This is a genomic window from Paenibacillus sp. Root444D2 (assembly GCF_001426375.1).
Classification (GTDB): domain Bacteria; phylum Bacillota; class Bacilli; order Paenibacillales; family NBRC-103111; genus Paenibacillus_E.
This window is the reverse complement of record NZ_LMEO01000010.1, coordinates 1-107672: the sequence shown is the minus strand read 5'-3', so window position 1 is coordinate 107672 and position 107672 is coordinate 1. Positions and strand designations below refer to the sequence as shown.

Sequence of the window (107672 nt, the reverse complement as noted above, 5' to 3'; positions counted from 1 at the left end):
CCAAAGCCCATCCCGTGCAAAATGCCGCGGATTTTCGCTTCAATTTCATAGCCAGAAGCCTTTCGGAGTACGTTTCACAATGTAATTTATTTGAGAAGTTACTTCACCAATTTGAGTAGGTTCTTTTTTAAAAAACTAAGCTGAAAGTTGAGGGGTATTCATGGCTTGATTAATTCGATCAACTGAAAGTTTACAGGCTGTGTATAGTAAGCAGGCTAACTCCACATTTACCTTGGCTTTTCTACCTCCACGATGACGAACGTTATCAAGTTGGAACTGTCCTTTGAGATAGGCAAATACACGTTCAACAGCTGTTCGCTGATCATACAGTTTCTCATGTGCTTCACTACCCCGTGCTGGGAACGTGTATTTACGGCAATTGTCGGATACTTTAGTTTTTATAACCTTCTTACATGTGCCTTCGCTAAGTAGAGGACATGATTGACACTTTTCTTTAGGGCGAACGAATTTAAGTGCGTCATATCGTTTGTCTAAACTATCATAGCTGTAAGAATGGCCATGGGCACATAGTGGACGAAAATGGTCATCTTCCTGCTCATCTTTTTTTACGTAGCATGGATTATTGTCAATTAGTGCCCAGGTTTTCGCCTTTCTTGCTTCACTATAGATGGGTTCATAATCATAACCTGCATCAAGCAGTAGATGTTTCATAAGCAGGTTAGCATGCTGTTGGCGCAGAAGCCGAATCAGTGGTATTGCCATACGTGGATCACTCATATTACCAGCTGAAACAAGGAAACTGAGCATGTATTGGCTTTTGCAGTCAACGGCAGCATGCAGCTTATATCCATACCATTTGAAACTATTTCTGCCACTTGCTACTTCTTTTTTTCTACCCCAATTAGGCTCTGTAGGAATAGCGGCGAGCATTTCATCTAAGGTGTAATTGGTCATGACGTTCAATGGTTTTTCCATTAGAGGCAAGGCAGCTTCTTTTTCTGCTTTCTCTTTTAGCCACTTTTCTCGTTCAGCCTTGGACTTACGTCCTTTCTTGCGCGGCTCAAGAACTACTGGTGCTTCCGTGTTTACTTGTCGCGGATGCTGCTCCGTTTCCAATGTCATTTGTTGAGCAACTGCAGCCTTCTTTTTCTTCCGGCTTCTTCTGGGTTTGCCGGCTTGCTGCGGGTCGTAAAATTGATCTCTTGCATGAACGTGCGAAGAGTCGATAGCGATAACTTTACCATCAATAAAGCCTTCTTCCTTTGCTTGTTCTATGAGCTGATTGAAGCAAGGAGCTAAAGCATCTGCTTTGGCAAGTCGAGCGAACATCCTGGAATACGCAGTCTTATTCGGTAAGGGATTGGATCCCGTAAAACCGCAGTGCCATCTATATTCTTCGCTGGTTCGTACACGACGCAGGAGTGCTTCATACGTTGTAAATCCTTCCGTCATTCCAATAATGACGGAGCGGAAAATAGCCGGATAATTTTGCCGATCGGGTGCGCCTAACAAACTCTTTTTAGCTAGAGCTGAGTATATTTTGGGCATGTCGATCGTGTCAAAAATGGTGGAGTATTTCTGTTCAGGTTGTAAATTAAGTAAGTCTTGCAGGGAAAACAAGCTCTGCTGCCGAATCAAATACATTAGGAGAACTCCCTTCTCTTCTAGTGTTTGGTGGTACTTACACTTTCGATTAGATGGGGAGGTTCTCCTTTTTGCATGCTCCGGAAACCCTTATGCCATGCAGGTTTTGAATTGTGAAACGTACTCNTGGTGGTACTTACACTTTCGATTAGATGGGGAGGTTCTCCTTTTTGCATGCTCCGGAAACCCTTATGCCATGCAGGTTTTGAATTGTGAAACGTACTCGTAGAGACTCCTATTTTTCCATTTTCAGTAGATTTTAATAAAATAGAAGCCTCTAAAGACTGTTATCAATGCTAAAAAGAATACATTTCAAAAAAATCTTCCCAATAACAGCCTTTAAAGACTCTTACCCCTAAAATTTCGGCCTAATCTGAGGAAATAGAAGTCTCTAGAGACTCCTATCCACGATTGCTCTCTACAGAGGTTTCAAAGCCAACGTCACTTTCCCCTCAAGCCCCTCAACCATGTCATGCCAAGCCTTCGGCTTATTCGCCAAAACGGAATAATAGCGTTTCAAGAAATTCACAACGATCCCTGCGTCTAACTGTGCTTGATCTTCATCTGTCGGCAAGAAACAGAGGTCAAGTTCCTCAACCGCTTCTCCATTGTTTTCCCAAGAGGGATGAACGTATGGGAAGTCGATCCGCTTATAGCCCAGATGCGACAACACCTCGCGCCGCACATAAGGATCCATCGGCTTCACGCCGCCGAAAGCATGATCTTCGATCCGATAGGGATCATAAATTTCAGCGAACATCCCCAGCATCGGCTTGCCAGATTCGGCAGCCAATACTTCCAGATCGCTCCAGCGTTTCCGCGCCAGGAACCGACCGATACCAAGCCCAGCTTGACCAATAATGGTGAAGTCCGTCATCGCCACTTGGAAGTCATCATAGTAGCGGTACTCCGTTGTACCTACCACTTTACCTTCATGAACGGCTACGAATACCCGGATACCTGGGTCCTCGAGCGGTTCTTTCCACAATGCGTATTCGAGCACCTCTTCTGGCGGAAATACCTCTTTCATCAGATCATGCATGCTGCGAAACAAAGGATTGTCTATGCTTGTAATCCGTATAAACTCCATAATCAGAACTTCACTCCTTCGTCATATTCGAAATGGATTCCGCCACTCCATCAAAAGCGCATGGTTAAGCGACTCCTCATCCTGCAAATAATTTGGCACAACCTGCACTGGCGTCCGGCCGCAGCGCAGCAAAAAAGTAATAACAGGATCCTTCAGCGAGCCCGCCATGACAGCCCTAACGTAGTCATCTGCGCTCATTACGGCAGCATGCTTGTGATAACCTGGCATCCGCCCGCCTCCGAGCAGCCTTCTTAAACCAAGATGCACAATCACTTCGTACATAGACTGCATCATCAACTTGCCGAGACCAAATTTGCGATAAGCCGGCATAATACATATGTCCACAATGTAAAGGGTGTCGCCATCTGGACGATGCGTCCGGATGTACCCATTGTCCGTCAAAGCTGACCAACTATGATCAGCTGCATGTTGCTCCTCATATTCTACACGAAGCCCTGTTATGGACCCAACAACCTGACCAGCCACCTCTACACAAAGCGCCCCTTCCGGAAATCGAGTGATATGCTCCGTGAGCTGCTCCTCATTCCACCATAGCTCGGAGGGAAAAGGCGGAGGGAAGCTTTCCTGCTGAATAAGAATGAGTGCGTCAAAATCGGCTTTTCCATAATTGCGAATCACAGCCTCGATCGGTTGATCCCCGTCGAAGACGTATAATTTTTTAGCGTACAACTTCCCCGGCTCTATAACTTGCTTGGCAGCTTCTAAATCCATAGTGCACTGTAAGCCCCCTTGATCTCACTTCGTTAAGACCAATCTGTGTACAAATCTGTTCGGCGGTCACGCCACGTGGTGACGGAACCTTTTTCCCGAACGAGGTTCAGCAGCTCCAGATCCAAATCGGCCGTGACGACCATGTCACCGTTGATCTCGCCTTCTACCAAAATTCCCTTGGGCGGAAAAGGCACATCGTTTGGTGTTAACACCGCGGCCTGCCCGAAATTCCCCCTCATGAAATCAACCGTTGGCAGCGCCCCGACAGTCCCCGTCGTGACCACGTAGATTTGATTTTCAATCGTTCTAGCATGGCACGTATAACGTACCCGATGGAATCCGTGCCGGTCATCCGTACACGATGGGGCGAACAGCACATCCGCTCCGCGCGCTCTCGCCATCCGGACGATTTCCGGAAACTCCACATCATAACAGACCAGAATCGCAATGCGGCCTTTATCCGTGTCAAAAACCTGCAAGGAATCCCCAGCACCCATATTCCATTCCTTAACCTCAGTCGGGGTGATATGCAGCTTCTTCTGCTCCCCTATTCGCCCGTCCGGATAAAATAAATGAGCCGTGTTATAAAGCTTGCCCTCCTCCGAGGTAATATGTGTGCCGCCGATCAAATACATCCCCGTTTGCTTCGCCAACCCTTGAAAAAGCGTTCGATAAGCATCCGTATACGACGGCAATGCTTCAATGGGCAGCGCCTTACCGTTCTCATCACCTATAGACATTAACTGGGTCGTAAATAGTTCAGGAAATAGTACAAAATCTGCCTCAAACTCCTGAGCCACCTTCACATAATGCTCCACCTGCGCGGCGAACTCTTTGAAACTATGTATCGTGTGCAAATGATATTGCACCGCAGAAACGCGCATTTTCAACGTCAATCTCTCCTTACTTCGTTAAATGAAAGAAGTCCTGCCTCCCTTTTACAATCGGACAAGCACTCTTCCTCTGACCTTCCCTTCCAGAACCTGCTTAGCAGCCTCCGTAACTCCATCCAGCGTAACCTCTTGATAGACCGTCTGTTCCAGACCTTTCGGCTTCAGTTCCTTTGCAATACGCTCCCACAGGGGCTTTCTAACCTCCGCCCGGCAAGCAACCGAATCAATACCCAACACATTCACACCTCGTAGGATAAAAGGAAACACAGACGCTGCGAACTCACCGCCACCTGTCAAACCACTCAGGGCAACGGAACCGCCATACTTGATCTGGCTCAACACATGGGCAAGGGAGTCACCCCCAACGGGATCGACAGAGCCCGCCCAATATTCCTTATTCAGCGGCTTGCTAACAGAGGGAACAAGCTCCTCCCGTGTTAATACCCGCTTTGCCCCTAAATCCAGCAGATACTGATGATCCGCCGACTTCCCTGTGCTAGCTTCTACTTCATAACCAAGCGCTGCAAGCATGGACACGCTGCTGCTGCCCACTCCTCCGGTTGCACCGCGAACAAGCACGGGTCCCTGCTCTTTGCTTAGCCCATTCTCCTCCATGCGCTGTATGGAGAGCGCAGCGGTAAATCCCGCCGTACCCAGTATCATCGCCTCGCGATGGGTTAATCCCTGTGGAAGAGGCACAACCCAGTCAGCCGGAACACGCGCAAAGGCGCTAAATCCGCCGTAATGCCCTGTACCAAGCTCGTAGCTCGTCACCAATACCTCATCGCCTTCGCGAAACCGACGATCTGACGATGCTACGACAGTTCCGGCCAAATCAATTCCAGGTACCATCGGATAGGCGCGAACAACGCGCCCATTCGGGCTAAGAGCCAGAGCATCTTTATAATTAATTCCAGAATATAAAACACGGATCGTCACTTCACCTGGTGGTAAGTCCTCCAGCTGCAGATCTTTCACATTGGCGGTAAACTGCTCCTCTGATCGTTCCACTATCAAAGCCCCAAAGCTTTCCATCCTGTTTTTCTCCTCTCGATTTAAAACCAGCTTTACTTCATCAAATTACCAACTATTTAAGTTTACTACTATTAAGCTCTGGATTCAAAAGCTTGATACCGCTTATCCATCCCGCCTACACAAGGATAAACGACTCCGTCGTCCTTCTGGGACGAGCTCGTTTGTCAAGGTAGATGCGAAGCAAAAGTATAAAACTTATACTTTCTTATCTACTAAAAAAGCCGGCTTGCGCCGTCCTTGGTTGAGAGTGTTTATAAAGGTTGATGCTATGCAATCTACACCCAAGTGACGTAATACTGGAACTTTCGCATATTTATACATGTAAAGTTGTACTTTGTACAACTTTAGGCAAGCTTATCCACGTATTCCATTTCCATCCGAATGGTGCAAAAAATACAACACTTTTAGTCTAAAGTAGCTCTACTGTCTATAAAAGGGCTAACTTGTTGTATAGCATACAACATCCTGACCTTTTTAAGAAGAAATCAAGGAAATTGTTGTACACAGTACAACTTGCTTTTCTAATTCTCCAATTTTCAAAAACAAAAAACTCCCCAGTCTAATTGACCAGAGAGTTCCAAATTACAACTGCGCAAAGCCCGCAGCCGTCAAAAACCGTCCAAAAGCCGCTTGACCGGCTTCATTACGCTTGAACACGCCTGCGTCCAGCAGCACGTCCATGAACTTGCTGCCGACTTCGGCCTGCAGCACCGCATTGGCTGCGTCCTGCGGCAGCGCCGCGCCGTGCTTCGCGAGCAGCGCTTCGATCCATTCCGCATGCTTATGCAGCGGATGGCCGGCCTCTTCGCGGATCTCGCGGCCGAATACGGCTTCGCCGGTGAGGAGCTTGGCGATATCCGCCAGCTCTTCTTGCAGGCGGCCTGGCAGCACCGCCAGCCCCATAACCTCAATCAAGCCGATGTTCTCCTTCTTGATGTGGTGCAAGTGCTGGTGCGGATGGAAAATCCCATCCGGATGCTCTTCACTGGTGCGGTTGTTGCGCAGCACCAGGTCAAGCTCGTACTCGCCCCGTGCATTGTTGCGGGCGATCGGAGTGATCGTGTTATGCGGGACCCGCTGTCCGTCCTTCTCGCTGAAGGCGAGGACGTCTGCTTCCGCATCACTATAAGCGCGCCAGTCTTCGAGCAGCTTGCTCGCCAGCTTATAGAGCTGCTGCTTGTTGTGCCCGCTCAAGCGAAGTACTGACATCGGCCACTTGACGATGGCGGCCTTCACACCGGCAAACTCAGCATGTGAGTATGCTTTCTCACTTGGTGCTTTTTCCATCGGGAATTTATGGCGTCCGCCTTGGAAATGGTCGTGGTTCAGAATAGAACCACCTACGATCGGCAGATCCGCATTCGATCCGATGAAATAATGAGGGAACTGATCGATGAAGTCCAGCAAACGGTAGAACGTATGCGCCGTCGTTTTCATCGGAATGTGTTTCTCATGGAAGATGATGCTGTGCTCGTTGTAATACACATACGGCGAATATTGGAAGTACCACTTCTCGCCATCCAATTCCAGTGGAATAACACGCAGATTTTGTCTCGCCGGGTGATTCACACGACCTGCGTACCCTAAGTTATCTACGCACAGTAGACATAAGGGATAGCTGCTTTGCGGCAGTGTTTTGAGCAGGGCAATTTCCTTCGGATCTTTCTCCGGTTTGGAAAGGTTGATTGTAATTTCGAGATCGCCATACGTTGTTTCGGCCAACCAGTAGGCATTTTTCTGAATGCGATCCATCCGAATATAGTTGGAATCGATGGATTGCTTGTAGAAGTAATCCGTCGCCGCCTCAACGCTTGTTGTTTTGGCTGTATTCCAGAATTGATGCACGACCTCGGATGGACGAGGCATCAACAGCCCCATAATCCGTGCGTCCAACAAATCACGGTACGTTGTCGTATTCTCTTCCAAGAGGCCTGCCTCGAAAGCTGCATCGAGCAGTTCTTCTAGCAAGGCAACCGGACTGCTTAATTTCTCTATCGGCAATTCGCCTTGATAAGGTTCAGCAAGACCGAATAAATCAAGTAAAGCATTGCGAGAAGTATATACATCAAGTTGCTCAACCAGCCCATTTTGCATGGCGAACTGAAGGAGCCTTTCTATGTTCAACGCTGCATGCTGCGGCGCTTTAACTGTCCGTTCCATGTGCCACGTTCCTTTCTACAAAACAAGCCTTTTTTCAGCTCTGTTCTGCATTGTTCTGCATTGTTCTGCATTGTTCGGCACTTTTCTGCCTTACTCTACTCTTCGTATCCGTTCGGATGATTTTGGTGCCAGTTCCACGCGCTCTCGATAATGGATTCCAAGGAATCACGTGTTGGTTTCCAACCAAGCTCAGCTCTTGCTCGCTCAGAGGAGGCAATTAGCGTCGCTGGATCTCCGGCTCTACGCGGTTCGATGACAGCAGGAATAGCATGACCAGTTACTTTACGGGCGATTTCGATGACTTCTTTGACCGAGAACCCCATGCCATTTCCTAGGTTGTAAATATTGCTCTCTGCTCCGCCACGCAGCTTCTCAACCGCAAGAACATGGGCGCTAGCCAAATCGCTAACATGAATGTAGTCGCGTACACACGAGCCATCTTCTGTTGCATAGTCTTCTCCGAAGATGGAAATATGCGGTCTTTGACCTAGAGCCACTTGAAGAATGATAGGAATCAGATGCGTCTCTGGGCTATGATCCTCCCCGATTTCGCCACCGGCATGAGCGCCAGCCGCATTAAAATAGCGAAGCGATACATATTTGATACCATGCGCAATATCGAACCATTTCATCATTTTTTCCATAGCCAGCTTCGTCTCGCCATACGTATTTGTCGGCAAGGTGCGGTCGCTTTCTAGGATTGGAATATTTTCAGGCTCACCATACGTGGCAGCCGTAGAGGAGAAGACGATTTTCTTCACGCCGTATTGCGTCATTTTCTCAAGCAAGCATAGCGTTCCGTACACGTTATTGTGATAGTATTTCGCAGGATTGGTCATGCTTTCGCCAACTAACGAATTCGCTGCAAAATGGATGATAGCATCGATACTGTTCTCAGTGAAAACCGTATCCAGAAATTCGCCGTCGCGCAAATCCCCTACATACAGCTTGCCCCCAAGCACCGCGTTTCTGTGCCCTTGCTGCAAATTATCAACAATAACGACTTCTTCCCCTTTGGCAACCAGCTCTGCTACCGCATGAGATCCAATATAGCCAGCTCCGCCCGTTACTAGAATAGCCATTTTACAACGCCTCCCCGACTTGCTCGACACCATTGCCGATATTACAAACGTAGAAACTTGGTGTCAGGCCCGTTTTCTCCGTATATTCTTTGCCCACTTGATCGATAAATGTCTGTATACTGTCCTCGTGAACTAAAGAAACCGTGCATCCTCCGAAACCTGCGCCTGTCATACGTGACCCAAGCACACCTGAAACCTTCAGTGCAGCTTCTACCATCGTATCCAACTCTACCCCTGTTACTTCATACAGATCACGAAGCGACTCATGCGACCCGATCATCAGCTTACCGAAAGATTCAAGGTCGTTCGCTTCCAGCACCTCAATGGATTTCAGAACACGGTCAATTTCTTCAATAACATGCTGCGCTCGTCGGCGGATGGTTTCGTCTGGAATTAGATGTTTAAATTCGTTAAATTGCGCAAGGTTCAGTTGACCAAGCAAAGTGATCGAAGGAAACTGCTTTTGCAAATAGGTCACAGCCTGCTCACATTGGCTTCTTCTCTCATTGTAAGCGGAGTCTATCAGACCTCTGCGTTTGTTCGTATTCCCAATAACCAGCTTGTAGCTGCCGCTTTGAAAAGGCACATGGCGATACTCAAGCGTGTCGCACATGAGCAGAATGGCATGATCTTTTTTGCCATTGGCTACCGCGAATTGATCCATGATGCCACTGTTGACGCCAACGAATTGGTTCTCTGTTTTTTGAGCGAGCAATGCGATTTTCACGGTATCAATCGGATACTTTTCAAGTGTTAATAAGCCAAAAGCTGTAACGACTTCAATGGAAGCCGAGGACGAAAGTCCGGCACCATTCGGGATTTCACCGTGGAACAAAAGATCATAGCCCCGCGTAACAGGGAAACCTTCTTTCGCCAAGTGAACGAAGATCCCTTTCGGATAATTGATCCAGTCGTCCTCTTCTTGATAGGACAAGTCATCTATGGAAATTTGTTTACGAAGTGCCAGGTTTGTCGATGCAAATCCAATTACACGATCTTGTCTTGGACGAATGATCATAGTCGTTCCGAACGTTAATGCTGCAGGGAAAACATAACCGCCATTGTAATCCGTGTGCTCACCGATCAAATTGACCCGACCTGGAGCATGAAAAGCTGAAATTGCCGTTGTAGAATTCCCGTAAATTTCAATAAACGTGTTTTTTAGAGCTTGCAAATCTGCCATTGTGGCACCGCCTTTAGTGGATTTAGAAGAGATTTCGCTCGTCATCTGAGGATGATGGAGTCGTTTATGTTTGCTATCTTTGTAACTTCAGTATACGAGAAGAACGCGTGATTGGCTATGGAGGCATGTTATTTCCACATGGAGAAATGTGATCTCAAGCTCACTACTTTTTTATTAGATTTATGATAAAGTTAAGCTATATGAAGATGCGTAGATCGGAGATGAAGAGCAGGCATGCCAAGGTCGGAGAGCTATTACGTTGTATCGAATCCATTGCCTTCCCAGGAAAGTGAATTAACCGTGTTGTTTGCGGGTGAGAGTCAGACGAAGCCTGAGCATCGGTTAGGCCCAAAAGTATACGACTACTTTCTGATTCACTATGTGATATCGGGTAAAGGGGTATTCTCTTCGCAAGGTGAAGAGTACGAGCTTGGCGCCGGAGACAGCTTCGTCATCGAGCCTGAACAGCTCATTAGCTACGTCTCCGATGAGACTGATCCGTGGCATTATTGCTGGATTGCTTTTACAGGTACGCAGGCCGCGGCGTTGGTTGCTTCAACTGGATTGAATCCCTTGCAGCCCATTATCCATACGAAGCGCAACCGCCACATCCCTGTCCTTTTTCGCCATATTCAGCAAGCCTTAAGATCCAAAAAAGCGAACGCACAGCTGAAGTCCATCGGATACCTACATTTGTTACTCGGTGAATACTGTGAGACATTGTCTGCTTCCACACTAGCCGGCGTGGTCACGGAAGCAGAGAGCGACCGCATCGTGCAGCAAGCGATTCACTACCTGTCCACCCAATACGCAGAGCCTATCACCATTGAGCTGATGGCCGAGAGTTTGGGCTACAATCGCGCGTACTTATCGCGCATGTTCAAGCGCCATACCAAGGTAACACCTGTCACGTTTCTTCTCAAACTGCGTGTGGATAAAGCTCGCCTGCTGCTTCGAGAACGGCTGGAGCTCACCATCGAACAGATTGCATCATCCGTAGGTTTCTACGATCCGCTTTACTTCTCTAAGCAATTTCGACGCTGGTACGGCGTCTCACCAAGCGAGTATCGGAATCAAATCAAATCGCTTTGATTTGGTCCATGATTCGTTGGGAAAATCAGCCGCGAGCCCTCCTCAGTAATCGAGCACTCTTTTTTTCAAGCCAATATCAACTGAAGCGGAAATGACACATCACCATTGAGAAGGAGCTGTCCACAAAGTCATATTTGTAATATTTAGCTCCCACTTTCAGAATATTCAAAGCCTGAATGCTATTTCCATTGGATTATCTCCAATAAAAGCACGAATTCCGAGGCATGAGAGTGGTTTCCATTGGAAACTGTCCAACCTGCACTCGAGCCAATGATTCGCCACCCTCGCAAGCATCAGACAATACCTTTCATGCAGTTCCTGAAGCATGTTCACTAGGGGGTACTGATACTATCGGCCCCCCACTCCCAAACCTAAATCTTCCCACATTGATCGTAAAATTATACCTCCGAATGGCGTCTTTTGTTCGCATTTGCTAATGAGAAAGCAAGATATCGAAAGGGTGGTCGATTAACCTTTCACAAGGCAGGAATTTGGAATGAGAGAGCAACATTTCGAATGCCATCCTGTGATAAAACTAAACATGAAAACATTTAAGGAGATGAGGATATGAGCATGTTGAAAGGTAAAATAGCTTTAGTAACGGGTGCAAGTCGGGGTATTGGACGTGGGATTGCTTTGCGTCTAGCGCAGGATGGCGCCATTGTAGCCGTACATTATGGAAAGAATTACGATGCTGCAGAGGAAGTGGCTCGCGAGATTAAGCATAAAGGCGGCTCCGCCTTTACACTTGGTGCTGACTTGAATGCCGTAAACGGCGTTCGCGATTTATATGCGGGTTTGGACGAAGCCCTCGAGAAGCACACTAGCAGTAATCAGTTTGATATTCTTGTCAATAACGCTGGAATCGGGCAAAGTGGAACCATCGAGGAAACGACAGAACAATCTTTTGACGAAGTCATGAACCTTCATGTCAAAGCACCGCTATTTCTTATCCAGCAAGCATTGCCTCGTCTAAGAGACGAAGGGCGCATCATCAATATTTCTTCGGCTGTTACCCGTTTGGCTTTCCCTAATTTTCTGGGCTACAGCATCTCGAAAGGTGCGCTCAACACACTCACTTTCGTCTTAGCACAGCATCTTGGGAATCGCAGCATTACAGTGAACGCCATTTTGCCCGGTATCATCGATACCGATATGAATGCCGGAACATTGCAGGATTCGGGTGGGCAGCAGTTCGCAGCCGGTCTCTCCCCTTTTAACAGATGGGGGCAGCCTGAAGATGTGGCCGATATCGCCGCCTTTCTTGCCTCTTCAGACAGCCGCTGGATAACGGGGCAATTGATTGATGCAAGCGGCGGATCTCATATGTAAAACCCTCTGCTGTATTATGCTATGATAATTGCCGAGGGAACGCCGATTAGATATTTGACAAAAAATACCATAAATCATGAGGAAGAGGAACGTCGATGCGTTATTTCACGTTTTTTGCCTTCGAATCGTTCATATTGATCAAATAGTGACATCTACTTCCTCTAATCTGATTTCTAGCGCAGATTTCCCAAAATAACGAATCGACGTTCCGCTAACTAGTGGTCGGGTAACTCCCCCTTGCAATCGACAGCATTCTTCGCGTTCGAATCTTGTCATAACAAAGCACCTCACCGATTGTCGGGTGAGGTGCTTAGCCTTTAGACGTTTGAATTGTTATAGATAAGAGACCGTCGATTCATTCATCCAATCTAACTTTACATTGAGGTGTCTTACACCGGGATCTATCGTCAAATATGCCCAATTGAGGCTGCTGGTTGAATAAATATTCGCAGGTGAATAATGTTGTAGAAAGTGCAACAATTGCTGCCTAAATCTCGACTTTCTCCCGTTGTTGTTGCATCATGTACAACAATTTGGTCCTATATAGGCCATTTCGCAACATATGGACTCAAAATGTTGTACAAAGTGCAACTTCAAGTTGTGAAATAGCCTTTTGGCGCGCAAATTGTTGTATGAAATACAACATTGGTAACCACTAAAGCCAATTTACCCTCACGGAAGCTGGTTGACTCTAATAGCGATTTTTGAGTCATAATGAATCAATCGACAGTCTCCAACCATCCAAAATCGCAGAAATATAAACGAGGCCCCTACGATCAAATAAGTAGACAAAAAAAATGCACCGCCTCGGGAATACTCCCATAGCGGTGCATTTTTTGTTTTTATCGTTCACCTGGATCGTAAGGTTCACCAAGAGCTGATGGCGCTTTAGCCCGGCCTACTGCACCTGCCAGTACTAAAATGGTTAGCACATAAGGCAGCATGTAGAGGAATTCTTGCGGAATATTTTTCGAGAATTCGAACAAACGCATGAAGTTGTTGAGCGCCTGCGCCATTCCGAAGAAGACTGCTGCGCCCAGCGCGCCCACTGGATGCCATTTGCCGAAAATCATCGCAGCCATCGCAATAAACCCTTGACCTGAGATCGTGTTATGTGAAAAGGCACTTGTTGTCGTGAGCGTAATGGTCGCCCCGCCAAGTCCGCCTAACAGACCACTAATCAAAACGGCGATGTAGCGAATGCGCTTCACTTTAACCCCTACAGTATCCGCGGCACTCGGGTGCTCGCCAACTGAACGAAGACGCAAGCCGAATGGTGTCTTGAACAGCACATAGTAAGTAACCGCGACAAGAATCAATGCAATGTAAGTTGTCGGATAGGCATTGAAGAATGCATATCCGATATACGGTATTTTGGACAAAATCGGAATTTCCCATTTGGAAAACACATCATTGAGCGTTTCTGTTTGACCAGCACCATTGAACAGCACTTTAACCAAATACAACGTTACGCCTGCTGCCAAGAAGTTAATCACAACACCGCTGATGACTTGATTGGCTTTGAACGAAATCGTTGCTACGGCATGGATCAGCGCGAAAATGAGCGCAAATAACATGGCTGTCAGTAAACCGATCCACGGGGACCAGATACCCATATTCGCCTCTTCTGCATAATAAGCACCAACGGCCGAAGCGAATGCCCCGGAAACCATAAGGCCTTCGATTCCGATATTGACTACTCCCGAGCGCTCCGAATAAATCCCACCCAAGGCTCCAAAGATGAGCGCTGTCGAATAGACGAGCGTCGTGTTGATAAGTTCACTAAATTTAATGAAAAACGCGTTAAGCATGGTGAGCAGGTCCATGTTACGTAGCCCTCTCTTTCTTGCGTTTACTATAGAACGGGATAAGCACCCATTTAACGATACCTTGGGTTGCAACGAAGAAAATAACCGAGCCGATGACAATACGGATAATCTCCGGCGGCACATCAGCACCAAAGCTCATACCTGCTGAACCGTAAGACAATCCGCCGAACAGTGCGGCCCCCAGAACAATCCCTATTGGATTGTTAGCACCTAGCAGGGATACTGCAATCCCATCAAACCCGTAACCTGGGAAGCCTGCTGAAACAACTTGATAGTGGAAAACACCAAGAACTTCAAACACGCCCGCAAGCCCGGCAAAAACACCCGAGATAAACATTGCTTTAATAATGTTCTTCTTCACGTTCATACCGGCATATTTCGCAGCGTCGATGTTATGACCAACTGCACGCAGCTCGTAGCCCTGCTTCGTTTTCCATAAGATGATATAGAATACAATCGCTGCGAGTATCGCAATGAGTGTTCCCCAGTGCATTCTTGCATTCTCCAGCATAGTCGATAGCCATGTGATACTCAGAGATGCCGACTCTTGGATCATGTAGGAGCGCTGCTGCTTCGGCTCTAGAAGAAATTGATTAATGATATAATTCGACAGGAACAAAGCGATCCAGTTCAACATAATCGTTGTAATGACTTCATTAACTCCACGCTTTGCTTTCAAATAGCCCGCAATAGCTCCCCATAGTCCACCAATAAGCGCACCAACGATTACAGCTAATGGAGCATGAATAATCCATGGAAGACCTGTCAATTTGACACCGATAAATGTAGCCCCCGTCATACCCATGACGAATTGCCCTTCTGCACCGATATTAAACAAGCCTGTACGAAATGCGAATGCAACGGATAATCCCGTCAAAATAAGAGGGGTAATCGCACGAATAGATTCACCTATATCATACGAATTACCGAAAATACGAGAAAATAGCGCCCCATAGGCGGCAATCGGGTTATATCCGCCTGCCAGCATCACGAGTGCTCCGAATAACAGCCCAAGTATAATCGCCACGATCGGATTCACCGCTGATTCACTTGTAAAAATGCGAGCAACCTTATTCATGAGCAGCTCCTTTCTCTGTGCGCTTACTGCCAGCCATAAGCAAACCGATCTCTTGATCGTTCGTCTCCTGCGGCAGCACTTCTCCCACAATCTGTCCTTCATAGATAACGGCAATGCGATCCGACACATTCATAATTTCATCCAGTTCAAAAGAAATCAACAGAACTGCTTTGCCTTTGTTCCGCTGCTCGATCAATTGACGATGCACGAACTCGATTGCACCGACATCCAATCCCCGCGTCGGTTGCGCGGCAATAAGAAGATTGGGATTTTTGTATATTTCCCTGGCAATAATCGCCTTTTGTTGATTACCACCTGACAAGGAACGCGCTTTATTGTAGATACTTGGCGTTCTAACGTCGAACTGCTTAATCAACGCTTCCGCATGGCGATCGATAGCTTCATAATTCAAGAAACCAGCTTTGTTATACGCAGGATGAAAATACGTTTCAAGCACCATGTTCTCGCTCATAGTAAAATCGAGTACGAGTCCATGCTTGTGCCGGTCCTCAGGAATATGCGACAATCCAGCCTCGGAGATTTCTCTCGGTGTATAGTTTGTAATATCGCTTCCCATCAGCAGCACACGACCGCTATCAATAGAACGCAGCCCGGTTAACGCCTCTATTAATTCACTCTGTCCATTGCCATCAACACCGGCGATGCCCAGAATTTCTCCGGCTTTCACCTCAAAATTAAGCCCCTTCAAAGCAGGCAAACCCTGCTGGTTTCGCGCGACTAGTTCTTGAACCTGGAGAACGGGTTCTCCAAGCTTCACATCCTGCTTGTTCACTTTGAAGGAAACATCGCGACCGACCATCTTCTCCGCCAGAATTTGCGGATTGGTCTTCGCGATTTCTAAAGAATCAATGACCTTGCCCCGACGAATGATCGTCACGGTATCGGCAATCTCCATAATTTCTTTCAGCTTATGTGTAATGAGAATGATGGATTTGCCCTCTTTGACAAGATTGCGCATAATGACCATCAATTCACTAATCTCTTGCGGCGTTAGTACAGCTGTAGGTTCATCAAAAATAAGAATATCGGCGCCGCGATACAGCGTTTTCAATATTTCCACACGCTGCTGCATGCCGACGGAGATATCTTCTATTCTCGCTTTTGGATCCACTCGCAAACCATATTGTTCCGATAACTTACGTACTTTGTCTTGCGCTGTTTTGTAATCGATTTTCGACCCTTTTTTGGGCTCCATGCCCAAAATAATGTTTTCTGTCACGGTAAATGGCTGAACCAGCTTGAAATGCTGATGCACCATACCAATGCCAAGCTCGATAGCACGATTCGGGCTATCAATAAACACTTCCTTGCCTTGCACTTTAATGTTACCTTCATCCGGCTGATAAAGTCCGAACACAATGTTCATTAGTGTTGATTTACCCGCGCCATTTTCGCCAAGCAAGGCATGAATTTCACCCTTCATCAGCTTTAAACTAATGGCATCATTCGCCACTATTCCTGGAAACCGCTTCGTAATGTTGCTAAGCTCAACAACAGGGACTACTTCACTCATCAGATCACCCTAAGGATCAATTTTTTTAATTACCTCTAAAACTAAAGAACAAGGCTAGTTATTATAACTAGCCTTGTTTGAACAGAAGCAAACCTATCGTTCGTAACCGCAACGCCTTTTATACCTAAATTAAGGTTTTTCAGGAACTTTGATTTCGCCGCTAATAATTTTTGCTTTGAACTCATCCACTTTTTTCAAGATTTCCGCGGATACATTTTTCTTGGAAGTTTCAGGAAGGCCTACGCCATCGTCTTTCAGACCGAGTGTAACCACTTTACCACCTTGAAATTTGTTGTCGATGATGTCTTTGGAAACACGAATAACTGCTGTGTCAACACGTTTCAACATGGAAGTCAGTGTAACTTCATCGCCGAACTCAAGGGATTGGTCTTTATCTACGCCGATAACCCAAACCTTTTTACCGTTTTTCGCGCGGTCTTTCGCCTCGTTGAATACACCATTACCTGTGGAACCAGCTGCGTGGAAAATTACATCAGCGCCATCGTTGTAGATCGTTGCTGCTGCTGCTTTACCAAGGTCTGGCTTGTCAAAAGCGCCTGTATAGTTAATTTGAATTTTAGCATTTGGATTAACCGCTTTAACGCCAGCTACGAAACCAGCTTCAAAACGTTTGATAACCGGGATGTCGATACCGCCAACGAAGCCGATTTTGTTTGATTTTGTTGTTAGACCTGCAACTACCCCAACAAGGTAAGAACCTTCTTGCTCAGAGAATGTTACGGATTCTACGTTTGGAGCTTCAACGACATTATCAATGATCGCTAATTTAGCATTTGGGTTTTGAGTTGCTACTGTTTTTAGCGCATCGCCCATCAAGAAGCCGATACCCCAAGTTAGGTTGTAGCCGTCTTTAACGAATTGGTTTAAGTTAGGCGTGTAATCTGCATCGCCTTTACTTTCAAGGTTTTTCACTTTAACGCCTGTTTGTTTCTCAAGCGCCTTCAAGCCTTCCCATGCGCTTTGGTTAAAAGATTTATCATTGACGCCACCAATATCGGTAACCATTCCGATTTTGAAGTCTTTACCGCTGTTGTTGCTTGGTGCCGCAGAAGCTGTTGCAGCTGCAGAAGTAGCTGGAGTTGCTGAAGCCGCCGGTTTCGTTTCTTCTTTTTTGGCACAGCCGGAAAGAGCTAATGCAGAAACCGTTACAGCCATAAGAGCTGTTGAAAGCATTTTCTTCATGATTATTACCCCCATAGGATCAATTAATTTAAAACCACGAAATCTCACATTGTAGGTTGACCAAAATTAGTTAAATTATGTAAGACTGGCTATAAGCATGAGTGTATCATTTTGAAACCCAAGATAAAAGCGATACACCAGCAAATTAACATAATTCGTTATGTCATACAAGTTGACATGGTCTTTTTGTAAGCCCCTACAATATAGGTTCCAAGCCCCAATTATTTATTATACTACCACTGGTTAATAAAATCTAGATTACCCTTTGTTAATTTTATCGTTCATAAGTCTCATGAATTGTTCGGGTCCTAACGGGCTGCTGAACAGCATTCCTTGCACTTCCGTACACTGCAAAAGTCTCAAGTGCTCCAGTTGTTCTTCTGTTTCGACACCCTTTGCAATTAAATTTAAACCTAGACGGTGAGCCATGCGAATTATGGCAGCAGCCAGCAGCTGATTCTCATCGTCGTCTACCAAATCCCGAATCAATGTGCTATCTAATTTTACGCTATCGAGCGGCATACCTTCGAGCCCGCTTCGTGTAAAAAGACCTGTACACAGGTCATCCATCACGATACGCACTCCGAATTTCTTCAGGATAATCAATTTCTCGCTAGCCTCTTGTACATTGGAAGATGTGATACTTTCCGTAAGGTCCAGCTCCACCAACATGGGATTGATACCTGTTTCTTTCAAAACAACGGCAATTTCTTCAATAAAATGCTCATCTTTAAACTGTGAAGCCGTTACTGCTAAAGTCATTCTCAGCGGTGTGTAGCCCTCGTCCTGCCAGATTCTCATCTGTCTGCACGCCGTTCGTACAGCCCATTTTCCGATAGGTATCATGAAACCCATTTCCTCGGCCGCTTTCTTCCAATCCATACTAGTTGCGAGGAGGTTGTCTCCCCTGCTCCAATGAATGATCGCTTCCATTCCGATTAATTTTCGGTTTGTTATTTCATATTGAGGCTGATATAGGATTTCAAATTGATTGTTGTCTATGGCCAATCGGAGCTCTTTCTCCATGTGAGCTTTGCTCTTCACCATGGCATCGATGTCAGAGGCATAGAATTGGAACTGGTTATGCCCCCGATTCTTGGCCGCATACATCGCTTCATCTGCATACGCCATGAGCTGCTCAGGCAGCTTACCGTCTAACGGATACAACGCTATCCCTATACTAGCCGTTATGGTTACTGGCATTCCATCTAGGATAAAAGGCTCTTCCAGAGCCATTTGAATTCGGGAAGCTACAACTCTTGCATCTTCAGGCTTCGCAAAAGATTCTAGTAATATAGTAAACTCGTCGCCACCTTGGCGGTACACCGTATCCGATCCACGCAGGCAGCCCAGCAAACGTTCTGCTGCAAGGCGAATTAAACGATCACCGTAGGCATGACCTAATGAATCGTTGACATCCTTGAATCGGTCCATGTCCAAGAACATAACAGCCGCCAGTTGTTCATTACGCTGCGCATGCAGGAGCGCCCGCTCCAATCGGTCATTAAACAATCGGCGATTGGGTAATCCCGTTAATGTATCATGATAGGCCAGAAAGGCTAGTTGTTTACTCTTTTCTTCCTGCTCTCTACTAGTAAGAAGCAGTTGCCCTACACTCTTCGCAAAAAATAGACAGATTAGTGCTTGAACAAGCACACTAATGTAAACGTAAGGCGAAAAGGAGAAAGAAGAAGCAGCAAGTAGATTAATGGTCAACAAAAAGAAGCCCAGCACGCCCAAATAGACCAACGTTTGCGCTTTCATATGCTGTATCCACTTAGAAAGTATGCCTCTCATTCTTGAACCTCCTTATTTGATGAAAAAAAGGCTATTCCGAATCGGAATAGCCGTAGGTGTACCTGTCTAGGTAAACTGCAACCTGTCGGCAGCCCAGCCATCATTGTTGCGAGGGCAACCTTAGATCTGCAGCTTTGCGTCCTTACCTTTCGATAAGTTTGCCTTTTACGATATTAAGGGAATAAATGGGACTAATTAACTATATCATATTCATTCCACATTTGGCTATTTTTCCTCAAATAAGCAAGTTAAATAGCTTGGGGTCCTTATTTATTTCTATATAGCCATAATCCTTCTGAGATAGGCGCTCAATAAGACCTTCATAATCATCTTTATTTTTGAGCTCAATGCCGACCAGCGCTGGAGCGTCGTCCCTATTATTTTTTTTCGTATACTCAAATCTTGTAATATCGTCTGTGGGTCCTAAGACTTCTTCCAGAAATTCGCGCAAGGCCCCAGCACGCTGCGGGAAATTAAGGATAAAGTAGTGCTTCAAGCCTTCATACACGAGCGATCTTTCTTTAATCTGCTGCATACGGTCAATGTCATTGTTGCCGCCGCTGATGATACAAACCACATTCTTACCGCGAATCTGCTCCCGATAGGCATCGAGGGCTGAAACTGGGAGCGCGCCGGCCGGCTCAATGACAATCGCGTTATTGTTGTAAAGCTCCAGAATGGTTGTACATTCCTTGCCAGAAGGAACAATGACGATATCCTCAAGCTTTTCTTTACAAATGTCAAAAGTAAGCTCGCCCACTTGCTTCACGGCTGCTCCGTCTACGAACTTATCAATCGTGGGTAAGGTCACGACCTTCCCCTGCTTCAGCGCTTCCGTCATGCTTGCCGCGCCCTCCGGTTCAACACCGATGATACGTGTTCGTGGAGAAACACTATCCACATAGGTTGCAACTCCCGCTGCCAGGCCGCCTCCGCCAATCGTTGCGAAGATATAGTCAGGAGATTCGGGCATTTGATTCATAATCTCGAGACCAACTGTGCCTTGCCCAGCAATCGTGCGGACATCATCGAAAGGGTGTATGAACACTTTATTCTCTTGAGCACAGTAGGCTTTGGCATGGTTAGAGGAGTCATCGAATGAATCACCTGTGAGAATAACTTCAACAAAAGATCCGCCAAATAGCTTAACTTGGGAAATCTTTTGTCTCGGCGTTGTTGTCGGCATGAAGATTTTGCCTTCAATACCGAGTTGCTTACAGGAATAAGCCACTCCCTGCGCATGATTGCCAGCGCTCGCACACACGACACCTGCTTCGCGTTCCTCCGGTGTTAAGCTTTGAATCACATTATACGCTCCACGAATTTTGAAAGAACGGACAATTTGCATATCTTCACGTTTAAGATAAACGTTGCATTCATACAAGTTAGAGAGCAGCTCATTGCGTTGCAACGGCGAAGGTTCGATCACCCTGCTGAGCACATGATTGGCCCTAATAATATCTTCCAAACCTACTTTACTGGTAACAACCATTTTCTCTTACTTCCTTTCTCCGCATTGTGCTATTAAAGTTTTAAAGATTATTGTAGCACAACTCTGTCCGCCTGTACGAAAATAATATTGGCAGCGTTTTTTCCTGTGTTTCACTTCGTGCCCAGCAGGGTATTACATAGCAATACAACTTCAAAGGAGTGGTTCAAATGTCGACTCATCGCGATATCGATATCGAAGAACGCCATGTGGAGAAAAAATCGGATTCCAGTCTAGTTGCTTCTACTTTCATCAAATATGCCGCTTACGTCGTCATCATCTTCGGCGTCCTGTATTTCCTAGTTCGATATGTATTCCCAATGTTCTAGAGCTAGGACGCAATGTCCTTATCAGAGAAGGCAAGATAACATCTGTAGCCCGCTCAACCACAAGAAGCCTCAAACCCACTCATAAGTGGATTTAGAGGCTTCTTTTATTGGTTATGAGAGGAGTTAACTAACTCCCCTCAACAGCTTATTTAGTAATAGTAACGAGGCTGCTCCTGAAGCTCAGACCGTCTTTGCAAGAAGCGGTAAAAGGCGCTGGCCGCCTGTGCTTTCGTCACTTCTTGCTGAGGTACGAATTGTCCATCGTCTAGTGACATAATGTTCAGCCCCACTACAATAGCTGCATCCCCAACATGCTTAAGCTTAGCAGCATCTGTGAAATTGCCATTGAAGATACCGTCGAACTTCGTCAGGCTCTTGTAGCCAAGCGCCTTCACGATCAGCTGTGCCATTTCTTCACGATTCATAGCTGCTTCTGGATTAAATTCAGCACCTACATCTAGTAAACCGCGATCAACCGCATTTTCAACATAGGCAAAATAAGGAGAAGATTTGCTCACATCGGCAAATGATGCCTTCCGTTCTGCCCCGTAATAAATACCACCGTTACCGCCATTCATGGCAATAACGAGCATTTTGACTAACTCACCGCGTTGAATGGTTTGGTCTGGATTCACTTTGCCATCCTTCACGTCCAGCGCTTGATAATCAAGCATAAGCTGAAGCTCATTTTTAGCCCAGTGATTGTCAATGTCGCTTACTGTCACTTTGTCCAAGGACATTACATCACCTGTTTCACTATTCCGCCATTGACCGGTTTGCGCATCCAAAAGGAAAGGTTCACGGTTGAACTTAGGAACGAGTGAATAGACAAGCTTTGCATCTAATTTCCCGTCTGTCTTCAGATCCATGGATTGCGGGACATCCCCAGCTGCCACCATCACTCTGTATTTCTCCAGGGGAATTCCACCGATGAACCCGCTGCCTTCGGCCACATAATTTAACTTGATGTCAAACTGCGCGAGCCAAAGATCCTTGGCTTTATCAATGGCCAGCACCTGCGGCTTTTGCTGTGGATAAGGCAGATTGCTGATGGAGTAGTGATAACCAACAATTTGGCCGGTCACACGATCGATACTTACCGTTACTTCTTCATTCCCGGCATTTACACCATCGATCACGCGTTTAAAACTAATATCCCAATTGCGCATATGCTTCAGCTGATCTTCGGAATAATTTTTAGCCGATTGTACTTGAAGCGACAACTGATCGGTATAAGCAGGAAGCTGCTTTTTCACAAAATCAACACCGGTTGTTATCGCATCTTCCAAAGCAATTTTACCTTCTATCTCTTTATCGGCGTCAGGTCCGTAAGGGATGTAGCTGTTGAAATTTGTAATCTCTCCTGTCTTGCTGTTCACGCTAGCCCATGCGCCTTTACCGACGATTTTAACTTTGGAATCCTTCTCAGACGCCTCATTCCAACTTAAATTCCAATTTGAGATGGTTTCCCCTGTTTCAGGGTTGGTCGATTCATTATAGGATGCTTCTTGGATTTTGTAGTCGGAGGACAGGTTGAAAACCGTTGTCACCTTCTTAATCGCCTCTTCCTTAGTCAGGTCCAAGGTAGCAGGCGGCTTAGCAGCCAGTGGCTTGTCGGTTAAGGGCTTATTCCCCTCAGCATCTTCCATCCCTTTGACGGGGCTCCAGACCTCACCAGTTTCTGCATTCAAGGAAAAGCCGCCCAGCATGTAAGAAATAATCGGCAATTTCTTGCCTTTGGCACCGTATGGAATCTGGTAAAGCAAAGAAAGATTCGCCTTATCGCGGAACATTTGGGCAGCTTTCTCCTTAGAAATCGGCGTTACATTTTGCTGAAACGCGACATTGTCATCCCAGTTATAGTTATAATTCGTAACCTGTCCTTCCCCATTGACGACCACACTAATACCATTGGGAGCAAAGGGCACACCGCCAACAGATCGATCGAACCGAATATTGTACTGATAATTACCATTCAGCGGCGTTCGAAATGCATTTTCCTCTGAATCATTATAAACAAGCTCCTTCTGCTTCTCTGGGTTCACTTTGCCAATAAAGGCAGAAGCGGCGTCCTTGGCAGCTTTGAAATCCACCTTCGGCGGATAGCTTGGTTTGTGCTCAGGGTCATTGTCATTCATGGAAAAGGAGGTCAACGTTCCGTCCAATCCGTTAATCGATACGTTTAAGGAACCGTAATTCCGATCTTTCACCATTTTGGTGTAATTAATGTTCCACGTCGGGATATTCCGGCCATTCATGCTGTAATAAGCATTTAGACTAATAGATTGAAATGTATAGCCTTCCGGCACCGTTATGTAGGTCTTAGCTCGTTCAATGGCTTGTTCTTTGGTAATTTTGGCATCCAACTGCTTATCATCTTTTCCGGGAAATGCAGGTAGCGTGGGAGCTATGGACGTACTTCCTACAGCAGCTTCAGCCCAAACCCCAGGCGCAGCAGTGAGCAGCAGTGTCGATGCGAGTACCAATGTTCCTGCTTGTTTGATTAATTTCAAAGTCATCTTCCTCCTCAACTTTTTACGTTCCTCAAAACAGCTTTAATTCTTTAGAAGCATAGAGATTCCATAATAATCCTTGACGTATAAAACTGGAAAAAAGTTGCTTTAGGAAACTCGATTACTGCTATATATTTTTATTTACACGAAATGTCACTAGATCGAAACGATTTAAGGCTAAAAAACTAGGATTACTCAACAAAAAACACATATCTGAGCACCCTTTTATCGAATGCCAAACATGTGTAAAATTTCACTGCAATTATTACTACAACAGGTTATGGCTCATCTTGATTGGCTGTTCTCTTTGCTAAGTGTATGCATTAAATCCTGCATTTCACCTTGCGTCAAATTCCGCCATTTACCAACCTTCAAATTGCCCAGATGGATATGCATGATCCGAACCCTCTGCAGACGCACCACCCGATACCCGAACGCTTCGCACATCCGGCGAATTTGGCGGTTAAGCCCTTGTGTGAGAATGATTCGGAAAACGCGGTCACCAACTTGGTAAATCTCACAAGGCTTCGTCATCGTGCCCAGAATTCGGACCCCGCTAGCCATTCCTTGCAAAAACATCGGTGTAATCGGTCGATTGACCGTCACGATGTATTCTTTATCATGGTTGTTCTCCGCGCGCAGAATCTGGTTCACAATATCTCCGTTATTGGTCAGAAGGATAAGCCCTTCGGAATCTTTATCCAGTCTGCCGATCGGAAAAATGCGCTCTGAATGCCCGACGAAATCAACAATGTTGCCTCTGATATGCGCCTCTGTTGTACTTGTAATCCCCACAGGCTTATTAAGTGCAATATAAACATGCTCCTTCTTCTCGCCAATCGGTCGACCATCGACCCGAACTTCATCCCCAGGGCCAACGACACTCCCCAGTCCGGCAACCTCACCATTAATCGTAACGCGCTTCGCCTCTACCCACTTGTCCGCTTCCCGTCTGGAGCAAACACCGGTTTCGCTAATAAATTTATTAATTCTCATGCTTGGGAAATTCCCTTCTATGCCGTAATTAAGTACCTACTATTATGCTGGATTCGCTTACTCGGTTCAAGTAGCGTTCAAAGGGGTCGATGCAGGGAACATATTGTAATAGATTCCTACCCCATCTGAACAAAGGGATGGGGTATCTATCATGGAAGAGAATACGAGCACGAGCTCTTTTTGGTATGCGAGGAAATTTCCTCCCTCAGTGTGATAAGCGTATAATAATGATAACCATTAACGAAACAAGGGGGAACCACCGTGCATATTCTCATACTAGGATCCACAGGTAGAGTAGGAAGAAGAATTTTGGAAAAAGCACTAGCGGACGGACACGAAGTCACTGCACTCGTTCGAAGCCTAGAGAAGCTCAAAGGGATTCACTCCGAAGGCTTAACTATTCTTCAAGGGGACGCTCGTAACGGTGTAAATCTACTGGCTGCCCTCCGCGGGGCGGAGCTGGTCATAAGCTGCCTCGGCACCGATGGCGGCACGGTGCTGACCGAGTTTACGCCTCATCTCATTGAGGCTATGAAGACACACGGCGTAAGCCGAATAGTCACTGTCGGTACAGCCGGCATCCTGCAAAGCAGAGAGCATCCCGGCTTGCTGCGCTATGAGGCGCCGGACTCCCGGCGCTCATCAACGCGGGCGGCCGAAGAGCACCGCAGAGCGTGGGAGCAGCTCGCCGCCTCGGGATTAAGTTGGACAGTCGTCTGTCCAACTTATTTACCCGACGGCGAGCCACAGGGACAGTACCGCGCCGAGCGGGACTATTTGCCCGAAGGCGGGATGTCCATCTCCGTGGGCGACACCGCGGCTTTCACCTACCGAGTCGCTCTCGCGGGAGAGTATGTGGGGTGTCGTGTGGGGATTGCTTATTAGTGGAGCGGAGCAGGGCAGAACGGAGCAGAACAGAACAGAGCGGAAAAGAACAGAGCAACAGAGCAAACAAAATATAACACACGTTTTGCTGCGTCCTTGGTTGTGAGTGATTTATGGTTGGTGCAAAGCAATCTATGCCCAAGAGACGTAATGCTGAAACAATTACTTACCCATCCGTGTGATTGTTGTACTTCGTACAACTTTAGACAAGCTAATCCTCTGTTATCCGCACGATTGTTGCAAAAAATACAACAATTTTAGCCTAAAGTAGCTCTATAGCCTATAAACGGACTAAATTGTTGCAGCATTTACAACAATCTGAGCTTTCCAAGCAGAAATCAAGGAAATTGTTGTACGCAGTACAACTTGCCTTGCCTTATTAACTTCTTCACCACACCCCCTCAACCAAAAATTCTGTAAAAAAAGACGGATGGAAGCCAGTTAAATCAGCCTTCCATCCGTCTTTTTTTTGTACGAACAACTAGTACCCTCTGCTTCTCCCCTTCGCCAATGCCTGGATGTTGATCCATGAAACAACGATCCCAATCACACGGAAAAGGTACCCCGCTACAGGAATAAAACTCAAGAAAGCCATAGCAATATTGATGACCGTCTTTGTCGTGGTCCCATTGCTTGTAAGTATGGCAAAAACCAGGTTGACAAACACGAGCGGGATCACCCACGAGCACGACCACAAATATACAAACGGAATAAGACCAAGCAAGTATCCGACAGCAATAGCAATTTCGGACAGCAGCTGAAGCAAGTTTAATATTCGAATCGTTTCTGGACGCATGATGCTCCTCCATTTCAAATAGGGAAATATTTCTTATTGTAGCATAGCGCCGACAGATAGTCTTTAGTGCGGTTAAATAGCCTCGTCCGTAGTGGAGTTCATTCTAGTTCAGATGCTGCAACAGGCTGTTTCCCTTTTATATTGCGTGTCTAAAGCATACGTAGTATGATTATAATAACAAAGAGACGGTGCGGCCAACACCATCTCCTGCACAGACTTGGGTGTGAATACCCTCCGGGTAGTAACGCAGAGCAGTAACCCACTAGGCCTTCAACCTAAGAGTGGGTTACTTTCGTTTATCGATGTATGTCAATAGCGCCAGTATAAAGCTACCGAACGCAAGCATGATTACAATCGTTTGGAAAGTTTCCATGGCATCACCCTCCTTTCTGGAGGAGAATGCTCACCCAAGGTTGTCCTGTACTAACTTAATATATCATACAAAGTCTACCATTCGGTAGGCTTTTTCTTTACCTCAATTTCCTAAAGGGTAGTGAAACTATTGCTGATCAAATGCAAGAAATACGCAACCATGCTGTACGATCAATGATACGATGACAGCAACATTTCATTTACCGTTTCTCAGAAAAGCCAAAGCCAGCCTCCGGACAATAGGTCCGACGGCTGGCTCCCTGCCCTACAACATGCTGCGCACTTCACTTTCAGCGGCCGAGGCCGTTTCCGGATGTCCCTGCTGCAGCTGGTACATCTGATAGTACCGACCGAGGAGCCCCATCAGCTCCTCGTGATTGCCGCGCTCGACGATCTCGCCATGGTCGAGCACAAGAATCTGGTCGGCGCTTTTAATCGTCGACAGACGGTGGGCAATGATGAAGGTGGTCCGCCCCTTCGATAGCACTTCGAGCGCGGCCTGAATAATGGCCTCGGTCTCTGTGTCGATGGAAGCCGTCGCCTCATCGAGGATCAAAATCGCCGGGTCGAACGCCAGCGCCCGGGCAAAAGAAATCAGCTGCCGCTGTCCGGCAGACAGCGTGCTGCCCTTCTCAATCACGGGCTCATCGATGCCGTGCGGCAAGCTCTTGAACATCTCATCTGCGCCAACTTCGCGCAGAGCAGCCTCCACCCGTTCCCGGGTGATGGACGGATCGTCCAGGCTAACATTGGACGCGATCGTCCCTGTGAACAGGAACGGATCTTGCAGCACGATGCCCATATGCTGACGCAGCAGCTGTTTGGGCATCTCCCGCACATCGCGGCCGTCCACCGTGATCCGGCCTTCGTTCACATCGTAGAAGCGGAAGAGCAGGTTCAAGATCGAGCTTTTGCCCGATCCGGTATGTCCGACAAGCGCCACCGTCTGCCCTTGCTTGGCCTCGAAAGTGATGTCCTTGAGCACATCCTCCCCTTCTTTGTAGGCGAAGCGAACATGCTCGAACTTCACATTGCCTAGATAGCGAACCGATTTCTCCGCAGCCACGTCGATGCCCTGCTCATCAAGCAGCTCGAATACACGGTCAGCGGATACTAGCGCACGCTCCAAATTCGGCAATTGGTTGACAATCCCGACCATCGGATGAAACATCCGATTCAGATAATCGACGAAAGCGTACAGTACACCGACGGTAATCAACGTGTTGATTGAACTGCCCCCGACATACCAGATCAAACCGAAGAAGAACAAATTCCGGACCACATTCATCAGGTTATGAGAGGTCAGCGAGTTCAAGCTAAGCAATTTATTCTGATATTTTGTATATTCATCGTTTAATTGCTCAAATTCTTGGATCGTTTCCTTTTGCCGGCGAAAAGCTTGAATGATCGTCATGCCTTGAATTGCCTCATTGATCATCCCATTGATCGAGCCAATCCGTTCCCGAATTTCATGATTATAGAAGGAGGCATATTTACGGTAAACAAGGATCCATATATATAGCAGCGGAATAACCGGAAGTGTGAATAAAGCCAATCTGTAATCTAGAACGAATAAAGCCGCGATGATGCCCACGATATAGATCGTACCTGTAAAAAAGTTCGCAAGCACCTGTACATACAGATCCCTGACTGACTCCGTATCATTTGTAATCCTCGATACAATTTTACCCGCAGGCTGATTATCAAAATAGTTGATCGGCAGTCGCTGAATTTGTGCAAAAACATCACTTCTCATGCGTTGAATAATCCGATTCGCCGCCGATTGAAGTAAATATTTTTGTCCATAGGTAAAGCCTGCACCAATAATGATTAGCAGTAAATATAAGCCTGCAAGCTTCATTAGACTGTTAAATTCCGGTTTATAGAACGTGTAAAGCTCTTGAATACTCAGTTTCTTAACCGCATACTCCGCTTTTTCCGTCCCCTGTGTAATTGAAAGCTTACCATCTTCGGCTAGCTTGCGTACGCCATCAAAGGCGATCGGCTGATCCACCCATACGAACTGGCTGCCCACCTGCAAAATGCGAACTTCCTTCCCTTTCGGCTCGCCTTCTGCGAAGTTGTCGCTTCGTTTATATAAAATCCCATTCGCCGGGACTGCCTTGCCAGTCTGCGTCGCAGATGTTGTCTCGTACCACGGCTTCTCGATACCGAGAATGTGTGTATCAATCATCTGTCTCGCGATAAAAGGTCCTGCCAGCTCCGTAGCCACCGCGATCGATAAGAATAACAGTGCAATGAGCAGGGGCTTCTTGAATAACGCCGCGTATTGAAATAATCGCTTTCCTGTCTGTTTCAGGGTTCTCACCTTCTTTTCATCGGATATCTATTTACTAAACCTTCGTCTGCTCTTCTAACTGCTGACGGTCATACTGCTCTTTATACCAGCCGCCGAGTGCGACAAGCTGCTCATGCGTACCTTCTTCCACGATATACCCCTCATCCAGCACAAGAATCCAATCCGCGTGTTGAACAGCGGAGAGTCGGTGCGTTGTGATGAGTGTCGTTTTGCCAGCTCGTTCCGACCGGATGCCGCGAATGATTTCAGCCTCTGTTTTGGCGTCCACCGCAGATAGCGCGTCATCCAGCATGAGAATTTCGGGGTCTACATAAAGTGCCCGTGCGATCGAAACGCGCTGTTTCTGGCCGCCGGATAAGGCAACGCCTTTTTCACCTACCAACGTTTGAAGACCTTCCGGTAAGAACTCTACGTCCTTGCGGAAAGCGGCTAGCTCAAGTGCCTGCAATAGCTCTTCCTCGGTTCCTTGGCTGCGTCCAAACATAATGTTCTCTTTCACTGTTTTGGAGAAAAGAATCGGCTCTTGCGGCACGTAACCCATCCAGCCATGAAGAGTGTCAATGGTTAACTTCTCGATTGGCGTTTCCGATATAGCAATCGCACCTTGACCTAATGGATACTCTCTCAGCAGCTGTTTAAGCAGCGTTGTTTTGCCGCTTCCAGTACGTCCTACAATTCCGAGCGTCTGTCCACGCTGTAGATGAAAATTAATATTCACCAAGTTATCAATAGAAGAAGAAGGATAGCGGAAGGTTACTTCTTTAAAACTAATCGAATTCGGCAGCAGCAGTGTCGTCGCTTTTGGGTCTTCTTTTACATCCGGCTTGTAACCAAGTGTTTCATTAACCCGATCAAGGGAGGCATTCCCGCGCTGCATAATGTTCATCAACTCGCCAATTGCGAACATCGGCCAGATTAGCATCCCAAGGAATGTATTGAAGGACACGAGCTCTCCGAGAGTCAGTTCACTGTGAAACACTAAATATCCGCCGTAACATAATCCGATTAAGTAGGAAATGCCTACTAGGATTTTGACCGTTGGTTCAAAAAGGGCGTCGATCACCGCAACCGCAATATTTTTGCGATATACATCGTCTGTCATTGTTTTGAAGCTTTGTTCACTGGCTTTCTCTTGTACAAAAGCGCGAATAACGCGAACCCCGGCTATCGTCTCCAACACCCGATCATTCATTTCTCCAAAAGCATTCTGAGCGAGCAAGAATCTCTCGTGGATACGCCCCCCATAGATCGTAATCGCAACTGCCATAATCGGCAGCGGGAGAATCGAAGCGAGAGTCAGCTTCCAGCTAATAAAGAAGCCCATCATACTTAGGATGGTAAGCATAAATAACGTCGAGTCTACGAAGGTCAAAATCCCAAAGCCCGCTGTCGTCGACACCGCTTGCAGGTCATTCGTTGCTCTCGCCATCAGATCACCCGTGCGATTGCGCTCATAGAAGGTAGGCGTCATCCGCAGCAGCTGCCTCATCAACCGAGACCGAAGAATACGTTCCAGTACGAATGCTCCGCCAAATAGCTGATACAGCCAGACGTAGGATAACCCATACCCAGCTACAATTAACGCCCCCCAAAAAGCGAGCAATTGGATCAATTTACTGCCAGTCAAAGTTCCCATGTGTATACCATCAATCGCGTAGCCAATCAATTTCGGTGGAATTACATCAATGATTCCAACAATAATAAGCAGTCCAATAGCGATCGTATAACGAATCCAATTCATCCGGAAATACCAAGCTAACTTTTTTAATACCGTAAACATGTAATGATGTCACTCCTCTCAAATGGTGCTGTCCAAAATGACCTAAATCCACACAAAAAAGGCACACCGCACGCAGCGATATGCCTTCTATGAAACAGAAAAGCGCTCGTTACGAACTTCTTCGTAACCCGCGCTTTTAATTAGCGTATGTGAAGGGGCGGCAGCAGCCGAACAAGCACAAATCATGCGCTTCCGGCTAACAATCGGGTTACAAAATATGAAATTGTATGGTTTTTATTTGTAAATCTGCGATGGGCAATAGGATCCATAACCATATCAATCATTTTTGAAACCCTCCTTTAGTGTTGTTGTAAGTAGGCTTGCATTCGTAACTGTTTTCTTTTCCAAAAGTTGTATATTCGTGCTTACAGAGGTGATCTTAACATCCTTGACGAGTCTGTGTCAACCGGATAGAAAGACTATAAACGAACTATCTTACCTCGACATTTCGGATGCATTTACTCGCCTTTTAACCCCTTTGAATTGTCACACATGTTTCAAAATATGGCGGCATATCCATAGTATATAGGTTCATAGCGCATAGGGCCAACGCTTACCAAGGATAAACGACTCCGTCATCCTTCTGGGACGAGTGCGTTTGTCAAGACTGATGACGCGAAGTGTAATAAAACTTATACTTTCTTATCTACGAAGATAGCTATCCTACGGAAAGCTTTAAGGGGAGTGGATGTGCATGGTCGATCAAGTGTTTGCTCTGATGGGTTGGATTGTCGTTTTTGGAGTTATTATTGGTGGAGTCATCGCAGGCATCGCGCGCTTTGTCGAAAGGGATTCGATACAGTACGATATGATATTTTTGTGGGAACATCGTTATACACTGGAGGAGCTGGAGTTGGTTCGGGACAAGTAGCTCTGACTCTGACCATTCATAACAAAAAAAGGGCTATCCACAAGGCTGCAAGCCTCTGGTTAGCCCTTTTCATTATTTCGCTGGTGCTACTGTAGCCGCTGGTGCAGTGGATGCTCCTGGTGATGCAGCTGGAACAGCCGTCTTCGCCGGAACCGGTTTATGTACCATTTGTCCGCCAATGTGCCCTGTATAGCCAACAAGGATAACTGCCGCGAGTGAACCAACCAAGTAGATTGGGTTACGACCCAATTCTTTCTTTTTCCAGATCAGTAAGCCAACACGTACAATCGCCAACACGATTGACAAAAACATCGTTAATTTCGCATAAAACTCATGCGGAACCACTAGTGGATTACGCCATGGTGATGGACCTGTTAGGACACTTGCGATAGCCCCAAGCGCACCCACAACTAGGCAAAGCATGCCAGCGGAGTGCCATTCGCGTTTTTTCGCGATAAGTGCGATTAAGTCAAAAATAAAGCTAAAAACAAGAAGTGCGATGGGTACATGTGTTACGATGTAGTGTAAATTTTTCAAGATATAATCCATTAATCTCTCTCCCCCATATTAAAAGCTATGTACGATTTCACACTACAAAGTGTAGTTTTGGATATCCGAAAAGTCAAGACTTTTCTGCATTTTTTGTCGAAGCCCGTCAACTTATCTGACACGGCTCCGACTGCTACATGTAATCCATTAGTATCAAGGTATCCTATCTTAGATAAGTCCCACAAGTAAAATAATTGTTAAGAGCGAAATGAGCAGCCGAACGAAGGGCCATTTGAATGAGATTTTCATCTGTGGATCGAGAATATGCATGATGCGTACATTCATTGATGTTTCTGCGAATGAGGCGTGGGATAAGGATACATGCGGTGCTGGTGCTTGTTTGAGTAGTTTTAGGAGAGCACTGCCTAGATGTGCAGACTGGTTCATTTGTGTAATGGCATACTTGTCTGCCCGAAGTTCAATCATAATGGGGTATTTATCTGCCATCCAAGCGAATATCGGAATGTACCACATCGACTTGGATATCATCGTAAGCAGGAAGATCGCGAGTGGATCTCTGTGCCTCATATGGCACTTCTCATGCTCGATAACGGCGCGCAGCTCGTTAGGTTCCAGCATGTCCATAAGCCCGGAAGATAAAATCACCCGCGGCTTCCATAGTCCTATCGTCATCGCGATGGGAGCTTTGTATGAAATGATTTGGAATTGACCTTCGCCAAGCTGAAATTTATTGCGGTACTGCTCTGATAAATGAGCGTCTCGATACATCTCTACGAGCTTCATCGCTTTAATGGAGCCGAGGGCATGCCGGGCCGAGATCCAAAGGATTGCAATAAACGAGTAAAGGATAAGAGCGTTCACCATATTCCAAGCAATGGGTGCAGGGACATGAAGATCTTTGAATAAAATAACACACAAATCAAATATATTATATAACGATTTCCATTTAAAAATATGTTGAAGAGCAAAGAGTAACATCTGTCCTAAAATAGCCCCCGATAACGCAAGTGACGCCGCATATAACCATTTAAAACGTGTCTCCATCATTGTTATCGATCCTTTTTGATATCTTTAATTTTTTGTTCCAGCTTGTCAAGCAGATCGGGGTCTACTTTATCAAGCGCATCCACCATATGGGTGACTGCCAAAGAACCAAATTCTTCGATAAGGTCAAAAGTAAGCTCTTTGGATTGGGTTTCCATGAACTCATCTCTCGTAACGACGGGTTTATACTTAAACGATCTTACAACGGATTTCTTTTGCAGAATTCCTTTGTCTACCAAGCGATTCATAACGGTCATTACGGTATTAAAATTAATGATTTTAGCTTGATCCAACTTCTGTTGGACATCTTTAATCGTCATTTCAAGGGAGTTGGTCCAGAGAATTTCCATAATCTTTGCTTCTAAGGGGCCGAAAAAGCGGTTAAGTCCGCTTCCTTCATATTTAAAGTTTTGCATTTTCATTATAGTCACACTCCTTACATAAGAAATTGTAGATCGGGGTAGATGTGAAGTCAAGATCTACCCAAGTTTGGTAAGCGACAGGCTTTGACAGCTGGATAGAAAAGACGTATAATACTTACATATAGTAAGTAATTAAATATTTTATAGTAAAGGGGCTGCTACTATGAAAATCCAAGTATTTTCAGCTGAGCAACAGGGCGTTGGCGCTTTTGACGGAGGAAAGTTCCTGGAACAACGAGCTATCAGCTTTCCAGGAGAGAAAACGGCTGTTGACCGCGTCGGTTCCTTATTCTACTGGGCATGGGGCAAAGCTTCCGAAGTCTCGGAGATCGGTATGCATCCTCATAAAGCGTTCGAAATTGTCACCTATGTCATTGATGGTCTCGTAGAACACAAAGATTCCCTTGGTTCCTTGGAAACAGTGACAAACGGCGGTGCGCAAGTCATTCAAGCCGGTTCCGGCGTTTATCACGCGGAGGCGTTCCGCAAAGCAGGCAGCGAAGCGATGCAAATCTGGTTCGAGCCTCACCTTAGTGAGACCGTGAAAAAGCCAGCCACTTACCATCAATATGACCATGAGAAATTCTCAATTAGCCAAAATGGTGGAACAACGATGAAAACCGTAATAGGCGGAGATTCTCCAATTAAGCTCGATGCGGACGTTAATATGTACGATTGGACCCTTGAGCCTGGTTCCGAGTTCAGCTACACACTTACGCCAAGCCGCCCGCTAGCCTTCCTCGTTATTCAAGGGCAGGGTACAAGTGAAATCGCCGCGGAGAAGCTTCAAGCATGGTCCCACAAAGACTTCGCGATAGTCCAAGCTACTACTGAAGGTGAAGCTCTTCACCTGAGAGCTGATAGCAATCAAGGCCTGCGTATCATAGCTATTGAAGTGCCGGAAGATCCGGGCTATACGTTATATCATAAATAAGCAGCAGATAAGCAAGGAGATAAGTAGCAGAAACGCAACAGCCCCGTTCCTTTGTAGGAATCGGGGCTGTTTATATTATTGGTTACTCTGGAGCCTTGCCTTTTCATCGTTTAGTGATTGGACGGCTTGCTGCACGGCTGGTGAATCAGATTGATCCGTCGCCTGCTCTAGCGCTCTTTCCGCATGAGTGATTGAATTCTGGGCCTCTTCGGTCGTCTGCGACGTTGGATGAGACATCGCACGAGAAACGGCTGCGTGAACATTCTCCACCGAATTTTGCGCTGAGGATATCGGATTTTGTGATTGTAGACTTGAATCAGGCTGTGTCATGGTGATTAATTTCCTCCTCTGGGGTTAATTCGTTACACCCGCTATGTTGAGGCATTTACTCACATTTTATACCTTCTATTTGATTCTCTTCCCTCTAAGCCTCGTCTAAAAGCCGCGAAAAGAACAAAGGATATACTGGCGCCAAGCCCATTCAATATCACATCATCGACATCAAAGCTGCCTACCCGCAGCAGCATTTGCAACAATTCCAAGCCTACAAGAGGACATCCGAAGTACAGGAGGAATGTACCGTAACGTATTGCGGAGCGAAATAAATAAGGTAGTAAAAAACCATAAGGAAGGAAGACTCCAATATTGCCAAACAAATTGATGATCCAAGTCCGGTTAGAAAACGAATCAACATGCAGCACATACATACGGATTGTCCGAAAAGGGACAACATTGTAAGCAAGTAGACCTGTAGTGTGCATATGCCGCCCGAAGCCTTGAAACATCCAATATAGCAAAATGCTCGTGTAGCCTATGAAAAGCAGCCAGATGAGTATCCGAGCGAGCTTGATATTCATGTGTTAGTATCCCCTTTATGAATCCAGCTAAGGTTAGCAAAGAAACCTCCCTTCAGCCTGGACCGATGAGAGGTTTCTAGATTAGCGCAGCTCTATTTTTTCACACCATCTAAAAATTTGAGCGACTCAAAAGCCTTATTGAGCCGAGCCTGATTGGCTTCGGTGCGGACCGCATCATCCATCCGGAGAGTTGCCGTGTAAGAAATATTATTTTGATTGAAAATATAGATCGTTTCCTTGTAAGGAATCTTGGCGCTTGCATAGCTGATCTCATACTTTTTGACTTTCACATCACCGAAAAGCGAGATTTCCTCATCGGTAAACGTATAGTCATTATCGTTATCGTGACTTTTCTTCTGAGCGGCATCTTCCTCTTTAACCATCTCATCGTAAGTCGTTTTCGTTTCTGCACCTACGCTTAAGTACCCGCCTGTGAAGAGGAACGTCTTATTCACTTGATCTTTGTTATCGTACGAGTTGCTGCTGGTCCAGATCTCTGGAATTTGCAGCGCGTATTTAAATTTCTCATTTTTGTAAGTTACTGTACGATTGGGATCCATGAGTTCATCCAGATCTTGAATGAAGCCAAGCTCTTGATCCATGCTGTCTTTGTCCACTTTGATCGTATCCGTTAAGGTTTTCAAGAGATCCTCTAGAGAAGCCCCCTCTTCTTCTTGCGGATAATTCACATCCACCTCATATTTGTACTTATCCTTAATAAAAAGGAGGGAAAAGCCTGCGCTCCACTTACTCCCTAGCGTACTCGCATAGGTCACTTTCAGAGCAGGCACACCGGCAAGAGTTAGCTCCTTGGGTTCTTCCATACTGCGGTATTTCGGGGCATATGAAGCTTCAAACTGCTTACGCTGCCGATCCGCCCACGCTCCCAATGTATCACTGGATGAGGCTGAGGTTACGCCGACATGAAGTATTTGGGAATAGTCATCATTAAAGAAAGAGGAGCCGCCCGTATAACCGCCTTGCTGCCAATTGGAGGGCAGATCAAAGGATAAGCCATACTCATTCGTGTAGGATGTATTGCCGCCAGAGTAGACTGAAATGTCTTTAAGCGACTCATCTTTTTCATTAAAGGAAAGCTTAAAGCTATCCAGCAGATCGTTGTAGCTATTCTGCTTAAAATTGTTATTGTAATGCTCTTTCGATACAAATAATTGCACCGTATATAAGTTGCCTTGGTGAAGGTATCCACGGGTCTGGATATAGCCTTCATCCCCTGAACGACCGACAATTTTGGCATAGGGATTACCTTCACGCTTCACATACTGACGCTCCAAAATAGTTGAAGCCGCGCCGGAATAATCATCCTCATCATTACCGGCCAATCTGTTCAGAAGTGCCGAAGGTGACAGCTCGTCACTTTGATTGCTCTCCACTTTAATCGATAGGGAGAAATCCCCCTTGGCATCCACGAAACTGACGGAGTCGCCATCATCGGACTGATGACCTTTCACTAAGCCCGCCGGGTATTTCATGGACCAACCGTAGTGGCTATCGCCGATTTTCGTTTTGCCGCGGTCCGCATCCAAGTAAGAACCCTCAGCATCCTGCGAACTTTTCATTTCCTGTTGCTGAGCCTCTCCGAGTGTAACCGACTTCGATTTGGTAGCATTACCAGATTGAATGGTTATTTCGATCGTTTCACCCGGCAAATACTTCTTAATCGCCTCATTGTAATCCACCAGCGTCTTCACTTTACTTGCACCGATCGATACGAGTAGATCATCTTGCTGAATGCCAGCCCCTGCCGCTGGTGAATCGGGATCTACGTATGCAACTCTTAAGCCCGTAGAACTCGGTAAACCAACAACCGCTTCCCAGCTTTCTTCCAGCTCTAGACCGAGATAAGGGCGTTTTACCTTGCCGTAAAGCTGAAAATGCTTTAATACATATTTGACGGTATCCACTGGAATCGCGAACCCCAGATTTTCGACGCCGATATCCGCATATTTCATCGTATTAATACCAATGACTTCGCCGTTCATGTTGATCAAAGCGCCCCCGCTGTTACCAGGATTAATGGCCGCATCCGTCTGAATAAGCTGATATTGCGAGTTCACAGAGCGGTCAAGCCCGCTGACAATCCCAACAGTGACGGAGTTCCTAAGGGCAAAAGAAATCGGAGTCCCGATTGCCGCAACGGTTTCACCAACTTTAATATCAGAGGAAGAGGCGAATTTCGCAGGCGATAAGCCGCTTGCATCGATTTTGACCAAGGCTAAATCGCTCTCCTCGTCGATATTCGTTGCACGTCCGCTATAAGTTGTACCGTTCGACGTAACGACGACGATATTCTTCATATCCTTGACCACATGTGCATTCGTCACGATGACGCCATTCGATTCCACAATGACACCCGTGCCGTGTGCGAGATTAAAGCGGTTCTTGTCTAAGGATTTATCCGAATCAGATGAAGGCTTTCCGATAATGGCTACAACGGAAGGTGATGTCTTCTCAATGACCTTCGGAACCTCAGCATTCACTTCGGCTGCATAAGTTGGCGCAGGACCCTGAAGAGAAACAAGTAAGAAGGCTGCGAGCAGCACGGTGATCCCTTTTTTCGTAAAAGTATTCCAATTCCCCATTGTTGTGTTCCTCTCTTAACAAAAGATGGCAATAGCTAGAATCTAGCATAATTAAGATAGAGAAACAATACAAATATTTCCACAAAAAGAGGGCTTAATCGACATTCCGTTATGCGTTCGGGGTGTGTTTTCACCGATAATTGATCCTTGCGGATGAAGCCAACAACCGTAATCCCTAGATCCCAAGCCAAGCGAAGTGCCAGATCGGTCGGGGCAGATTTCGACAAAAGATTAGCTTCACTCCACTTCTGTCTCCAGCTCTTGGATCCGTTTCTCAACGTAGCGTGTATCCTTGTGAGCGTGGTAGGTTTCTTCCTTCTCTACAATGACTGCCGTGTTATACTCCGGGATGCCTGCATACTGCTCATACACGCCTTTGGGAATCAAGGAGTTGCCTTCAGGCCAATGCACCTCAATGTTGCCTGGTTTTACGTCGGCACGCTTAACTCTTCCGTGCATGCTGCCGTAGCTGTTGTAGATGACGATCGCCTCTCCTTCATTCAAAGAGAGAGCGCGAGCGTCGTCGTTATGAATAAGCACATCGTAGCGATCTGCTTCATTGAATGGATCGATGTCGCTGTAGATCATCGAATTGAACTGCTTGCCGCGGCGCGTCGTCACCGCGAAATGCCCTTCCGGCTTCCGCAGCTCCGGAAGTTCGATCGGCAGCAGCGCACCGCGGCCATCCGGCGTCGGACAGACGCCGTCCTCGCACAGCCACGCGCCGCCGTATTGAAACACATCACCGCGCTCACGCAGGTGTTGGATGCCATTGTAGCTCGGCGCGGCTAGAGCAATTTCCGCGCGGATGGCTTCTGCGCTGCCGCAGCCCAGCTGCTCGGCGGCATCCGGTTTCACGCGGCGGGCGAGATCGACGTAGATCGCCCATTCCGCGCGTGCTTCGCCGATGCGGGGGCCGGCGATCTCGGGCGAGAAGTACACCATCCGCTCCGTGGAGGTGGACGTGCCCCCTCCGGGCTGCTCGTAACGCGTCATCGCGGGCAGCACAACCACAGCCTCCCGCGCGTCAAGCAGCGTGGAGGTATTCAAGATGATGTCCTGGTGAACACGGACATCGATGCTTGTGAGAGCCTCGCGGACGAATGCCGGGTCCGGCATCGTCTCGAGGAAGTTGCCGCCGGATGTGTAGAACATCCGGAGCTTCCGCTCCTGCTCCTCAGGCAGGAGCGCGTTCTCTAGGGTGACACCGACGATGTCACCCTGCCATTTCGGCAGCTCGAACCCCCAGAGCTGCTCGATTCTTGCGCGGTCGGCGGCGTTGGCGATTTCGCCGCCCGGCAGGCTAAAGGGATCGGCCCCCATTTCGCCGGATCCCTGTACGCCGCTGTGGCCGCGGATGGGCATCAGCCCGCAATGCTCGCGGCCGAGGAAGCCTCGCAGGAGGGCGAGATTCGCCACCTGCGAGATGTTGTCCGTGCCGAAGCGGTGCTGTGTGAGCCCCATGCTCCACACGAAAACCGCGCTCTTGGCACGCGTCAGCAGCTCCGCGAACTCGCGCATGCGTTCGCGGGTGAGGCCGGACGACTGCTCCAGCGTCGTCCAGTCCTGCTGCGCCACGTGGGCGCGCAGCTGCTCTAGCCCGTTCGTGTGCGCCTGCACGAACGCAAGGTCAATCGCGGAGCCCGGCTCACGCTCCTCCATCTCGAACCATATCTTCATGACGCCGTTCATGAAGCCGATATCCCCGCCGATGTTCACTTGGTACACATCATCGGCCAGCTTCGTCCCGAATAACGCTGATTCGGGTATCGAAGGAATCCAGTACTGTTCCATGGACGGCTCGTAGTACGGGTTAATGACAATGATCTTCGTCCCTTTGCGCTTGGCCGCGTACATATACTTCGTCGAGACCGGCTGATTATTCGCGGCCACGCTGCCCCAGAACACAAGGACGTCCGTGCCGATCCAGTCCTTGTAATTGCACGTCGAAGCGCCCACGCCAACGGAGCGCTTAAGTGCCGTCTTCGACGGAGAGTGGCAAATACGCGAGGCGTTGTCGATGTTGTTCGTACCGAGCAACCTTGCCACCTTCGCTGCCACATAGTACGACTCGTTCGTAATCCCCCGAGCCGTCAAGTAAAAAGCCATCTGCTTCGGATCAATCGCACGCATCTTTTCTGCAATCGTGTCCAGCGCCTCATCCCATGTGGCTCGGCTAAATTTCCGCTCCCCATGGCGGCGGATGAGCGGATAAGGGATACGCCCGAGCTGTCTGAGCTCAGTGCTGCTCATGCGGCTCAGCTCGTCAATGTCTGCATGCAGCAGCTCCTCGCGAATCGCCGGCATCGTGTTCAAACGCAGCACATTCAGCCGCGTTGTACAGAGATGCGGCCCTGCCAGCGTTTGGTCGTAGAGGCCTGACACGCCTAGCGCGCAGCCATCGCACACGCCTTGCGTCAGAATGCGATACGCATAGGGCAGATTATCGCGATTCTGCCAGGCGATTTTTGCCGTTTCGCGAATATGCTGCGGCTTTATTTTCCCGAGGCCGAACGGCACCTTGCTGACCCACAGCTTCGGATCTGGTTTAGCGGGCAGCTTGATTGGCCCCGTATGCTTCGTTTTCCCCATATTAAGAACGCTCCTTAGTTCTATTTTTCAACTCTTCCACTCTTCCCCCTACTCCGTACACCCAATAGCTGCCCTATCGCACCCCAGCAAGCAAAAAACCACCGCAAAACACTCCCCAGACCTCCTCTCATTAGAGGAAGCCTCAAGTCATGTCTCACAGTGGTTAGTCTCCGGCAGGTTCGCTACCAAGTGCCAAGCACCTTAACCTATGTATATGCTGCTAATAGAGCTATTATTTAACCGAAAATAGAAGTACTTTTTACACCATATCTACTTACAAAACTTCTTTTCCAAATCCTGATCAAAAACGAACACCGACATCCCCTCATCCAGCTCAATATCGATATCGACGAACAGCTTAACGAACTTCGCGCCAAGCAGCTCCTCCATCTCGACAGGGGGGTGTTCTTTATAAATCTCTTTCACCATTTCCGTGCGAGCCGTGCGGAGCATTTGCCTGCCATCGCCGGTTTTCGCTATAAACTTTTCAACGGGAGAGAGGTTTCCTGCCATTTCGCATATTCCCCAGCACTTACAAAAGGTCGTCATCACGCGCTCTGGCCCCTTGCCCATATGCTTTTTGCGATAAGCTTTCACCAGGTTACTAAATTCGGCCTCCATTCGGTTCATCGGCCAGCCACCTTTATATTTACTGCTTCAATCATAGCAAGAAAGCGTATACCTGACAACTGAACCGCTAGACTCATTTAACAAGGATAAACGACTCCGTCGTCCTTCTGGGACGAGCGGTGTCAAGGTAGATGCGAAGCAAAAGTATAAAACTTATACTTTCTTATCTACTAAAAAAGAGCGGACAACTTTGTCCACTCTTTCACTTCCTACTATAAGCGAATCTGCTTTAAGCGAATTATTTTTTCGGAAAATATTTCTCCAGGTCATCCAGCAATAAATTAGCCGCTTTAATTCCGCCTGCTGTATTCCAAACCGCATCACTTACCTTGTGCACCTTACCTTGTTTCACGACATCGAGGTTTTTCCAAAGCGGATCATTCGTCCATTCTTGCTCAATTTTATTCGCTTCGCCCTTTTCGTTATCCCATGTGAAATAGAATAGAATGTCCCCATTCATATCCGGAATACGTTCTTTCGTCAGATCATCTGCGAATTTATCTTGATTCTGCGAAGCTGGCCGTTCAAAGCCCAGTTTATTGAGAATAACCCCTGAGAACGTATCCTTCATATAAATACGAACTTTACCCGGCATAAAACGAACAATCGATACCTTCGTCGTTAACTGATCGCCTGCTTTTGCTTTGAAATCTGTGATACGCTTCTCGAAATCTCCAATGATTTTATCGCCTTCAGCTTTTTTGTTCAAAGCTTCCGCATACAGCTTGAAGTTGATCTGCCAATCGCCTGAAAGTCTCTCCGAAAATACGGTGGGAGCAATAGCTGACAGCTGCTCGTACACTTTTTCCTGACGCACCTTATTTCCGATGATTAAATCAGGCTTTAAAGAAGCGATCATTTCTAGATTTGGTTGGTTTTCGTCCCCAACTATTTTCACGCCTTCCATATCCGCTTTGATATGATCATACCAATCCCCTAATGTAAAAGACTTCACCGCACCAACAGGCTTAATCCCCATCGAGAGAACGGCTTCCGTGCCTTCATTTGTTAACACGACAACCTTTTGGGGAGTGCCTTTTATCTTTGTTTCTCCCATGGCATGTTTAACGGTATATTCTTCCGACTGAGCGGGCTGACTTTCTTTCTTCGTATTCGTGGTAGCTGCAGCATCCGACATCGAATTGTCTGTTTGTTGTCCGCAACCAGCTAGGATCAGCATGATCATCGTAGCAAGAATAAGCAGCTTAACTCCATATGTACGATTTGCAGCAGAAAAATGGGTATGCATAAATAGTTATCTCTCCTTCAAATATTATGATAATGATTATCATTATCTATAACATCCTAATTCCTTTACTAGCAAATGCAATATCTCTACAGGCTAATGCCTCTTTTCATAAAAAAAAAGACCAACCTTCATTTGAAGGCTGGCGCTTTAACACTCCATTTTGTAAATCAGTGTCTCTATCTTCAATCGTTATCCTCTTCATCCCATTTACGGGAGTATGCTTTCTTCGTTACCCAGAATGTCGAACCTACTATGATCAAAAGGGCAATAATACCTAAGATGATGGCACCAACCATTGTCTAACTCTCCTCTTTTGCTTATACTCAGCCCCAATTACTTATAACCCTTACTATAGCCCGAAAATCTGTAAACACGCAAACAAACAAGCCTTTTTCACTTGCTAAAACAAATCCAACTGACGTGGTCCAAGCCCTTCATATTCTAAACCGAGCAGCCCCATCAATTCCTTGGCATTCCCTGCGGCATGTCCGCCTGAATTGTTATTGAAGATCACGCATACCTCCCGCGTATGCTCCTGAAGCGCTAGCAGCCACGTCTTCCACTCCAGCAGCTCTTGCTGATTGTAATGGTATAAGTACCGTACGTCACGCCAGTTCGCCTCGTTGTTTTGCACCCAACCGCCAATATTGCGGCCGTGGAATCGAACCATCGTCATCTCAGGGTGTGTAACCTCCAGCACGGTAGGCACCGAACCAATCCCGGCCTGCGGCTCATCACAGATGCTATGCATCCAACCCTCTCGCCGCATAAAGGTGAGCGTCTTTTCACGCATTTCCTCCGTAAACCAGCTCTGATGGCGGAATTCCAGCGCTACGGGTACATCGCCCATCTTCTCTTTAGCATCACGAAGCACCTCCACATTCGTCTTGTTGCAATCAAACCAAGGTGGGTACTGAAACAGAACAGCTTTAAGCTTCCCCGCTTCTTGAACAGGTCGAATCGATTGTAAGAAAGCCTCAAACATTTGCTCCATCCCGCCGGCAAAAGGATTCTCTCCCCGCAGATGGCCCGTCATTCCTTGGTATGCCTTAATAATGAATCCAAAGCGTTCTGGGGTCTCTTGGTTCCATTTTAAATAATTACGTTCCGGTTGGATAGCGTAAAAAGAAGTATCCACTTCCACAATCGGAAAGTGTGCGCCATACTCCCGCAGCTTCCCTTTGCTGCCGCCTAACTCATGGTCGCCCCATCCGGCTAGACCGATGTTGATCATGCCCTTCACCTCTCGGATAATCGTTAACTCCATTGTAGCGTTCTAATACCAACAGAAACAACTTATCTAGTCATAAACCAGGCATATCTCCCTGACATTACGTTGTCAGTAAGTTGTTATATAATGGAATTTATATAGCGAATGATCGTTCAAATCATAGGAGGCACATCCACATGTCGTTAATCAATTCTTCAGACGAGGGCTGCGCTAAAATGGACATTTCTAAACCCGCCATGACCGGCTTTGCCAACCATACCCTCAGTCAGCGTGCCTTAAACCGAGCACTACTAGCTCGGCAATTGCTCCTCGAGCGCTCGGACATGCCCGTCCTCCAGGCTGTCCGGCACCTCGTCGGCCTGCAGGCGCAAGCTCCTAACCCACCCTATGTGGCGTTGTGGACTAGACTGCAGAACTTTCGCCATGAGGAGCTGTCTCAGCACATCATGGATAGAAGCATTGTGCGCATCGCCCTCATGCGCTCGACAATCCATCTCGTCACGGCCGAAGACTGCCTGACGCTGCGCCCCGTCCTGCAGTCCGTGCAGGACCGCGCCTTAAAGGGCACGTTCGGCAAGAAGCTTGCCGAACTGGATCTAGACGCGCTCGCCGCCGCTGGGCGAGCGTTCCTCGAGGCGCAGCCGCTCACCTTCAGTGAGCTCGGCAAGCGCCTTCAAGCCAAGTGGCCGCAGCGCGATGCCACGGCTCTGGCTCAAGCGGTGCGCTGCAGCCTGCCGCTTGTTCAGGTGCCGCCCCGCGGCATCTGGGGCGCCAGCGGACAGGCCGCCCACACCACAGCGGACGCTTGGCTCGGCCGCCCGCTGGCACAAGGGCAAGACCCCGAAGCCATGCTGCTGCGCTACCTGGCGGCCTTCGGACCTGCATCCGTCAAGGATATGCAGGTCTGGTCCGGGCTTACTCGGCTGCGCGAGGTGATTGAGCGGCTTCGCCCAAGCCTGCTCTCCTTCAGCGACGAGCAAGGAAACGAGCTGTTCGACCTGCCGGACGCTCCTCGGCCGGACCCTGCAATCCCAGCACCGCCGCGTTTTCTATCGGAGTTCGACAACATGCTCCTGTCCTACGATGATCGCACCCGCATCATGCGCGATGAAGACAAGCATCAGGTGTTCACAGACAATGGCATCATCCGGGCCACGCTGATTGTCGATGGTTTTGTTCGCGGCATTTGGTCCATCACCCAGAAACGCAAATCGGCTATTTTGACCATCAACTTATTCGAGCCATTATCCCAAGTTGAACACATAGAAGTTGCTGCGGAAGCGACACGGTTGTTTGAGTTCATCGCTCCTAATGCCGATACACGAGATATTCTCTTTCAATGAGAAAACCTCTATCGAGGCCTTTCGAAGATGAGCGACCGCGTTTAACGAGGTGAGACTTTGGTCTACGACCAAAGATCCCTATAAGCGGAGAGACCGGAGAGACTTTGGTCTACGACCAAAGATCCCTATAAGCGGAGAGACTTTGGTCTACGACCAAAGATCCCTATATTAGGTTTTATCGCCAATAAGAAAACGGTTTTCGGGTAACGAAAAACTCTTATGTGGTCAAAAAAAATAAACCCCGACTGCCCTCGAGGTTTACTATTTTTATGGAGACTATGGTTTTATGGACTACTGATTTCCAATGTGCCTTTTATTTTACCCAGGTTAAGCCTAGGTTGGGTTCGTACAATTTATCACTAAATAGCTTAATCAAAGAGGGATTGTTGTATTTTATACAACAATAAGCAAGTTATTCCCCGTTATCCCGACGATTGTTGTAGAAAATACAACAATTTCTCTCAAAAGTAGCTCTATTTGATGAAATGAAGCTAAATTGTTGTACGAAATACAACAACTACTGCTTAGTTACAAAAAAACCACGAAATTGTTGTACATTGTACAACTTTAGCCCATTTTAGCCGGAAGAGACTGACACACTGAAAACAAAAATCACTCCCCGAGTGAGAATTCATTTATCCGTGAACTCAAAAAACAAACCCCGAGGCCGCCCTCGAGGTTTGTTCTTATCCCGTACTTCACCAGTACTTCACCAGTACTTATCCACCCTACTTCTGCGCCTGCTTCTCCCACTTCGCTTTCAGTGCACTTTCTATTTCAGCAAACACCTGCTCAGTAGTCTTACCTTCCGTGGAGATACCTAATTTAGCGGCTTTTTTATTCACTGCTTCTGCCTTTTTACCTTCTTTACTCGCCTTTAAAGCAGCACGTATTTCTTTGGCTGTCTTGCCTTCCGTTGCAACACCCGCTTTTGTTGCTTTTTCTTTCAGGCTCGTCAAAGCTGCCGCTTGTAGCTCTGTTCTAATCTCTTTATTTGTTTTTCCATCTGTGGTAACACCGAGCTTTGCCGCCTTTTCTTGCAATTTCGGTAAAACAGCTGCTTTGAGCGCTGCTCTCAGCTCTTTATTCGTTTTCCCATCCGCGCTAACACCGAGTTTCGCCGCTTTTTCTTGCAGCTTCACTTGAACAGCCGCTTGAATGTCAGCTTTCAGCTGTTCCGCTGTTTTACCGTCAGTGCTAATACCCAGCTTCGCTGCTGCTTTGTTCAATTGTTCCGTGTGTTTGGCAGAACTTAAAGCTTTTAGCTCCGCTTTGATCTGTTCACTCGTTTTACCATCTGTTGATATACCAAAAATTTGCGCTTTATCTTGAAGCAGCTGCTTAACTGGTTTAGTGGATTTGCTTGTTGTCGCTTGAGTATTAGCCTGTGCATTCGCAGCAAAAGCCGCAATCGGAACTGTTAATACAATTGCACCAACCAACGCAATGCCTGTTAATTTTTTCAACATAAGTATCGCTCCTCGATTCGTTTATGGTTATGTTTACCTTACGAACCCTATCTTACCGAATAGTTATGTCATAAGTTTGTCATGCGGCGAAGCATAGGCGACTGCAAAAATATTTTAAACACCGTCCCCATTTGAAGTTGAGATTCCACTCGAATCGTACCGCCATGAGCTTCTACGATGTGTTTGCTGATTGTTAAACCGAGACCTGCGCCGGAACGGTTGCGGCTTTCATCCGTTTTATAGAAACGATCGAATAGATGCGGCAATTTCTCTGGCGCGATACCTAGTCCGTTATCCCACACTTCTATCCAGCGTTCGTTCTTGACTACTTTTACTCGAATACCCGCCGAGGACCCCTCAGGAATATGGTTAATGGCATTGTCCAGCAAATTGATAAACACCTGCCTCAACCGGTCTGCGTCCGCATAAACCAAGTATGGCCCTTCTGCCTCAGAGCTCAGCTCGATCTGCTTTGCTTTAGCTTTCATCTTGAGTTGGGTAACCACCAGCCCTATTAAGTCAGGCACATCGACATCCTGGAGGTTTAATTTGACCTGCTTCTCCTCAAACGACGACAGTTCCATCAAATCATCAACCAAATGGCTCAGCCGAAGCGTCTCCTGAAGAGAAACTTGGATGAATTCCTTCGCGTCTTCAGGCTCAACAACGCCATCCGTTATCCCCTGCAAGGAGGCTCGAATTGTCGTCAACGGCGTCCGCAGCTCATGGGATATTTCAGATAGAAATCGCTTGCGTCCATCTTCTACTTTCTGCAGTTTGCCGGCCATTCGATTCAGAGATCCTGACAGCGAGGCGATTTCGTCCTTACCTCTAACCGGTACCCTTCCACTGAAATCCCCTAAGGCCAAAGCCTCTGCGGTTTTGCTCATGAGTTGAATCGGCTTCATAAAATGTCTGGAAACAAAGTACAGGACAGCAATCGCAAGCAATGCAACCGTTAAGGCAGATAGAAATATCGCTCGATTAATGCCATTGATAGTGCCTTGAATATTCACGATTGGAGTGTATAAGAAAATCCCGCCAATGACACGATTCTCCTGCATGACGGGTCGCCCGACAATGAGCATTTTCACCGAACTGTTTTGAGCAAAATTGCTTTGCACCGTCACTTGATTACCCGACAGCACTTTTTCCACCCATTCCTTACGTGCTGGGGCCTCGCCCACCGCCTGAATCTTATCCAGATTTGCTTTGGGATGCTTGATAACGGCAACATGAACGTTCGAAGTCTTCTCAATGGCGCTAATCTGCTTACGAAAATCCTTCAGCTGTGTCGAGTTATCGAACAGATCCTTGGCCAGCTCACCAACCTGCTCCACCTTCTCTAGCAGGAGCTTCTCGCTGCGTTCATAGGTTTTCTGTTTCATCGAATAGCCAATGGTTCCTGAAATGGCAAGAATGGACACAACGGTAATCGAAATATAAATAAATAATAACTTGCGGTAAAAGGAGTTCAGCATGCACCTGGGCCCTCAAACTTATATCCTACACCCCATACGGTACGGATGCTCCAGTCCTCTTTCCTGTCCGTCAAAGCAGAAAGCTTTTGTCTCAAACGTTTAATATATAAATCCACGACGCGGTCTTCACCCTCGAAATCCCAACCCCATATTTTGGCGATCAGGTCCTCCCGGGTAAATACTTGATTCGGGTTTCGCACGAAAAACAGCAGCAGTTCATACTCTTTCTTGGGTAAAGCAACGAACTGCCCTTCTACAGTCACGTCATGGGACAGGCTATCCACTCGCAAGCTGCCCACTTCATATAGATGAGCAGGCGCAGCAGCTTCTGTGCGGAGCAGCGTCCTGCGGAGTATCGTGGTCACACGAGCAACCAATTCATTCGGGTCGAAGGGCTTCACTAGATAGTCATCAGCGCCCATCTGCAAACCTTCAATTCGCTCATCCACGTGACCTCTAGCCGTCAGCATGAGAATAGGAACATCACTCTTCGCACGAATTTTCTGGCAGACCTCCCAGCCATCACGTTTAGGCATCATTATATCAAGTACAATGAAGTCTGGGTGCAGCTCATCAAACTGAGTTAGCGCCTGTTCACCATCATTTGCGGTTATTACTTTATATCCATTTTTCTCCAAATATAACTTCGTAATCCGGCAAATATTAAGATCATCATCTACCACCAATACGGTTGTCACGCGGCACGCTCCTTATGAAATAGGATTCATCATTTATATTACTGGATATTTGTGATCAAAAAATTTATTTTTTCAAAATCGTTTTTTACCCCGCTCGATTTCCAGCACAACAAAAAATCCTAGTTTTCACTAGGACTTCCTGTCTAATCCTCATATGAACTCATCCGAGCCCAATTTTACACTTCAAAAGAGCTTTTCAGCGAGACAATCAGGTTAAACACCAGTTTGTCGCTTGTTGTATGTTTCGGATCTACGTTGAAATAGCCGTGGCGGAAAAATTGGAACTTATCATGCGGCTTTGCTTGCTTCATATTGTCTTCCACGAAACCTTGCACAATTTGCAGTGAGTTTGGATTCAAATTCTCCAAGAACGAAGCATCCTCGTCCTCTTCGTTATCGAGAATCAGCGGCTCATACAGACGGAACTCCGCAGGTACAGCACTCTTCGCATCTACCCAGTGGATCGTTCCTTTGACTTTACGGCCCGTAAATCCGCTGCCGCTTTTCGTTTCCACGTCATACGTGCAGTGCAGCTCAACCACTTTGCCGTTCTCATCTTTGATGAAATCATTGCACTTGATGAAATAGGCGTTTTTCAACCGCACTTCGTTGCCGGGAAATAACCGGAAATATTTGTTCGGCGGATTTTCCATGAAATCGTCTTGCTCGATGTAGATCTCGCAGGAGAACGGAATTTGGCGATTGCCCATCTCCGGATTCTCTGCGTTATTCTCCATATCCAGCATTTCGACTTGATCCTCAGGGTAGTTCGTGATTACGACTTTGAGCGGATTCAGCACACCCATCGTACGCATCGCCTTTAACTTCAAATCCTCACGGATAAAATGATCCAGCATCTTCGCATCAACGACGCTGTAGCTGCGAGCTACACCGATTTCGCGAGCGAAATTGCGAATGGATTCAGCTGTAAAGCCTCTGCGGCGAAGACCAGAAATGGTTGGCATCCGCGGATCGTCCCAACCGTCAACGGCTTTCTCGTCGACAAGCTGTTTCAGCTTTCTTTTACTCATCACCGTGTTCGTTAGGTTAAGGCGTGCAAATTCATACTGTCTAGGCACATTCGGCATCTCGCACTCGCGAACAACCCAATCGTAGAACGGGCGTTGGTCTTCGAACTCGAGCGTACAGATGGAATGCGTAACACCTTCAATGGCATCTTCCAGTGGATGCGCGAAAGCATACATCGGGTAGATACACCAAGCATCTCCCGTATTATGGTGATGAGCATGTACGACACGGTAAATGATTGGATCGCGCAGGTTGATGTTCGGCGAAGACATATCGATCTTAGCACGAAGAACACGCTCGCCATCTTTGAATTCACCGGCACGCATACGCTCAAACAAGGCGAGATTCTCTTCGATACTGCGCTCGCGGTAAGGACTGTTCGTACCCGGCTGTGTAAGCGTCCCGCGGGTTTCGCGGATTTCATCCGCTGTTTGGTCATCCACAAAAGCTAAACCTTTGTTGATCAAAACCACCGCACGTTTGTACATTTCCTCGAAATAATCGGAAGCAAAAAACAAACCGTCCCATTGAAAACCGAGCCAAGCGACATCCGCTTTAATGGATTCCACATATTCTGTATCTTCCTTCACCGGATTCGTATCGTCAAAGCGAAGGTTCGTTAACCCCTTGAATTCATCCGCAAGCTCAAAATTAAGACAAATCGACTTCGCATGTCCTATATGAAGGTAACCGTTCGGCTCCGGGGGAAATCGGGTAACTACCTGACTGACTTTGCCTGATTTCAGATCTTCGTTTACAATGTTCTTAATGAAATTGGATGGCGTGCTTACTGCTGCGCTCTTCGTTTCCATATGTTCCCAGCCTTTCTCCCACGGGTTAAAGTTTTATTTTCTATCATACACTATATCTTACTCAAATATAAAGGAGCCAGCGAGATGGAGACATTCGAACATTACTTAGATAAATATGCAGAGCTTGCCATACGTGTCGGATTAAATGTACAAAAGGATCAGACTGTCGTCATCATGACGCCGATCGCCTGTGCTGACTTTGTGCGCAAGCTAACGAAAAAGGCTTACGACGCTGGCGCCAAAGATGTCGTCATCGATTGGGACGACGATGAAGTGAAGGCGCTGCGCCTCAAGCACGCCCCGGAATCCACGCTGCGCGAGTACCCCATGTGGCGAGCAAACGGCCTGGAAGAGATGGCAAAGGACGGTGCAGCCTTCCTCCAAATCTACGCGCCTAACTCCGATTTGCTCAAAGACGTAGACCCTGAACGGGTCGCCATCTCTAGCAAATCTACAGCCACTGCGCGCGAAGGGTTCCTGAAATATTTGCGCAGCAATCAGGTGAACTGGTTGATGGTCTCCTTCCCGACAGCGGAATGGTCGGCTAAGGTGTTCCCGGATTTGAGCGAAGCCGAGCGCATCAAGAAGCTGTGGGAGCAGATTTTCAAGCTGACTCGTGTGGATAAAGATGATCCGGTTGCAGCATGGAAACAGCATATCGAGACGCTGACAGATAAGCAGAATCTACTGAACAACAAAAAGTACAAGCAGCTGCATTTCAAAGCTCCTGGTACAGATTTATACATAGAGCTAGCCCCTAAGCATCAATGGGTTGCCGCAGGGAGCGAGTCGGAGCGAGGTATTTTCTTCGTGCCGAACATCCCAACGGAAGAAGTATTTACGATGCCTGCACGAAATGGCACGAACGGAACCGTTCGCAGCACTTTGCCGCTGAGCTATCAAGGCTCACTAATCAATGGATTCAGCTTGAAATTCGAAAATGGCCGAGTTGTCGAGGCGACCGCTGAGGTGGGTCAAGAAGTGCTGAATAAGATGCTGGACATGGATGAGGGCGCCCGTTATTTGGGTGAAGTGGCACTTGTTCCTTATGACTCCCCCATTTCACAGTCAGGACTCATTTACTACAACACCCTATTCGACGAAAATGCTTCCTGTCATGTCGCACTCGGTAATTCATATCCGTTCACGATTGAAGGTGGAACGACAATGAGCCCCGAGGAGTTAACCCAGAATGGCTACAATAAAAGCCTAATTCACGTTGACTTCATGATCGGCTCAGCTGACATGCAGATCGATGGCATTCTGGCAGATGGAAGCCGCGAAGCTTTGTTTCGCAAAGGAAACTGGGCATAAGACGGCAAGCATGACTTCATAGAAAGACCGCCACATCATGGAACAATTGCACTCCGTGAGATGGCGGTCTTTTTTTAACGTAACTTGCCAGGCAGCGTTTTGACAATGGAGGAGTCTTTCAGAATCCATTTCCCTTGTTTCCATTTCCAAACAGAGATGGCGTATCCAAGTGTATCTGCGTTCGCAATACCCGTGATTCGCTGAGCACCCTTCAGCTCACAGTACCCATCCCGATCAATATCTATCGGCTTCAGGGCGCCATAACCATGAACATCCACAATAATCGGCTTCACTACACTACCATTTTTGTATACACCGAATTTCTCGTAATCGTCCTTGCGGTCTTTGATATCGATTTTGAAAGACTTCCCTGTCTCTTCAATTTTCATCTTTACCACATAATTCTTCTTAAAAGTTGCCTTTACATGAAGTGGACTAGGCAGCGGGATAGCGGTCGGAACATTATTTTTCAGTGAGTAAATATAGTAGTTGGATAGCCCCCCGCTGCCCCCTGTTTCGGCGGATACATAGATTTGAGGCAGTTTGTCCTGAATAAAGTCACAAAAATCCATCTGCGGGTTATATCCACCCTCAAGCGGAATGACTACTTGGGTCTGGACTGGTCCTACGACGGTAATAAATAGCTTATCATAGTACGGACTACTACTATCCGACTTCATCCCTATCAGGGATACTGTATCCGGCTTGCCGTCACCAGTGACATCAATCTCACGTGTTTGTATAAGCTCGCCTTGCTGTGCAGTTTGTGGCGGTGGTGGCGGCATCTCTTCAGCGGACACGAATCCAACTCTCCATAAAGATGAGCTGCTCAAAAGTAAACTAATTACCGCTGTGCCTAGGGCGATTTTAAACCATTTTCTGAACATGTAATCCGACTCCTAATATAGGGATCTTTGAGCGTAGCTCAAAGTCTCTCCTCTTTGAGATTTGAATTCGGCTTATTATTTCTAAATTTTCCATCGGGTATGCGGAACTCCACAAAGGGAATTCTTTCTCTGAAATCGAATGTTAAAGTTAACATATATGAATCGATGAGGTGCTTTTCTTGAAAATTGATCGTCTGCTTGCCATTACCATGCTGCTTCTAAATCGAAGAAGAATTAGCGCTAAAGAACTTTCGGAGCGTTTTGAAGTGTCATTACGTACGGTTTACCGAGACGTTGAGGCCATTAACCAAGCTGGCGTTCCTGTAGTTTCTTATGCAGGGATGAGCGGTGGCTACGAAATTATGGACCAATATCGGTTGGATCGCCAATTTCTGTCCCTCGATGAGCTCCAATCTATTATTGTTGGCCTCAAAGGAATCCGCTCTACCGTCGGCGACCAAGAGATCAGCAACCTTCTTGATAAAGTCGGAGCTCTTGTGGCGAAATCGGAACAGAACACCGTCGCTAACCTAAACAATCAACTTATTATTGATATGAATCCTTGGCGTGGCAGCAATCAGGACAAAGAGAAGCTGAGCACCCTGCGCACATCAATTAAGGAATCTAAACTGATTTCCTTTCAATATATTACTTCCCAAAGTGAGCAGTCTGTGCGAACAGTAGAACCTATGGGCATTGTGGTCAAAGGCTTTGGCTGGTATTTGTACGGCTACTGCCTGCTTCGCCAAGATTTTCGCGTCTTCCGATTATCTCGGATGAAGGATATTGAAGTGCTTCAGAGAACCTTTGAACGTAAAGAAGGAGCCCTAGAACAGTTAGATCATAACTGGGGCAAAAGAGCCCCCTCCTCGCTCATCAAACTCGTGCTGCATGCGCAGCCGAATGTTCGAGCTCAAGTAGAGGATTATTTCCGTCCTGAGCAAATTACCGTTCAAGCTGATGGCACTTTGATGATTACCGCCACTCAACCGGATGAACCGTGGCTTCATGGCATGCTTCTTAGCTATGGCCCCAACCTGCGAATCATTGAACCGGCCCATATTGCAGCCATCATCAAAGATAAAGCTGAAAAAATCGTTCAACTATACGCAAATGAACACTGACAGGACGTTGTCAGTGGTGGTTGTCTATAATGAGATTATGAAGTAGGCGAGACAAATAAATTAATGCTTACGATGCCAGTATTTCTGGCGAAAAACTCAAGTTAATGCTTACGATGTCAGTTTTTCTGGCGAAAAACTCTAAGGAGGCTCACCCATGTTTAGAACAATCGAAGATTTTGTAAATGAATGGAACAATGAAGCAAAAGCTACCCAACGCGTGCTGGACACTTTGACAGATGCTTCACTTAAACAGCAAATCGCGCCCGACTTCCGCTCGCTAGGACAATTGGGTTGGCATATCGCGACTACCATTCATGAGATGACCTCACGCACTGGTCTTACGTTCAATGCTCCCGAAGGCGAAGAATACGCGCCAGCATCCGCCAAAACAATTGCCGACACCTACCGCACCTCCTCAGCCGGGCTAGCAGAAGCAATCCAGTCCCAGTGGACAGATGCTAAGCTCACTGAAAGCACTGATATGTATGGTGAGCAGTGGCTCAATGGTTTAACGCTGCGCATCCTCATTTCGCATGAAATTCACCATCGTGGTGAAATGATCGTCTTGATGCGTCAAGCCGGACTGCGAGTACCGGACATCTATGGTCCGACTCGCGAGGATTGGCTGGAGCGCGGCATGCAGCCGTTGGTGTGATTTAAAGTAGATATAGTAAGAAGTCGTTGAGAACTAGCTTGTCTTTGGATGAGTTTGAAAGAGAATGAAAGAGCTTGAAAGAGATTGAAAGAGATTGAAAGAGCTTCAAAGATCTTCAAAGAGCTTCAAAGAGATCGGAAGAGCTTGGAAGAGCTCAGGAAAGATGAAAGAGCACATCCTCCATGTGCTCTTTTTGGCTTTTTAGGGATTGTATATATTTTTGAAAGTCATTCGATAGAGTTGTCCCCAAAGACATATCTGGAACACTCAACTTCCACTCTGTGAATTCGAAGCCTGCATGCTACTTCCATTGGATTAATTCCAGTGGAAGTAGGGATTTGATAGCCTGGATGCCCATTCCATTGGAATAAATCCAATAAAATTGCGCTTTTCGAAGCATGAGAGTCGATTCCATTGCATTTTCTACAATGAAATTTCCTAAAACACCAATTTTACTCAATAAATCGTGAATTCCATTGTATACTTTACAACAGAAGCTCCTGCAGCTTCCTCACTCTCTCTCGGATACCACTGTTAAATCAAAATTTAATGATAACCCATCCAACAATACGAGGCATAAGCAATGAGCTATACCAAAAGAGGAGGCGAACCTATGCAAAATCAAACGGTCATCGTAACGGGCGCTAACTCAGGAATGGGCCTGGCCACTACTGTGGCGCTAGCCAGCCAAGGCGCCTACGTCATCATGCTGTGCCGCAGCCGCCAAAGAGGCGAGCAGGCACTGATCGAGGCGCGAAAGCAGAGCTGCTCGGAGCGCATCGAGCTTATGCTGTGCGACCTCGGCTCCCTTGCGAGCATCCGTTCTTTTGCCGCGGAGTTCCATGCCAAGCACAATGTGCTGGATGTGCTTGTGAACAACGCGGGGGTCGTCACCGTGAAGCGGCAGACTACAGCAGACGGCTTCGAGGCCATGATGGGTGTCAACCATCTCGGCCATTTCCTGCTGACCAACCTGCTGCTGGACGCCATCGTCCGCTCCCCGCAGGGGCGGATCGTGAACGTCTCCTCCGGCGCCCATAAGATCGGGCGCATCGATCTGACCAACCCTCACCTCACCCGAGGATATCGTGTCTGGAGCGGATACGCCCAGTCGAAGCTGGCGAATATCCTGTTTACCCGCGAGCTGGCGAAGCGGCTCGCCGGCACTTCCGCCACGGCCAACTCGCTGCACCCCGGGGCCGTGGTCACAAACCTCGGTGTCGATCGCGACACCGGATTCGGCAAGGCCGTGTATGCGATGCTGCGGCCGTTCTTCTTGACGCCGGCGCAAGGCGCGGAGACGGCGGTATATTTGGCCGCGAGCCCGGACGTGCGGACGGTCAGCGGCGAGTACTACTACAGGCGGAGGATCGCGCCTGTCTCCGCCAGAGCCCAAGACGAGGAGCTAGCTCGTCAGTTTTGGAATTGGAGCGAACAAGAAGTAGGATTAACACCAGCCAAAGAGTAGGCGCGGAAGGGAATCTTCAGGAACTCTTCGCCCCTTTCCCATGGATAAAAACTGGAAAATGAGGAAACATTATTCGAGCATTTACCCTCATTTTCGGAGTGTGACATGAATTGGACTTTTTTCATAGCCAAGAATCTCTAACCACGATCCAGTGGATTTTGCGCGCTGTTGCAGCCTATCTCTTCTTATTAATTGCGGCCAAAGCTTTGGGGCAACGCTCGATCTCCCAGCTGCGGTTTTTGGATTTCATTATTGCTCTCATTCTTGGAAATATTATTGCCCATCCGCTTTCGGATGAGCATTTAGGTTTAGTCGGCTCCATGATCACCACGATTGTAATCGTAGTCTTATATATGACAACCTCCTGGTTAAGTCTAAAATGGAAATTCCTTAAGCATTATTTAGACCCTCCACCGCTTAGGTTAATTAAAAATGGACAGATTCAAATGAAAAGTCTGCGCAAAGCTAAAATTTCTATAGATCACCTCTTCTCTGAGCTGCGTAAGCAGCAGATTGAAGATATAGCCAAAGTCGCACTTGCGCTGTGGGAGCCAGGGGGAATCATTTCCGTGTTCCTCGAGCCTCCGTATCATCCCCTCACCGCAAAAGATATGTACATACCAACGTCGTCGTTCTCCCTCGTGAAGCCGATTATTGTTGAAGGTTCCAGCGATGACAAAATGCTCGCTCAGTTAGGAAAAGACCACGCATGGCTGGATGCTCAGATTCACACTGCACATCTTGATATGAAGGATGTTGAACTAGCTACCATAGATGATCAAGATCAATTGCGTATATATACCGATTTAGACACCAATGAAAAAGACGAGCAAACGCTGATCTGATAGCGTCCGTTCGTCTTTCTGCTTTTAGATGAGAAAGCTTTGGATCTGTCGTTTAAGAAAGCGCTTTAATATATTTGGAATTACAGCTAAAATATAACTAATATCGTTTTGGAATTGTTTGGATCCATTCTTTTTATCGGGACAACGTTTGGGTAAAGTTTTGGACTCAAACAAGCAATTTGAGGAATGAGGTGACCTTATTGAAAATGCCGCATACTTGGTTTCAAATTGGCAGTCGCAAAAGTGCACTGACGACGATGATCGCCTCTAATTTATTCATCCTGTTGATTCCACTTGCAATGGGACTCTTTTTGTACGCCAAAGTGGAGCAGAGTCTGGAAACAAACGCCAACCGTTCCAATACGGCGATGCTAGAGCAACTAAAGCTGTCGCTGGACTATGAATTATCGGAAGTAGATAATTTAATGCGCCAGGTCGCGCTCGATCCGAAGTTGGATTATATGTTGAAAATTCCGAAAGATGCGGACAGCGCCGATAAATACCGTTTCGTGGAATTCATGCGCAACCAATTGAGCAGGTACCGCAGCATGGTTAGCAGTTTTATTTTTGACTATTACGTTTATTTTGACAGCAGCGATACCATCGTCAAAGCAGATTTATTGACCGATTCTCGTACGTTTTATTCCACCTACTATACTTTTAGGGACATGACGTATGAGCAGTGGCACAAGGAGATTTTGACAAGTACGCACAGCATGTCTTACTTGCCAGCCGCCTCCCTTGCTCGCGGGAATGAAATATCCACTAACACCGAATACGTTCCGAAGGAGGTCGTCGTCTATGAACAATCGCTTCCCCTTCGTTCGCAATCCGATGTCCTCGGTAATTTTATCGTTCTGATCGATGTCGACCAAATCAAACAAATGTTAAAGCAGTTGGAAACAGCTAGCGACAGTGCGATTTATATCATTGACCATACAGGAAAAACAATTATGAGCACGAGCGATATACCATTTTCGCCCGACCTTCTCAATCGCATTGAAACCAATAGCAGTCCATTCGATTACCGAATCGCTGGCGTCAATCAAATGGTATCGGTTACGTCCTCGCAAAAGGCGGGCTGGAAGTATGTGTCGGTAACGCCGAATGACGTATTTATGCAGCAGGTCAATCAAATTCAAACATGGTCCTTAGGACTTTTCATTATATGCTTGATCGCTGGGCTGCTAGCTGTCTACGCCGGGGTATACCGCAATTACAAGCCGCTTCAGAAAACGGTGAACGCGATTATGCGCGGGAAAGACATGATCGGGCGCCCTGCCTCCAACGAGTACGAGTTTATCCAACAGACGTTCGAAGGCTCGATTCACGAAGAAAAAAACTTGCGCAACATGCTAGCCCAGCAAATCCCGTTAATTCGAACCAACTATTTATCCCGCCTCATACGCGGTTATATGGACGTGGATGTTTCCTCAGAAAACGAAGAAACACTTCGGTTCATGGATCTATCGTTCGTAAGCGATCGTTTTGCCATACTCCTTGTCAAGATCGAAGACATAGATGATTTCAGCGAAGAACAATCCGAGCAAGGCTGGGCGCATGCAAGGTTTATCGTATCGAATATAGGTGTCGATCTTATTCAACTGCATCATACTGGGTATTCGGTTGAGCTCGATCGCGATCGTCTTGCTTTTCTCATCAACCTGGAGAATCGGCGAGGAGATCGCTCTGCTGTCGATATACGAGAATTTGCAGAATCGCTTAACAGCATGATTTCACAAAGATTCAAAATCAACATAACTGTAGCCGCAGGAGAGATCCATCAGGGGCCAAAGGCGATTCGCGACTCCTACCCAGAAGCGCTATCAGCACTTGAATATAGACTTATTAAAGGGAAAAACGCAGTCATCCACTTCCAAGATATCATAGATGCCACACAGCACTATTATTACCCGCTTGAAATCGAAATACAGCTTATCAATTTCGTTCGGAGCGGTGATTCGGATAATGTGGAAAAGCTGCTCTCTACGATCTATTCGATGAATTTCGATTCTAGCCACATCACGCCGGAACTTGGTAAGTGCTTGTTCTTCAATGTAATGAGCACATTTTTGAAAATTGTAAACGCCTCAAATACGAACCCGGAAGAAGTGCTTGGCGCGAATTTCGATCCGATCAAAGCGGTTTTCAGCTATCCGACGGTGGATGGCATGTACCAGAAAACGAAGGATTTGTACGCAACGCTCACCCGCTTGTTTATAGTCGAACGGTCCGACCACAGCACGCAATTACTGCAGGAGATCGTCCATTTTGTAGATCAAAATCTCGATGATCAGAACATGGGGCTGGCGCTTGTTGCCGACCGCCTCAAGATGACACCGCCATATATTTCCACCTTCTTCAAAAAACATCAAGGGCAAAATCTGTTAGATTACGTCACACGCAAACGGATTGAAAAAGCGAAATTGTTGATGGAGAACAAGGAGCTGACGAACGCACAAATTGCGCAAATGGTCGGTTATAATAACGACGTTGTGTTCATTCGCGCTTTCAAAAAGCAGGAAGGTATTCCGCCAGGAAAATACCGCGAAACGATGAGGCTGGGCAAAACCAGATCCGACGCATAAAGGGCAGCCTCTAGGGCTGTCCTTATTTTGATAAGTAAGCTGAATGTGGAATATAGACAGGATATCAGTGCTCCTTGAAGGAAGGAGAGCAACAAATTATACACTGACGTTTTTTAATATCTCACTGATTTGTTTTCTACTAACCCGCAATTCTTACGAAAATACAACGCAAATGAAAAGTAGAAAGTATCCTTTCTCGCAGGCAGAAGCTACACTCGGAACTAGAAGGCGGGACAATAACGATCCCGTTTCACAATTCACTCACTATGAAAAGGGAGGCGTTTTCATTGAAGAAAAAAATGAAACATGTAAGTTCCGTCATGCTGATTTCTTTACTCGCTGCTTCAGTTGCCGCATGCAGCAGTAATGGCGGAGACGAGAAGTCGTCGCCGCAGTCTGGCAAAGAAACACAGCCGCCGAAGTTGACCAATCTGACGTACTGGGTAACCAACCAGCCCTCAGCTGCTTCGCAGATGAAGACATACGCAGAAATGGAAATGTATAAGGAACTCGAAAAAATATCCGGTGTAAAGGTGGAATTCCAACATCCTCCGACCGATGCCCAACAGGCAAAAGAACAGTTCAACCTCATGCTCGCCTCCAACCAACTGCCGGACGTTATTGAAACGAGCTGGACGGGGTATCCAGGCGGACCGGAAAAAGCGATTCAAGATAGCAAAATTATTAAGCTGAATGATTTGGTCGATAAATACGCACCGAACCTAAAAAAACTGTTGACGGATCATCCGGACTGGAAAAAGCAAATCATGACGGACGATGGCAGTATCTACTCATTCCCGTTCCTGCGAGGTGGTGAGAAGGTCAGAGTGTTCTTCGGCCCAGGTGTACGTCAGGATTGGCTGGATAAACTGGGCTTGAAAATGCCAACAACGATCGACGAATGGTACAACGTGTTGAAAGCGTTTAAAGAGAAAGATCCGAACGGCAACGGCAAAGCGGACGAAATACCGATTTACCTCGATAAAGCATTATTCGCTACCGATGCTCCGTTCCTCGGCGCATGGGGCATCAATTACAGTTTCTACCAAGACAGCGGCAAAGTGAAGTACGGCCCAATCCAGCCGGAGTTCAAAGATTTCCTTGCAACGATGAACAAATGGTACAAGGAGGGCTTGCTTGACAAAGACTTCGCAGCACCGAACGATAAATTATACGACAATAAAATGACAACAAACCTGTTGGGAGCATCTGTGTTCTATAACGGCGGAGGCATCGGCAAATACGCCAACCTGATGAAGGACAAGGACCCGAATTTCAAGCTAGTCGCCGCTCCTTATCCGCTATTGAAAGCTGGGGATAAACCAATTTGGGGCCAGAAAGATTTTGTAACCAACGGTATTGGCGCTGCTATCACAACAAGCAACAAAAATCCCATTGAAACTGTCAAATGGCTTGATTATGCTTACGGCGAAAAAGGCGATCTGCTATTTAACTATGGCAAAGAAGGCGTCAGCTACAAAATGGAGAACGGCAAAGCCGTATTCCTTCCGGAAGTACTCAACCCGCCGAGCGGAGTCAGCCTTGCTCAATCATTTTCGAAGCATAACCGTTCGACGTGGAGCGCACCGTTCGTGCTTAGCGATAATTTCCAATTGCAATATCTCGCGCTCCCACAACAGAAAGATGCGCTTGAAATCTGGTCGAAACCAACGGCTGAACGCAAAATGCCGCTCGTGACACCGACCAAAGACGAAAGCAGCAAGTATGCTTCCGTCATGACGGATGTCGAGACTTATCGCGACGAAATGCTGCTTAAGTTCATTATGGGCGTGGAGCCGATCGAAAACTTCGACAAATATGTCAAGAAGATTCAAAGCATGGGCATCGAAGACGCCACCAAAATTCAGCAGGCTGCGCTCGAACGATTTAATAAACGCAGTTAAATCGAAAGCTTCGGACTGGGAGATGATCGGCTTCATCTCCCGCTTTCATATCGAAACCATGCAGAAAGGCAGGGAGAAACGATGGCGCAAAGCTCTGGAAACCTACAGGCAGGCACAGTAACCAAAATCTACCGCGAGCCTACATTACTTCAAGTTATTCGCTCGGATCTTAAGCGGCATTGGGCTATTTATGTGATGGCCCTTCCTGTTATCGCTTATTACCTCCTGTTTCATTACGGGCCGATGTACGGTTTACAAATCGCATTCAAAGACTTTTCAACCGTAAAAGGAATCTGGGGAAGTCCGTGGGTTGGTTTCAGGCATTTTGAAAGCTTTTTTAACGGTATTTATTTCTGGCGGTTAATTAAGAACACCATACTAATCAACGTATATGAACTAATATTTGGCTTTCCGGCGGCTATTGTATTAGCGTTGCTGCTCAATGAAATTCGTAACAGCATGTTCAAACGGGTTGTGCAGACAATCTCGTATTTACCTCACTTCATTTCAATCGTCGTCGTGGCTGGGATGATGGTCGACTTTTTAGGCCGTACGGGTCTCATCAACCAAATCATCGCCTCCTTCGGAATCGAACCGATCGACTTTTTGAAAGAAGCGAGCTGGTTCCGTTTCCTGTTTGTTTCATCTGGTATTTGGCAAGGAATCGGTTGGGGTTCCATTATCTATTTGGCGGCGATGGCCACCATCGACCCTACCCTGTATGAGGCTGCCCGGATGGATGGCGCGAACCGTTGGAAGCAGACGCTGCACATCACAATTCCCGGTATTATGCCCACGATCGTTATTTTGTTTATTTTGAATATGGGCAACATGCTCTCGGTTGGCAGTGAAAAAGTACTCCTTCTGTACAACCCGCTCACTTATGAGACAGGGGATGTCATTTCAACCTACGTCTATCGCAAAGGGGTTCTGGAGGCAAGTTACAGCTTTACGGCAGCGGTGGGGCTATTTAACTCCGTCGTAAGCTTCATTCTGATTGTGTCCGCCAACAGCATCAGCAAGCGGCTCACCGAGAATAAACTTTGGTAGTCAGAAGGGAGATTCGGCGATGAAACCAACAACAGGTGAACGATCATTTGGATATTTGAATGCACTCCTTATGATCGGCCTTTGCATAGTCACTTTGTACCCATTCTTATACGTTCTATTTGCTTCGTTTAGCAATGCAACGTCTTTCCTGCAGCATCGCGGACTGATGTTCAGCCCAGCCGGCTTCGATCTCGGCGCTTACAAAGCTGTGTTCAATAACCCAATGATTGTAAAAGGGTACCAGAATACGTTGCTCTATGTGGTGCTTGGTACCGCAATTAATCTCGTCATGACGGCGATCGGCGCCTACGTATTGTCCAGACCTCATTTATACTTCAAAAATATGATCATGTTTTTCATCGTCATAACGATGGTATTTCACGGCGGCTTGATTCCGACTTACCTGCTTGTGAACGACCTCGGGATGATGAACACGATGTGGGCGCTTCTCATTCCCGGTGCGATCAATACATTCAACATGATCATCATGCGGACCTCTTTTCAAGGCATCCCAGTTAGTTTGGAAGAATCCGCGCGAATGGACGGCGCTAGCGATTGGAAGATTTTATTTCTCATTATAATCCCGCTTTCGATGCCTGTTATTGCTGTCATGATTTTGTGGTACGCGGTAGGACATTGGAATTCCTACTTCAGTGCGCTAGTCTATCTGCGGAGCCGTGAAGACTACCCGCTACAGCTCGTACTCCGTGAAATTTTAATTGCCAACAATACGGATTCGATGATGACGGGTGCAGCCAACGATGATAAATACGCAATTGGGGAAACGATTAAATATGCGACGATTATCATCTCGACGTTACCCATTATTTGCCTATATCCGTTTCTGCAAAAGTATTTCGTCAAAGGGGTCATGATTGGGGCGATTAAGGAGTAACTCTGCTGCAAAGCATGTGTGGAGTGATCTTGCTTAAATAACCTCCACCCCGACACCCAGCTCTCGCCAACGATCAAAAAAGTCTGGGCATGTTTTCGAAACACAGCCTGGATCCGCAATCCTGACGCCATTCACCCTTGCGCCGATCAATGAAAGAGCCATCGCCATTCGATGGTCGTCGTGGGGGTCGAGCAGCGCGGGCTGCGGCTCCCCTGGGTACACCGTTAACCCATCCGCATGTTCTTCCACCTGAACGCCAAGCTTCCCAAGTTCCTCACACATCGCCGCAATGCGGTCGCACTCGTGATGCCTGATATGCGCAGCATCCGTCAATGTAATGGGACCATCTGCGAAGGGAGCCAATGCTGCTAGTGTAAGCGTCTGGTCAGACCAACGCTGCATACTCACCGTGAAGCCGCCTTTAAAACGGTTTGTACCCCGGACTTCAATGTAACGCTCACCATGCGTCACCGAACAGCCCATTTTCTCCAAAACAGACAGTAGCTCTATATCCGGTTGTCGTGTCTGCGAGGAAATTCCCTCAATACGTACACGTCCATTCGTCAGAGCAGCGAGTGCCCAGAAGTAACCGCAAGTTGATACATCGGGTTCCAGCATGAATGTACGAGCTTCATAAACGCTCGGCTGAATCGTAATCGTTTGCCCATCCTCATGAACCTCCGGCCTCACACCGAACGCCCACATCATATCTAATGTCATCTCGACGTAGTCCCGCTGCACAATTTGATCAGCGATCCGAATGGTAAGAGTGTCTTTCGCATAAGGAGCTGCGAGGAGCAATCCACTAATAAACTGACTGGAAACCGCTCCAGAAACCGTTACTTCTCCTCCGTTAAGACCATCCGCATGTAGCGTCAGCGGCACACATCCAAGATTGCCGTTATAACGGATATCCGCCCCCAAACTGGATAACGCGTCCAATAAAGGTGCAAGAGGCCTTTCAGCCATACGCTTACTGCCATCAACTTTCCATTCCCCATGTCCAACGGCAAGCGCCCCGGGTAAAAAGCGTGCGACCGTTCCAGCAGCCCCAACATACAAATCCGCTTTCGCGACAGACCAATGCCCTTCGTTCCCCTTGACCGTAAGCGAGTCCCCATCCATCTCGATTCCAACTCCCAGCTCTCCGAGCGCTTTCATACACCAATAGGAATCATCGCTTTGTAAAATACCCTGAAGTCGCGTGGTCCCCTTCGCCAGTGCAGCAATAAGGAGTGCGCGATTGGTGAAGCTTTTACTGCCCGGTATCGTAATAGTGGCATCTACCGCTCCGTGAAGCGGCGACAACCGTACCTCCTGTCCTTCCAGATGCTGCGACCACGGAGATCTAGCTCTCCGATCTGGCTCGTGCGTCTTTGAATCCTTCATCTCATCCACCCTCTCCAATTGTGCGTATCCTGTAAGCCAATTATAATAGGAGGTAAAGGCATAGATGAAATCACCAAATAAGCACCTTCCCATAAAGGAGCTCTATATCATGATCCATTTAGAATGGTACCGAATATTCCTTCACGCCGCCAAAGCGGGCAATTTAACCAAAGCAGCCGGGGAGCTTTACATTACCCAACCATCCGTCAGCTATGCAATTAAACAAATGGAACAGGCCCTATCCATAAAGCTTTTTCACCGGCAATCCAAGGGTGTGGAGCTAACAACTGAGGGGAAGCAATTACTGCTTTATGTGGAGCAATCTTTTGCACTTTTGGAGGCTGGGGAGAAAAAAATGTCCGCACTCAAGCACCTCACAGGAGGCGAACTTCGTGTCGGAGCGAGTGATTCGTTATTCAAGCACTTCTTATTCCCTTATTTGGATACCTTTCATAAACAATATCCCGATGTCCGCATCCGTCTTTCTCACGGCAAAACATCCGAGATTACAGCTCGAGTCAAAGAGGGCAGCATCGATTTCGGACTTATTCATTTGCCAACTGCCGATGATCCTCATCTCGATGTCCAAGCGATCATGACCCTCCAAGACTGCTTCGTGGGCGGTGAAGCTTACCGTGATCGAGATGACCACTCACTTTCCGCGCAGGATATCAGCCAATTCCCCTTACTGCTCCTGTCTCCTGGAAGCAGCACAAGGCGTTTCGTTGAGCAATGGTTCGCTGCCCAAGAAGTCACGATCGAGGCCGACATCGAGCTCGGCAGCATTGATCTGCTTATCGAATTTGCAAAACTCGGCTTCGGCGTTGCTTTCGTCCCTCGGTCTTACGTCGTCAAAGAATTGGCTGAAGGTGATCTGCATGAGCTAAAGCCTGCCAAAGCCATCCCTGCCCGCAGCATCGGAATCACCACCCGTCAAGATATGACGTCGTCTGTTGCGGCGGCTAAATTTCTTGAGATGCTTTCGTCTTAAAATTGCTTATACTGCCAATATATACTCTGAGAAGCAGATGTACGTACGCAGATATGTATACCGTACAAAGATACGTACACGTAAACGTTCACGCACACTTACTCTACATAAAACGCTTCTCGATTTTTTTGCTAATCATAAGTGAGAACGCAATAAATAAGGCCACGTAGATCAACTCATACGGATTCTCAATGAATCGCTTAGGATCGTGTCCGATGAAGCTAACCGACAGGACCATGACCGCTTTCCCCGCGGCAACCGCAACCAAAAAAGAACGAAACCTCATGCCGACTAGCCCGGCAGCCATATTAATCACAACGAAAGGTCCTATCGGAAAAAGACTGAGTATAAACACATAGTTGAAAGCCTGACGGCGCGCCCAAAGGAGACTTTTTTGGACCTTGGGCTTTTGTGCCCAGCGCTCTAGATAAGGATGGCCGGCTACTTTTTTGACGATCGCAAAAGTCACCAAGCACCCGCACACAATACCTATCCAAGAGTAAAGAAAACCGAGCCACAGCCCATATACAGCTGCATTTACACTAATAATGACAAGTGTAGGAAGCGGCGGAACGAATGATTTCAGGAAAGGTAGAAGAAGACCGGGCAAGGGGCCGAGTGATCGATACTTGTCCAGGATCATCGCCAAATTATCTTCCGTGAGGTAGGACAAGAGTTCTGTTATTCCCATATGTATGCACACCTACTCGCTTAACAGTTAGTTGGAGATTAGGATAACCTTTCAAATTAACGAAGGATAAAGGCTTACGCTGTCCAAAAGGACGTGCTCGCTTATCAAAGCTGGCTGAGAAAGCAAGTGAAGTTGCAAATTTATAAAATCGAGTCAACCGAAAAAAGAACCTCCATAGGCATAATAGCACATGAAGGTTCTGGTTGCTTATTTTTGAGCTAAAAACACTAAATTGACACATGATGGATCTCGCCTGTGGATGCTTATGCAAAAACTAATGTATGTCTGGTGACATTCGCTGGCTAACCATCGTACAAGTTGTATTCAGTATGACATTACATCTCGGCTGAACTACCTCAGGTTACAAAGTTGTATTCGTGCAGCAAATACCCTCTTCTTACCTACCTTAGCCCGCCAAGCGTCTTCCGTGCTACAAACGTCCTCGTCAGCTCTACCTTAGCCTCCAAAGTTGTATTTCGTACAACAATATTTCCTCTTCTCCCCTATGTTAGGCAAAAAAGTTGTATTTCGTACAACAGTTCCAGCTGAAAACACGCGTTTCCTCCGAGATGCGGCCAAATTGTTGTATTTTTTGCAATAATTTTCCTAATTCAGCCGGAATTGCTTCAAATTGTTGTACAAAGTGCAACACAACAATACCCGCTCATGACCAGAAGTGGGCATGGACCGACTCGTGAAGCTAACAATGAATTACTGGCGGAAAAGTAGCAGCGGGGCATGTAGTAGGAACAGCTAGAACAGCATATAGCAGGAACAGCCAGAACAGCATATAGCAGGAACAGCCAGAACAGCATATAGCAGGAACAGCTGTAACAGCCGGAGCCGCTGGAGCTTTACGCCTCTAGCGGGTTCACCGCTTCATGAAGCAGCTGCTCCAGCTCAGCGGTGTAGGCTGCGGTTTGCGCTTCGTCCCAGCCGAAGCGCTCAGCCATGAAGGCGATCGCAGGCGCCTTCCACTGCTTTGCCCACGAGATGTCGAAGAAGAGGGCGCCCGTGCGGCGGATGAAGAAATCCGCCGGCTTCACGACCATCTCGCACTCGATCGCGTACACGAGCGCAGCGAGCACAGCGGCGGGCATGCCCCGCTGCGCCGCCTCAGCCCGGTGCTGCTCCAGCAGCTCGAATACGGCGTCCACGTTGGAGCCGTACCTGCGCGCGAGCAGCGCAGCCTCTGCCTCGGTCAACCCCAGCCGCAGGCCTTGGCTGGCCTTGCCCCGCAAGAACGGCGCCAGCTTCGCGGAGCCGCCCACATCGCCGCCGGAGATCGGCAGCGTCCGGGTGCGGCTCGGCGGCAGCGCCGCCGAGACCTTGCCCTCCGCCAACAGCATGGCGGCGATCTTGTCCACGACCGACTCCGCCATTTTGCGGTAGCCGGTCAGCTTGCCCCCGGCCATCGAGATGAGGCCGGAGTCCGAGACGAAGATTTCGTCGCGGCGCGAAATCTCAGAAGGATCTTTGCCCTCTTGATGGATCAGAGGGCGCAGCCCGGTCCAGCTCGATTCGACGTCAGCCTCCGTCAACCCGAGGGACGGAAACATCTCGTTCGCGGCGCGCAGCACATAAGCGCGATCTGCTTCGGTAATACGGGGATTCGCGATATCCCCTTTGTAATTCGTGTCCGTCGTCCCGATGTAAGTTTTGCCGTCCCGCGGAATGGCAAACACCATCCGCCCGTCCGGCGTATCAAAATAAATCGCCTGCCGCAGCGGGAACTTGCTCTGATCGAACACCAGATGCACCCCTTTGGTCAGGTGCAGCGTCTTGCCATGCTTAGAGCGGTCCATCTCGCGCAGCGTATCGACCCAAGGCCCGGCCGCATTAACAATCTTACTCGCGTACAGCGAGTATGACTTCTTTTCAGACGCCTTTTCAGATGTCTCTCCAGACACCCCGCCGCCAATCTGATCCACCACACGCACACCAACCAACTTGCCATTCTCCACCAGCAGCTCTTCCACCTTAGCGTAATTCACCGCCAAAGCACCCAGCTCTACAGCCTTTTTCATAACCTCAATAGTTAAACGCGCATCATCTGTGCGGTATTCCACATAGTAACCGCCGCCTTTGAGATCCTTCTTCTTCAAAAGAGGCTCATGCGAGAGGGTTTCCTCTGGGCGGAACATTTTACGGCGCTCCGATCTTTTGACACCAGCCAAGAAATCATAAACCCGCAGACCCAGCGAGGTGGACAGCTTCCCGAACGTGCCCCCTTTATAGAAAGGCAGCAGCATCCACTCCGGCGTCGTCACATGCGGCCCATTTTCATATACAATCGCACGCTCTTTACCGACCTCAGCAACAACCTTCACATCCAGCTGTTTGAGATAGCGCAGCCCGCCATGAACCAGCTTGGTCGAACGGCTTGACGTCCCCGCAGCGAAGTCCTGCATATCAATCAACGCGGTGCGAAGCCCTCTGCTCTGTGCATCGAGCGCAATGCCAGCTCCCGTAATCCCGCCTCCAATTACGATCAGATCAAGCTTTTGCTTCGACATGGCTTGCAGCATTTCTGTTCTTTTCAGCGCATTAAACCCTTGTTGTTGCCCTATATTGGTTTGCTTAAGTTCCTTCGTCATCTCAATCTCTCCCTCGCGGATATAAAATAAAAAACCACAACATACCTAACACGTTTACACGTATAGGCCGCTGTGGCTTCTCCTAGTCTCCAACCGAATATTAACTTGTTATTAGTATATCATTGCTCACGCTTATTTAAAAGCCATTGCGGCATTTACTGCTTTTTTCCAACCGTTATACAAACTCTCTTGAAGTTCAGCTTCCATTTCCCGTTCAAAAGCCTTATCCACCTGCCACTGCTCCGCAATCTCCGCTTGATCCTTCCAAAAACCAACAGCCAGACCCGCTAGAAAAGCCGCGCCAAGCGCTGTCGTCTCACTAATCATCGGACGTTCTACCGTGACACCCAGCATGTCGCTTTGGAACTGCATAAGGAAGTCGTTCTTCACAGCACCACCATCCACTCGCAGCTTCGTGAGCTGAATGCCGGAATCGTCCTCCATCGCTTGCAGCACATCCTTGGTCTGATACGCGAGCGATTCGAGCGTTGCCCGAATGAAATGCTCCTTCGACGTCCCCCGAGTGAGCCCGAATACCGCGCCCCGAACGTCGCTGTCCCAATATGGCGTACCTAGTCCGACAAAAGCCGGTACCACATACACACCATCTGTTGATACAACACGCCTCGCGTACTCTTCACTATCCTTCGCCGATTTAATCATCCGCAGCCCGTCCCGCAGCCACTGAATCGCCGATCCTGCCACGAAAATACTGCCTTCCAGCGCGTACTCCACTTTCCCGTTCAATCCCCAAGCAATAGTGGTCAAAAGTCCGCTGCGCGATGGAATCGCGTGATTACCCGTGTTCATCAGCATAAAACATCCGGTGCCATACGTATTTTTGGCCATCCCTTTTTCAAAACAAGCTTGCCCGAACAGAGCCGCCTGCTGATCCCCTGCCGCACCCGCAATTGGAATCGCCGAACCGAAAAAGAAGCTTTCCTGCGTATAACCATACACCTCAGAAGAGGAGCGAACCTCCGGCAGCATGGAAGCTGGAATGTCCAAATGCCCCAGCAGCTCTTCATCCCACTTTAGCTCGTGAATGTTATAGATGAGCGTGCGCGAAGCGTTCGAATAGTCCGTCACATGCGCTTTCCCGCCTGTCAGCTTCCAGATCAGCCATGTATCCATCGTGCCAAAAAGCAAATCCCCGCGTTCCGCCTTCTCTCTGGCACCGTCAACATGATCGAGAATCCACTTGATTTTGGTCCCCGAAAAATAGGCATCAATCAGCAGCCCCGTACGCTGCCGAAACAGGTCGCTAAGCCCCTGCGCTTTCAGTGTTTCACAAATATCTGCCGTCTGTCTCGACTGCCAAACAATCGCATGATACACAGGCATCCCTGTGTGCCGATCCCAGACAACCGCAGTTTCCCGTTGGTTGGTGATGCCAATTCCCGCGATCTCCGCAGGCTGCACCCCAGACTCCGATAGAGCCGCCGCAATGACGCCCTGAATCGACAGCCAAATTTCGTTCGCATCATGCTCCACCCAACCCGGCTTCGGAAAATACTGCTTAAATTCCTTCTGGGCGACATGCACAATACTCCCTTTTTGATTAAATAAAATAGCTCTAGAACTTGTTGTCCCCTGATCAAGGGAAAGAATATAAGAAGGATTTGTCCCCGTCATTGCCATTGCCTTACCTCCACATGTTCAGGATCATTGATGATAATGCTGCCACAGCTCCGTATTCGACGTAGTAACTGCCGTTGCTCCAGCTCCTAACGCAAGCTCCACATCCTCCACCGTACGAATGAGTCCTCCTGCAAAAATAGGAATGCCCGAACGCTCCTTCACTTCCGTGATAATGTGCGGAATAATACCGGGAAGTACCTCAATGAAATCAGGTTTTGTCCTCTCCAAAAGCGTGTAGCTTTTATCCAAGGCACTGCTGTCTAGGAGAAAAAGCCGCTGAATGGCGATCAGGCCATTCTGTTTCGTCTTCATAATCACATTTCCCCGTGTCGAAATGATACCAGCAGGACGAATACTCTGACACAGAAATTCCGCCGCATAATCGTCGTTTTTGAGCCCTTCTATTAAGTCAGCGTGCAGCAGCAGCTTCTTTCCATTTTCTCTGCCCAGATCCACAATGCTTTTCAACTGCCCAATATGACAATCCAACAGAACTATATACGTATAATTAGATTTAAATAGCTTCTCTAGGTCTCTCATTTTGCGAATGGCCGGTAAAATACACTGCTCTTCCAAAGACATAACTTTCGCCCCCGTTTCTTTAAAAATGAACATCTGTCCCTATCCCAGAATGAGCGGAATGACAACAAAAAAACTCACCAAGTATTGCCAATGATATTCAATGGGCAATCCAAGTGAGTCTCCTGTCTCCGTCACATGTTATTAACTTACCTTCATTGTACTGAGGCAAGTACATCATGTCAATGACAATGATCATCCAGCTAATTTAGGTCGACAATGCCTTACGCACAGCTAAAATATACTTCGATTGATCCAGCGGATTGACTCCACGCCGCTTACGCTCCGCATGAACGTCCGGCGGACTTGGCTGATAGCCTGCGAATGAGGAAGTTATCACACCTCGTCCGCCTGACATTGCACTCAGCTTCACTGGATATTCCAGTGACGTAGCCACGGGCAGACGACCCTCGACTACGAATCTGCCTCCTGTCATTTGCGGCGGATCAAAAGCCGCTCTCATCTGCACAAGGTCGCTGAGCACCTTGCCCCCGAACTCCTCAGGCACGGTAATGCGAACCTGCAGCATCGGTTCGAGCAGTGTCGTGCCCGTCTGCGCAAGACCTTGCATGATGCCCATCGGCGTAGCGACAGCGAAGTCGAGCGGGTGAGTGTGCCATACATGATGCTCGCCTTCGACGAGAGTCACCTTGAGGTCGGTGACTTCCCAACCGAGCAGCCCTTGCTGGAGCGCCTCCGGTACACGGCGCTCCACCTCGTTCTGGTACTGCACGAGCAGATGCTCGCCGCGTACCAACGACTCATACACGAGCCCGCTGCCCGGCGCCCCAGGCTCGATACGAAAGCGTAAGATCGCCCAGCACGGCTTGGGCATCGTATAGGCAATGAAGCCTTCGCCCACTTTCGAAGGTGTTTCTTTATAGATCACGGAAGGTTGGTCGAACCTTACTCGGAGCCCAAAGCGCGAGCTCAAGAGACTCGTGAGAATCTCGAGCTGAATCGCGCCCATGACTTTCACATGCAGCTCGCGCTCCTCCTGCAGCCACTGCAGATCGAGCAGCGGATCCTCGTCCGTCAGCTCCTGCAGCGCTACGACAAGCGCCGGATACTGCGCCTCGCCCTCGGCGTGAACCTGCACAGTCAAGAGCGGAACCGCCATCTGCGGCGCAGGCGGCACGCTGTCTGCTCGGCCCAGCACATCGCCGATCCGCACCTGTGTCAGGCCGCAGACGGCTGCAATATCGCCGGCCATGACAAACCCGATATCTTCGGCTTTACGGCCGTCGATTTTGCGAATCTGGGTCACCTTCTCCTCCACGCCCTGCGTGACATTGACGACGGTGTCCCGGTTGCGTATCGTCCCCTCATAGAGGCGGACGTATGCCATTCTCCCCATGGTCTTGTCCCGCTCGACCCTGAACACCACGGCCGAAAGCGGCTGCTCCGCAGAGCCGCTCGGCCCAGGCAAATAATCAAGGATCGCTTCCATCAGCTCCTTGATACCAAGCCCTTTGCTGGAGGCTCCCACCAGCAAAGGAAAAGCCTCCCCCTGCCGCGCATATCGCTGCAGGGCTGCCTTCACCTCGCGTGCCTCGACCGGCGCGCCTTCGATGTAGCTCGTGAGCATGCGCTCGTCGAGCTCCGATAGCTTCTCCACCGCGGATGCCAAGTCGAATCCGCGCACCCCATCCGCGGCGACCGCATCCGCCGAGTCATCCGAGAGCACGTTCGCCGCACCGCGGAACGTGTCCTCTTGACCAAGCGGTGCATAGATCGGCACCGCCATCTCCGTGAGCTGCTTGTGAATATCGCGCAGCACGCGCTCGGGATCCGCGCCGACGCGGTCCATTTTATTCATATACAGCAAGGTTGGTATCTTGAGGGATTGCAGTGTGTGCCAGATCATTTCCGTCTGTGACTGCACCCCTTCCACCGCTGAAACAATAAGAATAGCCCCGTCCATTACCCGAAGTGAACGCTCCACTTCCGACAAGAAATCGACGTGACCTGGTGTATCCACAAGGTTAATCAACGTATCCTTCCATGAAAAAGAGGTCGTCGCGCTGCGAACCGATATCCCCCGCTCCCTTTCCACATCCATAGAATCCGTCTGCGCTGTCCCGTTATCTACACTACCCAACGAGCGAATTCGCCCGCTATGATAAAGAATATGCTCTGTCGTTGTCGTCTTACCCGCATCCACGTGCGCAAAAATGCCCACATTTCTTCTGGATATTGCTTGATTATCATCCCTCATCAGAGCCCGGATCCCCTTCTATTACTATCTTATCTTCATTATACTAAAAGTGCGTACAATTGGATAAGCTTGTCTATCAGTAATAAATTGTTTCACAAATTTTACTAGGCCTAATAGCCTGTTGACCATTATGATGGAAATACTAAACCTAGGAGGTTTTCACGTCATGGAAACTACGGAATTCGAGCAGTCAAGCCAGTCTATCCAACCTGAGGTATCTATCATACTATTGAATAAAATGCATCCTGCGATAACAGCCTTGTCCCAAGCAGACAGCAAACTAGCCAGTCTCATTGAACTGATCGGTGATCTTACACTCACGCCCAGCTACAAACCCTTTGAGTCGCTCGTCATGTCGATTATTTCCCAACAACTCTCTGCCAAAGCGGCTGCAACGATTAAAGCCAGAGTGCAGCTCGTTATACCGAACGTCACGCCTGAGCTTGTGCTCGCTGTGGAAGAGGAGGCCATCAGGCAATGCGGGGTCTCCTATCCCAAAATCCGTTACATCCGTGACCTCAGCACAAAGGTGATAACCGGCGAGGTGGCACTCGACAAGCTGCAGGATTTAGAAAACACAGAGCTGCTCAAACAGCTCACAAGTGTCAAAGGCATCGGCGCCTGGACAGCGGAAATGTTCCTCATTTTCACATTAGGCAGACCCGATGTCATGTCGATTGGCGATGCTGGCCTCCAGCGTGCGGCCAAATGGCTGCACACCCTTGCCGATCGCAAAGACGGTAACTATCTAGGCGAAGTTGCACCGAGCTGGGCGCCTTATCGCAGCTTTGCCTCGTTATATTTATGGCGTGCGATTGATATGGGGTTTGTGGATTCAGGCCTACAAGTGGAGGCTTGCACGAAACCCAACTTGGAGCAAGGATATTTGGCTTAAGCCGTTTCTTTTCGATGAATGAGTTTGTCAAAATAAGTTACGCCCCATACAAATAGTTTGATCAGCAAAATATATACTTTGCTCCCACTATTTTGTTGCACCAAATGCAATTGAACGTTGAACAGCTCATCACCCTTTAGTTGATTCAAGGAAATATGCGCTTTAAGATCAAATTGTTATACGAAATATACGAAATACAACAATGGCAGACTACTCTAACAAAAGGCAGTTCTATTGTTGCACAAATAACAACTTGGATTATCGTGTTGGTGGTGCGTGTACATCCTTTACCCACCGAATTATTGTATTTTGTGCAACAATTCGGTGGGTTCTTTGGACAAATTGGCTTTTTGTTGTACGGCGTACAATATTTTGGTGCGGATTGCTCAGAAATAATCGTTTTAAGAGCAAATTGTTGTACGAAATACAACAATGACAGGCTGCTCCCGCGTAAGGCAGGTGTATTGTTGTACAAAATACAACTTGAACTATCATGTTTCTCGGGGATTTCAATTACAACAACACAATAGCTAACCAAGCTAAATAGGACCTTAACCTTCGTTTATCCCCTATTCGAAAACATACAATCTAAAAAAGCGCAAAAGGCCAGCCAGCCCCTCGCGCTTATTCTCATTTTACCGCTATTCGCAATCCTCTTAAATACGTTTGAAGCAAGCGCCGCAGGCTTTCGTCTTTTTCCAGCTCCATTCGAAAACCGTTTCTATGCTCGAGTGAGGCAAAGCCATGCACCATGCTCCGAAATCCGCGTACCACATGCAGTGCATCTTCTTCACTGAGTCCATATGGCTCTAAAATGCGCAGCAAGAAAAGCACAACTTGGCTTCCTGCCTCTTTCAACTCAGGATCCTCGTAGTCAGGCAATGAGGAGATTGCCTCGTATAATCCCGGCTGTTTCCTAGCGAACATGACGTAAGCGAAGCCTGCTGCCAGCAGCGCGTCATCTTCGGCTTTGCCAATTACAGCCTCGACCATCGCTTCTTTAATCAGTACAAGGCCGCGACGGGAAAGCTGCTTTCTGAGATCAGGAAAGCCTTTAATATGATTGTATAGTGACGGTGTTTTCACGTTCAATTTAGCAGCTAATGCGGCTAGTGTCAGCTGCTCAACACCTTGTAAATCGGCCATTTCAATTGCTGCTTGAAGCACAGTCTCTGCGTCTAATCCCTGTCTGTATGCCACGGAAGTTCCTCTTCTCTGTCTCTAAATTGTTGCTGCATCTGTATGAAACTTTTTGGTTGCTTCTTCTATAATGCGATCCATGGTTGGAATCGGCTGCTCAATCATTCGTCCGTGTCCGACGGCCAAAAGGCTTGGCTCTAGCTGTCTCAGCTTGCGCGCGCTCGCAAGCGACACTTCTTTATTCCACGTCGCCATGGCTGGGAACGGAAACCAGAATTTCATAACACCAGAGACCGCTGCGCCGCCGCGAACTTGAAAAGCGTCCCCAGCAATCAATGCCCGAGTGCGCACATCTAGGAAAGCCATCATCCCTGGCGTATGCCCAGGAGCTGATACAGCTTGCAGCGATCCTACGCGGTCACCATCCTCTAGAAGTACATCCGGCTTCGTCTGTACAGACTTAGGAACATCTCCCTTAATCGGCGAATTCGGTTCGCCAGCTTCTAATTCTTTGCTGCCCGTCAGCAGCTTGGCATCTCTTCTTGAGATATAGACCTTAACATTCGGCAGCGCCTTTTTCAAACCGTCAAGTGCCCCAATATGGTCTCCATGTGCATGTGTAAGGACGATGCGAGTGAGCGGTTTTCCAATCTGTTCTGCTGCTTGAAGAATCCCTTTGACACTGAACGGCAGCGCCGCGTCAATTAGCGTTAATTCATTCTCTTCCTCCACTAAATAACAATTCACCGGAAAAAATCTTGGCATAAAAGCCAGTTGATACAAAGAACCGATACGTGTCATTTTCATAATAACGCCTCCCGTTTACTATTTATATTAGTATAATAACTAATGATATTAGTTTTGTAAAGAGGGGAATTGCCCTAAATCCATTTTTTTCTCCATTATGGTAAAATAGATCTCAGATTTGTACTAGAGCCTATTTCGATAAAGTGAGGAACCCCACATGAATACAGAAACGTTAGAGCTTTTTCGGACGCTGACTGAAATGCAAGCAGCACCCGGTTTTGAACGAGAAATCCGCAAGTTTGTTCGCGGTGAATTGGAGAAATATACAGACGAGTTCGTTCAGGACGGACTCGGCAGCTTGTTCGGTGTCCTGCGCGGCGATGAGACAGGTCCTAAGATCATGGTGGCCGGCCATTTCGACGAGGTCGGCTTCCTTGTGACCGGCATCACGGAGCATGGCACAATCAAATTCCAGCCGCTCGGCGGCTGGTTCAGTCAAGTACTGCCCGCGCAGCGCGTGCAGATTATGACAGATCAAGGGCCGATCATCGGCGTGATCGGCTCGGTGCCCGTGCACTTGCTGGACGAAGCGTCACGCAGCAAGCCCGCAGACATCAAGACGATGTATGTGGACATCGGCGCTGAAGATAAAGCCGATGCACAGCGCATCGGCATTCGTCTCGGGCAGCAGATTGTTCCCATCTGCCCGTTCACACCCCTGGCCAATCCGAAGCGGATTATGGCCAAGGCTTGGGACAATCGCTACGGCGTCGGCTTGGCGATTGAGCTCTTGAAGGAGCTTCACGGCGGGCCGAAGCTCCCGAATGTCCTGTACGCCGGTGCCACCGTACAGGAAGAAGTTGGCGTGCGCGGCGGACGCACGGCTGCGAATCTCATCCAGCCGGACTTGTTCTACGCGCTGGATGCCAGCGCCGCCGGGGATATGACCGGCGACCGCAATGCTTTTGGGCAGCTAGGGCGCGGTGCGCTGCTGCGTATCTTTGATCCCACGATGATCACCCACCGCGGGATGGTCGAGTTTATCCTCGATACGGCGGAGACGCACAAGATTCCGTATCAGTACTTCATCTCGGCGGGTGGGACAGACGCCGGACAGGTGCACGTGCAAGGCAGCGGCATTCCCTCTGCCGTCATCGGTGTTTGCGCGCGTTATATTCATACATCCGCGTCCATTCTTCACGTGGATGACTACGCCGCCGCGAAGGAACTGCTCATCAAGCTCGTACAGGCGAGTGACCGTACGACGCTGAACACGATCCATGCGCAAGCGTGATCGTTTCGTTTAGCTTATGTAATAATTAAAAAAGAAACTGCCCCGTCATTTTAGACATGGAGCAGTTTCTTTTTCTATTTCGCTTATTTCAATACATACGTCGACATACTTCCAGTTGCTGGCAACTGATTGCTTGTTGAATCACTCCAAAGGAACCCAAGACTAATCGTATTTCCAATGCTTATGCCCAATTCATTCAGAGGAATGGCAATCTCAATTACCGTATCGTTTACGGCATAATTCGTTTTGCTAACGAAGCTAGTAACTTTAGTCCATGACCAAGTTGAACCATTTCCACTATATCGATATAAACTTCCGTTTTCTACCATATAATCAGCTCCGCTTGAGCTCCAGTTTTTCGCAGAAAAGCCACTGGTTGCATTGTTGTCTGCATTTATATAAATTTGACTTTTACTTGTTAAGCTACTCCCCTGAACAAGCAGGTAAAAATTCGTCGAATTGTTTGAAGCCTTCAAAACTTTGACTTTTGAGCTTCCAGAGCTTAATACTTCTACATTGCTCCAATCACTGTCACTCCCATTAACAGTTATAACGGCTTGTGTTGGCACCGGTGTTGGCACTGGTGTTGGTACCGGTGTTGGCACTGGTGTTGGTACCGGTGTTGGCGCTGGTGTCGGTATCGGTGTTGGCGCTGGTGTCGGTATCGGTGTTGGCACTGGTGTTGGCACTGGCGTTGGTACTGGTGTTGGCACTGGTGTTGGTACCGGTGTCGGCACTGGTGTTGGTACTGGTGTTGGTACTGGTGTTGGTACCGGTGTTGGTACTGGTGTTGGTACCGGTGTTGGTACTGGTGTCGGTACTGGTGTTGGTACTGGTGTTGGTACTGGTGTTGGTACTGGTGTCGGTACTGGTGTTGGTACTGGTGTTGGTACTGGTGTCGATACTGGTATTTGTTCACTACTACTTATCGTGATAAGCGTTCCTGTCTGCGGGAGTTTATCCATCTTTGAATCGTTCAAGATGTATCCCACTTGAATAGCATTTCCATCTGCTACAGCTAAACTAACTAATGGAATCGAAACTTCAAGAACGCCATTTGTTGCAATGTAATTTTTCGTATCTTGAAAATTAGCTACCTTCGTCCACGACCAATTGGTTCCGCCTGTTCCGCTGTAACGATATAATGAACCATTTTCCAATAAGTAGTCGGCTCCGCTCGAGCTCCAATTGGAAGTAATAAATCCAGTAGTTGAATTCTTATCCGTGTTTAAATAGATTTGGTGTTTGGTAGCTGTGCCGCTCCATTGAGCGAGCAAGTTCAAGCTGGAGTTATCAATTTTTGCTTTTAGCACCATCGCGTTGGAAGTACCCTTGCTTAGAAGAGGCATCGCATCCCAATCTGTTGAATTCCCATCTATAACTAACGATGAGCTCGGTACCGGATTCGCAGGTATTAATCGTGCAGTAAACTCATGAGAACCAATGTCGATGGTAGCACCTTGTATTCTAGCTGATCCTGCGAAATCATCAGTTGCATTGGGGAAAGCTCCAGCAAATCCTTTATCAATAGCTGGAGAGCCCTCCTGCAAGTTAAAATTATTCGTAGCCTTGTCTACAAATTTAGGGTCATCAAATACGGAATTAGCATCATTACCTGTGGCAGTCTTATACGAATTCCACGTTGTATAGGTGATACCTTGCCATTTCCATACACCCTTATCCATTCCGCTAGTTGTATAGAATAAGTTATAATCCAGGACATTTGCTGAGCCGCTTGTGTTTGTCTTGCTTATCATGGTTTTTTGCGATTGGCTGTAAATGATATTGTTTTTTATACTGTTGTTTACCATATTCCATTGAAAACCTATATCTCCATACCCTTGTACGAGGGTATCGTTTTCTACAAAGGTATTATTTACTATGATATTATTACTTGCCCCGCCTCTACTAGAAGAAGAACCACCCATAATTAAACCTGCTCCATAATTATGGTGAATCAAGTTATTTTGCACTTTAATAGCGCTTGTCATCTTACCTGCATTCTCACTTGCAAGTTCGATCCCAAAATCATTGCCATACACATGATTCTTTTCTATTACGATATTCGTCGCACCGTCTGCATAAATGCCTCCAGCAGCGTGTACACCTCGGTACGCAGGGTTTATGGAAGAATCAATATGATAGACGGTATTTTCGGCAACTCTTCCATTGCGTGTTTGATCCACACACGAACTGGCACACGCCCCGTAAAATCCCGCTAACTCAATACCAATATTATTATTGTCATGAACTTTGTTGTGCGTAATTTCAAAACCATCAATATTTCCGCTTAACGTCAAGGATTCACTCCAACCCGTGACAAGATCATGTATATCATTACCGCTTATCGTAAGGCTAGTTATTGCCGTTGTAGTATTTCCCAGTACATGTATACCATGTGCATTACCGCTGCTGGCCGTATTCTTAATATCATGGATGTTATTATTTAGAATTTGAATGTTTGTACTTCCGTTTGTTACTCGAATTGCTGCCGGGTCTGAGGAACTACTGGAAGCGACTAGATTCGCTAGCTCGAAACCAACGATTTTGATATAACTCGATTTTGACAAATAAAACAACGACTGATTGGAGCTAGTTAGTGTTAAGCCTGTACCATCAATAATAGGAGTTTCCCCGGCGTAATTCAGAAATTGAATGTAGCCTCCGCTTGCGGAACCTGATACTTGAATCGTGACTAGCTCCCGATATGTGCCGCCTCTAACGTATACAGTATCTCCTGGAATAAGTACATTTGCTGCTTTCTGAATGGTTTTCCACGGAGCAGTTAATGTACCCGCATTACTGTCATTCCCTGAAGTGGATACATAATAAGTGTTTCCACCTGCAGCTTGAACTGGAGTAGCGGAAAAGCCAGTTGCAAACAGCACCCAGATCATCATACTTACCAGTATTATAGATACACTTGACGTTAGAAAACCAAATTTACTTCTTTTCATTACATCCATATCGTCAACACCTCATTCTTTATTATAAAAAGAAATAGGATACCGAAGTACGGTATCCGCAAGGTCCACGAATTCGTCAGCTTCGGCAACTGGCTGGCAACTCTTCATCGGAAGAGGAAGCCCCTATAGTTTTGCGCCCCTTGATTTCCCAAGGTATGCCTTTTCGGTTTTATAAATTCACATTAATCAAAAAAGGTCGACAATTCTATAGTTCTAAATGCCTATTATTAAAAAATTTGTAGTTTTTACTCCCAAATGATAGGCTTATTTAAATTAGATTAAAAATCACCAGTAAAATAAAGGAGTTTTTGCATTGAAAAGGAAGGTCGTTTTTTCATGTATACTTGTTCTTGCAATTGGGTTAGGAACTACAATTGGTGTTCATGCCGTCTCCGATATTCGTATTATTGTCGACGGGAAATCGGTAGATTCCAGCGTTGAACTTATAGATGATAGCAGCTATGTCCCTTTACGTTCTATAGCAGAAATGTTCGGCGCTAATGTCGAATGGGATAATAAAACACGTACAATTAATATCATTTCACATCGTCGTATGCTAACTGATGCTTCTACGGTATATAAAGAAAACGGTATTACCTTTTCCAATCTGTCCTTAGTAAATAAAGAATTTGGTTGGGAAATTACCACCGATGTTTGGAATGGGGAAGACGTTAATTACCGCGGTCTTCACTTTAAGGCTAGCTTTTTTGATCAAAAGGAACGATTGCTTGGTACCTCTGACGGCTACCTGTTCGACCTGAAGCAAGGCGAGACTAAGGTAGCTAACCTTGTCACAACTGACGATCTAAGCAATTATAAATATGTTCAATTTCAAATTGACCTCACCTATTAAGAGTGCTTATTGTACATTTACTATCCCCAAAGAATAACGTCCATCCTCCCGCTTCCCTTGAATCGCTAGCTCAATGCCGGGATTGCCGCTTTCAGGATCAATGATGCCAACGCATAATGTATATTTACCTATTGGTATCGTTGCAGGGATCTTTAAACTTAAAGTGGACTTTTGTATGCCAGGCAACCATCTGCGAATATCAACTTGGACGCTTTCGCGGTGAACTATCTTTCCTTCTGCATCTGCCAGTGATAGTTCGAGTGGCCAATTGAAATAGAAGGGTGCAACTCCTTTATTCTCCATAACCATATTCACAACAAGCTTCTCGTTTGGCTTTACCTTTGTTTGATGCGTCTCTGTCTTGAGAACATATCGATACCCCATTGTATTCAAAAGGCGTTCTACATTCCCTTGATACTTACCCTTATATGATTTAAATGATGGTAAATTGGGACCTAGCCATGTGGTATGGCTCTCCCTTGCCTGTGCAATGGTTTCATCGATTGCATTGTTGGCTATATATTTATTCTCGTCTTCGGAGTATGCAAACTCTCCGCCGCTCGGTGCATATATCCAATGTTCCGGCATAGCTGGCATTTTCTCTTCCGTTAGCCACGATGTATACCCGTTATGAATCCAATTGATAAAACCACTCATGGTCTCCTGTTTATCTCCAAACACATCATTAAATAGACCCAAATGATTCGATTTTGCTATTTCATGCGGCCTTCTCATCAGCAGAGGTTTGTCCGGAAACTCCCCTAGATATGCCTCTACGTACTGATCGGTAACAGCTGCTTTAGGAAATGGTTCTGAAACTCCACCTTGTCCACTTTTTGTGTGCCACTCTCCCCAATGTCCTACACTGCCTACCTCAACGAAAGCAATTCGAGCATCATGGTTGTATCTCTCACCCAATTTTTGGATCAGCTTCCGATGTTCCTCTATTAGCTTTTTGTTCTCATAATTAGGACTAAAACCCTTTCCATAACTTGTGTTATACCAGGAGCCTTCTTCCCCAATTTCCTCGTACAACCAATCTGGAATATCCATATGACTAGTATCCGAAGTATCATCCAAAATTAGGCGGAAGATAATCTTTACATTCTCACTCTTCCAACGCTTAAATTGATTCTTTTCCTCTAGCTTGTCGAATGCATATATTCCTTTTGCAGCCTCTAATTCCCTCCAAGTAAAGTCAAAGAAAACAAGGCGATGAGGCTCTTGATAAGGACCCCAGCGTGCATCAGGAGCAAATCCCATGTAGGGATTGTTTAAAACACTGCCTATCTCTGTAGGCGAAAACTTAATTGTCTCTCTCTTTTTAACTTCTGCACTCACAAGGGTGATTGATACTGTCATCAAGGATAGGGCTGTCAAAATTCCTATAACTTTATATTTGCGCTTCATTAATATCGCCTTTCAACCAGTTATTTGGACAGTATTCTACTCTAAAATCAACCAATTAGCGAGATATATCACGCTAGTTCGCAAAATATTAACTATTTGTAAAAATCAATCTAAAGATTCAACAAAGTTTGTATATTTATGTTGTTTTTCGTCGTAAAACAGCATAGAATAGTCTTTTAGAACTACTTTTATGGGTCTAAATATTAAAAATGGAAATTATGGGGTGTTTACAAATGCGAGTATTAATTACAGGCGGTCTAGGTTTTATTGGATCCCATGTCGCCGAGCGCTTCTACAAAGAAGGGCATCAAATTTTCATCATAGATAATCTATCCTCAGGAAATCCTGAGAACTTGAGTACACCTTATAAATTATATTCATTAAATGTTGAGAGTTCAAAATGTGTAGAGGTTTTTAATAGTCATAAGTTTGATGTTGTTGTTCATCTAGCTGCACAAATCAACGTTGCTACATCTTTAGAGAATCCCTTTCTGGATGCCAAATCAAATATTCTTGGCTTAAACAATATGTTGAACCTTTCAGCTAAATATGGCGTGAAAAAGTTTATATTTGCCTCATCTGCTGCTGTTTATGGCATGAATGAACATACGCCAATTAATGAAGAAGCGGATTGCAATCCACTTTCTCCTTATGGGATGAACAAATGGCTTGGTGAGTATTATTGTAAGAAGTTCACAGAGTTATATGGCTTGGATACCCTCTGTTTCCGGTTTTCTAATGTATATGGTCCTAGGCAAGGTACCATCGGAGAAGGTGGCGTCGTTTCTATTTATCTAGAACGTATGTTTAAAGATCAAGAGCTTACCGTCTTTGGCGATGGTAATCAGACCCGTGATTTCATTTATGTAGAAGATGTCGCTGACGCTATCTATCGAGGAGTAGATGCGGAATATAAAGAAGTTCTTAACCTATCTACAAATACGGAGAAAAGTGTGAACGAACTGCTTGGCATTTTTAAAGAACTTCACCCAATTAAAGGTGTTGTTTACCGCGAAGCACGTAAAGGGGATATCTATCGCTCGAGCTTAGATAATACGAAGGTCAAACGTCAACTCGATTGGGTGCCAATGTATAGTCTCAAAGAGGGATTGACCAAAACTTATGAATGGTTTGCTACTCAGCAACAAAAACCCCCACGAGAGAAGAAGGAAAAATCGTCCAGACGATTATTTTCCTTCCTTAAACCAGCTCTCCCCTACATCGAGAATTTTGTCGCCTTCGGTATCGTAACTGCTTTAACAATAGGAACACAATCCGATATTCAAAGTTATCAATTGGATTACAAGCTGATTTACATTCTCGTCATCAGTATGCTCTATGGCACTAGACAGTCTATTCTTTCCTTTGCCTTGTCTTCTCTTCTTTTCCTTGGGATGAGTCTCTATAATGGACGGGACTTAATTTCCTTTATTTACGATTCCCAAAGTATGGTAACTCTAGCTGCTTACCTCTTCATTGGTATCGTTGTCGGGTATACCGTGGATCGTAAAAATAGTGAGATTAAAACAGCTAAAATCGAAGCAGTTGCAAGTGAAGAAAGAAATGAGTTTCTAAGTGAAATTTATAATGACACTCGACTTGTTAAAGAAGAATTACAAAGTCAAATTATGAATACGGAAGATAGCTTCGGCAAAATTTATAATATTACAAAAGAGCTAGATAGCTTAGAGCCGGAATTAATTTTCAACGCGGCTATTAGTGTCCTAGAACAAATTATGAGATCTAAATCGATCTCCATCTACTCCATTAACAAATATGGTAATTTCCTGCGTTTAACTGCCAAATCGAAAGTTACTGAGATGCAATTGCCTAAATCTTTGAAAGTGTCAGATTTTCCACATCTACAACAGTTAATTGACAGCCAGAGTTTATATATTAATAAAGCGTTAGATCAAGCAATCCCTGTTCTTTCAGCCCCAATTATGTATAACAATCGAATCATCGCTGTCGTCAGCTTACATCATCTGCCGTTTGAGAATTTCACGCTATACTATCAAAATCTATTTAAAGTTGCTGTAGAACTGATCTCTTCTTCGTTATTCAAAGCTCATCGTTATCTGGAAGCAACACAAAGCGAGCGCTACATCGAGGGAACGGATGTATTGAACGAAGAGTCCTTCTTAACCGTTCTAGATAGCAAAAAACAAACAAAAATTAAGTTGAATATTGAATTTACACTGCTTGTCATTTCCAATTCAGACATTCAAATCGAGGAATTATCCAATAAAGTAAGCTCATTCTTGCGTGAAACGGATGTTATAGGAAAAGGTCCAGACGGCAGATACTACATCATTCTTTCGAACTCAGAGAAACAAGATGCTGCCATTGTTACTGAGCGAATAACGAAATCAGGCATTATTCCTATCATCGTGAAAGAGGAGTTACTTTATGCTTGAACTCATCATTTTGTGCATTTATTTACTCATCGTCGTGACTTACATCATTAAATATATTAAAAACTATACTAGAGAGCGGGCAATAACACATCTTGCTATCATTATCTTGCTACCCTTTGCAGGAGCTCTAATGCTTGCCTTTTCTTCATGGACATTACAAAGAAAATCACAAGATTCGTTTAGCTCTTACTCGGACGAGGATATCTCTGCTCAAACCTCAACTCTCGGTATTTATAACCGCATTGACATAAAAAAAGAGATTAATATCGTTCCTATTGAAGAAGCCTTGTTACTCAATGATACAACTACAAAGCGTCGTATGCTGATCGACGCTTTAAAGAATGACTCGATTGAATATATCGGCATTCTCCAAAAAGCATTAGAAAACGAAGATACAGAAACCTCACATTACGCGGCTACAGCCGTATTGGAAATTAAGCGCAAGCTTATGCTTACTAAACAGAAATTCTCAGTCAAATACGAAGAAAACAAATTTGACTTAGAAACATTAATTCCTTATGTAAACGTACTTAAGAACTATCTTACAAGTGGCTTTTTGGATGAACGGACAGTCATAAAGACTAAGCACACTTATTCTCAAGTGTTAGAAAGTCTGCTTTCTATTTATACAGAAGAGGAAGCCTATTTTGTCGATAAGATTGAATGTGACCTAGAAATAGGTAATGTTGACAAAGCAAGGAGTATGTGTGAGAGCTTTCATCAAGCACACCCTAACAGTGAAACACCGTACTTAATTTCAATGAAAACACATTATACATTGAGAAATAATGAACGGTTCCAAGACAGCTTAAACGGCTTAAAAAATTCACCCATTCGCTTGTCGAACCAAGCTTTGAATATTGTCCGATTCTGGTCAGGAGTATAAAGAATGAAAACCTTTGATTATTTTAAAAGAACGACTATTATTGTAGTACTCGTCATAGTCGTTCTAGGGATCTCACTTGAAACCGTACGCTCCGATTTTCTATTCAAGTTAACTAAAAACAATAACATCACTTCCACTGCGGATACTTCCTCATACAATGCATTGGACCCAAAAGAATTCAACGCAATAAATACCGAGAATTTCCTCATTCTTTACGACCAAGAAGAAATAGTTAGCCCGAGATTGGCGAAAAATGTAGAGAATACTATTAATTATATGAAAAAAAAGCCTCAAAGCATGGAGATCGGCGCGTTTGATGGCACGACTAAAGGCTTTGAAACCATCATTATTGCCCTGCAGGATCTAACAAAAATTAAAAATTTAGATGCTCTTATTACATACGTCGACAACGGAGGGCGTGTCTTATTCGCCGAAAGTCCTTTGGTTAGCGACAGCTTGTATACGATTTATCGTAAACTTGGAATCAATTCAATAGGCCCCTATGTGAACGAAAAAGGAATTAAGCTAACATCTAATATTTTAATACAAGGCAAAGGAATGGAATTCAAAGGAGACTTCATCGAGAATGCAATGATCTTCTTTGAGCTCAACAATAACAGCACGATCTATGCTGTAACTGATAAAAATAACCCCTTAATGTGGGGTTATACCTATGGAAAAGGAAAGTTTTTAGTTTTCAACGGTTCTACACTTCAAGAAAAAACTAGCCGTGGACTCATAGCCGGGGCGCTAAGTCTTATCAATGATAATTTTATCTACCCCATTATTAATACCAAGGTTGCTTACATTGATGATTTTCCTGCTCCCTTTGGAAACGGGAAGGAAAACACAATATACAAAGAGTATGGTCGAGATAATCAACGGTTTTATCGTGACATTTGGTGGCCTGATATGATCAAAATAGCCAAAAATAGAGGGGTTATTTACACAGGAGTTCTTATCGAAAATTATAATAATTCAATTAAACCACCTTTCAACACTGCACAAGGTCAAGAAAAAGAAAATTTAATTATATATGGCAGGGAAGTCCTGAAGCTAGGCGGTGAATTAGGTCTCCATGGATATAACCATCAATCTTTGGTTACCGATTATTCCAAATCTACCGCAACCTCTCTTTCCCTTGGGTACAAGCTTTGGCAATCACAAGAAGACATGGAATTATCCATTTCTGAAGCACGTAAATACTTTGCAGACATCTATCCCAAATACAAATTGCGTACGTACGTGCCACCCTCCAATGTTTTGAGTGATGAAGGTAGAGAGGCACTTAAGAATTCGCTCCCTGATCTTAAAATTATAGCCTCCATCTATAGCGAAGACCCCTACGATAAATCTTATGTTCAGGAGTATAGTAGAAGCGCAGATGGCATTCTTGAACTTCCACGTGTTTCCTCCGGATATCATTTTGACCAGGTAACGAATTGGGATATTTTCAATGCAATTACATCTATTGGTGTCTTCTCGCACTTTATTCATCCTGACGATGTATTGGATCCTGCACGAACTAAAAATAAATCATGGGATCAGTTGTTCAAAGAATTCGATCAAATAATGGAAATTATTTACGATAAATATAAATGGTTACGTCCCATGACGGCCTCAGATGCTGGAACTGCATTCGAGGATTACTTAGATAGCCAAGTCGTTTTCAAGAAAGATAAGAACAAGATCGATGGATACGTGAATAACTTTCATGGTGAGCTCAATTATATCTTACGTACGACAAGTAAGATCGGTAGATTGGATCATTGCTCCATTACCTTAATTGATAATAACACTTATATAGTGCAGGCCAAGGCAGCACATTTTACCATAGAATTGGGAGATCAATCATGAGAATCTGTATCCTTGCTGAGGGGTCTTACCCCTATATTACTGGTGGTGTCTCAAGTTGGATTCATAGTTTAATCACGAATATGCCTGAGCATGAATTTATACTTTATGTCATCGGTGCTGAAGAGAAATCACGCGGGAAATTTAAGTATGCTTTGCCTCACAATGTCATCGAGATAAGAGAAACTTTCCTAGATACTTTTCTTAATGAGGAAGAAATATGGGGGAAACGCTATAAGATTTCCAAAAGTGAACGCGAGACACTTTACTCGTTTCTAGCTGGCGAGAAAATTGATTGGGGAAACCTATTCAACTTTTTGCTTAGTGATCGGATTAATTCTGTTTCTGAATTCTTGACCAGTAAAGATTTCTTCGACATCATGTACGAAGTATGTAATCTTCGTTACTCACAGACGCCGTTTACCGAAATGTATTGGACTATGCGTTCCATGGTTCTTCCTTTGTTTTTAACAATACGTAATCCTATGCCTGAAGCTGATCTGTACCATAGTGTCGCAACAGGTTATGCCGGTGTTCTTGGCTCGCTTGGCAAGCACCTTTATAACAAGCCTTTCTTGCTTACCGAGCATGGTATTTACACCCGAGAGCGGGAAGAGGAAATTATTAAAGCTGACTGGGTAAAAGGGTATTTCAAGGATGTTTGGATTGAGTATTTCTATAATTTATCTAACTGTGCTTATTCGTACACTGACAAAGTAATTTCCTTGTTCAACCGTAACAAAGAAATTCAAGAAGAGCTTGGATGCGACGGCAATAAAATAACAATAATCCCCAATGGTGTTCAGTCTAGTGATTATGACTCTCTCCAGCAGAAAGAGAATGACACAGAGATCTCCATCGGTGCTGTCGTACGAATAGTTCCTATTAAAGATATTAAAACTATGATTCAAAGCTTTGCCTTGGTCAAACATACTATTTCAAATGCGAAATTCTATATCTTTGGACCAATCGATGAGGATGAGGAGTACTATGAAGAGTGCCAGCAGCTAGTACAAGAACTTGGTACAGAAGATATTATTTTTACCGGTAGTATTAATGTTCGTGAGTATATCGGAAAGATGGATATCCTTGTTCTTACAAGTATTAGCGAGGGACAACCTCTTGCCGTGCTTGAAGGTCTAGCAGCAAGTAAGCCATTTGTTACGACAGATGTAGGAAGTTGTCGTGAGTTACTCTACGGTAATCAGGATGACTTCGGTCCTGCTGGCATCGTTGAGCCTGTTATGCACTACGAGAAACTTGGTTTGGCAATCATCTCCTTATGTCAGAATAAGCAACTTCGTGAGCAAATGGGTCTCAACGGCAAACGAAGAGTTTCAGCAATCTATTCAAGGGATCGTTTCATCGAAGGTTATAGAAATATTTATAACGATTACGAGAGGAGTCTATATGGCAGGGATCGGGTTTGAACTAAGAAAACTCTTTCGGAAAAAAAGCTTATTCACTAATATCCGGGCTTACGCCTATTCCTCATTAGTTACCATTGGCCCAATGCTGCTTTGCATGGTCATGGTAGCTGTCATGCAAAAATTGCAGAGCTATGTAAATATGCCCTTTGCACAGAAAGAATTATTTTTAGCTGGCTCACAGTACGCTTTTATATTCTCTCTGCTTCTTACTAGCGGATTTGTCATGTTGCTTTCTCGCTATGTTGCTGATCGTTTATATGAGAAAAAATATGAAGATCTGCTTCCTTCTTTGTACGGCGTTATGTCCATTTGTCTATTAATTGGGGGAGTTGTTGGAATTGCATTCTTGCTTCGCTCTCCTCTTTCACTCACCTTTAAAATTGCGGAATATCTGCTCTTTATGGAACTAATTATTATTTGGCTATTAACGGTTTATGTTTCCGCCCTGAAAGATTATATACGAATTGTCAAAAGTTTTTTCTATGGAGCCATTGTAACCATCTTAAGTGGAGTTCTTTTGCTCAAAGTGTTAAGTATTCAAGAGGCCTATGCCACAATCGCTGCCATGGATATTGGATTCCTTACTACATTAATTCTACTGATGACACATATTGAAGGGTATTTCCTTCAAGGTGGCACAAGATACTTTCACTTTTTAAGGTATATTACTAAATTACCTGCCGTTTTTGCAATTGGTTTCATCTCTACACTCGGCATTTATGTGCATAACTTTATCTACTGGGGAAGCAAAATGAGCATTACCGTCGGTGATACTTTTCGATTCTCCCCCTCCTATGACGTTCCTGTTTTTTTTGCTTTCTTATCCGTCATACCGACAATGGTTATTTTTGTTGTCTCTGTAGAAACGTCATTCTATGAGAAATTCAGAAGCTACTATTCGGTTATTTTGGGCTCCGGAACGATTCAAGATATCGCACGTGCCAAGAAAGAAATGAACGATGTGCTCCTACAGGAGCTAAGTTTCATCATGCAAATCCAACTCTTCTTCTCTCTTTTCGCTATGGCGATTGGCATCAAGTTTTTACCGAATTTAGGGCAAACTGCCGAACAAATCGACTCTTTTAACATTCTGGTACTAGGTGATTGTTTATACATTCTTATGTATATTATTGTTCTGTTGTTGCTTTATTTCGATGACCGCAAAGGCGCGCTTCTCACGTCATCGCTCTTTTTGATAGCTAACTTGATTGCGACGCCTATCATTATTACAACAGGTCATCATGGCTTAGGACTTCTTATTTCTGCTGCAGTTGCAGTAGGTATGGCAATAATGAGGCTCCTTTATATACTAAAAAATATTGATTATTATACTTTCTGTGCTCAACCCTTAGTTGTAAAAGAGAATAAAACGATTTTAAAAAAATTAATGAACCGTTTTCGTTTCAATAACTGATAGGAGATTGTCATGCGATATACATGGAGTAAGCTATCGATAACCTTAATCCTTATTACCCTGTTGGTTTCAGGCTGTTTGGGAAGCAAGTCAGCAAGTGAAGAGAAAAGCACAACAGGCTTATCTGTAAGTCAAGATTCTCCACTTAGTTCTTCCAAAACAGTAGATTTGAAAGAAAGCCGTGCCATCTACGAATTAGATAAGTCAGATGGTCTTCATATTATGTACGTAACCATCATGAAGAGTGGCTCTTCCAAAAATAAACCCGTATTTTCTTTTACGGAAATTAATAACACAAGCGGTCGATTGCCCGATGGAGAAGCCGATCCACAAGTAGAAGTAATCATTCAAGAAGGTGATGAGGTAGGACCGATTAAGGGAGGTCTTGGTTATAGTGAAAAAACGGCCAATGCAACTCTTGAAATTCGAGGTAATTCTACCCGTGCCGCTAACCAAAAGTCTTATAAAATTAAATTAAACAATAAAGCTGGGCTATGGCAAGAACATAAAATCTTAAATCTCAATAAACATGCTTTTGAATTGTCCCGGGTACGTAATAAACTAAGTTTTGATTATTTAAAACTTATTCCTAACATGTCAAGTCTTCGCACCCATTTTGTCCAATTGAAAATTAAAGATTTGACAACAAAGGTTCCGGACAAAGAATTCGTTGATTACGGATTATATACAGATATTGAGCAGCCAGATAAGACATTTCTCAAATATCATGGACTAGACCCAAACGGAAACTTATATAAAGCGAATAACTTTCTTTTTCAAAGATATCCTGATGTTCTAGTAGAAACTAATGACCCTAAGTACAATAAGTCAGAATTCGAAAAAATATTGAAAATCAACGGCAGTGAAAACCATACCAAATTATTGCATATGCTTGATGAAGTCAACGATACTTCAAAAAATATTAATGATACTGTGAATAAATATTTCAACCGAGATAATTTCTTAACATGGATGGCTACTAACATTTTATTCGATAACACAGATACAATTAATCAGAATTTTATGTTGTATAGTCCATCAAATTCAGAAACCTGGTATTTCTTACCTTGGGATTATGATGGCGGGTGGGATTGGTACGGCCAAGGTCCAAAAGAAGCTAGATTACGCGCTAGTTGGTCAATTGGTATCGCCAATTATTGGGATTCCTTATTACAGAGAAGATTCTTCAAAGATCCTGCTAACGTCAAACAACTCAATGATAAAATTGAGGAATTATCGAAAATTATTACGAAAGAGCAAACCCAATCTTTCCTTAATTCTTATCACCCCATCGTTTCCAAGTTTGTAAATAATCAGCCTGATATTAATACCTTACCAGCAGGTGGTTTCAAATTCTTTGAAAGTGAATATAACCGACTTACTAATCTACCTGATTTGAAAAAAAACAATTACTATAAAACACTAGAAAACCCAATGCCCATCTTCCTCGGAAACCCCGAGGTCAAAGACAATACAACGACATTCTACTGGGATCAATCTTTTGATTTACAAAGTGATGAATTAACGTATGATTTTCAAATAAGCAAGGATCCCCAATTTACCAAACTAGTTGCAGATCAACCAGGGCTAAAGGGTTCACACTATGATGTCAATGGGTTGACAAAAGGTACTTATTTTTGGCGAGTCATTGTCAAGGACAGCAAAGGAAACAAACAAATTCCATTCGATGATTACACGGATGTATCTGATAACATCTATCATGGTATGCGGGTGTACAATGTCGAATAACCAATTTTCTAACTAGACTTGCTCACCGAGGAAGGCTTTTATGACCAAGTTAACTATGAAATGGTTCATTCTCTTAATCAGTTTAGTCGTAGGCGGGATTCTCGTTTACTTGTGGTTATTCCCTGCTAATGACGAAAAAGGACCACCGAATGCCGTGCAAAACATCCCATCAACTTTGTCGGAGCGTGTATCCGCACCGCGACTCTCAATACCTGGTGGATTTTATGCAGAAGGTATCTTATTGGCTCTAGATGCTTCAGAGAAGCAAGGAGTTATTCGGTATACACTAGATGGTTCTGAGCCTACTAAAGCTTCTCCAGTATACAAAGAATCTATAACAATTAAAGAAACAACGGTCGTAAAGGCTCGAACTTATTTATCCGATAAGTTATCAAGCACTGTCGTTACCGCAACTTATTTCATTGGACAATCACAATCTTTAGCTGTCTTTTCACTCTCTACCGATCCCGACAACCTTTGGTCGAACCAAAAGGGGATTTACGTGAAAGGCCCAAAAGCCTCATCGAAATCACCTTACCAAGGCGCTAACTTCTGGGAGGACTGGAAGATTCCTATTCATCTTGAGTTTCTCGAAACAAATGGTGAACTTCGGTTAGAAAGTGACCTCACTGCTGAGATATTCGGAGGCAATACACGGGCACTTCCACAAAAAGCTTTAGCTTTATCTTCGGGCAAAAAAAACGGTCAAAAAATAGACGCATCACTATTTCACGGGCAGAATATTCCGCCCATGCATGCTATTATATTAAGAAACTCAGGTCAAGATTTTAACCGTACACACTTCCTTGACGGATTAGTAGCTACGTTACTGAAAGACTCCGGATTGGATGTCCAAGCCTATCGCCCTGTCGTGGTTTATCTGAACGCTCAATATTGGGGAATACATGATCTTCGCGAAAAAATAGACGAGTCTTTTCTTGCCTCCCACCATCAAGTCGATGAAAAAGATATTAATCTTCTGGAATCAGATGCAATCGTCAAGCATGGAAGTAATACCAGTTATTTGTCGTTAATCAATTACATTCAAAACCACGATCTCAAACTAGCGGAGTCCTACGATTATGTTGCTAGCCAAATCGATGTCACCAATTTTATCGATTATCATATCTCAGAAACCTTCATCGCCAACGTAGATTGGCCTGATCATAACATTCGATACTGGAGAACATCCGAAGACGGAAGCAAGTGGAAATGGATTGTCTATGACACCGATCAGAGCTTCGGTGATCCTGCGACTCCTTCTCTTCATCGCATTTTGAATAGTAAGAAAAAAATTAAGGAGAAGGATCTTCTGCTTTCTCCCGCAATACTTCAACAGCTTTTAAAGAATGAAAAATTTCGTGATCTGTTTTTAACGCGTTTTTCCTTCCATTTACAGAACACATTTCAACCAAATCGGGTACTCTCAGTCATTGATCAGATTTACAATCAAATGAAACCAGAGATGGGCCGACACTTGGAAAAATGGGGTGGCAGCATAACAGAATGGGAAGATAATGTGGAAAGCCTGCGACAGTTTGCAAAAGAACGTCCTTCTTATATGCGTACTGAGCTTCAAGAAGAATTTAATTTAACAAAAGTTCAGATCGAAAAGTACGGTTTGAATTAAGGCATATAACGGTTACTGGAGGTGCAATCATCCAAAGAGGAAATATGAAGTTAAGGCATGAGTTGAAATATTATATTCATTATCATGAATACGTCGCTTTACGCCATAGAATCTCTTCAGTCCTAGAGAAAGATCCTCATTCAATTGACGATGAGGGCTACGAAATTCGAAGTCTATATTTCGATGATATTTACGACTCGGCACTCATTCACAAGAATAGCGGTGTTTTATTGAGAAACAAATATCGAATTAGAATCTATAACAAAAGTGATGCAGTTATCCATTTGGAACGGAAACGAAAATTCGGGGATTTAATTAACAAAGAGTCCGCGGCTTTAACAAGAGAACAAACCGATCGATTACTTGTCGGTGATAATGATTTTCTAGAGAAGCTGGAGCACCCCCTGCTTAAGGATTTTCATCAGCAAATTAAACTGCATCGGCTTGTTCCAAAGTCCATTGTTGATTACAAACGAGAAGCTTATAAACTAGATCTAAGTGAAGTTCGCGTAACGTTTGATAAAGATCTAAGAGGAAATGTAAGCTCTCTTGATTTATTCGACCCCGAGTTGGTTACTATGGATGCATTTCAGCAGCCTATTCTTGTGATGGAAGTGAAGTACAATGAATTTTTGCCTGAATTCGTTCGACGCGCTCTGCAAATCACATCGCATCAACGAACAGCTATTTCTAAATACGTAATTTGCCGTGAAATTGCAAAGCTCTACTATAGCCATTAGCGCGTAAAGAAGGGAAGATTTATATTATGAACGATTTAGAAGAAACATTTGGAGCACGAGATTTAATAAAAAAGAGTATGCTCAAGCTAGATTCTTTCACAGCCATTTCTTATGTTGATTTATTCTGGACTCTTCTTATTTCACTTTTTATTGGTTTGTTTATTTACTATATTTATAAAAAGTCATTTCGCGGTGTTGTATACAGCCATAGCTATAACATTACATTTGTGATCATGACCATGATTACATCACTTATCATAATCACAATCAGTACGAATATCGTCCTATCCCTAGGTATGGTAGGCGCACTCAGTATTGTGCGTTTTCGTACAGCAGTGAAAGATCCTGTTGATATCATGTTTATGTATTGGTCTATTTTCGCTGGTATTGCTGCCGGAGCTGGTATGTTACCAGTTGCCATTCTAGGATCGATTATTGTAGGGATTACAATCCTGTTATTATCTCGCAAGAAAATCAAAAATGCTACCTATCTGCTTGTAATTCACTTTACTGACGAAGCCTATGATGCAGTCAAAGTACAAGTCACCAAGCTTAAAGGTGTGCTTCGTTCAAAGACCGTACGCAAAGGAATCACAGAAATGACAGTAGAGATCAAGTTGAAAACCGACAATACTTTTTTTGTAAACGAACTTTCGGAATTACCAGGCATACATGATGTATCCCTTGTCAATTATAACGGTGACTACGCACCTTAATAAGGCTAGAACGCCCCGTTTGCATCCACGCAGACGGTTTTTTTATTAATAATGATTGGCTGATTTACATGGTTATCATACAAACATAGAACTTATGTTCCAATATATGGTATAATTAGAAGGATCATTGGATTATAGAAAGAAGGACGACTATGACATATACCATTCGTGAGGCTACATCCCAAGATACCAAACAAATAAGCAGCTTTGTTTCAGAGCGTACCGGCAAGGCTATTTCACCTTTGCACATTGAAAATAGGCTGCATTTTATGCGTGAGAACCCGGATGAATCCCTCTATGTGTATGAGGAGAGGAACCAAATTCTTGGTACATTAGGCTTTCGTATTCGACATGGTGCCGATATGATTTTGAAATTCAGTGAAATCTCCGTCATTTCTGTTGATGAAACGAAGAGCCGCCAAGCAGCCGCAGATAAATTAAAAAGCTATGCCGAGCAGTTAACGAGCAAGCATGCCTGCTCCGGTATGTGGTGGATTACAGGATCAGAGAAGAATGACGCAACACGGGCTGCCAATGAGCCATTAGGCTTTCATGAAACAGGTTACCGATTCGTTAAACGATTTCTCTAGAAAATCGGGAATATGTTTACACTAAGGAGTGAAAGACATGTCATCTGGATTTAACATGGGGCCTTTTTCTGGGGGAAGCGGCGGAAATCTTTTTCTAATTATCTTTACGAGTGTATTCGTTCTCATTATTGGCACTTTGATCATTTTGATTATCAAATCACTTATGACATGGTCATCCAATAATGCCGCCCCCATCCAAAGCCGGAACTGTAAGGTCGTAGCCAAAAGAATGCATGTCAGCGGTGGTTCTGGAGATTCAAGTACAAGTACGAGTTATTATGCTACCTTTGAATTCGAAGACCGAAGCAGGCTTGAGTTAGGGGTGGGACGGGAGCAGTTTGGTTATATCGTAGAGGGTGACCAGGGAACACTAACGTATCAAGGCACAAGGTTCAAGGAATTCTTTCGACCTCTATCATAAGATTCATAAGGAGTGCTTCATATGACACATCAGTTAACAAGCGTAAAGGGCTTAGAATTGGTCGTCAAAGTTAGAGCTTTCTGCATGGAACTGCCGAAGGTTGAAGAAAAAGTGGATGGCTTCGGTCACATCACCTTCCGTGTGAAAGATAAACCCTTCGTGATGATGGGCGAGACGGATGGTCAACCATCTACAGCTATCAAAACAAACCTAACAACACAAGAGTTCCTCCTTCAGCAAGAGGATACACCCTATCACAAAACAGCCTACATTGGACAGCATGGCTGGGTATCGATTCTAGATACAGATAAGGTACCTTGGAGTGAAATCGAAGACCTGATGATGGAAGGCTATGCCCGAACGGCTCCGAAAAAGCTTCTCAGCCAGCTGCAAGCAACTCGGAAATAACTGCATGTTTTGACGGTTGTTTTCCATTAAACCGGTTTTCGGCGTCCAGTTTGCAAAGTGCCTCCCCAAGTGTCTATTATCTAAGCCTCAGTCGATCATTCGATAAATGTCATCATTAAAGTGATGATATTGAGCGGTCCCCCATACCCCGACTTTAACGATGAAAAACACCCTTACGAGCTAGAGAACTCTCACACAACCGTTGCAGATAGAAGTATAACGATGTTTTTCATCGTTATAGTGATGATTTTGAGCAGCTTCCCGACTTTAACGATGAAAAACATGCTTACGAGCTAGAGAATTTTCACACAACCGTTGCAGATAGAAGTATAACGATGTTTTTCATCGTTATATTAATGATTTTGAGCAGCTTCCCGACTTTAACGATGAAAAACATGCTTACGAGCTAGATAACTCTCATACAACCGTTGCAGTTTGAAGTATAACGATGTTTTTCATCGTTATAGTGATGATTTTGAGCAGCATCCCGACTTTAACGATGAAAAACACCCTTACGAGCTAGATAACTCTCATACAACCGTTGCAGATAGAAGTATAACGATGTTTTTCATCGTTATATTAATGATTTTGAGCAGTACCCCAACTTTAACGATGAAAAACATGCTTATGAGCAGGAGAGTTCACATTAGAGAGCAGAGTAGATAGAATGCTGTCAGTTGGATCGTGCTGCAATTGTAAGAAAAGGTTACGGAGTCAGTGTTGTAGAGCGCGAAAACCACATTACATGCATTTTGTGCATCTAGTTTACGTTATACATCAAATGGCGTTCGAGCAGTCCAAAGAGTGTCACATGCTAAAGGAGTCTAGTTGACACCTCACACTCAAGAGGAATTGTGTTGAACACTTCCCGCTAGTAATGGAAATCGGCATCAAGCCCGCATAGCCTCACTCTCCCCAGGAGCAGTTCACTCGCGACAAACACGCTCACAAAGCGAGTTCCACCTCGAGATTGCAAGTTGACTTAGCAGTCGCAAACGAAATTTCAGGATTTCGCCTAAAAACAAAGTATACCGAAGCAATTCAACGAATAACCTAAATTTGTCGGCAAAAATTGGATTTTATCGAATAATCTGAATATTTACAATATTTTAATAATGGGCTATTATAAGAGCAGGCCCACTTGAAGGACAAGCCGCACAGACGGTACGGCACCCTGATAGGAGCCAGGATATTCTCAACTTAGGAAGGGGATAGTCCAATGGACCACGTTAGCGAAACATGCCCACTTTTACTTCAAACGACGGAAGAAAAGGTGCGGGAACGGTTTTTCGTTCATCGGGCATGTGGGAATCCAACACGGTAAATGTGAATAGCGTTTATTCGAGGAAAGGATCCGTTCGTAAGAAAAGTCGTAATTTGCAACGTTAGTTGATTGATTGGAGTTGTGTAGGTACAATTGAATACCATTATTGATCCTTAGGGACCTCCGGTTATCATAGATAAGCGGGGGTCTCTATTTGCGTTCACTCCTTACTTAGCAGCGGGAGTTGAACTGTAAATGTGGTCTTCTCTTCCGGCACACTGACTACGGAAATAGTTCCCTGATGCATTTCGGTAATTTTCTTCACGATAGATAGGCCAAGTCCATTACCGCCAGACGTTCGATTTCTGGATTTATCTGCTTTATAAAAGCGTTCAAATATATGCGCTCGATCCTCCTCCGTAATACCTGCCCCATTATTCGAAATTCGGATAATCGCTTCGTCCCTACTGCCTGTGAGATGAACGCCGATGGTTCCTCCAATAGGCGTGAATTTGATTGCGTTATGAATCAGATTGGTCCATACCTGGCCCAGCAGGTCTTCGTCAGCAATTAGTGTAATCTCCTCTAGTTCAACATCCATCTCTATATCTTTATCCACCCACTGCGGTTCGCAGGCCAGTATATGATTGCGTATTTGCTTATCCAGCCGGTAACTTTTCGGCTCAAATGGGTGATGCTGCGATTCTAACGATGAGAGTTTCAGCAAGTTATCGCTAAGCTTGGATAGCCGTGTACTCTCAGCTTCAATGATTTCTAGATAATGTTTACGTTCCGCAGGTGTAATCTGTTCATTCTGTAGAGCGCGGGAGAAGCCGCTAATCGAGGTCAGAGGCGACTGTATTTCGTGGGATACGTTGGAGATGAATTCCTGCCTCATTTTCTCTAACTGCCCTAATTCAACGGCCATATTGTTGATCGAATCCACCAGCTCCACGAAAGGACCACCATGTGGATTATTATCGACGGACACGTTGAAATCCCCTCTGGACATACTTTGAATCGCCTGAACCATCGTTTTAAAGAAGAGCATCTGCTTACTGCGAAAAAACCTGCCTAGGAAGGCCATGGTTATTCCCCAAAGAAACATGCCGCCGAGCGAGTTGATCAATTGGACAACGACCGCTGAAGGGCGCTTGTTGATAGACGCAAATAGCCATTCTGTCCCGTAAAAGGCTGCCAACCAATAAAGAATAATAAGCAAAAATATGCTTACAGTAGTCAAAAAGCCACGTATCCGCTGAGCTTTTGTCATTTTACTCTTCACTACGCTCTTTCGCTTCTTCATTCTCATGTTCGCAGCACCTCCATCCGATAACCTAACCCGCGAATGGTTGCGATCCGAAAAGCGTGCCGCTCCTCGGGAAACCGCTCTCGGAGCCGATTAATGTGCACATCTACGGTACGTTCGTTACCTTCGTAATCGAAGCCCCAAATCTGCTCGATCAGCTGGTCACGCGAGAAGGTTTTGCCTGGGTAGCTCGCCAGCTTGTAGAGCAGCTCGAATTCTTTGAGCGGTAGGGTGACGCTCTCGGAGCCCACGGCTACTTCGTAGGTTTTGCGGTTCATGCTCAGGTCTCCGACCTGAACCGTTTGGGAAGAAGCGATTTTGTAACGCTTCAGCAGCGCCTTCACTCGCATCGCGAGCTCCACAGGCTCGAATGGCTTGACGAGGTAATCGTCGGTGCCCAGCTCGAAGCCTTTGACCTTCTGCGAGGTTTCGCCTTTGGCAGTGAGCATGAGCAGAGGGATATCGTAATGCTCCCTCAGCTCTTTGCACAGCTCCCACCCGTCCATATTCGGCATCATGATATCCATGATCACCATGTCGACTTGGACGGTTTCGAGCTGTTTGAGCGCATTAGCGCCGTCAGAGGCTTCGATGACATCGAAGCCTTCTTTCAGCATGAAGACGCGGACCAGTTCGCGTATATAAGGATCATCATCTACGATCATAATAGGTGCCATTTGCATCTAGCCTCGCTTTTGTGAAATCTTCTTCTTTATCTTTCTAGCATACAACAGGAAACGGGTTTAGACGAATTCAGATTGCTGCAGCACCGAGTCTTTATTCGGTCGTACATCGTTGTCAATGGGATTTGTCACTTGCGGCAGCATCCTTGACTTACCCAAGAAGAGAGTAATGATAACTCCGGCAAAAACAATGAGACTCCCCGCCAAGAATATGCCGCTCAAGCCATGAACAAACACATGCTGCAGCTCTGTCAATATCTCAGCAGGCAGCTTCGCTCGCGCATTCGCATCCAGCAGCAGCTGTGGATTGGCGAATTGTTTCAGCTGCTGCTCAGGGATTTGACGGAACTTTTCGCCCATACCGGAAAGGCCATCTGCCATACGATTCGTCATCATGACCCCCATGATGCTCACTCCTACCGTTGCCCCGATGGAACGGAAAAACTGAATGAGCGAGGTTACGATACCGCGACTAGTCGCCCCAACCTCACCTTGCACCGCAATGTTTAGTGTTGGCATAATGAGGCCCATTCCTAGGCCAGCCACGATCATATAGAGGATGATGAGGAGCTTAGAAGTACCTGCATCCATGGTCGACATGAAGGTAAAACCGATACCTATGAGAATCATCCCCGTACCTATTAAGGTGCGATAGGAAACTTTGCTCGACATCCTTCCGCCCATAATGGCTGATGCCACAACGGATAACATAAGAGGCGTCAAGATGTATCCCGCAATCGAAGGGCTGACGCCAATGACGCCCTGCACGAATAAAGGAATGTAAGTAATAGCTCCGAACATGCCTACGCTCATCAAAACGGCAATCATACTGGTGACGGAAATGACTTTATTTCTGAACAAATGCAGGGGGATCATTGGCTCTTTGGCTTTGGTTTCAACCCAGAGGAACAGTCCCAGAAGAATGGCGCACGCCGAGAAAAGACCAATAATTTGTGGTGATCCCCACGCATAATGCAGGCTTCCCGCTGCCTCCGGATCGCCCCCTAGCACCAGACCGAGTAAACCCGAAACAATTGCTCCGCTTAATGTGAGTGCACCTAACCAATCTATGGAGCGTTTCTCATTAGTACGGCTTTCTTTAAGTGCTGAACCGATAATCACCATCGCTGCGATACCAAACGGAAGATTCACATAGAAAATCCAGCTCCAGTTCAAATGTTCCACGATAAAACCGCCGATCGCTGGCCCAATAATACTAGACAAAGCCATTACACCGCCGAACAAACCTTGCATTTTCCCTCGTTTCTCTACCGGCATAATATCGCCAATAATCGTCATGGCTATCGGCATTAAGGCACCGGCGCCAATACCCTGCAGTCCGCGGTAGATGATGAGCTCCGTCATGTTCGTCGCCAGCCCGCATAGCGCAGAGCCGATTATGAAAATACCAATCCCTACGAGGTAAATACGCTTTCTGCCATACAAGTCAGCCAATTTCCCAAAGATGGGCATACTTGTCGTTGAGGTTAACATGTAGATGGAGAACACCCAGCTGTACATCGCAATCCCGCCCAGATCTCGAATAACCGTTGGCATCGCCGTCGAGATGATCGTCTGATCCAAGGCTCCCAACAGCATCCCGAGCATTAACCCTACAATAATCCACGCTACTTTCTTTGGTTCACTACTCATTAATAATCGCTCCTTTGCCATTTCCTTCGAATGAAATTAGCATAAGGGGCATTTATAAACTGAATTTAAACCAAAGAGGGTAATTTCATATGTAAAGGCTTTTATTGGAAAAAAATTTGTGATACATTTTTGGGAAAAGGAACGATTTGGGGGTACATACCTATATGGCCAATCCTACATACGCAGATTTCAAAATGTTATCCGCCACTGAAGCAGAAATAGCGTTTCAAAATGCAGTCCTCTCCGAGGGATACTCCGGGTTCCGCCGATTGTTAGATGGCATGACAGAGGCGATCAAAAAAGCCGGGGATGCTGACATCGAAGGCATTGAGATGACCATCGCCAAAGCAAGCCATCTGTTCCCTGAGCCTGTTATCTTCAGCCCCTCGTGGGAATGCATTTGGTCCGAACTTAATGCTACCTTAGCAGCGAAAAAGCATGTCTTATCTAACATATCTCCAACAGACCGCAAAGGCGAGTGGCAGGTTATTATGGATAACCCCCAAGTGGTACAAGAGGTTGTTTGCTACCCCGGCCTGGCATTCCATGACGCCGCCTATCTTTACGCCTACTTCCGGCCTCAGCTTGAAAAGTCCGAGTATATCCGGCTGCAGAAGATCCAAACGGTCATTCAAGAGGTTGGCGGTTGATCTAACCATAAGGAGGAATACCATGATTATCATGATCAATGGAGCTTTCGGAGCTGGAAAGACAACTGCCGCCAATGGGCTTCTCCCCTTCGTCCCAAACAGCATGATTTTTGACCCGGAAGAGATCGGTTATATGCTTAGAAAGCTAGTTCCTGTAGAGGGTCGGCTATTCCATGAGCGAACGGATGATTTTCAAGATATGGAGCTGTGGAAGGTTCTCACGGTCAAGACTGCTGCTGAGTTGAAATCGACGTACAACAAGCATCTCATTGTGCCGATGACCATTTATAAACGCCGAAATTTCGACTATATCTATGATGGATTCAAAGGTGTGGACAAGAATGTCTTTCATTTCTGCCTTAGCGCTTCCGCGGAAACACTGCATAGACGTTTAACCAAACGTGGTGATGAGCCCGGGGGATGGCAATTTCAACAAGTGGACAAGTGTGTAGCCGCGTTAAAGGACCCTGTTTTTGAGGATCATATTATGACGGATGAATTGCAAACAGAAGATATTATTCGTACTATTTTAGAAAAAATATCTTAACAATACCTTGCCTACGCCGAACTTCAAAAAAACGTACGAGTCCATTGGCAAGCCTTTGCCTCAAAGAAAGACCGTTATCATTTCAAGAACTCAGCAAATCACGGAAACGAATTGTATAACGGTAAAATCGCTGAATGAAGCTTATGAGTTGCTGAAAGACGAGGAAGAAATCTTCATCGCTGGCGGTGGAGAAATTTATAAAGAAACGCTGCCCTCAGCCGATAAATTGTATCTTACGGTTGTCGAGCAAGAAATCGAAGGTAATATTTATTTCCCTGAATTCGAAAAGGATGCATTCAACCTGACCTATCATCAGAAAATGGATGGCACCATTCCGTATACCTATTACACCTATGAAAGAAAAAAGTGAATCTACTTACCTTTTCGAGGTTTTAACAGGAACCATTCCACACCAATAAGATTGATTAGTAAGCCGATCCAGATGTTTATTTCTAAAATGTCAGCGACCATTTGTTCACGACCGCCCGAGGGGAGATGGAACCCCTGCATAGCGATATAAAGCAAGATGCAAATCGGAACAATCAGTCTTGCTGATGTGGCGACGAGGGTAATGGCGTAACTGCGAATCATCCATACACGATGCTCGTCAAATTGCCTTTGGACAGCGTAGCGAAAGCCTTTCCAGGTTGTAAATAGCCACAGTAGACTCAGTGCTAGAAATGCCATGGCCTTCGTAAAGCTTTCGATATACAAGGTCATGACGAGTCCCAAGAAACCGCCCAGCATAACGCTGACGACATACACGCGCCCTAAAGCCCGATGCCATGCTGGATATTTGGTCCGGAAGCGCTTGTGAAATTGAAATAAACCACTAACGAGCGCAATGAACGCGAATCCAATATGTAGAACAAGTACCGTATAGTGTAGAGAAAATGCCGTATTTAGCTTTACTCGGCTGTCGGCCGGATTCAAGCTGACATAGGGAAATACCGCGGCAATCGCCACGCCTATGATGATCATCACAAAGAAAATTCCTAGCTTTTTACTCATATACAGCCCCCGTTTACGTTCATCACTCCTTCTGCTATCTTACTTCTCCAGTCTAAACCCCTGCTAAATGAATCCTTAAATAAATCTAAACTCGTTGCATTTATTTCAGTTTAGTCTTCATCCACTCGCACCAGACCAAGTCTGCGTCTACTTTCAGCGTTGCTTTCTGGATCAGCACATAGAGCCCGAATAACGGATCATGGATCTCCAGTTCCTCGAGCGGTTTAGCACTCTCTTGTTTAATTCGTTCATAAGTTTGTGCGAACTTTTCTTTCTTCTTCTGGTAGTATTCCTCACGCTCATAAAGCACTTTCAGCGCTTGTTCTTTGCTTACAAGGCCAATGCAGAATACCTTCAGTGCCAACTCATCCCTTACGACGGGCTCGTCTGTAGGCTGCGCAATCCATTGCTGGAGTGCTTCCCTGCCATTATCCGTTAAGGAATACACCTTTTTATCCGGTTTATCCGACTGAGGAACATGCACAAATTCAACATATCCCTTCTGTTCTAATTGGGCGAGGAGAGGATAGATTTGACTATGCTTCGCTTGCCAAAATGGCTGAATATTTTGCGTTAATTCATAGCCCGTTCGGGAATTTCTGGTTAAAAGGCTTAGTAAGCCATATGAAAGGGTATTCATAGCCACTCCTTTGTTATGTCATTATTGACATATACGTTCATTTGGTAGTATGATAATTTTCATTCAAATTATAGAGAATACTAAAGATAAGATCAATGGATAGAGTGGAGGTATTACTTTGAGCAAGGATGAATTACAGCAAGTGCGTTTCTGGCCGATTATGATTGCCATTTTCTTCGGGTCGTTCGTTGCGATCCTGAGTATGAGTACAATTAATATTGCGATACCGATTTTAAGTGATCATTTTCATTCAGATTTAAGCAAAATTCAATGGACGATTACAGGCTTCATGCTCGCTAGCGGTACAATCGCTCCGATTACAGGCTATTTGGGTGAGCGGTTCAGCTATAAACTTCTATATGCCACGGCACTTGCGGGCTTTACGGTGTTTTCCTTTTTATGCGCGGTCGCTTGGGACGCTCCTTCTCTCATTGCCTTCCGCATTGCGCAAGGCGCCTTCAGCGGACTCATCATGCCGGCGACTATGACTATTGTGTACCAAGTGATACCGCGGGAAAAACAGCCGATTGCGATATCCCTTTGGTCCCTATCTGCCATGATGGCTCCTGCTATTGGACCTACCTTGGCCGGATGGCTTTTGCAAAATTGGAGCTGGCATTGGTTGTTCCTCATGAACGTGCCTGTCGGTGTCATTGCCATTCTTCTCGTATTTAAATTGATTCCTTACTATCGTCTTTCTGTACCGAAAAAGTTTGATTTACTTGGCTTATTAACGGTTATCGTAAGCAGTCTTTCCTTACTCGTCGCTTTCTCTCAAGGCCATGCTTGGGGATGGACATCAGGTAAAGTTATTGGACTGTTCGCGCTCGGTATCCTCGTACTTCTGCTCTTCATTTGGAGGGAGCTGCGCGTAGAGACGCCGTTGCTGAACATTAGGGTATTATCCAATTCACGTTATACACTAACACTAATTATTTCTAGTATTGTTACGATTAGTTTGTACTCAGGCACTTTTTTGACTCCTATATTTCTGCAAAATATTCAGCACGTGACGCCGCTTGATACGGGCTTAATCCTGCTTCCTGCCTCACTTGTGATGGCATTAAGCATGCCAATTGTGGGCAAACTATATAGTATTGTAGGTCCGCGTATTCTCATATTCATCGGTATTTCCTTAATCGCTATAGGGACATTAACGCTTAGCTGGCTAAGTGTCGATGTATCTCGTGGTTATATCGTGTTCTGGATGATCGTTCGGAACCTTGGGATCGCTTTTGCCACCATGCCATCGAGCAACGCTGGGATGGAGCAAATTCCGAGAACGTTGTCCGGTCATGCGACTTCGATCAGCAACTGGGTGCGCAACGTGTTCGGCTCGTTTGCGATTGCCCTGTTCACTTCCGTCCTTTCAACTCAAACAGCCACGCATGCCAAGGAATTGGCTAGCAGCGGTTTGAAGGATAAGGTACAGATCGGGATGCAATCATTCACCATGAGTGTGAATGATGTTTACTTACTAGCCACATTCATCGTGCTAGCCGCTCTGCCGCTCAGCTTGTTCATTGGCAAGCAGACTGCTCCTGCGGATAAGGCTACTGCTACTGCCCCGGTCGTTGTTCAACCCAAACCAGCTGAATAAGAAGGCCAATAGCTGACACAGTCCGCCTAGCAAAACATTAAAAAAACCTACTGTATGCAAAAGTGCATCCGTAGGTTTTTTTGCGCTAACTACACTCAGCAATCCCTCAGCTAGACCTCAGATTATTTTCAGGATAAGCTTCTATACTTACACCTATACCAACAAATTTGGAAAAGGTGGGTTTCAATGAAAAGAACACGTCAACTACATTTATGGATTGGCCTGATTTGCTCGGTTTTTATTTTGATCCAATCGATTACGGGGCTTCTCTTATCCGAGAAGTGGCTGACAGGCTCAGAGGAGCAGATATGCGACCTCCCGGGGCCATGTCTCAAGGTATGACTAACGGAAATAGTGACGGGGCGGCTCTATCTAATCAATCCTCTAATTCGATGACTCCTTCTGCCGCGGGCGATCAAAGAACATCTGGAGCTATGCAGGGAAATAGACCTGCATTTAATGGCCCCGGTCCCGGTCAGGATGGAGCTAACAGTCTGACAGGGTTCATCAAGGGACTTCATGAGGGGAAAATCGGGAATACGAATGTGAAATGGCTTGTCGATATAGCGGCGATTAGTATGATTTTCCTGACGATTACGGGCATTATATTATCGATCAAAACGCTTCGTGCACAAGGAATTCAAAGGAAGAAGCGCCGTGTTTTAGAAGCCTAAGTAAAGGGGGATCATAGAAATCCTGCGAATGAACTTTAGGCAAGCTAAACCACTGTTTTCCACTCGTATGTTGTAATGAAGAGACCGTCGATTCGTTCATCCAATCTAACTCTACATTGAGGTGTCTTACACCGGGATCTATCGTTAAATATGCCCAATTGAGGCTGCTGGTTGAATAAATATTCGCAGGTGAATAATGTTGTAGAAAGTACAACAATTGCTGCCTAAATCTCGACTTTCTCCCTTTGTTGTTGCATCATGTACAACAATTCTATAAAGCCCCCTAATTAAGTTGGACACTTTTAGGCTAAGAAAATACAATGAAATTAGCCGGAGGTTGTTCGT

88 protein-coding genes, 1 pseudogene and 2 riboswitches are annotated in these 107672 nt (G+C 46.0%); of the genes and pseudogenes, 37 read left to right on the top strand and 52 right to left on the bottom strand.

Annotation, left to right across the window (positions count from 1 at the left end; genetic code table 11):
* Positions 1 to 135: 135 nt before the first annotated feature.
* The 8 genes from ASD40_RS08235 to ASD40_RS08200 form a co-directional block, all read right to left on the bottom strand.
* The gene (locus tag ASD40_RS08235; protein WP_057302829.1) at positions 136 to 1605 is read right to left on the bottom strand and encodes a transposase; all 1470 of its coding nucleotides are present in this window, start codon (positions 1603 to 1605) and stop codon (positions 136 to 138) included.
* A 418-nt stretch (positions 1606 to 2023) separates the two neighbouring features.
* Complete coding sequence (locus ASD40_RS08230) at positions 2024 to 2695, bottom strand: hypothetical protein (protein WP_057302828.1); 672 nt, start codon at positions 2693 to 2695, stop codon at positions 2024 to 2026.
* A 21-nt stretch (positions 2696 to 2716) separates the two neighbouring features.
* Complete coding sequence (locus ASD40_RS08225) at positions 2717 to 3427, bottom strand: GNAT family N-acetyltransferase (RefSeq protein WP_057302827.1); 711 nt, start codon at positions 3425 to 3427, stop codon at positions 2717 to 2719.
* Positions 3428 to 3459: 32 nt separating this feature from the next.
* A complete protein-coding gene (locus ASD40_RS08220) occupies positions 3460 to 4317 on the bottom strand; it encodes a carbon-nitrogen hydrolase family protein (protein WP_057302826.1) in 858 nt (285 codons plus the stop codon).
* Positions 4318 to 4365: 48 nt separating this feature from the next.
* Positions 4366 to 5355, bottom strand: a complete 990-nt coding sequence (locus ASD40_RS08215) for an acrylyl-CoA reductase family protein (RefSeq protein ID WP_057302825.1) — start codon at positions 5353 to 5355, stop codon at positions 4366 to 4368.
* A 582-nt stretch (positions 5356 to 5937) separates the two neighbouring features.
* Entirely contained in the window at positions 5938 to 7515 is a 1578-nt protein-coding gene (locus ASD40_RS08210; RefSeq protein WP_057302824.1) for a UDP-glucose--hexose-1-phosphate uridylyltransferase, read from the bottom strand.
* A 95-nt stretch (positions 7516 to 7610) separates the two neighbouring features.
* Positions 7611 to 8597 carry a UDP-glucose 4-epimerase GalE gene (galE, locus tag ASD40_RS08205; RefSeq protein ID WP_057302823.1) on the bottom strand — a complete coding sequence of 329 codons (987 nt, stop codon included), beginning with the start codon at positions 8595 to 8597 and terminating at the stop codon, positions 7611 to 7613.
* Position 8598: 1 nt separating this feature from the next.
* Positions 8599 to 9780, bottom strand: a complete 1182-nt coding sequence (locus ASD40_RS08200; RefSeq protein WP_057302822.1) for a galactokinase — start codon at positions 9778 to 9780, stop codon at positions 8599 to 8601.
* 234 nt (positions 9781 to 10014) lie between these two features.
* Between ASD40_RS08200 and ASD40_RS08195 the strand changes: the two genes are divergently transcribed.
* Together ASD40_RS08195 and ASD40_RS08190 are read left to right on the top strand one after the other, a co-directional pair.
* Complete coding sequence (locus tag ASD40_RS08195) at positions 10015 to 10872, top strand: AraC family transcriptional regulator (RefSeq protein WP_057302821.1); 858 nt, start codon at positions 10015 to 10017, stop codon at positions 10870 to 10872.
* 567 nt (positions 10873 to 11439) lie between these two features.
* Positions 11440 to 12204 carry an SDR family oxidoreductase gene (locus ASD40_RS08190; protein ID WP_057302820.1) on the top strand — a complete coding sequence of 255 codons (765 nt, stop codon included), beginning with the start codon at positions 11440 to 11442 and terminating at the stop codon, positions 12202 to 12204.
* A 138-nt stretch (positions 12205 to 12342) separates the two neighbouring features.
* Here ASD40_RS08190 and ASD40_RS37120 read toward each other — a convergent pair whose 3' ends face one another.
* The 7 genes from ASD40_RS37120 to ilvA form a co-directional block, all read right to left on the bottom strand.
* Positions 12343 to 12480: a hypothetical protein gene (locus ASD40_RS37120; RefSeq protein ID WP_156389934.1), complete on the bottom strand. Its 138-nt coding sequence runs from the start codon at positions 12478 to 12480 to the stop codon at positions 12343 to 12345.
* A 566-nt stretch (positions 12481 to 13046) separates the two neighbouring features.
* Entirely contained in the window at positions 13047 to 14030 is a 984-nt protein-coding gene (locus ASD40_RS08185) for an ABC transporter permease (protein ID WP_057302819.1), read from the bottom strand.
* 1 nt (position 14031) lies between these two features.
* On the bottom strand, positions 14032 to 15111 hold the full coding sequence (locus ASD40_RS08180; protein ID WP_057302818.1) for an ABC transporter permease: 1080 nt from the start codon (positions 15109 to 15111) through the stop codon (positions 14032 to 14034).
* Entirely contained in the window at positions 15104 to 16645 is a 1542-nt protein-coding gene (locus tag ASD40_RS08175) for an ABC transporter ATP-binding protein (protein ID WP_057302817.1), read from the bottom strand. The genes ASD40_RS08180 and ASD40_RS08175 overlap by 8 nt, the downstream gene beginning before the upstream one ends.
* 129 nt (positions 16646 to 16774) lie before the next feature.
* Positions 16775 to 17848 carry a BMP family lipoprotein gene (locus tag ASD40_RS08170; protein WP_057302816.1) on the bottom strand — a complete coding sequence of 358 codons (1074 nt, stop codon included), beginning with the start codon at positions 17846 to 17848 and terminating at the stop codon, positions 16775 to 16777.
* 258 nt (positions 17849 to 18106) lie between these two features.
* A complete protein-coding gene (locus tag ASD40_RS08165) occupies positions 18107 to 19645 on the bottom strand; it encodes a putative bifunctional diguanylate cyclase/phosphodiesterase (protein WP_057302815.1) in 1539 nt (512 codons plus the stop codon).
* Between the two features lie 84 nt (positions 19646 to 19729).
* Positions 19730 to 19818, bottom strand: a riboswitch (cyclic di-GMP riboswitch).
* A gap of 62 nt (positions 19819 to 19880) precedes the next feature.
* Entirely contained in the window at positions 19881 to 21137 is a 1257-nt protein-coding gene (ilvA, locus tag ASD40_RS08160; RefSeq protein WP_057302814.1) for a threonine ammonia-lyase IlvA, read from the bottom strand.
* 167 nt (positions 21138 to 21304) lie between these two features.
* On the opposite strand from ilvA, the gene ASD40_RS38160 reads away from it, so the two are divergent.
* Positions 21305 to 21463 carry a hypothetical protein gene (locus tag ASD40_RS38160; RefSeq protein WP_164484190.1) on the top strand — a complete coding sequence of 53 codons (159 nt, stop codon included), beginning with the start codon at positions 21305 to 21307 and terminating at the stop codon, positions 21461 to 21463.
* A 149-nt stretch (positions 21464 to 21612) separates the two neighbouring features.
* On the opposite strand, the gene ASD40_RS08155 is transcribed toward ASD40_RS38160, so the two are convergent.
* The gene (locus ASD40_RS08155; protein WP_057302813.1) at positions 21613 to 23976 is read right to left on the bottom strand and encodes an S-layer homology domain-containing protein; all 2364 of its coding nucleotides are present in this window, start codon (positions 23974 to 23976) and stop codon (positions 21613 to 21615) included.
* A 285-nt stretch (positions 23977 to 24261) separates the two neighbouring features.
* Positions 24262 to 24972, bottom strand: coding sequence for a 23S rRNA pseudouridine(2604) synthase RluF (gene rluF / locus ASD40_RS08150; RefSeq protein ID WP_057302812.1), 711 nt, complete (start codon positions 24970 to 24972; stop codon positions 24262 to 24264).
* Between the two features lie 261 nt (positions 24973 to 25233).
* On the opposite strand from rluF, the gene ASD40_RS08145 reads away from it, so the two are divergent.
* Positions 25234 to 25857 carry an NAD(P)-dependent oxidoreductase gene (locus ASD40_RS08145; RefSeq protein WP_057302811.1) on the top strand — a complete coding sequence of 208 codons (624 nt, stop codon included), beginning with the start codon at positions 25234 to 25236 and terminating at the stop codon, positions 25855 to 25857.
* A gap of 481 nt (positions 25858 to 26338) precedes the next feature.
* On the opposite strand, the gene ASD40_RS08140 is transcribed toward ASD40_RS08145, so the two are convergent.
* The 4 genes from ASD40_RS08140 to ASD40_RS08130 all read right to left on the bottom strand — a co-directional run bounded on the left by ASD40_RS08140 (position 26339) and on the right by ASD40_RS08130 (position 31125).
* Positions 26339 to 26653 carry a hypothetical protein gene (locus tag ASD40_RS08140; RefSeq protein WP_057302810.1) on the bottom strand — a complete coding sequence of 105 codons (315 nt, stop codon included), beginning with the start codon at positions 26651 to 26653 and terminating at the stop codon, positions 26339 to 26341.
* 286 nt (positions 26654 to 26939) lie between these two features.
* A complete protein-coding gene (locus ASD40_RS37115; RefSeq protein WP_156389939.1) occupies positions 26940 to 27026 on the bottom strand; it encodes a putative holin-like toxin in 87 nt (28 codons plus the stop codon).
* 264 nt (positions 27027 to 27290) lie between these two features.
* A complete protein-coding gene (locus ASD40_RS08135; protein WP_057302840.1) occupies positions 27291 to 29345 on the bottom strand; it encodes an ABC transporter ATP-binding protein in 2055 nt (684 codons plus the stop codon).
* A gap of 34 nt (positions 29346 to 29379) precedes the next feature.
* Positions 29380 to 31125, bottom strand: a complete 1746-nt coding sequence (locus tag ASD40_RS08130; RefSeq protein ID WP_057302809.1) for an ABC transporter ATP-binding protein — start codon at positions 31123 to 31125, stop codon at positions 29380 to 29382.
* 694 nt (positions 31126 to 31819) lie between these two features.
* Here ASD40_RS08130 and ASD40_RS37110 point away from each other — a divergent pair.
* Positions 31820 to 31996 carry a hypothetical protein gene (locus tag ASD40_RS37110; protein WP_156389933.1) on the top strand — a complete coding sequence of 59 codons (177 nt, stop codon included), beginning with the start codon at positions 31820 to 31822 and terminating at the stop codon, positions 31994 to 31996.
* A gap of 72 nt (positions 31997 to 32068) precedes the next feature.
* On the opposite strand, the gene ASD40_RS08125 is transcribed toward ASD40_RS37110, so the two are convergent.
* The 3 genes from ASD40_RS08125 to ASD40_RS08115 form a co-directional block, all read right to left on the bottom strand.
* Positions 32069 to 32545: a DUF2231 domain-containing protein gene (locus ASD40_RS08125; RefSeq protein WP_057302808.1), complete on the bottom strand. Its 477-nt coding sequence runs from the start codon at positions 32543 to 32545 to the stop codon at positions 32069 to 32071.
* A gap of 168 nt (positions 32546 to 32713) precedes the next feature.
* The gene (locus ASD40_RS08120; protein WP_057302807.1) at positions 32714 to 33553 is read right to left on the bottom strand and encodes a M56 family metallopeptidase; all 840 of its coding nucleotides are present in this window, start codon (positions 33551 to 33553) and stop codon (positions 32714 to 32716) included.
* A gap of 2 nt (positions 33554 to 33555) precedes the next feature.
* Positions 33556 to 33972, bottom strand: a complete 417-nt coding sequence (locus ASD40_RS08115; protein WP_057302806.1) for a BlaI/MecI/CopY family transcriptional regulator — start codon at positions 33970 to 33972, stop codon at positions 33556 to 33558.
* A 163-nt stretch (positions 33973 to 34135) separates the two neighbouring features.
* Here ASD40_RS08115 and ASD40_RS08110 point away from each other — a divergent pair, with 163 nt between their 5' ends.
* Positions 34136 to 34906 carry a pirin family protein gene (locus tag ASD40_RS08110; protein WP_057302805.1) on the top strand — a complete coding sequence of 257 codons (771 nt, stop codon included), beginning with the start codon at positions 34136 to 34138 and terminating at the stop codon, positions 34904 to 34906.
* Positions 34907 to 34981: 75 nt separating this feature from the next.
* On the opposite strand, the gene ASD40_RS08105 is transcribed toward ASD40_RS08110, so the two are convergent.
* The 8 genes and pseudogenes from ASD40_RS08105 to ASD40_RS08075 all read right to left on the bottom strand — a co-directional run bounded on the left by ASD40_RS08105 (position 34982) and on the right by ASD40_RS08075 (position 44071).
* Positions 34982 to 35236, bottom strand: coding sequence for a hypothetical protein (locus ASD40_RS08105; RefSeq protein WP_057302804.1), 255 nt, complete (start codon positions 35234 to 35236; stop codon positions 34982 to 34984).
* Positions 35237 to 35295: 59 nt separating this feature from the next.
* Positions 35296 to 35763: a VanZ family protein gene (locus ASD40_RS08100; RefSeq protein ID WP_063870744.1), complete on the bottom strand. Its 468-nt coding sequence runs from the start codon at positions 35761 to 35763 to the stop codon at positions 35296 to 35298.
* A 92-nt stretch (positions 35764 to 35855) separates the two neighbouring features.
* The gene (locus ASD40_RS08095; RefSeq protein WP_057302803.1) at positions 35856 to 38366 is read right to left on the bottom strand and encodes a trypsin-like peptidase domain-containing protein; all 2511 of its coding nucleotides are present in this window, start codon (positions 38364 to 38366) and stop codon (positions 35856 to 35858) included.
* Positions 38367 to 38401: 35 nt separating this feature from the next.
* A pseudogene (locus ASD40_RS36295) lies at positions 38402 to 38596 on the bottom strand (formate dehydrogenase accessory sulfurtransferase FdhD); the annotation flags it as partial.
* A 7-nt stretch (positions 38597 to 38603) separates the two neighbouring features.
* Complete coding sequence (locus ASD40_RS08090) at positions 38604 to 40958, bottom strand: FdhF/YdeP family oxidoreductase (RefSeq protein WP_057302802.1); 2355 nt, start codon at positions 40956 to 40958, stop codon at positions 38604 to 38606.
* Between the two features lie 270 nt (positions 40959 to 41228).
* Positions 41229 to 41588 carry a DUF2294 domain-containing protein gene (locus ASD40_RS08085; RefSeq protein ID WP_057302801.1) on the bottom strand — a complete coding sequence of 120 codons (360 nt, stop codon included), beginning with the start codon at positions 41586 to 41588 and terminating at the stop codon, positions 41229 to 41231.
* Positions 41589 to 41826: 238 nt separating this feature from the next.
* Entirely contained in the window at positions 41827 to 42837 is a 1011-nt protein-coding gene (locus ASD40_RS08080; RefSeq protein ID WP_057302800.1) for an ABC transporter substrate-binding protein, read from the bottom strand.
* A gap of 400 nt (positions 42838 to 43237) precedes the next feature.
* Positions 43238 to 44071 carry a DUF72 domain-containing protein gene (locus tag ASD40_RS08075; protein WP_057302799.1) on the bottom strand — a complete coding sequence of 278 codons (834 nt, stop codon included), beginning with the start codon at positions 44069 to 44071 and terminating at the stop codon, positions 43238 to 43240.
* Positions 44072 to 44244: 173 nt separating this feature from the next.
* Between ASD40_RS08075 and ASD40_RS08070 the strand changes: the two genes are divergently transcribed.
* A complete protein-coding gene (locus tag ASD40_RS08070) occupies positions 44245 to 45411 on the top strand; it encodes a winged helix DNA-binding domain-containing protein (protein WP_235549200.1) in 1167 nt (388 codons plus the stop codon).
* A 728-nt stretch (positions 45412 to 46139) separates the two neighbouring features.
* Here the strand turns inward: ASD40_RS08070 and ASD40_RS08065 are convergent.
* The 4 genes from ASD40_RS08065 to ASD40_RS08050 form a co-directional block, all read right to left on the bottom strand.
* Entirely contained in the window at positions 46140 to 46880 is a 741-nt protein-coding gene (locus ASD40_RS08065; RefSeq protein WP_057302798.1) for a hypothetical protein, read from the bottom strand.
* Positions 46881 to 46948: 68 nt separating this feature from the next.
* Positions 46949 to 48361: a sensor histidine kinase gene (locus tag ASD40_RS08060; protein WP_057302797.1), complete on the bottom strand. Its 1413-nt coding sequence runs from the start codon at positions 48359 to 48361 to the stop codon at positions 46949 to 46951.
* Positions 48355 to 49059, bottom strand: a complete 705-nt coding sequence (locus ASD40_RS08055) for a response regulator transcription factor (protein ID WP_057302796.1) — start codon at positions 49057 to 49059, stop codon at positions 48355 to 48357. Before ASD40_RS08055 ends, ASD40_RS08060 begins: the two co-directional genes overlap by 7 nt.
* A 176-nt stretch (positions 49060 to 49235) precedes the next feature.
* Entirely contained in the window at positions 49236 to 50900 is a 1665-nt protein-coding gene (locus ASD40_RS08050) for a glutamine--tRNA ligase/YqeY domain fusion protein (RefSeq protein WP_057302795.1), read from the bottom strand.
* A gap of 84 nt (positions 50901 to 50984) precedes the next feature.
* Between ASD40_RS08050 and ASD40_RS08045 the strand changes: the two genes are divergently transcribed.
* On the top strand, positions 50985 to 52214 hold the full coding sequence (locus tag ASD40_RS08045) for an aminopeptidase (RefSeq protein WP_057302794.1): 1230 nt from the start codon (positions 50985 to 50987) through the stop codon (positions 52212 to 52214).
* A gap of 74 nt (positions 52215 to 52288) precedes the next feature.
* Here the strand turns inward: ASD40_RS08045 and ASD40_RS08040 are convergent, their stop codons facing one another.
* Positions 52289 to 53101: a hypothetical protein gene (locus ASD40_RS08040; protein WP_057302793.1), complete on the bottom strand. Its 813-nt coding sequence runs from the start codon at positions 53099 to 53101 to the stop codon at positions 52289 to 52291.
* A gap of 179 nt (positions 53102 to 53280) precedes the next feature.
* Between ASD40_RS08040 and ASD40_RS08035 the strand changes: the two genes are divergently transcribed.
* From ASD40_RS08035 to ASD40_RS08000, 8 genes are all read left to right on the top strand, one after another.
* The gene (locus ASD40_RS08035; protein ID WP_063860399.1) at positions 53281 to 54225 is read left to right on the top strand and encodes a helix-turn-helix transcriptional regulator; all 945 of its coding nucleotides are present in this window, start codon (positions 53281 to 53283) and stop codon (positions 54223 to 54225) included.
* A 154-nt stretch (positions 54226 to 54379) separates the two neighbouring features.
* Positions 54380 to 54880: a DinB family protein gene (locus tag ASD40_RS08030; protein WP_057302791.1), complete on the top strand. Its 501-nt coding sequence runs from the start codon at positions 54380 to 54382 to the stop codon at positions 54878 to 54880.
* Between the two features lie 613 nt (positions 54881 to 55493).
* Positions 55494 to 56348, top strand: coding sequence for an SDR family oxidoreductase (locus ASD40_RS08025; protein WP_057302790.1), 855 nt, complete (start codon positions 55494 to 55496; stop codon positions 56346 to 56348).
* 110 nt (positions 56349 to 56458) lie between these two features.
* Positions 56459 to 57193 carry a DUF421 domain-containing protein gene (locus ASD40_RS08020; protein WP_057302789.1) on the top strand — a complete coding sequence of 245 codons (735 nt, stop codon included), beginning with the start codon at positions 56459 to 56461 and terminating at the stop codon, positions 57191 to 57193.
* A gap of 206 nt (positions 57194 to 57399) precedes the next feature.
* Positions 57400 to 59781, top strand: a complete 2382-nt coding sequence (locus ASD40_RS08015) for a helix-turn-helix domain-containing protein (RefSeq protein WP_057302838.1) — start codon at positions 57400 to 57402, stop codon at positions 59779 to 59781.
* 266 nt (positions 59782 to 60047) lie between these two features.
* Positions 60048 to 61685, top strand: a complete 1638-nt coding sequence (locus ASD40_RS08010; RefSeq protein ID WP_442952635.1) for an extracellular solute-binding protein — start codon at positions 60048 to 60050, stop codon at positions 61683 to 61685.
* Positions 61686 to 61766: 81 nt separating this feature from the next.
* Positions 61767 to 62735, top strand: coding sequence for an ABC transporter permease (locus ASD40_RS08005; RefSeq protein WP_057302787.1), 969 nt, complete (start codon positions 61767 to 61769; stop codon positions 62733 to 62735).
* 19 nt (positions 62736 to 62754) lie between these two features.
* The gene (locus ASD40_RS08000; protein WP_057302786.1) at positions 62755 to 63630 is read left to right on the top strand and encodes a carbohydrate ABC transporter permease; all 876 of its coding nucleotides are present in this window, start codon (positions 62755 to 62757) and stop codon (positions 63628 to 63630) included.
* A 33-nt stretch (positions 63631 to 63663) separates the two neighbouring features.
* Here the strand turns inward: ASD40_RS08000 and aroA are convergent, their stop codons facing one another.
* Positions 63664 to 65019: a 3-phosphoshikimate 1-carboxyvinyltransferase gene (aroA, locus tag ASD40_RS07995; protein WP_057302785.1), complete on the bottom strand. Its 1356-nt coding sequence runs from the start codon at positions 65017 to 65019 to the stop codon at positions 63664 to 63666.
* Positions 65020 to 65128: 109 nt separating this feature from the next.
* On the opposite strand from aroA, the gene ASD40_RS07990 reads away from it, so the two are divergent.
* A complete protein-coding gene (locus ASD40_RS07990; RefSeq protein ID WP_057302837.1) occupies positions 65129 to 66010 on the top strand; it encodes a LysR family transcriptional regulator in 882 nt (293 codons plus the stop codon).
* Between the two features lie 103 nt (positions 66011 to 66113).
* Here ASD40_RS07990 and ASD40_RS07985 read toward each other — a convergent pair whose 3' ends face one another.
* From ASD40_RS07985 to ASD40_RS07965, 5 genes are all read right to left on the bottom strand, one after another.
* Entirely contained in the window at positions 66114 to 66701 is a 588-nt protein-coding gene (locus tag ASD40_RS07985) for a TVP38/TMEM64 family protein (RefSeq protein ID WP_057302784.1), read from the bottom strand.
* Between the two features lie 854 nt (positions 66702 to 67555).
* Complete coding sequence (locus tag ASD40_RS07980) at positions 67556 to 69298, bottom strand: glycerol-3-phosphate dehydrogenase/oxidase (protein ID WP_082562119.1); 1743 nt, start codon at positions 69296 to 69298, stop codon at positions 67556 to 67558.
* 132 nt (positions 69299 to 69430) lie between these two features.
* A complete protein-coding gene (glpK, locus tag ASD40_RS07975) occupies positions 69431 to 70933 on the bottom strand; it encodes a glycerol kinase GlpK (RefSeq protein WP_057302835.1) in 1503 nt (500 codons plus the stop codon).
* Positions 70934 to 70963: 30 nt separating this feature from the next.
* The gene (locus ASD40_RS07970) at positions 70964 to 71521 is read right to left on the bottom strand and encodes a glycerol-3-phosphate responsive antiterminator (protein WP_057302834.1); all 558 of its coding nucleotides are present in this window, start codon (positions 71519 to 71521) and stop codon (positions 70964 to 70966) included.
* Between the two features lie 205 nt (positions 71522 to 71726).
* The gene (locus ASD40_RS07965; protein ID WP_057302783.1) at positions 71727 to 73736 is read right to left on the bottom strand and encodes a GTP-binding protein; all 2010 of its coding nucleotides are present in this window, start codon (positions 73734 to 73736) and stop codon (positions 71727 to 71729) included.
* Between the two features lie 166 nt (positions 73737 to 73902).
* Between ASD40_RS07965 and ASD40_RS07960 the strand changes: the two genes are divergently transcribed.
* Positions 73903 to 74631, top strand: coding sequence for a DNA-3-methyladenine glycosylase family protein (locus tag ASD40_RS07960; RefSeq protein ID WP_235549199.1), 729 nt, complete (start codon positions 73903 to 73905; stop codon positions 74629 to 74631).
* A 630-nt stretch (positions 74632 to 75261) separates the two neighbouring features.
* Here the strand turns inward: ASD40_RS07960 and ASD40_RS07950 are convergent.
* Together ASD40_RS07950 and ASD40_RS07945 are read right to left on the bottom strand one after the other, a co-directional pair.
* Complete coding sequence (locus ASD40_RS07950; protein WP_156389932.1) at positions 75262 to 75831, bottom strand: TetR/AcrR family transcriptional regulator; 570 nt, start codon at positions 75829 to 75831, stop codon at positions 75262 to 75264.
* Between the two features lie 21 nt (positions 75832 to 75852).
* Entirely contained in the window at positions 75853 to 76578 is a 726-nt protein-coding gene (locus ASD40_RS07945; RefSeq protein WP_057302781.1) for an MBL fold metallo-hydrolase, read from the bottom strand.
* Positions 76579 to 76735: 157 nt separating this feature from the next.
* Here ASD40_RS07945 and ASD40_RS07940 point away from each other — a divergent pair, with 157 nt between their 5' ends.
* Positions 76736 to 77812 carry a M42 family metallopeptidase gene (locus tag ASD40_RS07940; protein WP_057302780.1) on the top strand — a complete coding sequence of 359 codons (1077 nt, stop codon included), beginning with the start codon at positions 76736 to 76738 and terminating at the stop codon, positions 77810 to 77812.
* 83 nt (positions 77813 to 77895) lie between these two features.
* On the opposite strand, the gene ASD40_RS07935 is transcribed toward ASD40_RS07940, so the two are convergent.
* Positions 77896 to 80778, bottom strand: a complete 2883-nt coding sequence (locus ASD40_RS07935) for a right-handed parallel beta-helix repeat-containing protein (protein ID WP_057302779.1) — start codon at positions 80776 to 80778, stop codon at positions 77896 to 77898.
* A gap of 81 nt (positions 80779 to 80859) precedes the next feature.
* A riboswitch (cyclic di-GMP riboswitch) is annotated at positions 80860 to 80948 on the bottom strand.
* Positions 80949 to 81091: 143 nt separating this feature from the next.
* Between ASD40_RS07935 and ASD40_RS07930 the strand changes: the two genes are divergently transcribed.
* Positions 81092 to 81631 carry a copper amine oxidase N-terminal domain-containing protein gene (locus ASD40_RS07930; protein ID WP_057302778.1) on the top strand — a complete coding sequence of 180 codons (540 nt, stop codon included), beginning with the start codon at positions 81092 to 81094 and terminating at the stop codon, positions 81629 to 81631.
* Positions 81632 to 81637: 6 nt separating this feature from the next.
* Here the strand turns inward: ASD40_RS07930 and ASD40_RS07925 are convergent, their stop codons facing one another.
* Positions 81638 to 83041: a DUF4832 domain-containing protein gene (locus tag ASD40_RS07925; protein ID WP_057302777.1), complete on the bottom strand. Its 1404-nt coding sequence runs from the start codon at positions 83039 to 83041 to the stop codon at positions 81638 to 81640.
* Between the two features lie 233 nt (positions 83042 to 83274).
* On the opposite strand from ASD40_RS07925, the gene ASD40_RS07920 reads away from it, so the two are divergent.
* The 12 genes from ASD40_RS07920 to ASD40_RS07865 all read left to right on the top strand — a co-directional run bounded on the left by ASD40_RS07920 (position 83275) and on the right by ASD40_RS07865 (position 97296).
* On the top strand, positions 83275 to 85458 hold the full coding sequence (locus ASD40_RS07920; RefSeq protein ID WP_057302776.1) for an NAD-dependent epimerase/dehydratase family protein: 2184 nt from the start codon (positions 83275 to 83277) through the stop codon (positions 85456 to 85458).
* Entirely contained in the window at positions 85451 to 86344 is an 894-nt protein-coding gene (locus ASD40_RS07915) for a hypothetical protein (RefSeq protein ID WP_057302775.1), read from the top strand. Before ASD40_RS07920 ends, ASD40_RS07915 begins: the two co-directional genes overlap by 8 nt.
* Positions 86345 to 86347: 3 nt before the next feature.
* Complete coding sequence (locus tag ASD40_RS07910; RefSeq protein WP_057302774.1) at positions 86348 to 88201, top strand: DUF2194 domain-containing protein; 1854 nt, start codon at positions 86348 to 86350, stop codon at positions 88199 to 88201.
* Entirely contained in the window at positions 88198 to 89628 is a 1431-nt protein-coding gene (gene pelF, locus ASD40_RS07905) for a GT4 family glycosyltransferase PelF (RefSeq protein ID WP_057302773.1), read from the top strand. Before ASD40_RS07910 ends, pelF begins: the two co-directional genes overlap by 4 nt.
* Complete coding sequence (gene pelG / locus ASD40_RS07900) at positions 89609 to 91042, top strand: exopolysaccharide Pel transporter PelG (protein ID WP_057302772.1); 1434 nt, start codon at positions 89609 to 89611, stop codon at positions 91040 to 91042. The genes pelF and pelG overlap by 20 nt, the downstream gene beginning before the upstream one ends.
* 12 nt (positions 91043 to 91054) lie before the next feature.
* Positions 91055 to 92791, top strand: coding sequence for a CotH kinase family protein (locus ASD40_RS07895; RefSeq protein WP_057302771.1), 1737 nt, complete (start codon positions 91055 to 91057; stop codon positions 92789 to 92791).
* A 40-nt stretch (positions 92792 to 92831) separates the two neighbouring features.
* Positions 92832 to 94421 carry a CotH kinase family protein gene (locus tag ASD40_RS07890; RefSeq protein ID WP_057302770.1) on the top strand — a complete coding sequence of 530 codons (1590 nt, stop codon included), beginning with the start codon at positions 92832 to 92834 and terminating at the stop codon, positions 94419 to 94421.
* Positions 94422 to 94465: 44 nt separating this feature from the next.
* Positions 94466 to 95161, top strand: a complete 696-nt coding sequence (locus ASD40_RS07885) for a polyphosphate polymerase domain-containing protein (RefSeq protein WP_057302769.1) — start codon at positions 94466 to 94468, stop codon at positions 95159 to 95161.
* A gap of 26 nt (positions 95162 to 95187) precedes the next feature.
* Entirely contained in the window at positions 95188 to 95877 is a 690-nt protein-coding gene (locus tag ASD40_RS07880) for a DUF4956 domain-containing protein (RefSeq protein WP_057302768.1), read from the top strand.
* Between the two features lie 152 nt (positions 95878 to 96029).
* Positions 96030 to 96467: a GNAT family N-acetyltransferase gene (locus ASD40_RS07875; RefSeq protein ID WP_057302767.1), complete on the top strand. Its 438-nt coding sequence runs from the start codon at positions 96030 to 96032 to the stop codon at positions 96465 to 96467.
* A gap of 37 nt (positions 96468 to 96504) precedes the next feature.
* Positions 96505 to 96888, top strand: a complete 384-nt coding sequence (locus ASD40_RS07870; protein WP_060647957.1) for a DUF2500 domain-containing protein — start codon at positions 96505 to 96507, stop codon at positions 96886 to 96888.
* A gap of 21 nt (positions 96889 to 96909) precedes the next feature.
* The gene (locus ASD40_RS07865; protein WP_057302766.1) at positions 96910 to 97296 is read left to right on the top strand and encodes an MmcQ/YjbR family DNA-binding protein; all 387 of its coding nucleotides are present in this window, start codon (positions 96910 to 96912) and stop codon (positions 97294 to 97296) included.
* Between the two features lie 1484 nt (positions 97297 to 98780).
* Here ASD40_RS07865 and ASD40_RS07860 read toward each other — a convergent pair.
* The 3 genes from ASD40_RS07860 to ASD40_RS07850 form a co-directional block, all read right to left on the bottom strand.
* Entirely contained in the window at positions 98781 to 99872 is a 1092-nt protein-coding gene (locus ASD40_RS07860; RefSeq protein WP_156389931.1) for a sensor histidine kinase, read from the bottom strand.
* On the bottom strand, positions 99869 to 100546 hold the full coding sequence (locus ASD40_RS07855) for a response regulator transcription factor (RefSeq protein ID WP_057302765.1): 678 nt from the start codon (positions 100544 to 100546) through the stop codon (positions 99869 to 99871). Before ASD40_RS07855 ends, ASD40_RS07860 begins: the two co-directional genes overlap by 4 nt.
* A 66-nt stretch (positions 100547 to 100612) precedes the next feature.
* Positions 100613 to 102205, bottom strand: coding sequence for an MDR family MFS transporter (locus ASD40_RS07850; RefSeq protein ID WP_063870743.1), 1593 nt, complete (start codon positions 102203 to 102205; stop codon positions 100613 to 100615).
* 164 nt (positions 102206 to 102369) lie between these two features.
* On the opposite strand from ASD40_RS07850, the gene ASD40_RS07845 reads away from it, so the two are divergent.
* From ASD40_RS07845 to ASD40_RS07835, 3 genes are read left to right on the top strand one after another with little or no spacing between them, the layout of a single operon-like run.
* Positions 102370 to 102855, top strand: coding sequence for a hypothetical protein (locus tag ASD40_RS07845; protein ID WP_057302764.1), 486 nt, complete (start codon positions 102370 to 102372; stop codon positions 102853 to 102855).
* A 22-nt stretch (positions 102856 to 102877) separates the two neighbouring features.
* Positions 102878 to 103402 (top strand): AAA family ATPase, encoded by a 525-nt coding sequence (locus ASD40_RS07840; RefSeq protein WP_057302763.1) that lies wholly within the window; start codon positions 102878 to 102880, stop codon positions 103400 to 103402.
* 7 nt (positions 103403 to 103409) lie between these two features.
* Positions 103410 to 103772, top strand: coding sequence for a dihydrofolate reductase (locus ASD40_RS07835; protein ID WP_057302762.1), 363 nt, complete (start codon positions 103410 to 103412; stop codon positions 103770 to 103772).
* Between the two features lie 2 nt (positions 103773 to 103774).
* Here ASD40_RS07835 and ASD40_RS07830 read toward each other — a convergent pair whose 3' ends face one another.
* Together ASD40_RS07830 and ASD40_RS07825 are read right to left on the bottom strand one after the other, a co-directional pair.
* On the bottom strand, positions 103775 to 104413 hold the full coding sequence (locus ASD40_RS07830) for a DUF2306 domain-containing protein (protein ID WP_057302761.1): 639 nt from the start codon (positions 104411 to 104413) through the stop codon (positions 103775 to 103777).
* Positions 104414 to 104513: 100 nt separating this feature from the next.
* Entirely contained in the window at positions 104514 to 105053 is a 540-nt protein-coding gene (locus ASD40_RS07825) for a PadR family transcriptional regulator (protein ID WP_057302760.1), read from the bottom strand.
* A gap of 118 nt (positions 105054 to 105171) precedes the next feature.
* Here ASD40_RS07825 and ASD40_RS07820 point away from each other — a divergent pair, with 118 nt between their 5' ends.
* Together ASD40_RS07820 and ASD40_RS39220 are read left to right on the top strand one after the other, a co-directional pair.
* Positions 105172 to 106653: a DHA2 family efflux MFS transporter permease subunit gene (locus ASD40_RS07820; protein ID WP_063870742.1), complete on the top strand. Its 1482-nt coding sequence runs from the start codon at positions 105172 to 105174 to the stop codon at positions 106651 to 106653.
* A 176-nt stretch (positions 106654 to 106829) separates the two neighbouring features.
* The gene (locus ASD40_RS39220) at positions 106830 to 107327 is read left to right on the top strand and encodes a PepSY domain-containing protein (RefSeq protein WP_327205280.1); all 498 of its coding nucleotides are present in this window, start codon (positions 106830 to 106832) and stop codon (positions 107325 to 107327) included.
* Positions 107328 to 107672: the final 345 nt, after the last annotated feature.

Bases quoted from the DNA above. Each gene is read 5' to 3' on its own strand.
- ASD40_RS08235 (WP_057302829.1), bottom strand. From the start codon at position 1,605: ATGTATTTGATTCGGCAGCAGAGCTTGTTTTCCCTGCAAGACTTACTT.
- ASD40_RS08230 (WP_057302828.1), bottom strand. From the start codon at position 2,695: ATGGAGTTTATACGGATTACAAGCATAGACAATCCTTTGTTTCGCAGC.
- ASD40_RS08225 (WP_057302827.1), bottom strand. From the start codon at position 3,427: ATGGATTTAGAAGCTGCCAAGCAAGTTATAGAGCCGGGGAAGTTGTAC.
- ASD40_RS08215 (WP_057302825.1), bottom strand. From the start codon at position 5,355: ATGGAAAGCTTTGGGGCTTTGATAGTGGAACGATCAGAGGAGCAGTTT.
- ASD40_RS08210 (WP_057302824.1), bottom strand. From the start codon at position 7,515: ATGGAACGGACAGTTAAAGCGCCGCAGCATGCAGCGTTGAACATAGAA.
- galE (WP_057302823.1), bottom strand. From the start codon at position 8,597: ATGGCTATTCTAGTAACGGGCGGAGCTGGCTATATTGGATCTCATGCG.
- ASD40_RS08200 (WP_057302822.1), bottom strand. From the start codon at position 9,780: ATGGCAGATTTGCAAGCTCTAAAAAACACGTTTATTGAAATTTACGGG.
- ASD40_RS08195 (WP_057302821.1), top strand. From the start codon at position 10,015: ATGCCAAGGTCGGAGAGCTATTACGTTGTATCGAATCCATTGCCTTCC.
- ASD40_RS08190 (WP_057302820.1), top strand. From the start codon at position 11,440: ATGAGCATGTTGAAAGGTAAAATAGCTTTAGTAACGGGTGCAAGTCGG.
- ASD40_RS37120 (WP_156389934.1), bottom strand. From the start codon at position 12,480: ATGACAAGATTCGAACGCGAAGAATGCTGTCGATTGCAAGGGGGAGTT.
- ASD40_RS08185 (WP_057302819.1), bottom strand. From the start codon at position 14,030: ATGGACCTGCTCACCATGCTTAACGCGTTTTTCATTAAATTTAGTGAA.
- ASD40_RS08180 (WP_057302818.1), bottom strand. From the start codon at position 15,111: ATGAATAAGGTTGCTCGCATTTTTACAAGTGAATCAGCGGTGAATCCG.
- ASD40_RS08175 (WP_057302817.1), bottom strand. From the start codon at position 16,645: ATGAGTGAAGTAGTCCCTGTTGTTGAGCTTAGCAACATTACGAAGCGG.
- ASD40_RS08170 (WP_057302816.1), bottom strand. From the start codon at position 17,848: ATGAAGAAAATGCTTTCAACAGCTCTTATGGCTGTAACGGTTTCTGCA.
- ASD40_RS08165 (WP_057302815.1), bottom strand. From the start codon at position 19,645: ATGAGAGGCATACTTTCTAAGTGGATACAGCATATGAAAGCGCAAACG.
- ilvA (WP_057302814.1), bottom strand. From the start codon at position 21,137: ATGGTTGTTACCAGTAAAGTAGGTTTGGAAGATATTATTAGGGCCAAT.
- ASD40_RS38160 (WP_164484190.1), top strand. From the start codon at position 21,305: ATGTCGACTCATCGCGATATCGATATCGAAGAACGCCATGTGGAGAAA.
- rluF (WP_057302812.1), bottom strand. From the start codon at position 24,972: ATGAGAATTAATAAATTTATTAGCGAAACCGGTGTTTGCTCCAGACGG.
- ASD40_RS08140 (WP_057302810.1), bottom strand. From the start codon at position 26,653: ATGCGTCCAGAAACGATTCGAATATTAAACTTGCTTCAGCTGCTGTCC.
- ASD40_RS37115 (WP_156389939.1), bottom strand. From the start codon at position 27,026: ATGGAAACTTTCCAAACGATTGTAATCATGCTTGCGTTCGGTAGCTTT.
- ASD40_RS08130 (WP_057302809.1), bottom strand. From the start codon at position 31,125: ATGTTTACGGTATTAAAAAAGTTAGCTTGGTATTTCCGGATGAATTGG.
- ASD40_RS37110 (WP_156389933.1), top strand. From the start codon at position 31,820: ATGGTCGATCAAGTGTTTGCTCTGATGGGTTGGATTGTCGTTTTTGGA.
- ASD40_RS08125 (WP_057302808.1), bottom strand. From the start codon at position 32,545: ATGGATTATATCTTGAAAAATTTACACTACATCGTAACACATGTACCC.
- ASD40_RS08120 (WP_057302807.1), bottom strand. From the start codon at position 33,553: ATGATGGAGACACGTTTTAAATGGTTATATGCGGCGTCACTTGCGTTA.
- ASD40_RS08115 (WP_057302806.1), bottom strand. From the start codon at position 33,972: ATGAAAATGCAAAACTTTAAATATGAAGGAAGCGGACTTAACCGCTTT.
- ASD40_RS08110 (WP_057302805.1), top strand. From the start codon at position 34,136: ATGAAAATCCAAGTATTTTCAGCTGAGCAACAGGGCGTTGGCGCTTTT.
- ASD40_RS08105 (WP_057302804.1), bottom strand. From the start codon at position 35,236: ATGACACAGCCTGATTCAAGTCTACAATCACAAAATCCGATATCCTCA.
- ASD40_RS08100 (WP_063870744.1), bottom strand. From the start codon at position 35,763: ATGAATATCAAGCTCGCTCGGATACTCATCTGGCTGCTTTTCATAGGC.
- ASD40_RS08095 (WP_057302803.1), bottom strand. From the start codon at position 38,366: ATGGGGAATTGGAATACTTTTACGAAAAAAGGGATCACCGTGCTGCTC.
- ASD40_RS08090 (WP_057302802.1), bottom strand. From the start codon at position 40,958: ATGGGGAAAACGAAGCATACGGGGCCAATCAAGCTGCCCGCTAAACCA.
- ASD40_RS08085 (WP_057302801.1), bottom strand. From the start codon at position 41,588: ATGAACCGAATGGAGGCCGAATTTAGTAACCTGGTGAAAGCTTATCGC.
- ASD40_RS08080 (WP_057302800.1), bottom strand. From the start codon at position 42,837: ATGCATACCCATTTTTCTGCTGCAAATCGTACATATGGAGTTAAGCTG.
- ASD40_RS08075 (WP_057302799.1), bottom strand. From the start codon at position 44,071: ATGATCAACATCGGTCTAGCCGGATGGGGCGACCATGAGTTAGGCGGC.
- ASD40_RS08070 (WP_235549200.1), top strand. From the start codon at position 44,245: ATGTCGTTAATCAATTCTTCAGACGAGGGCTGCGCTAAAATGGACATT.
- ASD40_RS08065 (WP_057302798.1), bottom strand. From the start codon at position 46,880: ATGTTGAAAAAATTAACAGGCATTGCGTTGGTTGGTGCAATTGTATTA.
- ASD40_RS08060 (WP_057302797.1), bottom strand. From the start codon at position 48,361: ATGCTGAACTCCTTTTACCGCAAGTTATTATTTATTTATATTTCGATT.
- ASD40_RS08050 (WP_057302795.1), bottom strand. From the start codon at position 50,900: ATGGAAACGAAGAGCGCAGCAGTAAGCACGCCATCCAATTTCATTAAG.
- ASD40_RS08045 (WP_057302794.1), top strand. From the start codon at position 50,985: ATGGAGACATTCGAACATTACTTAGATAAATATGCAGAGCTTGCCATA.
- ASD40_RS08040 (WP_057302793.1), bottom strand. From the start codon at position 53,101: ATGTTCAGAAAATGGTTTAAAATCGCCCTAGGCACAGCGGTAATTAGT.
- ASD40_RS08030 (WP_057302791.1), top strand. From the start codon at position 54,380: ATGTTTAGAACAATCGAAGATTTTGTAAATGAATGGAACAATGAAGCA.
- ASD40_RS08025 (WP_057302790.1), top strand. From the start codon at position 55,494: ATGCAAAATCAAACGGTCATCGTAACGGGCGCTAACTCAGGAATGGGC.
- ASD40_RS08015 (WP_057302838.1), top strand. From the start codon at position 57,400: ATGCCGCATACTTGGTTTCAAATTGGCAGTCGCAAAAGTGCACTGACG.
- ASD40_RS08010 (WP_442952635.1), top strand. From the start codon at position 60,048: ATGAAAAGGGAGGCGTTTTCATTGAAGAAAAAAATGAAACATGTAAGT.
- ASD40_RS08005 (WP_057302787.1), top strand. From the start codon at position 61,767: ATGGCGCAAAGCTCTGGAAACCTACAGGCAGGCACAGTAACCAAAATC.
- ASD40_RS08000 (WP_057302786.1), top strand. From the start codon at position 62,755: ATGAAACCAACAACAGGTGAACGATCATTTGGATATTTGAATGCACTC.
- aroA (WP_057302785.1), bottom strand. From the start codon at position 65,019: ATGAAGGATTCAAAGACGCACGAGCCAGATCGGAGAGCTAGATCTCCG.
- ASD40_RS07990 (WP_057302837.1), top strand. From the start codon at position 65,129: ATGATCCATTTAGAATGGTACCGAATATTCCTTCACGCCGCCAAAGCG.
- ASD40_RS07985 (WP_057302784.1), bottom strand. From the start codon at position 66,701: ATGGGAATAACAGAACTCTTGTCCTACCTCACGGAAGATAATTTGGCG.
- ASD40_RS07980 (WP_082562119.1), bottom strand. From the start codon at position 69,298: ATGACGAAGGAACTTAAGCAAACCAATATAGGGCAACAACAAGGGTTT.
- glpK (WP_057302835.1), bottom strand. From the start codon at position 70,933: ATGACGGGGACAAATCCTTCTTATATTCTTTCCCTTGATCAGGGGACA.
- ASD40_RS07970 (WP_057302834.1), bottom strand. From the start codon at position 71,521: ATGTCTTTGGAAGAGCAGTGTATTTTACCGGCCATTCGCAAAATGAGA.
- ASD40_RS07965 (WP_057302783.1), bottom strand. From the start codon at position 73,736: ATGAGGGATGATAATCAAGCAATATCCAGAAGAAATGTGGGCATTTTT.
- ASD40_RS07960 (WP_235549199.1), top strand. From the start codon at position 73,903: ATGGAAACTACGGAATTCGAGCAGTCAAGCCAGTCTATCCAACCTGAG.
- ASD40_RS07945 (WP_057302781.1), bottom strand. From the start codon at position 76,578: ATGAAAATGACACGTATCGGTTCTTTGTATCAACTGGCTTTTATGCCA.
- ASD40_RS07940 (WP_057302780.1), top strand. From the start codon at position 76,736: ATGAATACAGAAACGTTAGAGCTTTTTCGGACGCTGACTGAAATGCAA.
- ASD40_RS07935 (WP_057302779.1), bottom strand. From the start codon at position 80,778: ATGGATGTAATGAAAAGAAGTAAATTTGGTTTTCTAACGTCAAGTGTA.
- ASD40_RS07925 (WP_057302777.1), bottom strand. From the start codon at position 83,041: ATGAAGCGCAAATATAAAGTTATAGGAATTTTGACAGCCCTATCCTTG.
- ASD40_RS07920 (WP_057302776.1), top strand. From the start codon at position 83,275: ATGCGAGTATTAATTACAGGCGGTCTAGGTTTTATTGGATCCCATGTC.
- ASD40_RS07915 (WP_057302775.1), top strand. From the start codon at position 85,451: ATGCTTGAACTCATCATTTTGTGCATTTATTTACTCATCGTCGTGACT.
- ASD40_RS07910 (WP_057302774.1), top strand. From the start codon at position 86,348: ATGAAAACCTTTGATTATTTTAAAAGAACGACTATTATTGTAGTACTC.
- pelF (WP_057302773.1), top strand. From the start codon at position 88,198: ATGAGAATCTGTATCCTTGCTGAGGGGTCTTACCCCTATATTACTGGT.
- pelG (WP_057302772.1), top strand. From the start codon at position 89,609: ATGGCAGGGATCGGGTTTGAACTAAGAAAACTCTTTCGGAAAAAAAGC.
- ASD40_RS07895 (WP_057302771.1), top strand. From the start codon at position 91,055: ATGCGATATACATGGAGTAAGCTATCGATAACCTTAATCCTTATTACC.
- ASD40_RS07890 (WP_057302770.1), top strand. From the start codon at position 92,832: ATGACCAAGTTAACTATGAAATGGTTCATTCTCTTAATCAGTTTAGTC.
- ASD40_RS07885 (WP_057302769.1), top strand. From the start codon at position 94,466: ATGAAGTTAAGGCATGAGTTGAAATATTATATTCATTATCATGAATAC.
- ASD40_RS07880 (WP_057302768.1), top strand. From the start codon at position 95,188: ATGAACGATTTAGAAGAAACATTTGGAGCACGAGATTTAATAAAAAAG.
- ASD40_RS07875 (WP_057302767.1), top strand. From the start codon at position 96,030: ATGACATATACCATTCGTGAGGCTACATCCCAAGATACCAAACAAATA.
- ASD40_RS07870 (WP_060647957.1), top strand. From the start codon at position 96,505: ATGTCATCTGGATTTAACATGGGGCCTTTTTCTGGGGGAAGCGGCGGA.
- ASD40_RS07865 (WP_057302766.1), top strand. From the start codon at position 96,910: ATGACACATCAGTTAACAAGCGTAAAGGGCTTAGAATTGGTCGTCAAA.
- ASD40_RS07860 (WP_156389931.1), bottom strand. From the start codon at position 99,872: ATGAGAATGAAGAAGCGAAAGAGCGTAGTGAAGAGTAAAATGACAAAA.
- ASD40_RS07855 (WP_057302765.1), bottom strand. From the start codon at position 100,546: ATGGCACCTATTATGATCGTAGATGATGATCCTTATATACGCGAACTG.
- ASD40_RS07850 (WP_063870743.1), bottom strand. From the start codon at position 102,205: ATGAGTAGTGAACCAAAGAAAGTAGCGTGGATTATTGTAGGGTTAATG.
- ASD40_RS07845 (WP_057302764.1), top strand. From the start codon at position 102,370: ATGGCCAATCCTACATACGCAGATTTCAAAATGTTATCCGCCACTGAA.
- ASD40_RS07840 (WP_057302763.1), top strand. From the start codon at position 102,878: ATGATTATCATGATCAATGGAGCTTTCGGAGCTGGAAAGACAACTGCC.
- ASD40_RS07830 (WP_057302761.1), bottom strand. From the start codon at position 104,413: ATGAGTAAAAAGCTAGGAATTTTCTTTGTGATGATCATCATAGGCGTG.
- ASD40_RS07825 (WP_057302760.1), bottom strand. From the start codon at position 105,053: ATGAATACCCTTTCATATGGCTTACTAAGCCTTTTAACCAGAAATTCC.